This window comes from Streptomyces sp. NPDC048288, from assembly GCF_043201555.1.
GTDB lineage: Bacteria > Actinomycetota > Actinomycetes > Streptomycetales > Streptomycetaceae > Streptomyces.
On sequence record NZ_JBICZD010000004.1, the window covers coordinates 172,026 to 285,402 of the forward strand.

The 113,377-nt window shown below is 71.4% G+C and carries 102 protein-coding genes and 3 pseudogenes (1 of these 105 running past the window's edge); 51 read left to right on the forward strand and 54 right to left on the reverse strand.

All coding sequences use genetic code 11. The features are described from left to right. Positions 1–112: 112 nt before the first annotated feature. Complete coding sequence (locus ACGFZS_RS16230) at positions 113–1,198, forward strand: hypothetical protein (RefSeq protein WP_393795591.1); 1,086 nt, start codon at positions 113–115, stop codon at positions 1,196–1,198. 15 nt (positions 1,199–1,213) lie between these two features. Here ACGFZS_RS16230 and ACGFZS_RS16235 read toward each other — a convergent pair whose 3' ends face one another. Then, positions 1,214–1,843, reverse strand: a complete 630-nt coding sequence (locus ACGFZS_RS16235) for a TetR/AcrR family transcriptional regulator (protein ID WP_393795592.1) — start codon at positions 1,841–1,843, stop codon at positions 1,214–1,216. A 142-nt stretch (positions 1,844–1,985) separates the two neighbouring features. Between ACGFZS_RS16235 and ACGFZS_RS16240 the strand changes: the two genes are divergently transcribed. The 4 genes from ACGFZS_RS16240 (at position 1,986) to ACGFZS_RS16255 (ending at position 4,667) form a co-directional block, all read left to right on the forward strand. Beyond that, a complete protein-coding gene (locus ACGFZS_RS16240) occupies positions 1,986–2,714 on the forward strand; it encodes an SDR family NAD(P)-dependent oxidoreductase (protein ID WP_393795593.1) in 729 nt (242 codons plus the stop codon). 32 nt (positions 2,715–2,746) lie between these two features. Then, a complete protein-coding gene (locus ACGFZS_RS16245; protein WP_393795594.1) occupies positions 2,747–2,890 on the forward strand; it encodes a hypothetical protein in 144 nt (47 codons plus the stop codon). Continuing rightward, complete coding sequence (locus tag ACGFZS_RS16250) at positions 2,887–3,549, forward strand: DsbA family oxidoreductase (RefSeq protein WP_393795595.1); 663 nt, start codon at positions 2,887–2,889, stop codon at positions 3,547–3,549. Before ACGFZS_RS16245 ends, ACGFZS_RS16250 begins: the two co-directional genes overlap by 4 nt. 92 nt (positions 3,550–3,641) lie before the next feature. Next, the gene (locus tag ACGFZS_RS16255; RefSeq protein WP_393795596.1) at positions 3,642–4,667 is read left to right on the forward strand and encodes an alcohol dehydrogenase; all 1,026 of its coding nucleotides are present in this window, start codon (positions 3,642–3,644) and stop codon (positions 4,665–4,667) included. Between the two features lie 40 nt (positions 4,668–4,707). On the opposite strand, the gene ACGFZS_RS16260 is transcribed toward ACGFZS_RS16255, so the two are convergent. After that, the gene (locus ACGFZS_RS16260) at positions 4,708–6,414 is read right to left on the reverse strand and encodes a SpoIIE family protein phosphatase (protein ID WP_393795597.1); all 1,707 of its coding nucleotides are present in this window, start codon (positions 6,412–6,414) and stop codon (positions 4,708–4,710) included. Between the two features lie 293 nt (positions 6,415–6,707). On the opposite strand from ACGFZS_RS16260, the gene ACGFZS_RS16265 reads away from it, so the two are divergent. Further along, positions 6,708–10,724: a molybdopterin-dependent oxidoreductase gene (locus tag ACGFZS_RS16265; RefSeq protein ID WP_393796016.1), complete on the forward strand. Its 4,017-nt coding sequence runs from the start codon at positions 6,708–6,710 to the stop codon at positions 10,722–10,724. Here ACGFZS_RS16265 and ACGFZS_RS16270 read toward each other — a convergent pair. Beyond that, complete coding sequence (locus ACGFZS_RS16270) at positions 10,718–11,728, reverse strand: helix-turn-helix domain-containing protein (RefSeq protein WP_393795598.1); 1,011 nt, start codon at positions 11,726–11,728, stop codon at positions 10,718–10,720. The two genes, ACGFZS_RS16265 and ACGFZS_RS16270, sit on opposite strands and share 7 nt — an antisense overlap. Before the next feature lie 158 nt (positions 11,729–11,886). On the opposite strand from ACGFZS_RS16270, the gene ACGFZS_RS16275 reads away from it, so the two are divergent. From ACGFZS_RS16275 to ACGFZS_RS16290, 4 genes are all read left to right on the forward strand, one after another. Continuing rightward, positions 11,887–13,941, forward strand: coding sequence for a molybdopterin cofactor-binding domain-containing protein (locus tag ACGFZS_RS16275; RefSeq protein ID WP_393796017.1), 2,055 nt, complete (start codon positions 11,887–11,889; stop codon positions 13,939–13,941). Positions 13,942–13,972: 31 nt separating this feature from the next. Next, positions 13,973–14,431 carry a (2Fe-2S)-binding protein gene (locus ACGFZS_RS16280; protein WP_393795599.1) on the forward strand — a complete coding sequence of 153 codons (459 nt, stop codon included), beginning with the start codon at positions 13,973–13,975 and terminating at the stop codon, positions 14,429–14,431. Between the two features lie 116 nt (positions 14,432–14,547). Next, complete coding sequence (locus tag ACGFZS_RS16285) at positions 14,548–14,754, forward strand: hypothetical protein (RefSeq protein ID WP_393795600.1); 207 nt, start codon at positions 14,548–14,550, stop codon at positions 14,752–14,754. 124 nt (positions 14,755–14,878) lie between these two features. Next, positions 14,879–16,912 (forward strand): TerD family protein, encoded by a 2,034-nt coding sequence (locus ACGFZS_RS16290; protein WP_393795601.1) that lies wholly within the window; start codon positions 14,879–14,881, stop codon positions 16,910–16,912. Positions 16,913–16,919: 7 nt separating this feature from the next. On the opposite strand, the gene ACGFZS_RS16295 is transcribed toward ACGFZS_RS16290, so the two are convergent. Continuing rightward, entirely contained in the window at positions 16,920–17,894 is a 975-nt protein-coding gene (locus ACGFZS_RS16295) for an alpha/beta hydrolase (protein ID WP_393795602.1), read from the reverse strand. A gap of 205 nt (positions 17,895–18,099) precedes the next feature. Here ACGFZS_RS16295 and ACGFZS_RS16300 point away from each other — a divergent pair, with 205 nt between their 5' ends. Next, the gene (locus ACGFZS_RS16300; protein WP_393795603.1) at positions 18,100–18,981 is read left to right on the forward strand and encodes an LLM class F420-dependent oxidoreductase; all 882 of its coding nucleotides are present in this window, start codon (positions 18,100–18,102) and stop codon (positions 18,979–18,981) included. A gap of 84 nt (positions 18,982–19,065) precedes the next feature. Here the strand turns inward: ACGFZS_RS16300 and ACGFZS_RS16305 are convergent, their stop codons facing one another. Further along, complete coding sequence (locus tag ACGFZS_RS16305) at positions 19,066–19,623, reverse strand: NAD(P)H-dependent oxidoreductase (protein WP_393534486.1); 558 nt, start codon at positions 19,621–19,623, stop codon at positions 19,066–19,068. A 103-nt stretch (positions 19,624–19,726) separates the two neighbouring features. On the opposite strand from ACGFZS_RS16305, the gene ACGFZS_RS16310 reads away from it, so the two are divergent. Continuing rightward, positions 19,727–20,410 carry a TetR/AcrR family transcriptional regulator gene (locus ACGFZS_RS16310; protein WP_393795604.1) on the forward strand — a complete coding sequence of 228 codons (684 nt, stop codon included), beginning with the start codon at positions 19,727–19,729 and terminating at the stop codon, positions 20,408–20,410. Here ACGFZS_RS16310 and ACGFZS_RS16315 read toward each other — a convergent pair. Both ACGFZS_RS16315 and ACGFZS_RS16320 read right to left on the reverse strand, forming a co-directional pair. Next, complete coding sequence (locus ACGFZS_RS16315; protein WP_393795605.1) at positions 20,385–21,551, reverse strand: FAD-dependent oxidoreductase; 1,167 nt, start codon at positions 21,549–21,551, stop codon at positions 20,385–20,387. The genes ACGFZS_RS16310 and ACGFZS_RS16315 overlap by 26 nt on opposite strands. Positions 21,552–21,560: 9 nt before the next feature. After that, a complete protein-coding gene (locus ACGFZS_RS16320) occupies positions 21,561–22,232 on the reverse strand; it encodes a TetR/AcrR family transcriptional regulator (RefSeq protein WP_393795606.1) in 672 nt (223 codons plus the stop codon). Between the two features lie 148 nt (positions 22,233–22,380). Between ACGFZS_RS16320 and ACGFZS_RS16325 the strand changes: the two genes are divergently transcribed. Further along, complete coding sequence (locus ACGFZS_RS16325) at positions 22,381–23,427, forward strand: LacI family DNA-binding transcriptional regulator (RefSeq protein ID WP_393795607.1); 1,047 nt, start codon at positions 22,381–22,383, stop codon at positions 23,425–23,427. Positions 23,428–23,551: 124 nt separating this feature from the next. After that, positions 23,552–24,988: an aldehyde dehydrogenase family protein gene (locus ACGFZS_RS16330; RefSeq protein ID WP_393795608.1), complete on the forward strand. Its 1,437-nt coding sequence runs from the start codon at positions 23,552–23,554 to the stop codon at positions 24,986–24,988. A gap of 35 nt (positions 24,989–25,023) precedes the next feature. Here the strand turns inward: ACGFZS_RS16330 and trxA are convergent, their stop codons facing one another. After that, a complete protein-coding gene (gene trxA, locus ACGFZS_RS16335) occupies positions 25,024–25,404 on the reverse strand; it encodes a thioredoxin (protein ID WP_393795609.1) in 381 nt (126 codons plus the stop codon). A gap of 135 nt (positions 25,405–25,539) precedes the next feature. On the opposite strand from trxA, the gene ACGFZS_RS16340 reads away from it, so the two are divergent. Beyond that, positions 25,540–26,967, forward strand: coding sequence for a dihydrolipoyl dehydrogenase family protein (locus ACGFZS_RS16340; protein ID WP_393795610.1), 1,428 nt, complete (start codon positions 25,540–25,542; stop codon positions 26,965–26,967). Between the two features lie 112 nt (positions 26,968–27,079). Here ACGFZS_RS16340 and ACGFZS_RS16345 read toward each other — a convergent pair whose 3' ends face one another. Then, the gene (locus tag ACGFZS_RS16345) at positions 27,080–27,724 is read right to left on the reverse strand and encodes a peptide deformylase (protein WP_393795611.1); all 645 of its coding nucleotides are present in this window, start codon (positions 27,722–27,724) and stop codon (positions 27,080–27,082) included. Positions 27,725–27,848: 124 nt separating this feature from the next. Between ACGFZS_RS16345 and ACGFZS_RS16350 the strand changes: the two genes are divergently transcribed. From ACGFZS_RS16350 to ACGFZS_RS16360, 3 genes are read left to right on the forward strand one after another with little or no spacing between them, the layout of a single operon-like run. Beyond that, on the forward strand, positions 27,849–29,297 hold the full coding sequence (locus ACGFZS_RS16350; protein WP_393795612.1) for a PepSY-associated TM helix domain-containing protein: 1,449 nt from the start codon (positions 27,849–27,851) through the stop codon (positions 29,295–29,297). Between the two features lie 38 nt (positions 29,298–29,335). Then, on the forward strand, positions 29,336–29,752 hold the full coding sequence (locus ACGFZS_RS16355) for a BlaI/MecI/CopY family transcriptional regulator (RefSeq protein ID WP_355718682.1): 417 nt from the start codon (positions 29,336–29,338) through the stop codon (positions 29,750–29,752). 6 nt (positions 29,753–29,758) lie between these two features. After that, on the forward strand, positions 29,759–30,679 hold the full coding sequence (locus ACGFZS_RS16360; RefSeq protein ID WP_393795613.1) for a M56 family metallopeptidase: 921 nt from the start codon (positions 29,759–29,761) through the stop codon (positions 30,677–30,679). 7 nt (positions 30,680–30,686) lie between these two features. On the opposite strand, the gene ACGFZS_RS16365 is transcribed toward ACGFZS_RS16360, so the two are convergent. Genes ACGFZS_RS16365 through ACGFZS_RS16390 form a run of 6 tightly spaced genes read right to left on the reverse strand, consistent with a single transcriptional unit; the run spans position 30,687 to position 36,281 of the window. Further along, positions 30,687–31,034, reverse strand: coding sequence for a tetratricopeptide repeat protein (locus tag ACGFZS_RS16365; RefSeq protein WP_393795614.1), 348 nt, complete (start codon positions 31,032–31,034; stop codon positions 30,687–30,689). 21 nt (positions 31,035–31,055) lie between these two features. Then, positions 31,056–31,946 carry an STM4011 family radical SAM protein gene (locus ACGFZS_RS16370; RefSeq protein WP_393795615.1) on the reverse strand — a complete coding sequence of 297 codons (891 nt, stop codon included), beginning with the start codon at positions 31,944–31,946 and terminating at the stop codon, positions 31,056–31,058. A gap of 10 nt (positions 31,947–31,956) precedes the next feature. Continuing rightward, the gene (locus ACGFZS_RS16375; protein ID WP_393795616.1) at positions 31,957–33,294 is read right to left on the reverse strand and encodes an STM4012 family radical SAM protein; all 1,338 of its coding nucleotides are present in this window, start codon (positions 33,292–33,294) and stop codon (positions 31,957–31,959) included. Further along, a complete protein-coding gene (locus ACGFZS_RS16380; RefSeq protein WP_393796018.1) occupies positions 33,291–34,106 on the reverse strand; it encodes an STM4013/SEN3800 family hydrolase in 816 nt (271 codons plus the stop codon). Before ACGFZS_RS16380 ends, ACGFZS_RS16375 begins: the two co-directional genes overlap by 4 nt. Positions 34,107–34,113: 7 nt before the next feature. Beyond that, positions 34,114–35,310, reverse strand: a complete 1,197-nt coding sequence (locus tag ACGFZS_RS16385; RefSeq protein ID WP_393795617.1) for an STM4014 family protein — start codon at positions 35,308–35,310, stop codon at positions 34,114–34,116. A gap of 11 nt (positions 35,311–35,321) precedes the next feature. Then, positions 35,322–36,281: an STM4015 family protein gene (locus ACGFZS_RS16390; protein ID WP_393795618.1), complete on the reverse strand. Its 960-nt coding sequence runs from the start codon at positions 36,279–36,281 to the stop codon at positions 35,322–35,324. Between the two features lie 219 nt (positions 36,282–36,500). Between ACGFZS_RS16390 and ACGFZS_RS16395 the strand changes: the two genes are divergently transcribed. Then, a complete protein-coding gene (locus ACGFZS_RS16395; RefSeq protein ID WP_393795619.1) occupies positions 36,501–37,349 on the forward strand; it encodes a chitosanase in 849 nt (282 codons plus the stop codon). Positions 37,350–37,405: 56 nt separating this feature from the next. Here ACGFZS_RS16395 and ACGFZS_RS16400 read toward each other — a convergent pair whose 3' ends face one another. The 3 genes from ACGFZS_RS16400 to ACGFZS_RS16410 are packed head-to-tail and all read right to left on the reverse strand — an operon-like array spanning position 37,406 to position 39,393. Then, positions 37,406–38,212 (reverse strand): SAM-dependent methyltransferase, encoded by an 807-nt coding sequence (locus ACGFZS_RS16400; protein ID WP_393795620.1) that lies wholly within the window; start codon positions 38,210–38,212, stop codon positions 37,406–37,408. A 48-nt stretch (positions 38,213–38,260) separates the two neighbouring features. Beyond that, positions 38,261–38,521 carry a DUF397 domain-containing protein gene (locus ACGFZS_RS16405; protein ID WP_355718706.1) on the reverse strand — a complete coding sequence of 87 codons (261 nt, stop codon included), beginning with the start codon at positions 38,519–38,521 and terminating at the stop codon, positions 38,261–38,263. Beyond that, a complete protein-coding gene (locus ACGFZS_RS16410) occupies positions 38,518–39,393 on the reverse strand; it encodes a helix-turn-helix domain-containing protein (RefSeq protein ID WP_393795621.1) in 876 nt (291 codons plus the stop codon). Before ACGFZS_RS16410 ends, ACGFZS_RS16405 begins: the two co-directional genes overlap by 4 nt. 235 nt (positions 39,394–39,628) lie before the next feature. Here ACGFZS_RS16410 and ACGFZS_RS16415 point away from each other — a divergent pair, with 235 nt between their 5' ends. The 7 genes from ACGFZS_RS16415 (at position 39,629) to sbnA (ending at position 49,949) form a co-directional block, all read left to right on the forward strand. After that, complete coding sequence (locus ACGFZS_RS16415) at positions 39,629–40,069, forward strand: ATP-binding protein (RefSeq protein WP_365683456.1); 441 nt, start codon at positions 39,629–39,631, stop codon at positions 40,067–40,069. Positions 40,070–40,365: 296 nt separating this feature from the next. Further along, complete coding sequence (locus ACGFZS_RS16420) at positions 40,366–40,581, forward strand: hypothetical protein (RefSeq protein ID WP_393795622.1); 216 nt, start codon at positions 40,366–40,368, stop codon at positions 40,579–40,581. Positions 40,582–40,829: 248 nt separating this feature from the next. After that, positions 40,830–43,409: a Pls/PosA family non-ribosomal peptide synthetase gene (locus ACGFZS_RS16425; protein WP_393795623.1), complete on the forward strand. Its 2,580-nt coding sequence runs from the start codon at positions 40,830–40,832 to the stop codon at positions 43,407–43,409. Positions 43,410–43,422: 13 nt separating this feature from the next. Further along, on the forward strand, positions 43,423–46,716 hold the full coding sequence (locus ACGFZS_RS16430) for an amino acid adenylation domain-containing protein (RefSeq protein WP_393795624.1): 3,294 nt from the start codon (positions 43,423–43,425) through the stop codon (positions 46,714–46,716). Between the two features lie 39 nt (positions 46,717–46,755). Continuing rightward, entirely contained in the window at positions 46,756–47,760 is a 1,005-nt protein-coding gene (locus tag ACGFZS_RS16435) for a TauD/TfdA family dioxygenase (RefSeq protein ID WP_393795625.1), read from the forward strand. Beyond that, on the forward strand, positions 47,757–48,827 hold the full coding sequence (sbnB, locus tag ACGFZS_RS16440; protein ID WP_393534527.1) for a 2,3-diaminopropionate biosynthesis protein SbnB: 1,071 nt from the start codon (positions 47,757–47,759) through the stop codon (positions 48,825–48,827). The genes ACGFZS_RS16435 and sbnB overlap by 4 nt, the downstream gene beginning before the upstream one ends. A gap of 36 nt (positions 48,828–48,863) precedes the next feature. Beyond that, on the forward strand, positions 48,864–49,949 hold the full coding sequence (gene sbnA / locus ACGFZS_RS16445; protein ID WP_393795626.1) for a 2,3-diaminopropionate biosynthesis protein SbnA: 1,086 nt from the start codon (positions 48,864–48,866) through the stop codon (positions 49,947–49,949). 81 nt (positions 49,950–50,030) lie between these two features. Here sbnA and ACGFZS_RS16450 read toward each other — a convergent pair whose 3' ends face one another. Together ACGFZS_RS16450 and ACGFZS_RS16455 are read right to left on the reverse strand one after the other, a co-directional pair. Further along, the gene (locus ACGFZS_RS16450) at positions 50,031–51,236 is read right to left on the reverse strand and encodes a cytochrome P450 (protein WP_393795627.1); all 1,206 of its coding nucleotides are present in this window, start codon (positions 51,234–51,236) and stop codon (positions 50,031–50,033) included. 272 nt (positions 51,237–51,508) lie between these two features. After that, positions 51,509–52,273, reverse strand: a complete 765-nt coding sequence (locus ACGFZS_RS16455; RefSeq protein ID WP_393795628.1) for a hypothetical protein — start codon at positions 52,271–52,273, stop codon at positions 51,509–51,511. Positions 52,274–52,442: 169 nt separating this feature from the next. Here ACGFZS_RS16455 and ACGFZS_RS16460 point away from each other — a divergent pair, with 169 nt between their 5' ends. Then, positions 52,443–53,405 (forward strand): phosphotransferase family protein, encoded by a 963-nt coding sequence (locus tag ACGFZS_RS16460; RefSeq protein WP_393795629.1) that lies wholly within the window; start codon positions 52,443–52,445, stop codon positions 53,403–53,405. Between the two features lie 30 nt (positions 53,406–53,435). On the opposite strand, the gene ACGFZS_RS16465 is transcribed toward ACGFZS_RS16460, so the two are convergent. Together ACGFZS_RS16465 and ACGFZS_RS16470 are read right to left on the reverse strand one after the other, a co-directional pair. Next, the gene (locus ACGFZS_RS16465) at positions 53,436–54,398 is read right to left on the reverse strand and encodes a serine hydrolase (RefSeq protein WP_393795630.1); all 963 of its coding nucleotides are present in this window, start codon (positions 54,396–54,398) and stop codon (positions 53,436–53,438) included. Positions 54,399–54,460: 62 nt separating this feature from the next. Beyond that, the gene (locus ACGFZS_RS16470; RefSeq protein WP_393795631.1) at positions 54,461–55,666 is read right to left on the reverse strand and encodes an MFS transporter; all 1,206 of its coding nucleotides are present in this window, start codon (positions 55,664–55,666) and stop codon (positions 54,461–54,463) included. A gap of 101 nt (positions 55,667–55,767) precedes the next feature. Between ACGFZS_RS16470 and ACGFZS_RS16475 the strand changes: the two genes are divergently transcribed. Further along, positions 55,768–56,853, forward strand: coding sequence for a DUF5937 family protein (locus ACGFZS_RS16475; protein WP_393795632.1), 1,086 nt, complete (start codon positions 55,768–55,770; stop codon positions 56,851–56,853). Between the two features lie 122 nt (positions 56,854–56,975). Then, the gene (locus ACGFZS_RS16480; protein ID WP_393795633.1) at positions 56,976–57,161 is read left to right on the forward strand and encodes a hypothetical protein; all 186 of its coding nucleotides are present in this window, start codon (positions 56,976–56,978) and stop codon (positions 57,159–57,161) included. Positions 57,162–57,166: 5 nt separating this feature from the next. On the opposite strand, the gene ACGFZS_RS16485 is transcribed toward ACGFZS_RS16480, so the two are convergent. Both ACGFZS_RS16485 and ACGFZS_RS16490 read right to left on the reverse strand, forming a co-directional pair. Continuing rightward, positions 57,167–59,557 carry an FtsX-like permease family protein gene (locus ACGFZS_RS16485; RefSeq protein ID WP_393795634.1) on the reverse strand — a complete coding sequence of 797 codons (2,391 nt, stop codon included), beginning with the start codon at positions 59,555–59,557 and terminating at the stop codon, positions 57,167–57,169. After that, positions 59,554–60,246, reverse strand: a complete 693-nt coding sequence (locus ACGFZS_RS16490) for an ABC transporter ATP-binding protein (RefSeq protein ID WP_365683497.1) — start codon at positions 60,244–60,246, stop codon at positions 59,554–59,556. Before ACGFZS_RS16490 ends, ACGFZS_RS16485 begins: the two co-directional genes overlap by 4 nt. 231 nt (positions 60,247–60,477) lie before the next feature. Between ACGFZS_RS16490 and ACGFZS_RS16495 the strand changes: the two genes are divergently transcribed. Both ACGFZS_RS16495 and ACGFZS_RS16500 read left to right on the forward strand, forming a co-directional pair. Beyond that, positions 60,478–61,821 carry a sensor histidine kinase gene (locus tag ACGFZS_RS16495; RefSeq protein WP_393795635.1) on the forward strand — a complete coding sequence of 448 codons (1,344 nt, stop codon included), beginning with the start codon at positions 60,478–60,480 and terminating at the stop codon, positions 61,819–61,821. Next, positions 61,806–62,501 (forward strand): response regulator, encoded by a 696-nt coding sequence (locus ACGFZS_RS16500; protein ID WP_393795636.1) that lies wholly within the window; start codon positions 61,806–61,808, stop codon positions 62,499–62,501. Before ACGFZS_RS16495 ends, ACGFZS_RS16500 begins: the two co-directional genes overlap by 16 nt. Before the next feature lie 16 nt (positions 62,502–62,517). Here ACGFZS_RS16500 and ACGFZS_RS16505 read toward each other — a convergent pair whose 3' ends face one another. The 3 genes from ACGFZS_RS16505 to ACGFZS_RS16515 form a co-directional block, all read right to left on the reverse strand. Beyond that, the gene (locus ACGFZS_RS16505) at positions 62,518–63,735 is read right to left on the reverse strand and encodes a metallophosphoesterase (RefSeq protein WP_393795637.1); all 1,218 of its coding nucleotides are present in this window, start codon (positions 63,733–63,735) and stop codon (positions 62,518–62,520) included. A gap of 61 nt (positions 63,736–63,796) precedes the next feature. After that, the gene (locus tag ACGFZS_RS16510) at positions 63,797–64,225 is read right to left on the reverse strand and encodes an XRE family transcriptional regulator (protein WP_393795638.1); all 429 of its coding nucleotides are present in this window, start codon (positions 64,223–64,225) and stop codon (positions 63,797–63,799) included. Between the two features lie 119 nt (positions 64,226–64,344). Further along, a complete protein-coding gene (locus tag ACGFZS_RS16515; RefSeq protein ID WP_393795639.1) occupies positions 64,345–65,178 on the reverse strand; it encodes a hypothetical protein in 834 nt (277 codons plus the stop codon). A gap of 181 nt (positions 65,179–65,359) precedes the next feature. Here ACGFZS_RS16515 and ACGFZS_RS16520 point away from each other — a divergent pair, with 181 nt between their 5' ends. After that, the gene (locus ACGFZS_RS16520; protein WP_393795640.1) at positions 65,360–66,982 is read left to right on the forward strand and encodes an alpha/beta fold hydrolase; all 1,623 of its coding nucleotides are present in this window, start codon (positions 65,360–65,362) and stop codon (positions 66,980–66,982) included. A gap of 60 nt (positions 66,983–67,042) precedes the next feature. Here the strand turns inward: ACGFZS_RS16520 and ACGFZS_RS16525 are convergent, their stop codons facing one another. Beyond that, a complete protein-coding gene (locus ACGFZS_RS16525) occupies positions 67,043–67,867 on the reverse strand; it encodes a helix-turn-helix transcriptional regulator (protein WP_393795641.1) in 825 nt (274 codons plus the stop codon). A gap of 214 nt (positions 67,868–68,081) precedes the next feature. On the opposite strand from ACGFZS_RS16525, the gene ACGFZS_RS16530 reads away from it, so the two are divergent. Then, the gene (locus tag ACGFZS_RS16530; RefSeq protein ID WP_393795642.1) at positions 68,082–68,858 is read left to right on the forward strand and encodes an SDR family oxidoreductase; all 777 of its coding nucleotides are present in this window, start codon (positions 68,082–68,084) and stop codon (positions 68,856–68,858) included. A 50-nt stretch (positions 68,859–68,908) separates the two neighbouring features. On the opposite strand, the gene ACGFZS_RS16535 is transcribed toward ACGFZS_RS16530, so the two are convergent. The 7 genes from ACGFZS_RS16535 to ACGFZS_RS16565 all read right to left on the reverse strand — a co-directional run bounded on the left by ACGFZS_RS16535 (position 68,909) and on the right by ACGFZS_RS16565 (position 75,597). After that, positions 68,909–69,493: a TetR/AcrR family transcriptional regulator gene (locus ACGFZS_RS16535; RefSeq protein ID WP_393795643.1), complete on the reverse strand. Its 585-nt coding sequence runs from the start codon at positions 69,491–69,493 to the stop codon at positions 68,909–68,911. A gap of 32 nt (positions 69,494–69,525) precedes the next feature. Continuing rightward, complete coding sequence (locus ACGFZS_RS16540; protein ID WP_393795644.1) at positions 69,526–70,695, reverse strand: pyridoxal phosphate-dependent aminotransferase; 1,170 nt, start codon at positions 70,693–70,695, stop codon at positions 69,526–69,528. A gap of 24 nt (positions 70,696–70,719) precedes the next feature. Continuing rightward, a complete protein-coding gene (locus ACGFZS_RS16545) occupies positions 70,720–71,514 on the reverse strand; it encodes an SDR family oxidoreductase (RefSeq protein ID WP_393795645.1) in 795 nt (264 codons plus the stop codon). A gap of 78 nt (positions 71,515–71,592) precedes the next feature. After that, positions 71,593–72,597 (reverse strand): biotin-dependent carboxyltransferase family protein, encoded by a 1,005-nt coding sequence (locus tag ACGFZS_RS16550; RefSeq protein WP_393795646.1) that lies wholly within the window; start codon positions 72,595–72,597, stop codon positions 71,593–71,595. Further along, positions 72,594–73,337: an allophanate hydrolase subunit 1 gene (locus ACGFZS_RS16555; RefSeq protein WP_393795647.1), complete on the reverse strand. Its 744-nt coding sequence runs from the start codon at positions 73,335–73,337 to the stop codon at positions 72,594–72,596. The genes ACGFZS_RS16550 and ACGFZS_RS16555 overlap by 4 nt, the downstream gene beginning before the upstream one ends. Positions 73,338–73,355: 18 nt before the next feature. After that, the gene (locus tag ACGFZS_RS16560) at positions 73,356–74,189 is read right to left on the reverse strand and encodes a LamB/YcsF family protein (RefSeq protein ID WP_393795648.1); all 834 of its coding nucleotides are present in this window, start codon (positions 74,187–74,189) and stop codon (positions 73,356–73,358) included. A 31-nt stretch (positions 74,190–74,220) separates the two neighbouring features. Beyond that, positions 74,221–75,597 carry an MFS transporter gene (locus ACGFZS_RS16565; protein ID WP_393795649.1) on the reverse strand — a complete coding sequence of 459 codons (1,377 nt, stop codon included), beginning with the start codon at positions 75,595–75,597 and terminating at the stop codon, positions 74,221–74,223. A gap of 469 nt (positions 75,598–76,066) precedes the next feature. On the opposite strand from ACGFZS_RS16565, the gene ACGFZS_RS16570 reads away from it, so the two are divergent. From ACGFZS_RS16570 to ACGFZS_RS16595, 6 genes are all read left to right on the forward strand, one after another. Beyond that, positions 76,067–76,705 carry an RraA family protein gene (locus ACGFZS_RS16570; protein WP_393795650.1) on the forward strand — a complete coding sequence of 213 codons (639 nt, stop codon included), beginning with the start codon at positions 76,067–76,069 and terminating at the stop codon, positions 76,703–76,705. After that, complete coding sequence (locus ACGFZS_RS16575; protein ID WP_393795651.1) at positions 76,702–77,769, forward strand: D-2-hydroxyacid dehydrogenase; 1,068 nt, start codon at positions 76,702–76,704, stop codon at positions 77,767–77,769. Before ACGFZS_RS16570 ends, ACGFZS_RS16575 begins: the two co-directional genes overlap by 4 nt. Before the next feature lie 47 nt (positions 77,770–77,816). After that, the gene (locus ACGFZS_RS16580) at positions 77,817–78,587 is read left to right on the forward strand and encodes an SDR family oxidoreductase (RefSeq protein ID WP_393795652.1); all 771 of its coding nucleotides are present in this window, start codon (positions 77,817–77,819) and stop codon (positions 78,585–78,587) included. Positions 78,588–78,604: 17 nt separating this feature from the next. Further along, on the forward strand, positions 78,605–79,636 hold the full coding sequence (locus ACGFZS_RS16585) for an L-idonate 5-dehydrogenase (protein ID WP_393795653.1): 1,032 nt from the start codon (positions 78,605–78,607) through the stop codon (positions 79,634–79,636). A gap of 29 nt (positions 79,637–79,665) precedes the next feature. Beyond that, positions 79,666–81,117 carry an NADP-dependent phosphogluconate dehydrogenase gene (gene gndA, locus ACGFZS_RS16590; RefSeq protein ID WP_393795654.1) on the forward strand — a complete coding sequence of 484 codons (1,452 nt, stop codon included), beginning with the start codon at positions 79,666–79,668 and terminating at the stop codon, positions 81,115–81,117. A gap of 313 nt (positions 81,118–81,430) precedes the next feature. Further along, positions 81,431–82,291, forward strand: a complete 861-nt coding sequence (locus tag ACGFZS_RS16595; protein ID WP_393795655.1) for a 3-hydroxybutyryl-CoA dehydrogenase — start codon at positions 81,431–81,433, stop codon at positions 82,289–82,291. 72 nt (positions 82,292–82,363) lie between these two features. Here ACGFZS_RS16595 and rraA read toward each other — a convergent pair whose 3' ends face one another. Together rraA and ACGFZS_RS16605 are read right to left on the reverse strand one after the other, a co-directional pair. Beyond that, entirely contained in the window at positions 82,364–82,849 is a 486-nt protein-coding gene (gene rraA, locus ACGFZS_RS16600) for a ribonuclease E activity regulator RraA (protein WP_393795656.1), read from the reverse strand. 83 nt (positions 82,850–82,932) lie between these two features. Beyond that, positions 82,933–83,619, reverse strand: coding sequence for a GntR family transcriptional regulator (locus tag ACGFZS_RS16605; protein WP_393795657.1), 687 nt, complete (start codon positions 83,617–83,619; stop codon positions 82,933–82,935). Positions 83,620–83,858: 239 nt separating this feature from the next. On the opposite strand from ACGFZS_RS16605, the gene ACGFZS_RS16610 reads away from it, so the two are divergent. The 10 genes and pseudogenes from ACGFZS_RS16610 to ACGFZS_RS16655 all read left to right on the forward strand — a co-directional run bounded on the left by ACGFZS_RS16610 (position 83,859) and on the right by ACGFZS_RS16655 (position 96,841). After that, entirely contained in the window at positions 83,859–85,052 is a 1,194-nt protein-coding gene (locus ACGFZS_RS16610; protein WP_393795658.1) for an ABC transporter substrate-binding protein, read from the forward strand. A gap of 31 nt (positions 85,053–85,083) precedes the next feature. Then, positions 85,084–86,865, forward strand: coding sequence for an ABC transporter permease (locus ACGFZS_RS16615; protein WP_393795659.1), 1,782 nt, complete (start codon positions 85,084–85,086; stop codon positions 86,863–86,865). After that, positions 86,858–87,988, forward strand: coding sequence for an ABC transporter ATP-binding protein (locus ACGFZS_RS16620; protein WP_393795660.1), 1,131 nt, complete (start codon positions 86,858–86,860; stop codon positions 87,986–87,988). The genes ACGFZS_RS16615 and ACGFZS_RS16620 overlap by 8 nt, the downstream gene beginning before the upstream one ends. Positions 87,989–88,019: 31 nt before the next feature. Then, on the forward strand, positions 88,020–89,111 hold the full coding sequence (locus ACGFZS_RS16625) for an isocitrate/isopropylmalate dehydrogenase family protein (protein WP_393795661.1): 1,092 nt from the start codon (positions 88,020–88,022) through the stop codon (positions 89,109–89,111). Between the two features lie 29 nt (positions 89,112–89,140). Continuing rightward, positions 89,141–89,827 (forward strand): aspartate/glutamate racemase family protein, encoded by a 687-nt coding sequence (locus ACGFZS_RS16630; protein WP_393795662.1) that lies wholly within the window; start codon positions 89,141–89,143, stop codon positions 89,825–89,827. Positions 89,828–89,951: 124 nt separating this feature from the next. Next, entirely contained in the window at positions 89,952–92,627 is a 2,676-nt protein-coding gene (acnA, locus tag ACGFZS_RS16635; RefSeq protein WP_393796019.1) for an aconitate hydratase AcnA, read from the forward strand. 83 nt (positions 92,628–92,710) lie between these two features. Continuing rightward, positions 92,711–93,916, forward strand: a complete 1,206-nt coding sequence (locus tag ACGFZS_RS16640) for a lactonase family protein (protein ID WP_393795663.1) — start codon at positions 92,711–92,713, stop codon at positions 93,914–93,916. 109 nt (positions 93,917–94,025) lie between these two features. Next, a complete protein-coding gene (locus ACGFZS_RS16645) occupies positions 94,026–95,246 on the forward strand; it encodes an MBL fold metallo-hydrolase (RefSeq protein WP_393795664.1) in 1,221 nt (406 codons plus the stop codon). A 334-nt stretch (positions 95,247–95,580) separates the two neighbouring features. Further along, positions 95,581–95,717 (forward strand): annotated as a pseudogene (locus tag ACGFZS_RS16650) (DUF933 domain-containing protein); the annotation flags it as partial. Between the two features lie 200 nt (positions 95,718–95,917). Then, complete coding sequence (locus ACGFZS_RS16655; RefSeq protein ID WP_393795665.1) at positions 95,918–96,841, forward strand: transporter; 924 nt, start codon at positions 95,918–95,920, stop codon at positions 96,839–96,841. Between the two features lie 181 nt (positions 96,842–97,022). Here the strand turns inward: ACGFZS_RS16655 and ACGFZS_RS16660 are convergent, their stop codons facing one another. The 3 genes and pseudogenes from ACGFZS_RS16660 to ACGFZS_RS16670 form a co-directional block, all read right to left on the reverse strand. Then, the gene (locus ACGFZS_RS16660; RefSeq protein WP_393795666.1) at positions 97,023–98,399 is read right to left on the reverse strand and encodes a DUF317 domain-containing protein; all 1,377 of its coding nucleotides are present in this window, start codon (positions 98,397–98,399) and stop codon (positions 97,023–97,025) included. Positions 98,400–98,465: 66 nt separating this feature from the next. After that, complete coding sequence (locus ACGFZS_RS16665; RefSeq protein WP_393795667.1) at positions 98,466–99,593, reverse strand: DnaB-like helicase N-terminal domain-containing protein; 1,128 nt, start codon at positions 99,591–99,593, stop codon at positions 98,466–98,468. After that, positions 99,593–100,183: pseudogene (locus tag ACGFZS_RS16670) on the reverse strand (DNA cytosine methyltransferase); the annotation flags it as partial. The gene ACGFZS_RS16665 and the pseudogene ACGFZS_RS16670, both read right to left, overlap by 1 nt. Positions 100,184–100,201: 18 nt before the next feature. Here ACGFZS_RS16670 and ACGFZS_RS16675 point away from each other — a divergent pair. Continuing rightward, positions 100,202–100,729 (forward strand): DUF6584 family protein, encoded by a 528-nt coding sequence (locus ACGFZS_RS16675; protein WP_393795668.1) that lies wholly within the window; start codon positions 100,202–100,204, stop codon positions 100,727–100,729. A 57-nt stretch (positions 100,730–100,786) separates the two neighbouring features. Further along, a pseudogene (locus ACGFZS_RS16680) lies at positions 100,787–100,966 on the forward strand (IS5/IS1182 family transposase); the annotation flags it as partial. 295 nt (positions 100,967–101,261) lie between these two features. Here ACGFZS_RS16680 and ACGFZS_RS16685 read toward each other — a convergent pair. From ACGFZS_RS16685 to ACGFZS_RS16750, 14 genes are all read right to left on the reverse strand, one after another. Beyond that, positions 101,262–101,747, reverse strand: coding sequence for a hypothetical protein (locus ACGFZS_RS16685; protein ID WP_393795669.1), 486 nt, complete (start codon positions 101,745–101,747; stop codon positions 101,262–101,264). 23 nt (positions 101,748–101,770) lie between these two features. Continuing rightward, positions 101,771–102,544: an aldo/keto reductase gene (locus ACGFZS_RS16690; protein WP_393795670.1), complete on the reverse strand. Its 774-nt coding sequence runs from the start codon at positions 102,542–102,544 to the stop codon at positions 101,771–101,773. Next, positions 102,541–103,137, reverse strand: coding sequence for a hypothetical protein (locus ACGFZS_RS16695; protein WP_393795671.1), 597 nt, complete (start codon positions 103,135–103,137; stop codon positions 102,541–102,543). Before ACGFZS_RS16695 ends, ACGFZS_RS16690 begins: the two co-directional genes overlap by 4 nt. Beyond that, positions 103,134–103,739: an exonuclease domain-containing protein gene (locus ACGFZS_RS16700; RefSeq protein ID WP_393795672.1), complete on the reverse strand. Its 606-nt coding sequence runs from the start codon at positions 103,737–103,739 to the stop codon at positions 103,134–103,136. The genes ACGFZS_RS16695 and ACGFZS_RS16700 overlap by 4 nt, the downstream gene beginning before the upstream one ends. Then, the gene (locus ACGFZS_RS16705; protein ID WP_393795673.1) at positions 103,736–104,926 is read right to left on the reverse strand and encodes a radical SAM protein; all 1,191 of its coding nucleotides are present in this window, start codon (positions 104,924–104,926) and stop codon (positions 103,736–103,738) included. The genes ACGFZS_RS16700 and ACGFZS_RS16705 overlap by 4 nt, the downstream gene beginning before the upstream one ends. A gap of 24 nt (positions 104,927–104,950) precedes the next feature. Then, positions 104,951–105,982: a nucleoside-diphosphate kinase gene (locus tag ACGFZS_RS16710; protein WP_393795674.1), complete on the reverse strand. Its 1,032-nt coding sequence runs from the start codon at positions 105,980–105,982 to the stop codon at positions 104,951–104,953. 14 nt (positions 105,983–105,996) lie between these two features. Next, complete coding sequence (locus ACGFZS_RS16715; RefSeq protein WP_393795675.1) at positions 105,997–107,025, reverse strand: thymidylate synthase; 1,029 nt, start codon at positions 107,023–107,025, stop codon at positions 105,997–105,999. 378 nt (positions 107,026–107,403) lie between these two features. Continuing rightward, positions 107,404–108,351, reverse strand: a complete 948-nt coding sequence (locus ACGFZS_RS16720) for an endonuclease/exonuclease/phosphatase family protein (protein ID WP_393795676.1) — start codon at positions 108,349–108,351, stop codon at positions 107,404–107,406. A 131-nt stretch (positions 108,352–108,482) separates the two neighbouring features. Beyond that, the gene (locus ACGFZS_RS16725) at positions 108,483–109,751 is read right to left on the reverse strand and encodes an acyl-CoA dehydrogenase family protein (protein WP_393795677.1); all 1,269 of its coding nucleotides are present in this window, start codon (positions 109,749–109,751) and stop codon (positions 108,483–108,485) included. Between the two features lie 79 nt (positions 109,752–109,830). Then, entirely contained in the window at positions 109,831–110,424 is a 594-nt protein-coding gene (locus tag ACGFZS_RS16730; RefSeq protein ID WP_393795678.1) for a GAF domain-containing protein, read from the reverse strand. Beyond that, entirely contained in the window at positions 110,421–111,017 is a 597-nt protein-coding gene (locus ACGFZS_RS16735) for an ATP/GTP-binding protein (protein ID WP_393795679.1), read from the reverse strand. Before ACGFZS_RS16735 ends, ACGFZS_RS16730 begins: the two co-directional genes overlap by 4 nt. Positions 111,018–111,024: 7 nt before the next feature. Continuing rightward, on the reverse strand, positions 111,025–111,420 hold the full coding sequence (locus tag ACGFZS_RS16740) for a DUF742 domain-containing protein (RefSeq protein WP_393795680.1): 396 nt from the start codon (positions 111,418–111,420) through the stop codon (positions 111,025–111,027). Beyond that, on the reverse strand, positions 111,417–111,899 hold the full coding sequence (locus ACGFZS_RS16745) for a roadblock/LC7 domain-containing protein (protein WP_393795681.1): 483 nt from the start codon (positions 111,897–111,899) through the stop codon (positions 111,417–111,419). Before ACGFZS_RS16745 ends, ACGFZS_RS16740 begins: the two co-directional genes overlap by 4 nt. Before the next feature lie 20 nt (positions 111,900–111,919). After that, on the reverse strand, positions 111,920–113,377 hold the 3' portion of the coding sequence (locus ACGFZS_RS16750; protein ID WP_393795682.1) for an ATP-binding protein. The gene runs 3 nt beyond the window's last position; only the last 1,458 of its 1,461 coding nucleotides appear in the window; the start codon falls outside the window, past its right edge; it ends in the stop codon at positions 111,920–111,922.

A 113,377-nucleotide genomic window follows, 5' to 3' on the forward strand; every position in this document is an offset into this window, starting at 1 on the left:
CACCGGCACATAGCGTCAACTCCCGTACCGGCACGTCGAGTTCACCGACGTGCCGGTTCCTTTCGCCGCTCCCGGAGGAACCGTGGCAACCAGCCGCCCCCACCGTTCTCGTGTGCCTCTGACCCGACGCAGATCCCTCGCCCTGACGGCCGCCCTCGCCGCCCTGTGCGGTGTCGCCCTCACCCAGCCCACCCCGGCCCGCGCGGACGCCGCCGCCGACCGCGCCGCCCTCGCCCAGTGGTGGGCCCCCGTGAACTTCCAGGACGTCGACTCCACCGGCGAGACCGCGCTCGGCGGCAAGTCCGACTACGTCACCTCCTACGACTACGACGGCGACCTCAACGGCCGCAACAACTGGGAGAACACCAGCCAGTTCCCGCTCGCCGCCCACGTCTACTACTCGGTCGTGCAGACCCCGTCCTTCTCCTACCTGCTGTACACCTACTTCCACCCCCGTGACTGGTCGGACGGAGTCCTCGACAACTACCAGGAGGACCTGACCGAGCACGAGAACGACGCCGAGGGCGTCCTCGTGGTGGTGGCCAACGACGGTTCCTCGCACGGCCAGTTGAAGGCCGCCGTCACCGTCGCGCACAGCAACTTCTACTCCTGGGTGCCCTCCGGCAGCGACTTCACCAGCGGCCAGGAGAGCGTCGACGGCACCCTGAAGCTCCAGGGCGACCCGCACGACGACGGCCACGGCCGCCCGTTCACCACCCAGCAGCCCAACACCCATGCCACGTGGGCCGAGGGGTACCTCTCCAAGGAACGCGACCAGTACGCGAGCGGCGACGGCATCGTCTACTACCCCGGCGCGACCGCCGAGGTGCCCTCCGGTTCCGACGACCGGGACGTGCAGTACACGCTGACCGACGTCTTCGCTGCCGGCGGCATGTGGGACAAGCGCACGCTGACAACGTTGTTCGCGACCACCAGCAACTTCGCCGGGGACGACAGCTCCAACCCCTACGGCGCCGAGTGCGGCGAGGGCGGTGTCCTCGGCCCGGCCAACGGCGCCTGCGACACCGACGCGGCCAACCCGCCCTGGGCCTGGGACGACGCCGACGACCTGCCCGGCCGGGGCTACCTCGCCACCAACCCCGCCGAACTCGTCTGGGACTACTTCAACTGGCCCGGCAAGCCCTCCGCGCCCGACCTCGCCTACACCTGGGACCAGTACAACGGCATCACCTCCTGACCGGGAGGCCCCGCGCTACCGCGCCCCGGCCAGGTTCGTCATCACCTGGTTCAGCTGCTCCTCGGACAGCGGGGGCGCGGGCAGCGGACGGGCCGCCTCGGTACGCAGGCCGTCGAGCACGAAGGCGATCCCCCGGCGCCAGGCGTCGGGGGCGCTGTCCTTGGCGGCCCGGGAGAGCAGGGCGTTGGTGCCGAAGACGAACAGCAGGTCCGCGTGGGTGAAGTCGGGCCGCAGGGCGCCGGCCCGCTGCGCCCGCTCGATGACGCGCCACGCGGTGGCGTGCGAGCGCTCGCACACGGACATCAGGCGGGTGGCGTCCGGATAGCGGCCGGTGACCACGTCGCTGATCGCGGGGTCGGTGACCTGGAGTTCGCAGATCGTCTCGATGTAGTAGGCGAAGCCCTCCCAGGCGTCCTCGTGGTCCAGGGCCTTTCGGCCCGCCCGGTCGAGCCGCTCCGCGGCCAGGTCGGCGACCACCTCGTCGATGAGCGCCTCCCGGGTGCCGAAGAGGTTGTAGAGGGTGCCGTGGCTGACGCCGGCCCGGCGGGCGATCTCCTTCAGCGGGGCCTGGAGGCCGCGCTCCCGGAAGAGCTCGGCCGCCGCGGCTCGCAGCTTCTCCGCGTTGCGTTGGGCGTCGGCCCGCATCCGCCGTTCCTCCTCGTGTGGTGGGGGTCCATGGTCCCATCCCTGTCACCGGATAACTTGACCCAATGGTCAAGTTATGTGTTACGGTCGCCGTCAGAACTTGACCCCCAGGTCAAGATAGCTTCCGAGGCAAGGAGAAACCATGTCCAAGGTGATCGCCGTCTTCGGCGCCGGTACCGGTCTGGGCGTGTCCGTCGCCCGCCGCTTCGGCAAGGAGGGCTTCCGGGTCGCCCTGGTGGCCCGCCGTAAAGAGCGGCTGGACGCCCTGGTCACGCGGCTCGCGGACGAGGGCGTGGAGGCCGCCGCGTTCGCCGCCGACCTGTCCGACCCGGCCGGCGTGCCCGCCCTGGTGGACGCGATCCGGGACCGCTTCGGCAGGATCGACGTCGTGGAGTACGGCCCGATCGGCGGCGACGTCTCCTTCACCCCGGCCGCCCGGCTGGAGGCGGCCGCCCTGGAGCGGTTCTCCCGGCTGCTGCTGCTCACCCCGGTCGAGCTCTTCCGCACGGTCCTGCCCGAGCTGACCGAGCGCGGCGACGGCGCCCTCCTGATGACCACCGCCCTCACCGCCGTACAGCCGATGCCCCAGCTCAGCGGCCCCGGGCCGGTCATGGCCGCGGCACGCAACTACCTGTACTCCCTCAACGCCGAACTGGCCGGCACCGGCGTCTACGCCGGCACCCTCACCGTCGGCGCCATGATCACCGGCAGTGAGGCCGCCGGGCAGGCCGGCGATGTCGAGGACGACATGCGAGCCGCCGGGCTCGCGGTGCATGTCGTCCACCCCGACGAACTCGCCGAGCACTACTGGGACATGTACACCCGCCGCGACCGCGTCGAGCAGGTCCACCCCGCGGCGGCCGCCGTATGAGCGCCGCCCGGGTGACGCGGCAGGAACCCCCGGTGGCCGACGTCCCGCAGCACGGCGCCACCGCCCCCGACGGCCTCCCGGAAAGCGGTGTTCCGGAAGCCGCGGAGGCCCCCGCCCTCACCGTCCTCGGCTCCGACGCCGCCGCCGTCTGCACGGACGGGGTGTGCACGCTGTGACGACGCTCCGCATCGACGTGTGGTCCGACGTCGTCTGCCCCTGGTGCTACATCGGCAAGCGGCGCCTGGAGACCGCCCTCGGCCGGTTCGAGCACGCCGACGAGGTCGAGGTGCGCTGGCACAGCTTCCAGCTCGACCCCGCCCACCCCAGGGGCGAGCGCCGGCCCGTCCTGGACGCGCTCGCCCGCAAGACCGGGGCGCCGCCCGCGCAGGTGCGGGCCATGATCCGGCAGGTCACCGAGCTCGCCGCCGCCGAGGGGCTGCGCTACGACCTCGAACGCGCCGTCGCCGTCAACACCATCGACGCCCACCGGCTGAGCCACCTCGCCGAGGCGCACGGGCTGGGGGCCGAAATGCACGAGCGGCTGCTCCGCGCCCACCTCGGCGAGGGCGACACCGTCGACGACCCCGACACCCTGGTGCGGCTCGGCGGCGAGGTCGGCGTCCCCGAGGACGAGATCCGGCGGACGCTCGCCGGCGACGCCTACCGGGCGGCGGTCGCGGCCGACGTCCGCGAGGCCCGCCGGTACGGCGCCACCGGCGTGCCGTTCTTCGTTCTCGACCGCGCCTACGGCCTCTCCGGAGCCCAGCCGGCCGACACGTTTCTCTCCGCCCTGCGCACCGCCCGCGCGGGCACCGCGGGGGCGGCGCGGCACTGACCGGGGCTCGACGCGCGCGAACGGTCCGGAGCTGGTGTGCTGGGTGAGGGGGTTTTCGGACCGTTCCCGTCGACCCGTTCCGGGAGAGCCGTATGAGTACCTACCGAGTCGCGCAGGTGGCCGCCGAGAGCGGGCCGTTCGAGATCGTCGAGCGGGAGGTGCCGAGGCCGGGTCCCGGGCATGTGCGGATCGCCGTGGAGGCCTGCGGGATCTGCCACAGCGACGCCTTCTTCGTCTCCGCCGCGCTGCCGGGCATCACGTTCCCGGTGGTCCCGGGCCATGAGATCGCCGGCCGGATCGAGGAACTCGGCGAGGGCATCGAGCACTGGGGCTGGCAGGTCGGCGACCGGGTGGAGGTCGGCTGGTTCGGCGGCAGCTGCGGCCACTGCAAGCCCTGCCGCCAGGGCGACTTCATCGTCTGCGTGAACCTGAAGGTGCCCGGCTGGGCCTACGACGGCGGCTTCGGCGAGCAGGTGATCGCCCCGGTCGACGCCCTGGCCCGCATCCCCGAAGGGCTGACCTCCGCCGACGCGGCACCCCTGGGCTGCGCGGGCGTGACCACCTTCAACGGGCTGCGGCGCAGCCCCGCCGAACCCGGTGACCTGGTCGCCGTCGTGGGCCTCGGCGGGCTCGGCCACCTCGGCGTGAAGTACGCCGCGGCGATGGGCTTCGAGACGGTGGCCGTCGCCCGCGGCGCCGAGAAGGCCGACTTCGCCAAGCAGCTCGGCGCCCACCACTACGTCGACTCCACGGCCCCGGCCCCCGTCGCGGAGGCCCTCCAGTCGCTCGGCGGCGCCAAGGTCGTACTCGCCACCGCGGGCAACTCCCAGGCGATCACGGCGGCCGTGGACGGACTGGCCCCCCGGGGCGAACTGGTGGTGATCGGCGCCGGCCCCGAACCCCTCGGCATCACCCCGCTCCAGCTGCTGCTGACCGGCCGGGTGGTCCGCGGCCATCCCTCCGGCACCGCGCAGGACGTGCAGGACACCATGGAGTTCAGCGCCCTGCACGGGATCCGCCCGACGATCGAGACCGTACCGCTGGAACAGGCCGGCGAGGCCTTCCAGAAGATGATGACCGGGGGCGCGCGGTTCCGGATGGTGATCACCTACGAGTGATCGGTCCCCGAATCCAGTGACCACTTCCGTACAGGAGTGATCAGTCCCGGATCGCCCGGGCCGCCAGCAGCGCGATGTCGTCCTCGGAGCCCGCGGCCAGATGGGCGAGGACCGTGTCCAGGATGGTGTCCAGCGGGTCGGTGGGGCTCAGGGCCAGTCCCGTCAGCCGCTCCAGACCGCGGTCGATGTCCTCGCCGCGCCGCTCCACCAGACCGTCGGTGTACAGCAGCAGCACACCGCCGCGTTCCGGGGTGACCCGCTGCTCGTACCGGCCGAGCCCGCTGCCCAGCGGCGGGCCGACCGGCACCGGGACCAGTTCCATCCCGCCCTGCGGGGTCAGCCAGACCGGCGGCAGATGACCGGCGCTGGCATAGGTGAGGGTGGCGACGTCCGAGTCGCCGAGGGCCAGGAAGCAGGTGGCCACCCGTTCGAAGCCGGAGTCGGCGACCATGCGGTCGGCGTGCTGCAGGATGTGCCGTGGCGACAGTCCGGCGAGGGCCAGCGCGCGCAGCGTCGAACGGTAGTGGCTCATGGCCACCGCCGCGTCCACACCGTGGCCCATCACATCGCCGATGACCAGCATCGTGCGGCCGTCGGGCAGCGCCAGGACGTCGTACCAGTCACCGCCGATCAGCGAGCCGTCGTCGGCGGGCCGGTAGCGGGCGGTGGTCTCGACACCGGCGTGCCGCTGCAGCTGGCCCGGCTCGGTCAGCAGGGCCCGCTGCAGCTCCAGGGCCATGGTGTGCTCGCGCTCGAAGCGGACCGCGCGGTCCAGGGCGCGCGCGGCACGGGCGGCGAGTTCCCGGGCCACCGTGGCGTCCTCGTTCGAGAACGGCGCCGAGTCCCCGGCCCGGGCCAGCATCAGGATGCCGAGCACCCGGCCGTCCGCGACCAGCGGCGCGAGGAGCACCGCGTGGACACCGGCGGTGATGCACGCGCGGGCCGGCGCCCAGCGCGGGATCAGCGCCCGCCACTGCGTCTCGGTGATCGCGTTGCGCCGCCAGATGCGGCCCGCCGCCAGGTTCCGCCGGGTCCCGGTGCCGCGCGGCCAGCCGACCAGCTCACCGCGCGCGTCAAGGGCCGCGAGCCCGGTGACCAGCCCGGCACGCGTGGCGTACGCCACCAGCCGGGTCGGCGCCCGGCGCGCCGACGCCGTGTCGGAGGGACCGAGTTCCACGCCGGCCGCGTCCGCCAACTCCGGTACGACGAACTCCGCGAGTTCCCGGCAGGTCCCGGCGACGTCGGTGCCGGTGCCGATCCGGGACGCGGCCTTGTCCAGCAGCGCCAGCCGCCGGTGGGCGCGCTCCAGCTCGTACACGTACTGCTGCGGCTCGCTGATCTCCAGGCCCACCCCGGCGACGCCCACGACCCTGCCGCCGCTGTCGACCATCCGGTGGTACACGCACCGCCACTCGCGCACCTGGTACGGCGAGTCCACCCAGGTCCGCCCGGTCACGATGATCTCCCGCGGCCGTCCGTCGTGCAGGATGTCCCGCAGCACCTGCTCGGGCCGCTGGATGTGCGGCAGCACCTCGTGCAGCTTGTGCCCGAGGTAGGCGGCGGCGGGCAGGCCCGTCATCCGGGCCATGTGCGGGTTGACGTACAGATAACGCAGGTCGGTGTCCAGGACCGCGAAGCTCACGGCCGAGTGCTCGACGATGCCGCGCAGCAGATCGACGTAGCCCATGTCGGCGGGTGGTGCGCCCGGGGTGACGACCGGCGGTGGTGAGGAGGCGTCCCTGTCCACCCGGTCCTCCTCGACTGCCCCCGCCCTCGGCCGCCCTCATCGTCCACCAGAGCCCCCGGCGGCGCATCTCGGACGGTCCCGCTCACACCGCCCGGGGCGGGTCTGTGCGGCGGCCTTAACCCCCGTTGATCAGGAGCGGTGACGCCGACGTAATCACTGGTACATACGGTCGAGGTCGAATGGAAGAGGCTGACCAGCAGGAACAGGGGGCGCCCGTGGCCGCGTCGGACTCGCGCAGCACCGTCACCGGCAAGGTGCGGACGGTCTGCTCGTACTGCGGGGTCGGCTGCGGCATGGTCCTGGACATCGGCAGCGGCCCCGACGGCCGCCGTACCGTCCTGAAGGCCTCCGGCGACAAGGAGCACCCCGCGAACTTCGGGCGGCTGTGCACCAAGGGCGCCACCACCGCCGACATGCTCGCCGCCCCCGGCCGGCTGACCACCGCCCTGCTGCGGCCCGAGCGGGGCGAGGAGGCCGTCCCCACCGGCGTGGACACCGCGGTCGCCGAGACCGCGCGGCGGCTGCGCGCGATCGTCGACGAACACGGCCCGGACGCGGTCGCCCTCTATGTCTCCGGGCAGATGAGCCTGGAGGCCCAGTACCTCGCCAACAAGCTCACCAAGGGCTATCTGCGCACCAACAACATCGAGTCGAACTCCCGGCTGTGCATGGCCAGCGCCGGCACCGGCTACAAACTCTCGCTCGGCGCCGACGGCCCGCCCGGCTCCTACGAGGACCTCGACCGGGCCGATGTCTTCCTGGTCATCGGCGCCAACATGGCCGACTGCCACCCCATCCTCTTCCTGCGCCTGATGGACCGGGTCAAGGCGGGCGCCAAGCTGATCGTCGTCGACCCGCGGCGCACCGCCACCGCCGCCAAGGCCGACCTCTTCCTCCAGGTCAAGCCGGGGACCGACCTCGCCCTGCTCAACGGCCTGCTGCACCTCCTGCACGAGAACGGGCACACCGATCCCGCGTTCATCGAGGCGTACACCGAGGGCTGGGAGGCGCTGCCGGAGTTCCTCGCGGACTATCCGCCGGACGCCGTCGCCGCGATCACCGGCATCCCGGAGGCCGACCTGCGCGCGGCGGCCCGGCTGATCGGCGAGGCGGGGGAGTGGACCAGCTGCTGGACCATGGGCCTCAACCAGTCCACGCACGGCACCTGGAACACCAACGCGCTGATCAACCTGCACCTGGCGACCGGAAAGATCTGCCGCCCGGGCAGCGGCCCGTTCTCCCTCACCGGCCAGCCCAACGCCATGGGCGGACGCGAGATGGGCTACATGGGGCCCGGTCTGCCCGGCCAGCGGTCGGTCCTCGTCGACGCCGACCGGGCCTTCGTGGAGGAGCGGTGGGGTCTCGAACCCGGCGCCATCCGCGCCGACGGCGTCGGCAAGGGCACCGTCGAGATGTACCGGAAGATGGCCGACGGCGAGATCAAGGCCTGCTGGATCATCTGCACCAACCCGGTCGCCTCCGTCGGCAACCGCAGGACCGTCATCGAGGGACTGGAGGCCGCCGAGTTCGTCGTCACCCAGGACGTCTTCGCCGACACCGAGACCAACGCCTACGCCGACGTCGTGCTGCCCGCCGCCCTGTGGACCGAGTCCGAGGGCGTCCTCATCAACAGCGAACGCAACCTCACCCTCGCCCGCCCCGCCGCCGACCCGCCCGGCGAGGCCACCGCCGACTGGCGGCTGATCGCCGCCGTCGCCCGCGCCATGGGCTTCGAGGACGGCTTCTCCTACGACAGCGCGGAGCAGATCTTCGAGGAGATCAAGGGCTTCCACAACCCGCAGACCGGCTACGACCTGCGCGGGGTGAGCTACGACCGGCTGCGCGCCGCCCCCGTCCAGTGGCCTGCCGCCACCGCCGAAGGACCCGACCGCAACCCCCTGCGGTACGTCAACCCCGACGGCACCCTCACCTTCGCCACCGCCTCCGGACGCGCCGTCTTCCACGCCCGCCCGCACCTGGACCCCGCCGAGATGCCGGACGACGACTACCCGTTCGTCCTCAACACCGGCCGCCTCCAGCACCAGTGGCACACCCTGACGAAGACCGCCAAGGTCGCCAAGCTCAACAAGCTCAACCCGGGCCCGTTCGTCGAGGTCCACCCCGAGGACGCGGCGGCCCTCGGCCTCACCGACGGCGACTCGGTCGAGGTGGCCTCGCGGCGCGGCCGGGCCGTCCTGCCCGCGGTCGTCACGGACCGGGTGCTGCCCGGGGCCTGCTTCGCGCCCTTCCACTGGAACGACCTCTTCGGCGAGTACCTCAGCGTCAACGCGGTGACCAGCGACGCGGTCGACCCGCTCTCCTTCCAGCCCGAGCTGAAGGTGTGCGCGGTGTCGCTGACCAAGGTGTCCACACCGGTGACCGTGCAGACGCCGGGGACCGAGGAGACTCCGGCCGCCGTCGTCGTACCCTCCGCCACCGCCGTCGTCGCTCCTACGGCCGTACTGCCCTCCGCCGCCTCCGTGTTCGGCCTCGACCCCGTCCCGCCGCCGGTCCTCACCGACCGCGAACGGCAGTACCTGGTCGGCTTCCTCGCCGGTATCCCGGCCGGTGCTCCCGGTGTGCCCGTGCTGCCGCCGGACGCGCCCTTCAGTCCCGAGCACGCCCTGTGGGTCAACGGCACCCTCGCCGGCATGTACTCCCGCTCCGCCACGGTCCCCACGGCCCCGGCCGCCGCGCCCGTCCCCGGCCGTCAGGTGGTGATCCTCTGGGCCTCGCAGACCGGCAACGCCGAGGACTTCGCCGCCGCCACCGCCGAGCGCCTCACCGCGGGCGGCCACGCGGCCTCCCTCGTCGCCATGGACGAGGCCGACCCGGCCGCCCTGCCCACCGGCGCCGACCTGCTGCTGATCACCAGCACCTTCGGCGACGGCGACGCGCCGGACAACGGCAGCGGCTTCTGGGACGGCCTCGCCGCCCTCGACACCGGCCGCCTCACCGGCCGCCGGTTCGCCGTACTGGCCTTCGGCGACTCCAGCTACGACGACTTCTGCGGGCACGGACGGCGCCTGGACAGCCGGATGGACGAACTCGGCGCGGTCCGGCTCGCACCGCGCACCGACTGCGAACCGGACTACGAGACACAGGCGGAGGCCTGGCTGGACCAGGTCCTGATCGCCCTCAAGGAGGAGTCCGCGCCCGCTCCCGCCGCGGCCCCCGCCCGGTCCCGGCGCCCCGCCCCCGTCACCGCCCGCCTCACCGGCAACCGGCTGCTCAGCCTGCCCGGCGCCGGCAAGGAGGTCCGCCGCTTCACCTTCGACACCCGCGACAGCGAGACCCCGCTGGTCTACGAGGCCGGCGACGCGCTCGGGGTCCGCCCGCTCAACTCCCGCGCCCTGGTGGAGGAATGGCTCGCCGTCACCGGACTCGACGCCACCACCGGCGTCGAGGTGGGCGGCGTCGGCGAAATCCCCTTCGCCGAGGCGCTGTCACGGCATCTGGACATCACCAGGATCACCCCGGACCTGCTCCGCTTCGTCGCCGAACGCGCCCGCGACCCGCGCGAGTTGCGCAAGCTGCTGCGCCCCGACAACAAGGACGAGCTGGCCAAGTGGTCCTGGGGACGGCAGGCGGTCGACCTCGCCGCCGAGTTCGGCACCCGGGCCGGCGCGGCGGAGTGGGCGGGCGTGCTCGGCAGGCTGCAGCCGCGCCTCTACTCCATCTCGTCCAGCCCGCTCAGCGACCCCCACCAGGTCTCCCTGACCGTCTCGGTCGTCCGCTACGAGAACCTGCGCGGCAGGCCCCGGCAGGGCGTCTGCTCACCCTTCCTCGCCGACGCCGAACCCGGCACCGAGGTCCCGGTGCACGTCCAGGGCTCCCCGCACTTCCGCCCGCCCGCCGACCCGGCGACCCCGATGGTGATGGTCGGCCCCGGCACCGGGGTGGCGCCGTTCGTCGGGTTCCTGGAGGAGCGGCGCGCCCGCGGCCACCGCGCCCCCAACTGGCTGTTCTTCGGCGAACAGCACCGGGCCAGTGACTTCTACTACGAGGAGGAGCTCACCGCCCTGCTCGCCGAGGGCACCCTGAGCCGCCTCGACACCGCCTTCTCCCGCGACCAGCGCGCCAAGGTCTACGTCCAGGACCGGATGCGCGAACACGGACCGCTGCTGTGGTCCTGGCTCCAGGACGGCGCCCACTTCTACGTCTGCGGCGACGCCTCCCGGATGGCCAAGGACGTCGACCGGGCGCTGAAGGACATCGCCACCGTGCACGGCGGGCTGACCCAGGACGAGGCGACGGCGTACGTCAAGCAGCTGGCCACGGAGAAGCGTTACGTCCGGGACGTCTACTGATTCCTCGTCAGATGGCGCATGGTGAGGGCGAGATGGAGCCGGAACCGGCCCTGCGGGGTGCGCACCGACCAGCCCAGCAGATGCTCCGCGTGCGTCAACCGGTCCTGGAGCGTGGAGTGATGGACGTTGATCTCCCCGGCCGCCGCCCGCAGGCTCGCCGTCGACGCCACCGCGTGCAGGGTGCGCAGCATCCAGGGCGCGTCCGCCGCCGCGGCCTCCACCGCGCGGACGTCCGGCGCCGGTTCGGCACCGGGGACGACCAGTGCGGCGAGCAGCGCGACATCGCCCAGCTCGTCGGCGTGCACCACGGGCCGCTCCGGTTCCTGTCCGCCGCCGTCGGCGGTGAACCGCAGCGCGGTACGGGCCGCGTCCCAGGAGCGGGGGAGATCCTCGACGGCCACGGCCGGTCCCACGCCCATCCGCCCGGCCGCGGGCAGCGCCCGGCCGTCGGCGACGATCCGGGCCGGGCCGTCGGCGACCGCCACCGCCCGCACCCGCGCGTCCGGTCCTGCGCCGTCCAGGCCGAGCGAGCGGGCCGCGTGCAGCCGGGCGGGCAGCGGGGCACCGGCGTCCAGGACCGTCTCGACCAGCGCGGGATCGTCCACCGGCGGTGCCGGGGCCCGGCCCCGGGTGCGGTCGAGCACCGACCGTACGGCCGCCGAGGCCCGCTCCAGGATCACCGCGTCGACCACGCTCGTCCCCGGGGCACCGGTCCGCTCCAGCCAGAGCGCGGGCGGCCCGCCCGGCACCAGCGGCGCGCACGGCCAGCCGGGATCGGGCGCGTCCTCGCTGTCGGCGCGCCGGCCGTCCGGCTCCACCCGCAGCCGGACCCGCCGCTCGGGGTCGGCCAGCCGGGCCGGGCAGCCGGCGAGCACGGCGGCCCCGCGCACCAGCGCCTCCAGACCGGCCCGGGACTCGGCCAGCCGGTCGAAGTAGGTGATGACCGTGACGGCGGCCCCGGCGTCCGGGTCCACCGCGGCCAGCCGCCCCGCCAGCTCTTTCATACCGCCATCATGCGCCATCCGGCCGCCGAGGGAAGGGGTAGGCAACCGATGCGGACGTCCGCCCCTCATAGCTGTCGAGACAGCCGTCGACGACAGGAGCCTCTCCCTTGGACCGCAACGCGCCCGCCCGGGCCGCCGGCCCGTCCCGCCGGAGATTCATGGTCTACACGGTGGCCGCGGCCACCCTCACGGTCGCCGCCCCGCTCGGCTGCGACACCTCGGAGGCCGACGGCGCCACCGCGGCCCCCGGGGTCCTGGTCACCGGCACCGACGAGGAGATGCTCGTCCTGGAGGTCACCGCGGACAACGAGGTCGTCGTACGGCTGCCGCGCGTCGAGGTCGGCCAGGGCATCACCACCGCCGTCGCCATGATGATCGCCGAGGAGCTGGACGCCCGCCTCACCGACGTGCGGATCCCCCTCGCCGACGCCCGCAGCAAGGGCAACCAGTACACCGGCGGCTCCAGTTCGGTCAGCTCGCTGTACGGCCCGGCCCGGCAGCTGGCCGCCACCGCGCGGGCCCGGCTGGTGACCGCGGCCGCCCGCCGCTGGCACCTTCCCGCGCACTCCCTGCGGACCTGGCACGGCCGGGTCCTCGCCCCCGACGGCCGGACCGCCACCTTCGGCTCGCTCACCGCGAGCGCCGCCCGGATCCGCACCCCGGACGTGTCGAGCAAGCCCAAGCCGGCCTCCCGGCACAAAGTGATCGGGAAGCCGACGACCAGGATCGACGCCCGGGACATCGTCACCGGCGCCGCGAAGTACGCGGGCGACCTGGCGGTGGCCGGGGCGAAGCCGACCGTGGTGGCCCGGCCGCCGACGCTGCGCGGCGAGCTGGTCTCCCTCGACGACACGGCGGCCCGCGCCCTGCCCGGCGTGCACGCGGTCGTGCGGATCTCCGGCGGGGTCGCCGTCGTCGCGGACACCTTCCACCACGCCTTCCAGGCCCGGGACGCCCTGAGGATCACCTGGGCGCCGGGCCCGCTGGCCGCCCTCTCCGACAAGGAGATCCGCTCCCGGCTGCGCGCCGCCGTACCCCGCCTGGGCAGCCCGCCGCGCGGATCGACGCAGATCGAGGGCGAGTTCGCGTTCGCGTTCGTCAGCCACGCCCCGATGGAGGTGCTCACCGCGATCGCCGACGTCCGCTCCGACCGGGCCGAGCTGTGGTTCTCCACGCAGACGCCGATGGACGCCCGCGAGACGATCGCCGCCCTGCTCGGGCTGCCGAAGACGGCCGTGCGGGTCCATGTGATGCGCGGCGGCGGCTCGTTCGGGCGGCGGCTCAACTTCGACGCGGCCATCGAGGCGGCCCTGATCTCCAAGGCGGCCCGCAAGCCGGTGAAGCTGATGTGGAGCCGCAACGACGACACCCGGCACGGCAGGATGCGGCCCGCGACCCACCACCGGATCCGGGCCAGCGTGGCGGGCGGCCGGGTGGTGGCCTTCCAGCACATGACGGCCTCGGTGGGGGAGTCGTCCGACGAGACCGCCCTGACCGCCCAGTCGGCCGGGGTACGGCCGCTGCCCAGCGACAGCGGCCTGTACAACTTCGGCCGCGTGGGCGGCGATTCGGGCGGCATCGAGCTGGCGGTCCCGCTGGGCGCCTGGCGGTCGGTGGACTCCGGCACGTCGCGCACCGTGGAGGAGATCGTCGTCGACGAGATCGCGCGCGCCCTGCACCGGGACCCGGTCGCCTTCCGCCGCAGCACCCTGCGGAGCAAGCAGGTGCGGGCGGTCCTCGCCAAGGCGGCCGCCGCCGGGCACTGGGGCCGGGCCATGCCCGCCGGGACCGCCCAGGGCGTGGCCGTGCACGAGGAGTACGGGTCCGCCGTCGCCTGCCTCGCCGAGATCGACGCCACCGACCCGGAGAACCCCCGGGTCACCAAGGTGGTGATGGCCGCCGACGTCGGTACGGCCGTCAATCCGCGCGGCCTGGAGGCCCAGCTCATGGGCACCGCCGTCGACGGCATCTCCACCGTGCTGCGGGCCGGGCTGCACATCGACCGGGGCGCGGTGCGCGAGGGCAGCTTCGCCGACTTCCACTACGCCCGCCAGCGGCACGCCCCGCTGGAGTTCGAGGCCCACATCCTCCCCTCCGGCCGGGAACCCGGCGGCGCCGGCGAACTCGGTGTCCCGGCCGCGTCGGGCGCGGTCGCCAACGCCTACGCCCGCGCCACCGGAACGAAACCCCGCAGCTTCCCGCTCGACTTCTGACCCACCGCCTCCCGACTCCCAGAAGGCACCGATGCGTTCGTACTCCTTCGTCCTCAACGGCAAACCGGTCACCGTCGAGGCCCCCGACGACATGCCCCTGCTCTGGGTCCTGCGCGACCTGCTCGGCGTCACCGGCCCCAAGTACGGCTGCGGGGTGGGCGTCTGCCGCGCCTGCACCAGCCACCTCGACGGCGAGGAGATCCAGCCGTGCACGGTCCCGGTCGCCGACTGCGCGGGCCGCGCGGTCACCACCATCGAGGGCCTGGCCGACGGCGACACCCTGCACCCCGTCCAACAGGCCTGGCTGGACTGCGACGTGGCCCAGTGCGGGTTCTGCCAGCCCGGCCAGATCATGGCGGCCGCCGCTCTCCTCAAGCGCACCCCGCACCCGACGGACGCCGACATCGACGCGATCGAGAACGTCTGCCGCTGCGGCACCTACTCCAGGATCAGGGAGGCGATCAAGAAGGCGTCGGCGAACGGGGCTTGAGCCCACCGAAGACGCCGAGGCGTAGACGAAGGACACCCCGGCGGAGACGATCGGCCGACGACCGCGCACCTCCTCCCGCCCGACCATGGGGCCGTCCGACGAGCGGGAGGCATCGCATGAGGACAGCACGGGGGAGTGCGGCCGCCGCCCTGGCGATGGCGGCGGCCGCACTGGCATCGACGGCCGCCGCACCGGCACCCTCCCTACCCGGACACCTGCCCCCTGACCCCGGCCACCCCTGCGCCGCCCACCCGACCTGCACCACCATCACGTCCACCGCGGGCCCGAGGCCGCCGTACCGCAGGGCGCTCGGCCTCCGCTGACCTGGAGTTCCCCACCCACCCGGTCAAGATCGTAAATAGTCGGTCGTTTCCGGACCGAAGGCACCGCCGAGCTCGGTGCGCACTACAGTTAGCCAGGCTCGATGGTGGGGATCCTGGGGGATTCATGCAGGAGATGGTGAAGGGGTCCAACGTCACGTTGTCGGCCCTGAGCGAGAACGTCGGCTCGGTGGTCGTCAGCCTGGGCTGGGTCAGCCCCAGCGGCGAGGGCGACGCGGACGTGTCCGTTCTGCTGGTCGGCGCCGACGGCAAGGTGCGCGGGGACACCGACTTCTACTTCTACAACAACCCGGTGGCGGCCGACGGCAGTGTGCAACTGCTCGGCAAGACGCCCACGGAGGCCGGCGACGAGGACCGGATCGGCTTCGACCTGACCGCCGTACCGCAGGACGTCGACCGGATGATCGTCGCGGCCAGCCGGTACCGGGACGCCCGCTTCGGCGAACTGGAGAACCTCACCGTCACCCTGGCCGACGCGGCCGGCGACGGACTGCTCCGGTTCACCGTCGCGGACGCCGACGCGGTGAGCGCCGTCATCTTCGGGGAGCTGTACCGCAGGACGGGGGAGTGGAAGTTCCGCGCCGTCGGGCAGGGGTACGCCGACGGACTGGCCGGTCTGGCGACCGACTTCGGCGTCGACATCGACGACGACGCCGCACCCGAGGACGCGCTGGACGGCCCCGCCGACGACGAACAGGCCGGTCCCGAACCGGTGGCCGAGCAGGAGGCGAAGGACAACCTGGACGGCGTCCCCGCGCCCCGCCCGCCCGCGGACGACACCGCGGCGAAGCCGTCGGCCGCCCGGCCGCGCACGGCGAAGAAGAAGGTCACCCTGCCGAAGGCCGCCAGGAAGTCCCTCGCGGAGAACGAGTCCTGGCGCCAGGCCCGGCTCTTCCCCGTCTCGGCCCTGAAGAGCGACCGCGACCGCGAGACGCGCGCCACCTCCGTCCTGCTCTCGGTGATGGCCCAGGTACCCGAGTTCGGCCGACGGCTCACCGCGGGCTTCGGCGCCCCGGCCGGACGCATGGAGACGTTCACCGAGGTGTCCCTGCCGCACGGCGACACCCCACGGCGCCCCGACGGCGTCATCCGCGTAGAGCGGGCCGGCAAGCTGTGGACGGCCCTGGTCGAGACGAAGACCAACGGCAACGCCCTGAAGTCCGAGCAGGTGCAGGCCTACATGGACATCGCGGCCCGCCGTGGCTACGAGGCCGTGATCACGCTCTCCAACGACGTGGCGCTGGACGGCAGTCCGCTGGTCGACGTCAAGATCGACGGGCGGCGCAAGCACAAGGTGGCGCTGCGCCACCTGTCCTGGGCCGAGGTCGCCCACCAGGCCCAGATGCTGATCCGGCACGAGGGCGTCGGCAACAAGGCGCACGCCTGGCTCCTCCAGGAACTGCTGCACTACCTCCAGCACGAGAACTCCGGCTGCCACGGCTTCCAGAACATGGGCCCCGCCTGGGTCCCGGTGCGCAACGGCATCGACGACGAGACCCTCTGCCAGGGCGACCCGCGCGCCCTCGACGTGGTGGAGAGCTGGGAGCGGCTGATCCGGCAGGTCTGCCTGGGCCTGGGCGGCGAACTCGGGCAGAAGGTGCTCCCGGTCCGTGGCTCCAGGGCCGGCCGGGACCCCAAGGAGCGCCGGGGCCTGCTCGCCGACCAGCTGTGCCTGCAGGGCCGGCTCCAGGCCGAACTGCGCATCGAGGGCACGCCGGGCGTGCTGGAGATCGAGGCCGATCTGCGCACCGGCCGGCTCCGCACGGCCATGCAGATCCCGGCCCCGGAACAGGGCTACCCGCTGAGCTGGGCCAAGCGGCTGGTGCGGTCGCTGGCCGAGGCGCCGGCCGATCTGCACATCGAGACCCTGGTCGAGGGCGACACCGCCGGTCCGCGCGGCACCCTCGAACGGCTCCGCCCCGAACCGGCCGACCTGCTGCCGAAGACCGACGGCGCCCGGATCACCGGCTTCCGGCTCTCGCTCCTCAAGGGCATGGGCAGCGGCCGGGGCAGCGCCGAGACCGGGTTCATCCGCAGTGTCGACGACGCCGTGCAGCGGTTCTACGGCACCGTGGCGGTCCACCTGGACCGGGCGACGGCCCGACGGGCCCCGGCCAAGCAGCCGGAGCCCGTCGGCTGACGGCCGCTCAGTTCGCCAGCAGCCGTCGCAGCCAGGTCAGATGGGCCGCGCGTGCCGCCTGGGAGAGGGCGGCCTGCGGGGCGAAGCCGTCGAAGCCGTGGAAGCCGCCCGGCCAGACGTGGAGTTCGGCGACCCCGCCGGACTGCCAGATGCGGGACGCGTAGGCGACGGTCTCGTCCCGGAAGGTCTCGGCGGAGCCCACGTCGAGGAAGGCCGGCGGGAGGTTCGTGAGGTCGGCGGCGCGGGCGGGGGCCGCGTAGGGGGAGACGTCGGGGCCGCCGCGGGCCGCGCCGAGCAGGGCGGTCCAGCCGGTCTCGTTGGCCGTGTGGTCCCAGACGCCGAGACCCTTCATCTGGTGGCTGGACGGCGTGTCGTTGCGGTCGTCGAGCATGGGGCACATGAGTATCTGGCCGATGACCGACGGGCCTTGACGGTCCCTCAGAAGCAGGGCAAGGGCGGCGGTGAGGCCGCCGCCCGCGCTGGCGCCGGCGATCACGATCCGGTCCGGGTCACCGCCGATCTCCTTCGCGTGCTCCGCCGTCCACAGCAGCCCGGCGTACACGTCCTCGACCGGCGCCGGATGCGGATGTTCGGGCGCCAGCCGGTACTCCACCGACACCACCACCGCGCCCAGTTCCTTCGCCCAGGCCAGCGGGACGTCCACGCCCACCCGGTTGTTGCCGATCACCATGCCGCCGCCGTGCACGTGGTAGATCACCGGCAGCGGGCCGGGAGTCGCGGAGGCGACCGGGCGGCAGATCAGGAGGGAGATCTCCGGCGCGTCCGCCGGACCGGGCACCGTGCGGTCCTCCACCGCGAACGCCCCGTCCATCGTGAGGTCCAGCTCGGCCAGCAGCTGTATCCCCGCGCCCTCCCGGATCGTGGCGATGTCGTCCATCGTGAACGCCGGGGAGATCACGTCCTTGATCAGCTCCAGGGCGGCGGAGAGTTCGGGGTCGAACGGGGGCGGTACGGAGGTCATGGCTGCTCCTCGCGGCGGTGTACTGCGGCTCGTAGGGCCATGGTCCGCTCCGCCGTATGCGCGCCGGAGGCCGCCGGACGGCGGAAGCTCCCCGCCATCCGGCGGGTGCCCGGTCCGGACTCCGCGCCGCGGCTTGACTTCGAGCGCGCTCGAAGATCTAGCGTCGAGGGAGCATACGACCATCCGGGCGGAACGGAGAACGGCCATGCGCGTGGGCGTGCACATCAACCGGTTCAACCACCCCGGCGGCGGGCCCGCCCTCGGCGCCGAACTGGCCGCCGCCGGTGCCGCGGCCGAGGCGGCGGGCGTCAGCTGGGTCTCGGTGATGGACCACTACTTCCAGATGGAGTTCAACGGCGGCGCCGAGGACCCCATGCTGGAGGCCTACACGACGCTGGGCTACCTCGCCGGCCGCACCTCCACCGTGCGGCTGGGCGCCCTGGTCACCGGCGTGACGTACCGGCATCCCGGTCTGCTCGCCAAGATCGCCACCACTCTCGACCTGGTCTCCGGCGGCCGGGCCACCCTGGGCATCGGGGCCGCCTGGTACGACCGTGAGCACCACGGCCTCGGCGTGCCCTACCCGCCGCTCGCGGAGCGCTTCGAGCGGCTGGAGGAGACGCTGCGGATCTGTCTCCAGATGTGGGACCCGGAGAACAACGGCCCCTTCGAGGGCACGTACTACCGGCTCGCCGAGACGCTCTGCGTACCGGCGCCGGTCAGCCGGCCGCACCCGGAGATCATGATCGGCGGCGGGGGAGAGAAGAAGACCCTGCGGCTGGTCGCCCAGTACGCCGACGCCTGCAACCTGATCCCCGGCTCCCCCGAGGAGCTCCGGCACAAGCTCGACGTGCTGCGCGGCCACTGCGACACCGTCGGACGGGACTACGGCACCATCCGCAAGACCATCGCGTACGGCGCCGAGCCGGCCACCACGGGCGACCTGGACGCCTTCACCCGGGACATCGAGGGGTACGCCAAGCTCGGCCTCGACACCGTCATCCTGTCGCCGCGCCTGGGCGAGACCTCGGGATGGATCGAGAGCTTCGCGGCCCCGGCCGTCGAGCGGCTCGCCGGGATCGAGTGAGCCACGGGACGTGGAAGAGAGGGGGCCGAAGCTCGTCAGCTCCGGCCCCCTCTTCTTTTCGGGCTCTTTTCGGGCGGGGGTGCCTCAGGCGGCCACGCCCACGTTGCCGTGCAGGCGGGCGACGACCTCGGTCAGCTGGGCGGCGACCTCGGCGTCGTCGGCCGGGTGGGTCTCGGCGAAGCGGACCACGGAACCGGGGATGGAGAGCTTGATGTCCTCGATCACCTTGCCGCCGGCGATGCCCACGGCCTTGCGGGTCTCGTCCTGCGCCCACACACCGCCGTACTGGCCGTAGGCGGTGCCGATGACGGCGACCGGCTTGCCGCCGAAGGTGCTGGCGCCGTACGGGCGGGACAGCCAGTCGATGGCGTTCTTCAGGACGGCCGGGATCGTGCCGTTGTACTCGGGGGAGAAGAGCAGGAAGGCGTCGGCGGCCTGGGCGGCGGCGCGCAGCTTCGCGGCGGCGGCCGGGACGGTGCCCTCGACGTCGATGTCCTCGTTGTAGAACGGGATGTCGGCGAGGCCCTCGAAGACCTCGACCTCGGCACCCTCGGGAGCGAGCTTCACGGCCGCCTCGGCGAGCTGGCGGTTGTGCGAACCGGCACGGAGGCTGCCGACGAGCGCAAGGATGCGGACAGACATGGGGGAACTCCAAGGGGGGATGAAACACTGCCGTTACGAATCCGGACCGGGGTCCGGTTAATTTCTAACATCCCAAACGGACCGCGGTCCAGTTCTGTTCCCCATGCTTTACGCTGTCTTCATGTCCAGCGTCCTGCCGCCCTTCCCGCAGCCTCAGGAGCCCTTCGACACACCGCAGTTGCTCGAAGTGGGACCCTCCGCTCCCGAAGAGCCCTGCCTGCGTGCCGACGCGGCCCGCAACCGCGCCCGGCTCCTGGAGGCGGCCGCCCGGCTGATCGCCGAGCACGGGGTGGCCGGGGTCACCATGGAGGCGGTGGCCGCGGCTGCCGAGGTGGGCAAGGGCACCGTCTTCCGCCGCTTCGGCGACCGCACGGGGCTGCTGATGGCCCTCCTCGACCACTCGGCGCGGCAGCTGCAGGCCGACTTCCTCGGCGGGCCGCCCCCGCTGGGCCCCGGCGCCCCGCCGGTCGAGCGGCTGCGCGCCTTCGGCATCGCGGTGCTCTACCGCGCGGTCGAGCAGCTGGACCTGCAGCTGGCCGCCCAGCCCGAACCGACCCGCCGCCACGCCCACCCCTCGGGCCGCGCCCTGCGCACCCATGTCACGGTGCTGCTGCGGCAGATCGAGCCGGACGCCGACTGCGAACTGCTCGCCCAGACGCTGCTGGCCGCTCTCGACCCCGCCCTCATCCACCATCTGACCAGGCAGTGCGGGATGCCGATGGAGCGCCTGGAGGCCGGCTGGGTCGACCTGGTCGCCCGCGTCACGCGGACGGAGCCGCCCCGCTGACGTCCGGCCGCCCGGCCGCGAACAGGTCGACCAGGCCGCGCGGCGCGTCGGCTTCGAACAGCAAGGCGCCGCCCGCCGTCGACTCCGCCGCGGCCGCCGCGGCGCGCGGGAACATCCCCGCCTCGTAGGCGGCCAGGGCGGCCTCGGTGTCGCCCGGGTGCGCGAGGAGGGCCAGGCCCAGGTCGGAGCCGTCGATCAGGGCCAGGTTGGCGCCCTCCCCGGCGAACGGCGACATCAGGTGCGCCGCGTCACCGAGCAGGGTCACGCCGGGCACGCGGTCCCAGCGGTGGCCGGCCGGCAGGGCGTGGATCCGCCGGGGCACCAGCTCTCCCTCGGCGTCCGCGACCAGCGCCCGCAGGCTCTTGTCCCAGCCGTCGAAGGACCGCAGGACGGCCGCCTTGGCCGCCTCGGTGTCGGTGAAGTCGATCCCGTCCAGCCACTCCTCGGGAGCCTCGACCGCCGCGTACACGTGCAGACCGCCGTCGCTCTCCCGGTGGGCCAGGAAACCCCGGCTGGCGCCCAGCGCGAACAGCATGCCGCCGCCGACGACCTCGGCGCTCACCGGATGCCGTACGTCCGCGTCCGGCAGGTCCGCCTCCGCGAACGACACCCCGCAGTACGCGGGCAGGGCGTCCGAGACCAGCGGGCGCACCCGCGACCAGGCGCCGTCGGCGCCGACCAGCAGATCCGTGGTGAACGAACCGCCGTCCGCCAGCAGCACCTCGTGCCGGCCGTCGCCGAACGGACGGGCGCCGGTGACCTTCGCGCCCCAGCGGATCACGCCCTCGGGCAGCGAGCCGAGCAGCAGCCCGCGCAGGTCGCCGCGGTCGATCTCCGGACGTCCGCCGGTACCGTCGTCGACCGCCTCGTAACGGACCCGGGCGTCCTGGTCCAGCACCCGTACCGCCTGGCCGCCGGCATGGACGTGCGTCAGGAACTCCTCGTACAGCCCGGCCGCGCGGAGCGCCGCCTGGCCGGACTCCTCGTGGATGTCGAGCATGCCGCCCTGGGTGCGGGCGGCGGGGGAGGCGTCGCGGTCGAAGACGGCGGTCTCGACGCCGTGCGCGTGCAGCACCCGGGCGAGCGTGAGCCCGCCGAGTCCGGCGCCGATGATCGCTATGGGGTGGTGGGGTGTCGACACGGTGGTCTCCTAGTCGTGGGGTTCGGGTACGGCGGTGTGCTCGATGCCGCTGATCAGGGCCTGGAACGCCCAGGACGCGCGGGCACCGGGCGATCCGGTCATGAGCAGTCCGGACGCGGCGGCGATGTGCGGGTGGGTCCGCTCCGACACCTCGGTCAGCGCGTGACCGAGCGCGTCCCAGTCCTCCTGGGAACCCCCGCCCGCGTGCTCGGCGGCGGTCGCGGTGGCGCGCTGGAGCAGCAGGTCGACGCCCCAGGCGGCCCGCTCGCGCGGCACCCCGCCCTCGGCGAGCAGGCCCAGCAGGCTCTCGATCAGATTCAGGTAGTTCGGGCCGCTCGGCCAGGAGGTCAGCGCGGAGCGGGCCAGGCTCGGGTACTCCAGGAGCATCCGGGTGTACCCGAGGAGCACCTGCTCCAGCCGCTTGCGCCAGTCGCCCTCCGCCGGGGCCGGTGCCACGCCGCCGAGCAGTTCGTCCAGGACCGCCGCGTGCAGCTCGGCGGTGTTGCGGACGTAGACGTACAGCGAGGCCGGTCCGGTGTCGAGCTCCTGGGCCAGGCGCCGCATGGTGACCTTCTGCAGACCCTCGGCGCGCAGGATCTCCACGGCGGCGGTGACGATGCCCTCCCTGGTCAGGGCGGGCTTGGCGGGACGCTCGCGGCGGGAGCGGGGGGTGGCTGGCATGCCCCGACTCTAACGAACATGTTCGTTCCGAATAAGCTCGTGACGAACATGTTCGTCCGATGATGTCTCCGGCGGCGTGCCGGACCCAATTCGTCCAACCGTGAACCACCTTGCCCCGCCGCCATCCTCACTCGGGGCTTCTGCCAAGATGCCGTACGTCATGGTGCAGATCCCGAAACCGCCCTCGGCAGCGTCGCCGACTCCGCGCTCGGTCCCCACGAGCGCCGATGTGGCCCGCCTGGCCGGCGTCTCCCGCGCGACCGTCTCCTACGTCCTCAACAACACCAGCGCCGTACGGATCAGCGAGCCCACGCGGCGCCGCGTCCACCAGGCCGCGAAGGAACTCGGGTACGTCCCGCACGCGGCCGCCCGCAGCCTGCGCGCCGGGCACAGCCGGATGGTGCTGATGCCCGCCCCGGCCATCCCGATGGGCCCGCTCTACGGCCAGTTCATCAACGACCTCCAGTGGGCCCTCAGCCGCCTGGACTACACCGTCGTGCAGTACGGCACGGCGGGCCTGCGCGGTGACGAAGCCGCCCGCGCCTGGGCCGAGTTGCGGCCGGTCGCGGTACTGGTCCCCGACGCCGAACTCGGGCCCGAGGGCGTCGCCGTCCTCAAGCGGGCCGGTGCCCGCGCCGTGGTCACCTTCGGCCCCGAACGGGTCGACGGCGCCCATGCCCTGCTGATGGACCACGACGCCGTCGGCCGCTGCGCCGGCGCCCACCTGTACGCCCGCGGCCGGCGCCGGATCGGCGTGGTCGTCCCCACGGAGACCGGTCTTGAGACCTACTCCCGGCCCCGCGTCGAAGGACTCCGCCAGGCCCTGCGCGGCACCGACGCCACGCTCACCGAGCTGCCGCTCGCCTACACCGAGGAGTCCGCGGCCCAACTCGCCTCCGGCTGGCGGGAGTCGGGGATCGACGCGGTGTTCGCGTACAACGACGAGTACGCCATGCTGCTCATGCGCGCCCTCCAGGACGAGGGCGTCCGCATCCCCGAGGAGACGGCTGTGGTCGGCGCCGACGACCTGATGCTCGGCCGGCTGCTGCGCCCCCGGCTGTCCACGATCCACATCGACCTGCCGTCCGGCCGCGACCTCGCCGAACTGGTCGACCGCGCGGTGCGCGACTTCGGCGGCGAACCCGAGACGCACCAGGTGCTCGGCGCCGCCGTGGTGCGGCGCGACTCCAGCTGATGGGTCACCCTGGTCGGAGGGCGGTGCTTTTCCGCGCCCTCTGACTAGGATGTTGCGCGCTCAACCAAACGGCTCATGGGCGCGCCGTGAGCCGCGCAACCCGGTGATCGATCGGAGAGCCGTCATGCCGCTGCTCGACCCGAAGACCTGGCAGGCCAGCGCCCTGTCCGGCCCGCAGTACACCGTCACCGAGCCCGCCACCGGCGACCCGCTCGACACGGTCACCCTCGCCGCCCCCGCCGACGTCGCCCCGGCCGCCGCGGCGGCCCGGGCCGCCCAGCGCGAATGGGCCCGGGTACCGCACTTCGTCCGGGCCCAAGTCCTGCGCAAGGCAGGGGACTTGTTCACGGAGCACGCCGACGAACTGCGCGAGTGGATCGTCCGCGAGTCCGGCTCCATACCCGGCAAGGCGGACTTCGAACTGCATGTCGCCGCCCAGGAGTGCTACGAGGCCGCCGCCCTCGCCTCCCGCCCGGCCGGCCAGGTCCTGCCCAGCGAGGCGCCCCGGCTGTCGTACACCCGCCGGATCCCGGTCGGTGTCGTCGGGGTGATCGCGCCGTTCAACGCGCCGCTGATCCTGTCCATCCGCTCGGTGGCCCCCGCACTCGCGCTGGGCAACGGGGTGGTCCTGAAGCCCGATCCGCGCACCGCCGTCTGCGGCGGGCTCGCGCTGGCCGCCGTGTTCGCCGCGGCCGGGCTGCCGGAGGGTCTGCTGCAGGTGCTGCCCGGCGCCGCCGACGTCGGCGCGGCGCTGGTCGACGACCCGCAGGTGCCGGTCATCTCCTTCACCGGCTCGACGGCGGCCGGCCGCGCCGTCGGCGAGGCCGCGGGCCGCCGGCTCAAGCGCGCCCACCTCGAACTCGGCGGCAACTCCGCCCTGATCGTGCTGGAGGACGCCGACCTCGACGCGGTGATCTCCACCGCCGCCTGGGGATCCTTCTTCCACCAGGGCCAGATCTGCATGACCACCGGACGCCACCTGGTGCACGCCTCGCTCGTCGACGAGTACGTCGAACGCCTCGCCGCCAAGGCCGACTCGCTCGCCGTCGGCGACCCGCACCGCGAGCAGGTCCACCTCGGCCCGATCATCGACGCCGGCCAACTCGCCAAGATCCACGGCCTGGTGGAGTCCAGCACCGCCCACGGCGCCCGGCTCGCCGCCGGCGGCACCCACGAGAACCTCTTCTACCGGCCCACGGTCCTCGCCGGCGTGGACGACCGCACCCCCGCCTACGCCGAGGAGGTCTTCGGACCGGTCGCGCCGGTGCGCGCCTTCGCCGACGCCGACGAGGCCGCCGCCCTCGCCGCGGACAGTTCCTACGGGCTCTCCCTCGGCATCGTCACCCGGGACGCGGCCCGCGGACTGGACCTCGCCGAACGCATCCCGACCGGCATCGTCCACATCAACGACCAGACCGTGAACGACGAGGCCGTGGCCCCCTTCGGCGGAGTCGCCGCCTCCGGCACCGGTGCCCGGTTCGGCGGCGAGTCCAACCTGGAGGCGTTCACGGACGTGCGGTGGACGACCGTACGGCCGGATGTGGCGCCGTACCCCTTCTAACCTTCGTTAAGGGGTCTCGCTCCCGCTAGGGGGTGTCACTCGCCCTGGGCGCCGCCCTGCTGCGCGGCGATGCTCTTGCGGACCTCGTCCATGTCCAGCTTGCGGGCCTGGCCGATGACGTCCGTCAGGGCGGCCTCCGGCAGGGCGCCCGGCTGGGCGAAGACGGCGACCTGGTCGCGGACGATCATCAGGGTCGGGATCGACTGGATGTTGAAGGCCGCGGCCAGCTCCGGCTGCGCCTCCGTGTCGACCTTGGCGAAGACCAGGTCGGGGTTGGCCTCGGCCGCCTTCTCGTAGACGGGGGCGAACATCCGGCACGGGCCGCACCAGGCCGCCCAGAAGTCGATGAGAACGAACTCGTTCTCGGTGACCGTCTGGTCGAAGTTCTCCTTGGTGAGCTCCACGGTGCTGCTCATGCGTGCTTCCCTCTTCCTGATGTGGGGGCGTCCCGGGCTGGGGCGAAACCGCTCGCGACAACATGTCCGACCGGACGGGTATTCCGCCTGCCTACCCGTGTGGCCCCGGCGCACACCACCCGCGAGACTGGCCCCATGACGGAAACGGAATCCATCGCTTACGACGTAGTGGTGCTCGGAGCCGGGCCCGTGGGGGAGAACGTGGCCGACCGCACCCGTGCGGCCGGTCTCTCCACCGCGGTCGTGGAGAGCGAACTCGTCGGCGGCGAGTGCTCGTACTGGGCGTGCATGCCCAGCAAGGCCCTGCTGCGCCCGGTCATCGCCCAGGCCGACGCCCGCAGGCTGCCCGGGCTCGCCCAGGCGGTCCAGGGACCCCTCGACGCCCCCGCGGTCCTCGCCCGCCGCAACTACTTCACCTCGAACTGGCAGGACGACGGCCAGGTCGCCTGGCTGGACGGCATCGGCGCCGACCTCTACCGGGGCCAGGGCCGCCTCGCCGGCCCCCGCACGGTCACTGTGACCGGCCCCGACAGCACCCTCACCACGCTCACCGCGCGGCACGCGGTCGCCGTCGCCACCGGCACCCGCGCCCAGCTGCCTCCGCTGCCCGGGCTCGCCGAGGTGAAGCCCTGGACCAGCCGCGAGGCCACCAGCGCCCAGGAGACGCCCGGCCGGCTGATCGTGGTCGGCGGCGGTGTGGTCGCCACCGAGATGGCCACCGCCTGGCAGGCCCTCGGTTCCCGGGTCACCCTTCTGGTCCGCGGCAAGGGGCTGCTGAACCGCATGGAGCCGTTCGCCGGCGAACTCGTCGCCGACGCGCTCAAGGAGGCGGGCGTCGACGTCCGCACCGGCACGTCCGTCCGGTCGGTGACCCGCGAGAACGGCACGGTCGTGGCCGTGACCGACGCGGGTGACCGGATCGAGGCCGACGAGATCCTCTTCGCCACGGGGCGCGTGCCGCACACCGACGACATCGGCCTCGACACCGTCGGGCTGGAGCCGGGCTCCTGGCTGTCGGTCGACGACACGCTGCTGGTCGACGGCACCGACTGGCTGTACGCCGTCGGGGACGTCAACCACCGGGCGCTCCTCACCCACCAGGGCAAGTACCAGGCCCGGATCGCCGGTGCCGTCATCGCGGCGCGCGCCGCGGACACGGCGGTGCCGGACGCGCCGTGGAGCGCGTACGCGGCCACCGCCGACCACGACGCCGTCCCGCAGGTCGTCTTCACCGACCCGGAGGCGGCGGCCGTCGGGCTCTCCCTTGCGGAGGCCGAGCAGGCCGGGCACCGGGTGCGGGCCGTGGACGTCGAGTTCTCGTCGGTCGCGGGGGCGGGGCTGTACGCCGAGGGGTACAAGGGGCGGGCCCGGATGGTCGTCGACCTGGACTCGGAGACCCTGCGCGGAGTCACGTTCGTGGGGCCGGGGGTGGGCGAGCTGATCCACTCGGCGACCGTGGCGGTCGCCGGGGAGGTGCCGATCAGCCGGTTGTGGCATGCGGTGCCGTCTTATCCGACGTTGAGCGAGGTGTGGCTGCGGCTGCTGGAGGCGTATCGGGGGTAGGGCCGAAGGAGGATGGGGCGTGGGTCGCCTGCGGGCCGGTGGGGGCTGGTCGCGCCCACGCGGCGGAGCCGCATATCGACAGAGCCCCGCGCCCCTGACGGGGCGCTGCAGTTCAGGGCATTTTGAAGCCCAGCTCTTCTGCTGCCGTCGTGGGCGTCGGCTGAGACCAGCGCCTCGCCATCTCCTCGTTCGACGACAGTGACCGCAGTTCCGCGCGGTCCAGGTACAGCAGGCCGTCGAGGTGGTCGGTCTCGTGCTGGACGATGCGGGCCGGCCAGCCCGTGAACAACTCGTCCAGCGCGCGGCCGTGTTCGTCCTCGGCGCGCAGGCGTACCTCGGCGTGCCGGGAGACGACCGCCTGCCAGCCCGGCACGCTCAGGCAGCCCTCGAAGAAGGCGGCGCGGGTGGGGACGGTGGGCGCGTAGGCGGGGTTGACGAGTACGCGGAAGGGCTGGGGGACCCGGCCCCGGGCCGAGGCGACCTCCTCGGGCACGGGTGCCGGGTCCTCGATGACCGCGATGCGGAGGGGGACGCCGACCTGGGGTGCGGCGAGGCCCACGCCGGGGGCCGCGTGCATGGTGACGCGCAGTGCCTCGATGAACCGGGCCAGCAGGGCGGGGGCCAACTGGCCGTCGTAGGGGTCGGTTCCGCGCCGGAGGACCGGGTCGCCGGCGGTGACGATGGTCAACGGGCCGCCGGGGGCGAGGAGTTCCTCGATCTGTTCGGCAAGGGGCGCGCGATCACTGGGGGATGCCATCGCGCCAGGATGCCATGAGCGGGAGTGTGACGCGGGTCACTTTGCGTGGGGGGAACTCAAGGCGCGGGCCGCCCGACTACTGGACCGTCACCGCTCAGCCCCGAGTCCCCCGGAGAACCCGCCGATGTCCACCGCTCCCCCGACCTCCCCCAATCTCGGCTCCGCTCGATCGGGGGGACCCCCATCGGACGAGGCCCCGCAACCCGCCGCCCCGGCCGCCCCGCCGAGCCGCTGGGCCCCGCTGCGCCCCCTCGTCCTGCGCCTGCACTTCTACGCCGGTGTCCTGGTCGCCCCCTTCCTCCTGGTCGCCGCCACCACCGGCCTGCTGTACGCCTTCTCCTTCCAGGCCGAGAAGCTGGTGTACGCCCATGAACTGACCGTCCCGGTGGGCAAGACGGAGCTGCCGGTCTCCGAGCAGGTCGCCGCGGCCCGCAAGGCGCACCCCGAGGGCACGGTCTCCGCGATACGGCCGTCGCCCGAGGCGGGCGCGACGACCAGGGTGCTGCTGTCGGGCGTCGAGGGCGTGAACCCGGACCACACCCTCGCGGTGTTCGTCGACCCGTACACCGGCAAGGTGCGCGGCGCGCTCGAACAGTACGGCTCCACCGGCGCGTTGCCGCTGCGCACCTGGATCGACGAACTCCACCGCGATCTGCACCTCGGCGACACCGGCCGGCTCTACAGCGAGTTCGCGGCGAGCTGGCTGTGGGTGATCGCGGGCGGCGGCCTGGTGCTGTGGTTCTCCCGGCGGCGGGCGCTGCGCAAGGTGCGCGGCACCAGCGGGCGGCGGCGCACCCTCGGCCTGCACGGCACCGTCGGCGTCTGGGCCGCCGCCGGCTTCGTGTTCCTGTCGGCGACCGGCCTGACCTGGTCCACCTACGCCGGTGCCAACATCGACGAACTGCGCACCTCCCTGGGGCAGGCGACCCCGTCCGTGTCGGCGGCCGCGAGCGGCGGCGAGCACGCCGGGCACGGTACGGCGGCCGGGACCGGCGGCGACGCCGAGCACGGGGTCGGCCTCGACAAGGTGCTGGCCGCCGCGCGCGCCGAGGGGCTGGGCGACCCGGTCGAGATCGTGCCGCCCGCCGACGCGAACAGCACGTACGTCGTCAAGCAGGTCCAGCGCAGCTGGCCCGAGAAGCAGGACGCCGTCGCCGTCGACCCGACGACGGGCGAGGTGACCGACGTGCTGCGGTTCGCCGACTACCCGCTGCTCGCCAAACTCACCCGCTGGGGCATCGACCTGCACACCGGCATCCTCTTCGGCCTCGTCAACCAGCTCGCCCTGGCCCTGCTCGCCCTCTCCCTGATCCTGCTGATCCTGTGGGGCTACCGCATGTGGTGGCAGCGCGGCCGGGGCTCCGCCTTCGGCCGGCCCATCCCGCGCGGGGCCTGGGCGGAGGTCCCGCCGTACCTGCTCGTCCCGGGCATGGCGGTGATCGCGGTGCTGGGCTGGTTCGTGCCGCTGCTGGGTATCCCGCTCGCCGCGTTCCTCGCCGTCGACATCGTGCTCGGCGAGATCGCGCACCGGCGGGGGCGGCGATCGTACGGAAGGGGTGCCGGCGTGAAGTAGCGTGGTCAGACACGCTGTCGCCGGAGGGAGACGGGATCATGGCGCGGGCCCGGCGGGGGCAGGGGGAGCTGGAGGGGCAGGTGCTCGGCGCGCTCCGCGAGGCCGAAGGGCCCGTCACCGCCGCCTGGGTGCAGGAGCGGCTCGGCGGCGACCTCGCCTACACCACCGTGGTGACGATCCTGACCAGGCTGCTCGCCAAGGACGTCGTCGCCCGCGAACGGCAGGGCCGCGCCTTCCTGTGGACGCCCACCGCCGACGTGGCCCGGCTCGCCGCCCTGCGGATGCGCCGGCTCCTCGACGGCGAACGGGACCGGGAGGCCGTCCTGGCGAGCTTCGTCACCGCGCTGCCGCCCGGTGACGAGCAGGTGCTGCGGGCGCTCCTGGAGGCCGCGGGGCCGGGTCCGGTGAACACTCGGCGCACCTCGCCCACCGGCCCCGGCGGTACGGAAGACTGACCGGACATGGGGGTCTTCGTCTTCCTGCCGCTGGTCCTGCCGCTGACCGCCTGGCCCGTCGCCCGGCTGGCCGAGGGGCGGCTGCACCCGCGCACCGCCACCCGGCTGCTCACCGCGGTGGCCCTGGTCATGGCCGTGTGCAGCACGCTCTGCCTGGCCCTGCTGATGGTGGTGGGCACCGCCCAGCTCCCCGGCAACCCGCTCCCGGACGGCTGGTCCGACCCGGAGGTGCGGGCCGCCGTCCCGCACGACGAGATCGCCGGCCGCGCCGCCATCCCCGCCCTCGGTGTGGTGGCCGTGCTGTGCGGGCGCGCCCTGCGCCGGCACCGCCGGGGTGCCCGGCTGGCCCGGCGGGCGCTGACCGGGCTGCCCGGCCGGGAGGTCGCCGTCCTGCCCGACGGCGCCCCCTACGCCTACGCGCTCCCGGACCGGATCGTCGCCACCACCGGGCTGCTGGGCGGCCTCGCCCCCGCCGAGCGCCGGGCCCTGTTTGCCCATGAACGCGCGCATCTCGCCGCCCGGCACCACCGCTACCTGCTCGCCGTGCATCTGGCGGCCCGCGCCAACCCCTTCCTGCGGCCGTTGCGCACCGCCGTCGTCTACACGGCGGAGCGCTGGGCGGACGAGGAGGCGGCCCGCGCGGTGGGGGACCGGCGCACGGTCGCCCGGGCCATCGGCAAGGCGGCGCTGCTGTCGACGGGCAGCCCGGCGCCCACCCTGGCCGCACTGGCCGCCACCGGCCCGGTGCCGCGCCGGGTCGCCGCGCTGCTCGGCCCCGCGCCGGTGGCCCGCGACTGGCCCTCGGCGTTCACCGCGGCCGGATTCGCCGTCTGGGGCGCGGCGGCCGGCGCCCTGGTGTCGGCGATGTCCTCGGCGAACTCGGCGATCACCCTGTTCCTGATCCTGCACGCGGCCACACCCCTGTGACGGCCGTTCACTCCTCGGGGAAGTCCCCGGCCAGCGCCGAGGCGAGGCGCAGATGCGGCTCCGCCTCCTCGTGCCGGGCCTGGCGCTGGAGCGTGCGGCCCAGCATCAGCCGGGCGTAGTGCTCCACCGGGTCGCGCTCGACGATCGTGCGCAACTCGGCCTCGGCGCGGCGCAGTTGGGCCGAGTGGTAGTAGGCGCGCGCCAGCAGCAGCCGGGGTCCGGTCTGCTCCGGCACCTCCTCGACCAGCCCGGCGAGCACCCGCGCGGCACCCGCGTAGTCCTTGGCGTCGAAGAACAGCCGGGCACGGTCCCAGCGTTCGGCGAGGGTTCCCTGCTCGTAGTACGTCGTGTCCACTCGTGACCTCCTTCGCCGCCGTCAACGGAGCCGGGTGGTTGAAAATTCCACTACTGGGGGAGGGGGCGCGGAGGGTGCCGGGACGCGCTCCAGGACCCCGCCCGCGAACACGTCGTACAGCGGCAGCGTCTCCAGATGGACATAGCCGATGTGGCAGTCGCAGCTGGTCAGCGGGCAGGCGCGGGGGCGCAGGGCGGCGCGGTAGGAGCCGTCGTAGAGGTTGCCGAGCGGGGCCGGGACGAAGTGGCAGCGGCGGACCGTGCCCTCCCCGTTCACGGAGACGACCGACTCCCCGGTCCGGCAGGGCAGCCCCGCGCTGGCGTGCGGGTGGCGGCTGTAGGGGAAGAGCGGGTCGAGGGCCGTCCACCGGTCCGCCTCCGCGTCCGTGTAGGTGTGGCCCTCGGCCGCGTTGACCCAGAGGTAGACGTGTCCGGGCAGGTCCGCGCGCAGCCGCCGGGCCGCTTCGAGATGGCCGGGCAGCCCGACGATGCCCACGCTGAACCGGATGCCCCGGTCGGCGAGGTCGCGGCACTTGCCGAGGAAACGGTCGTAGGGGGTCTGCCCGGGGTGGTAGGTGCACCACAGCGCGAGCGTGTCCGGGTCGGCGTCGGCGAGCCAGTCGGTGCGGCAGCTGAGGTTGGTCTGGATCGCCACCCGGCGGATGTGCGGGAGACGGGACAGCTCGGTGAGGGTGCGCCGGTACCAGGACCGGACCAGGCCCTCGCCCCAGGGCGTGAACAGGATCGAGAGCCGGTCCTCGGTCTGCCGCTGAGCCCAGTCCGCGAACCGGGCCAACGCGGCACGGTCCGCGCGGAGTTGGTCCGTGCTGTCGCGCCGCTTGGCGAACGGGCAGTAGGGGCAGTCGTAGTCGCAGGAGGCGAGCGGGCCCCGGTAGAGCAGGGTCAGGTCCATGGCCGGGCCGTCACTTCCGCTCGTAGGCGGCCATCGCGGCCCGCACCGCCGGGGAGAACAGGCCGGGTCCGATCGCGTCGGAGTGCGCGAGGCCCTCGGGGGTCAGACGCAGGACCGTGCCGTCGTCGGTCAGCCAGCCTCGGTCGGCGAACCGGCCGAGTTCGGTGGCGAAGTGGTCGCCGGGGGCCGCGCCGAAGCGGGTGCGGTAGTCGTCGTGCCGCAGGCCCTCCGCCTGCAGCAGGGACTGCAGCAGATGCCGTCGCCGGGCCTCGTCCACGCCGATCCGGCGGCCGATCTCGGCGTGCGCGAAGTCCCCGGCGGGGCGGGAGACGTAGTCGTCGACGATCCCGCGTATCTCGTGCATGTCCACGGCGTAGTCGAAGGAGTAGTGCAGCCCGGAGGTGTACGAGCGGGCGCCGCAGCCCAGCCCGATCATGCCGTCGGTCTGGCAGGCGTAGTCGTCGGCCCCCTGCGGCGGGGCGTCGGCGCGGCGGAACATGCGCATCGACTGCTGGGTGTAGCCGTGGGCCAGGAGGTGGTCGCGGCCGGTGCGGTAGAGGTGCAGGCGCTGGGCGTCCCAGGCCGGGTCGGAGTCGGTGGCGGTGCGGCGGCCGAGTCCGGTCAGCGGGCGGACGTAGAGCGGGTAGAGGTACAGCTCCTCCGGGCGCCAGGCGAGGGCCGCGTCCAGTGAGCGCAGCCAGGTCTGCTCCGTCTGGCCGTCGATGCCGTAGATCAGGTCGATGTTGAGCACCGGGATGCCCGCCTCACGGATCCGGGCGAGCGCGGCCTCCACGTCCGCGCGGCGCTGCGGTCGTACGGCCGCCCGTGCCTCGGAGTCGACGAAGCTCTGCACGCCGAGGCTGAGCCGGGTGGTGCCGCGCTCGGCGAGGACGGCGAGCCGGTCGGCCGTCGCGGTGGCGGGCGAGGCCTCCACCGAGAGGGGGACGGCGCGCAGGTCGGCGCCCATCCGCCGCTCGGCGATGTCGCAGAGCCGGGTCAGCTCGGCGGCGGTGAGGAAGGTGGGGGTGCCGCCGCCGAAGGCCGCCGTGGCGAACCGTACGCCGTCCTGGTCGCCGAGGGCCTCGCGGACGGCCCCCGCCTGGCGTTCCAGGGCGTCCAGGTAGGCGCCGGTGAGGCCGTCGGGGGCGCCGATGCGGGTGAAGAGGTTGCAGAAGCCGCAGCGGACCTCGCAGAACGGGATGTGCAGATAGAGGGAGAGGGCGTTCTTCGGCTCGGCGGCCCACAGGTCGCGCAGCGCGGGGCGGTCGGGCAGCCGGCGGTAGGCGGTCTTGTGGGGATAGGCGTAGACATAGCTCTGGTAGGGGCTTGTCGCGGTCGCGGTGGTCATCGGGCGGCCTCCGCCGGGTCCAGGAAGAAGTGGGCGTACGGCACGGTCCACACGGACTCGTGGCCCAGGCGGTGGCCGGTGTAGCCGTCGTCGCCGTAGGCGGTGCCGTGGTCGGAGCAGACGATCGCGAAGCAGCGGCGCCGGCTGCTCGCGGCGGCGAACAGCCGGCCGATGTGCCGGTCCACGTACTCCAGGGCGGCGGCATGGGTGGCCCGGCTGTCGCCCGCCTCGCGGGTGGCGCCCGGCAGATGGAACCAGTTGGGCTGGTGCAGGGCGGAGACGTTGACGAAGAGGAACAGCCGCTGTTCGCGGGGGAGTTCGCGGACGACCTGCTCGGCGCGGGCCACCTGGTTCTCGAAGGAGTGGGGCGAGGTGACGCCGAACTCCGGTTCCCAGTGCGCCTCGTGGAAGAGGCCGGGCAGGACGGAGCCCAGCGGGCCCCGCCGGTTGAAGAAGCCGACGCCGCCGACGCAGACGGTGCGGTAACCGGCCTCGGCCAGGCCGGAGACCAGGTCCGGGGTGTCGTAGACGAAGGTGCCGGGGGCGGTGGTCTCGCTGCCCGCGAAGCTCGCCGCGAACAGGCGGGGGTGCGGGCCGGGGGCGGCCGGGGTCGGCAGGAAGCCCGCGAAGATCGCCTGGTGGGAGGCGTAGGTGAAGCTGCCCGGGGCGTGCCGTTCCTCCCACACTCCGTTGGGGAGATGGCGGGCGAGGTGGGGCAGGCGGCCCTCGGCGGCGAGTTCCACGGCGACGTCGTGGCGCAGGGTGTCGAGGGTGACGAGGAGGAGGTCGTGGCTGCCGACCACCTCGGTCATGTCCGGCTCAGCGGCCGGGGCGGGCGAGGGCATGCGGGTCGTCCTTAGGTGTACGGGTGTAGCGGTGCAGGGCGGCGGTGACCTGGGCGGCATAGGTGTCCAGGCCCTCCGCGCCGCTGCCGGGCAGGCCGGTGAGGCGGGGCAGCAGGTCGCCGAAGGCGTTCACCTCGCCGACCGCGGCCCGCCGCCAGCCGATCGCCGGCAGCAGGTCGACGCCGACGCACAGGGTGCGCGGGAAGCAGGCGGCGGCCCGCTCGCACACCCCGAGCACCTCGGACCAGCGGGCACCGGCCGCCTCGACCGCCTGCCGGGCCGCCGCCAGGTCGCCCCGGCGGCCGCCGAGATGGAGGTTGGTCAGCGGGGTGCGGCTGGTGCGGACGACCGCGTGGGTGGCCCGGCCGGCCACCACCACGACCCGCAGATCGGCGGCCCGCCCCTGCTGGGAGGCCTTCGGCAGCCACCGCTCCAGGTGCAGCCCGTCCGGCGCGAGCGCGTCCACGATCGCCGCGATGTCCGCCTCGCTCTCGTACCGCCGTACCTTGAGCGAGTTGTGCAGCGCGCCGTCGGCCGTGCGCTCCACCGAGGTGGTCGCCCGGATCCGGCCGCCGCCCGCCGACTCCACCGCCAGCACACCGGACGCGGAGGAGCCGTGCGCCGGTTTGACGAAGAGCCGGGGCATCCGGTGCTCACGCATCAGCGCCCGCACGTCGTCCCAGCCGCGCACCGGCGCCGCGTCCGGGCCCGAGGTGGGCGAGGCGGGCACCGGCACCCCGGCCGCGTCGAGCACGGCGTGGCAGCGGCGCTTGTCGAAGAGCACGGCCAGGTCGCCGGGGTCGTCGAGGCGCAGGCCGCCGCGCAGGGTGTCCAGCGCGGCGGTGAACCCGGCGTACCAGCGGGCCGAGCCCTCCACCCGGGTCGGCTCGCGGTCGCCGCGCAGCACCCGGTCGACCTCGGTGTTCTCGCCGGGGGAGTCGATCCGGACGATCTCCTCGGCGCCGAACCCGGCACCGCCGGCCCGCAGCACGTCGAGCCAGGGGACCACGCGCGGCGCGGGCAGCCCGGCCGCGCGGACCGCGTCCGCGAAGAGCGCGACCCGGCGGTTCTCCGGGTTGCCGACGACCGCGAACCGGGCGCCCGCCCCCGCCGGTCCGCGCCGGCGGCCGGGCTCCGGGGGGAGATCCGGCACGCGGGGGAGGACCGGCATGGCGGGGCCGGTCACTCGCCCACGGCGATGTACCGCCACACCGTGCCGTCGTCGCCCTTGTACTCGTCGGCGTCGTCGTGGTCGAGGTCCACCTCGACGCCGGCGGGTATCAGGGTCGCGCGGACCCGGTCCTGGAGCCGCTCGGTCAGGTAGTTGTGGTGCAGGTCGAGCTTCTTGAGATGGGTGAGCGGCCGGCCGTCCAGCAGCGCGGCGGCCCCGTCGTCGGTCAGGACGCCCATCGACAGGTCGAGCACCTCCAGCCGGTCCAGGACGGGGGAGTCGGCCACGGCGGCGGCGACGGCGTCCTGCATCTCGCTGTTGCGCAGCGCCAGATGACGCAGGGCCGGCAGCCGGGCGCCGGACAGGATCCCCGCCAGATCGGCCGCCTCGCTGTCGCCGCCGTAGTTCGGCGTGCCCAGCCACAGGTCCAGGTGCTCCAGCGCGGGCAGGTCGCTCGCGCCCACCCCGCGCACCACCGCGGCGGGCAGCCCACCGGCCTCCATCGTCAGCCGCCGCAGCCCGGTGTGCCGCAGCGCGGTGAAGCCCAGCCCGGAACCGCCGCGCACCCCGAACTCCACCAGTTCCGGGAAGGCTTCGAGCAGCGGGGCGACATCGGTCTGGTTGATCCAGGAGATCTCGCACTCCTCCATCACCATGTCCCCGAGGAACAGCGCGCGCAGCGCCGGGAACCGGTCCCGCGCGGCCAGCAGCGCCTCGATCACCGCGGACGGATCGGTGTCGTACGCCTCCTCCCAGGCGCCGACGATCAACGCCCGTACCCGGGTGGTGTCGACTGCGGCGAGGAAGCGGGCGAACGCGTCCGCCCAGTCCTCGTCCGCGTCGTAGACGTCACCGGTGATCCGCCAGGCGACCGTCTCCGCGTCGGGCAGCCCGTCCGTGGGCGCGTCCGGGCCGGGGAAGGTGTGGGCGGGCAGCCGGTACAGGGCGGAGAGATGGTGATGGATGGTCATGGGCTGCTCCTGTGACGGAAAAGGGTGCGCTCGGTGATGATCGCAGTTGTACCAAGCGGCACTGACAACGCGGTGTCCCCTCGGTGGACTTGTTCGACCCTACGAACTTTCTGTGTGACGGGTACACAACACCGGCCATCACTGATACATCACTGATAGGAAACCTTCCTATCGGTAAGTGCGCCAACTCCCCACCCCCCACCACCTTCTGGAGCCCCCGTGAGTCATCCGAACGACGCGACCACGACCCCCGTCCTGACCTCCCGCCGCGCCCTGCTCGCCCTGCTGGGCGTGTCCGTGGCCGCGGCCCCCCTGCTGCGCCCGGTGCACGCCTCGGCCGTCTCCACGGCCGCGAGCTGTGTGGGCCTCGACGACCCGGCGAAGAAGGAGATCGCCATGAAGCTGGTGTCGAGCGCGGAGAACTCCTCACTCGACTGGAAGGCGCAGTACAAGTACATCGAGGACATCGGCGACGGCCGCGGCTACACCGCCGGGATCATCGGATTCTGCTCCGGCACCGGCGACATGCTCGACCTCGTGCAGCTCTACACCGACCGCAAGCCCGGCAACGTGCTCGCCAAGTACCTGCCGGCGCTCCGCCGCGTCAACGGCACCGACTCGCACTCCGGCCTCGACCCGAACTTCCCCTCCGACTGGCGCAAGGCCGCCCAGGACAGCGCGTTCCAGCAGGCGCAGAACGACGAGCGCGACCGTGTGTACTTCAACCCGGCCGTCAGCCAGGGCAAGACGGACGGGATCGGCACGCTGGGCCAGTTCACCTACTACGACGCCATCGTCATGCACGGCGACGGCGACGACCCCACCAGCTTCCGCAACATCCGCAAGCGCGCCCTCGGCCACGCCAAGCCCCCGGCGCAGGGCGGCAACGAGAAGACGTACCTCAACGCCTTCCTCGACGCCCGCGTCTGGGCCATGAAGCAGGAGGAGGCCCACAGCGACACGACCAGGGTCGACACCGAGCAGCGGGTCTTCCTGAACAAGGGCAACCTGTGCCTGAACACCCCGCTGGACTGGAAGGTCTACGGGGACAGCTACCACATCGGCTGACCGCCCCCGGGCTGTCGTACCGCCGGGTCACGGCACGGTACGACAGCCCGCACGCGCTACGGCTTGATGCCCACCCCGGTCCACAGGCTGACCTCCGCGTCGGTGGCGGTCGGTTCGCCGTCCGGGCGCCAGCGGTGGCCCACCGAGACACCGGGGTCGAGCAGGTCGAGCCCCTCGAAGAAGCGCGCCACGTCCTCCCGCGAGCGGAACTGCACCGGAGTGCCGGCCCCGTTGTAGATGTCGGTGACCTTCCGCCAGGTGCCCGGGTCGAAGTCGGGCGTGCAGTGGCTCAGGGCGAGCGCGCTGCCCGAGGGGAGCACGTCCAGCAGCCGGCTCACGATGCCGTACGGGTCCTGCGCGTCCGTGACGAAGTGCATCAGGGCGTTGAGGGACAGCGCCACCGGCTGCTCCAGGTCCAGGACCGCGGCCAGCTCCGGGGCGTCCAGCAGCGACTGCGGGTCGTTGACGTCCGCCTCTATGTAGGTGGTGCGCCCCTCCGACGTGCTGCGCATCAGGCGCTCGGCGTACTTGAGGACCAGCGGGTCGTTGTCGGCGTACACCACCCGTGCCTCGGGGACCACGGACTGGGCCACCTGGTGCAGGTTCGGCTCGGTGGGGATGCCGGTGCCGATGTCGAGCCACTGCCGGATGCCGTGCTCCCGGGCGAGCACCCGGGTGGCGCGGTGCATGAAGGCACGGTTCTCGCGGGCGCAGACGAAGATGCCCGGGTAGGCCGACGCCACGGTCTCGGCCGCCTTCTTGTCGACCTCGAAGTGGTCCTTGCCGCCCAGGTAGTAGTCGTACATCCGGGCGGAGTGGGGCCTGCTGGTGTCGATGTCCCGCGCCGCGTGCGAGGTGGTCATGCTGTCCCTTTCGGTGGATGCGTGGGGGGAGAGGCCGGCCGGCGGAGGTCAGCCGGTGGTGAGATGGTCGGCGAGGCCCCGCTTGATCCCGGCGACGAACGCCGTGATCTCCTCCGGGGTGTAGATCAGTGCCGGGCCGGCCGGGTCGGTCGACTGCCGCAGCGCGATCCGGCCGTCGGAGAGCTGCTTCGTCTGCACGCACTGGCCCCCGTTGGGGCCGCTCCAGGGAGACTCCCAGCCCTGCTCACCGAGGTCCGAGGCGGGCATGCCGTTGTACACGTCGTGGGCACTGCCGTCGATGATGGTCATGCGTACTCCTTGCGCATGCGGTTCAGGAGCGCCCTGCTGTGCGCGTCGGAGGTCAGCAGGGACATGCGGTTGTGCGCCTCCAGATGGGCGACGACGTCGGAGCGCTGGTCCAGGTACATCGCGCCGGAGAGGATCTCGCTGTAGACGATGTCCGGGAGTTCGGGCTCCGCGAACCGGAAGTAGGTGAACGGGGCGCAGGCGCCCACATGGGCGCCGGCGGTGAACGGGACGACGTCGACGCTGACGTGCTCCAGCTCCGAGAGCTCCAGGATCCGTTCGATCTGCTCGCGCATCACCTCGGGGCCGCCCACCACCCGGTGCAGGACGGCCTCCTCCATCACCACCCATAACGTGGGGGCGTCCGCCCGCTCCAGCAGGGCCTGCCGGCGCAGCCGCAGGTTCACCCGCCGCTCCAGGTCCTCGTCGCGGTCGTTCGGGAAGCCGCCGCCGAGCACCGAGCGCGCGTACGCGGGGGTCTGCAGCAGCCCCGTGACGTAGTGCGGCTCGTAGGTGCGCACGGTCTGGGCCCCGGTCTCCAGGCTCACATAGGCGCTGAACCAGGTGGGCAGCACATCGCGGTAGGTGTGCCACCAGCCCGGCTCGTTGGCCCGCTCGGCGAAGGCGACGAACTCGTCCATCTCCTGCCGCTCGGCGCCGTAGGTCTCAAGGAGCTTCTCCACGTACAGGGGCTTGAGCGCCACCTCCGCCTTCTCCAGCCGGCGGATGGTCAGGGGAGTGACCCGGAGCGCCCGTGCCGCGTCCTCCAGGGAGACGCCCGCCCCCTGGCGCCGCTCCTGGAGTCTGCGGCCCAGGATCATGCGCAGAACGGTGGGCGCACTGGTGCTGCCCGCGTTCGAACGGCCTTCGCTCACGCCCTACCTCCTGAGGGACTGTCACCGGGTCGAGTGTGACAGGCACTTGATGAAGCGACCATACGGATACCCGCATCCTGAAATTATCAGGGAGTCGGTTGCAGGCTGAACTTGCGGGCGCGCATAGTTACTTGAGTAAATCGCGTGCACGATCACGGGCAACGTCCGCCTCCCGTGGAGACGTTGCCCTGCCCTGCCTGTTCCCCGCCGCGCCCGCCTTACGGAAGGCAACACCGTGTCCCCCCACACGACTTCCCCCCGCGATCTGTTAGACGTCGCCGACCCCGCCCAGGCGCACTGGATCGAGCTGCCCTCGCACCGCTCCAGTGTCAGAGTCGCCCGCCGCTCCGTGAGAGCCCGGCTGAGCGAGTGGGGGCTGCCCCGCACGCTCTGCGAGGACGCGGTCCTGCTCGTGTCCGAACTGGCCACCAACGCCGTCATCCACACCCTGAGCGTGCGCATCCTGTGCGGGATGGGCCTGGTCGCCGACGGATGCGTACGGCTCGAGGTCCACGACCACGACTACTCGGGCCGCGGCCTGCCCCGCTGCGAACCCGGCCCCGACGACGAGGGCGGCCGCGGGCTGCTGCTCGTCGAGCAACTCGCCCACTCCTGGGGCGTCGACCGCTCCAGGCTCACCAGCGGCCACGCCGTGTGGGCGACACTGACGGCCTGAGAGCGGCGCCGGGCACCCATGGGGGTCTTGGGGTGCCGTCCGGGCGGGCCGGGGAACCCGCCCGGACCGACTCCGCCGGGAACACGCGGAGCCGGCGCCGGTCCGGTGGGCGCGGTCGCCCCGTAGGGGGCGGGCGACCGCGCCCACCGACGCGCGGGGCACGCGGAGTGACGTGGCGTGTGCGCCTGGTGAAGGCCGTGGAGGCGGGTGCCCGCCCGGCTTGCCGGCCGTCCGCCGATTTCCGGCCCGGTGGGCCCGGGCCGCTTGAGCCGCCCCGTGGGGGGCACCAAGTAACTATGGAAGGCGCGCCCGTGATCGTGCAGCCGCCGGGCTCCGACGGCGGCCGGAAGGTCACGATCCGTGGAGAGTACGTCGGCACCGCGTACCACCTGCTCGACGTCGTCGAGTTCCTGCGCCGGGCGGGTCTGCCCGAGAGCAACACGACGGTCGACGACCCCGAGCTGATCGAGTGGCGCGGCATGGGCCCGAAGGCCTGGACCGCGGCCGGCTGACCGGCGGCCCCGGGCGGGCCGCTGTGCGCCGATGCGCCGTCCGGTGCGGCACGCCCTCGGATGGGGGTCCGCCGTGTGGGTGACGCCCGCGATGCCCGTGCCGGCGCGGAAGCCGGGGATTACGGCCCGGTCGAACACTTCTCACGCCCAGGTAAACCCTGGATAAAAGTGGCAAAAGGGACGCCTCTCTGGACAGACTGAATCCGCCGGTTCGTGATCAGGAACATCCACGTTCTTCAGGAGATCGCATGGTGGAGCAGTCCTCCGAGGTCGTGTCGGAGCCGGACGAACCTGCCGTCGCCCTGAGCGGCACCGGCCCCGGCGCGGCGGACACCGAGCGGCGGTTCGCGCAGGTCCTGGCCGACCTCCTCGGTACCGAGCGGGTTCCGGCCGACGGCCACTTCTTCACCGATCTCGGTGCGAACTCCCTGGTCATGGCCCAGTTCTGCGCGCGAATACGCAAGACCGCGGATCTGCCGTCGCCGTCCATGAAGGACATCTACCGGCACCCCACGATCCGCGGCCTGGCCACCGCCCTCGGCGAGACCGCCCCCGCCGACCCCGCGGCCGCGCCCTCGGCACCGGCGCCCGTACCGGCTCCGGCGGCCGGGAAGGGCGGGCACCGGCCGAGCCACCTGCTCTGCGGAACCCTCCAGCTGCTGGTCTTCCTCGGCTACTCCCTCGTCTCCGGGTTCGTCACCGCCGCGGGCTACGAGTGGATCGCCACCGGCAAGGGCCTGGCCGACGTCTATCTGCGGTCCGTGCTCTTCGGAGGCGCCGCCTTCGTGGCGCTGTGCGTGTTCCCGGTCGTCGCGAAGTGGCTGCTCATAGGCCGCTGGCGGCCCGCCGAGTTCCCCGTCTGGGGCCTGGCCTACCTGCGCTTCTGGCTCGTCAAGGTGCTGCTGCACGCGAACCCGATGGTCTTCCTGACTGGAACCCCGCTGTACGTGCTGTACCTGCGGGCCCTCGGCGCGCGGATCGGCAGGGGAGTGACGATCCTCTCCCACTCCGTCCCGGTCTGCACCGACCTGCTGACGATCGGCGCCGGCACCGTGATCCGCAAGGACTCCTTCCTCCTCTGCTACCGGGCCTACGCCGGACACATCCAGACCGGCCGGATCACCCTCGGCGAGAACGTCTTCGTCGGCGAGAAGACCGTGCTGGACATCGACACCTCGATGGGGCACGGCGCCCAGCTCGGCCACTCCTCCGCCCTGTACCGCGGCCAGGCGGTCCCGGACGGCGAGCACTGGCACGGATCCCCGGCGGAGCCCACCCGGGTCGACTACGTCAGGGTCGCCCCCGCCCCCTGCGGCACCCTGCGCCGCGCCTGGTTCGGCCTCGGCACCCTGCTGCAGCTGCTCTTCCTGTACATCCCGCTGCTGGTCGGCGGAATCTACATGCTGTTCACCGAGGTACCGGCGATCGGCAAGCGACTCGATCCGGAGACCGCCGCACTCGCCCCGTCGGCACTCCTGCCCGACGCCCTGGTGCTCTCCCTCGTCCTGTTCTTCGGGTTCCTCGTCCTGGGCCTGGCCGCCCTGTGCACGCTTCCGCGCCTGGTGGGCCTCGTCGTCAGACCCGACAAGGTCTATCCGCTCTACGGATTCCACTACGCGCTGCAACGGACCACGGCCCGCATGACGAACGTCAAGTTCTTCGCCTGGCTCTTCGGCGACAGCTCCTACATCGTGTACTACCTCCGCGGTCTCGGATACGACCTCTCACGGGTCGAGCAGACCGGGTCGAACTTCGGCACCGAGGTGCAGCACGAGTCACCCCTGCTGGTCTCCGTCGGCAGCGGAACGATGGTCGCCGACGGCCTCTCCGTCCTCAACGCCGACTTCTCCAGCACCTCCTTCCGGCTGTCCAGAGCCACCATCGGGCCGCACAACTTCCTCGGCAACAACATCGCCTACCCGGCGGGCGGCAGAACCGGGGACAACTGCCTGCTCGCGACGAAGGTGATGATCCCGCTCGACGGCGAGGTCCGCGAAGGCGTCGGCCTGCTCGGCTCCCCGTGCTTCGAGATCCCCCGCACCGTCGAGCGCGACACCCGCTTCGACCACCTCAGGACCGGCGACGCGCTCCACCGGCGGCTTGCCGCGAAGAACCGCTACAACCTCCGCTCGATGGCGCTCATGCTGTTCGTGCGCTGGCTGCACACCTTCGCGCTCACCCTGTTCGGGCTCGCCTCCGTGGACCTGTACGGAGTGCTCGGGCAGGTGGTGATCGCCGGATACCTGGCGTTCACGCTCGCCTTCTCCACCGTGTACTTCATCCTGGTGGAGCGCTGCATCGGGTCGTTCCGCGCGCTGCGCCCCCGGCTGTGCTCGATCTACGAACCGTACTTCTGGTGGCACGAGCGGCTGTGGAAGGTCCCGGACCACTTCCTCAACGTCTTCAACGGAACCCCGTTCAAGGCGCTGGTCTGGCGGCTGCTGGGGGTGCGCATCGGCCGCCGGGTGTTCGACGACGGCTGCTATCTGACCGAACGCACCCTCGCCACCATCGGCGACGACTGCACGCTCAACGCCGGCAGCAAGATCCAGTGCCACTCGCAGGAGGACGGCACCTTCAAGTCCGACGTCACGACGCTCGGCACCGGCTGCACCCTGGGCATCGCCGCCCATGTGCACTACGGCGTGACCATGGGCGACGGCGCGGTGCTCGCCCCCGACGCCTTCCTGATGAAGGGCGAGGAAGTCCCCCCGAACGCCCGCTGGGGCGGCAATCCCGCGATCGACATGCCCGAGCGCGGCAGCCCGCCGCGCGCCGTCGGCCGGGTCACGTCAGCAGCCAACGCCGCCACGGCGACCGTGAGTTGAGGAAGGCCATTCGATGGGAACGCGCGTGGAAGCGGACCGGGAGTTCTGGCGCCGGACACTGACCGCCGGCGGTGCCACCGCTGTGCCGCGGTGGGTCCGGGAACCGGCCCCCGGCACGGCCGAGCACGGGATGCCGGTGCCGGACGACCTGACCGGGGCCGTACGGGAACTGGCCCGGCGGACTGAACTCACCGTCGACGCCCTGCTGCTGGCCGCGCACCTGAAGGTGCTGGCCGTGCTCTCCGGCGAACCGGAGGTGGTCACCGGGTACACCCCCGGCGGACGCGGCGCCCCCCTCCCGTGCCGGACGGCCGTCCCCGCCGGCTCCTGGCAGGCCCTGCTCACCGCCGCCCGGCAGGCCGAGGCCGACCTGCTGGCCCACCGGGAGTACCCGCCGGCCGAGCTGCACCGGGAACTCGGGCTGACCGAGCCGCCGTACGACGCCGTGTGCGGCCCCCTCCAGGCCGACGCGAGCCACGCGGACCACGGCGCCCTGCACGTGCGCTGGTCCGACGCGGACGGCCGGCTGACCCTGCACCTGCGCCACCGCACCGACGTCCTGGACGCCCGGGCCGCCGCCCGGATCGGCGGCTACCACCTGACGGCGCTGCGCCTGATGACCACGGAACCGGACGCCGACCACACCCGGCGGAGCCTGCTGTCGGCCGAGGAGGAACGCGAGCAGCTGGAGGGCCTCGCCGGGCCGAGCCGGCCGCTGCCCGACGCGCGCGCCCACGAACTGTTCGAGCAGCGGGCGAGGACCCACCCGGAGGCCGTCGCGGCCGTCCACGGCGAGCGGGAGTGGACGTACGGCGAACTCGACCGGCGTGCGAACCGGCTGGCGCGTGCCCTGCTGGCGCGGGGCCTGGGCCGGGAGGACGTGGTCGCCGTCGTCACCGAACGCGACCTCGACTGGCTGGCCGCGGTCCTGGCGGTGTTCAAGGCGGGCGGCGTCTACCTGCCGATCGAGCCGCACTTCCCGGCCGGCCGCATCATGGCAACGCTGTCACGGGCGGACTGCCGGCTGGTCCTGACCGAGACCGGCAGCACCGACACCCTCGACGAGGCCCTGGCCGGCCTGCCCGGGGTCGAGAGACTCCTGGTCGGGACGGCCTACGCCGAATCGCACGCCGACCACGGCCCCGACGTCCGGGTCGACCCCGGCCAACTCGCCTACATCTACTTCACGTCCGGCTCCACCGGCGAGCCGAAGGGCGCGATGTGCGAGCACGCGGGCCTGCTCAACCATCTCCACGCCAAGATCGACGACCTGGCGATCGGCGAGGGCAGCGTGGTGGCGCAGACCGCCCCGCAGTGCTTCGACATCTCCCTGTGGCAGCTGCTGGCCCCGCTGCTGGCCGGCGGACGGACCCTGCTGGTCGAGCAGGACGTGATCACGGACGTGCAGCGGTTCGTCGACACCCTGGAACACGGCCGGGTGGCCGTGGCCCAGCTCGTGCCCTCCTACCTGGAGGTCGTGGTCTCGTACCTGGAGCGCCACCCCCGCACCCTGCCCGACCTGCGCCGTGTGTCGGTGACCGGCGAGGCGCTCAAACGCGAGCTGGTCCAGCGCTGGCTCGCGGTCCAGCCGGACATCGCCCTGCTCAACGCCTACGGCCTGACGGAGACCTCGGACGACACCAACCACGAGCTCCTGAGGGAGGTCCCCGACCGGGTCCTGCTCGGACGGCCCGTCACCAACGTGCGCGTCTACGTCGTCGACGAGCACCTGGCGCTGGTGCCGCTCGGCGCCCCGGGACTGATCGCGTTCTCCGGCGTCTGCGTCGGCCGCGGCTACGTCAACGACCCCGAACGCACCCGGGAGGCGTACCGCACGGACCCGTACCGGCCCGGCGAACGCCTCTACCTCGGCGGCGACTGGGGACGCTGGCACCCCGGAGGCAAGCTGGAGTTCCTCGGCCGCCGGGACAGCCAGGTCAAGATCCGCGGCTTCCGCATCGAGATCGGCGAGATCGAGAACACCCTGCTGCGCGCCGACGGGATACGCGACGGCGCGGTGGTCGTCGCCGAACGCGGCGGCGGGAACCGGCACCTGATCGCCTTCTACAGCGGCGAACAGCGCCCGCCGGAGCTGCTGCGCGACACCCTGGCCGCGGCGCTGCCCGCCTACATGGTCCCCTCCGCCTTCCACTGGCAGGACAGCCTTCCGCTGACCGCCAACGGCAAGATCGACCGCAAGGCCCTGACCAAGCTGGCCGAGACGGCCCCCGGCACCGGCGGACCCGGAGGCATCGACGGAACCGGAGGCACCGACGGACCCGGGGCGGCGGCCGGGGACGAACTCAGCCCCGCCGAACGGCGGGTGGCGGCGGCCTGGGCCGAACTGCTCGGGGTGCCCGAGACCCGGATCGGCCGCGGCGACCACTTCTTCCACTCCGGCGGCACCTCCCTCACCGCCGTCAGACTCTCCCTCGCCCTCGACCGCGCGGTGTCCCTGAAGGACATCACCCGCCACCCCGTGCTCGCCGACCTCGCCGCCCTCCTCGACGGCACGGCCGCCGGGCAGCGGACCGAACTGCTGCTGCCCCTGGCCGGCGGGACCGGCACACCGGAGTGCGCCCTGGTCTGCTTCCCGTACGCGGGCGGCAACGCCGTCAACTACCAGCCGATGGCGACCGCGCTCGCGGGCAGCGGCCTGGCGGTCCTCGCCGTGGACCTGCCCGGCCACAACCTGGCCGCACCCCCCGAACCGTTCGCGACGATCGAGCAGGTCGCCGAGCAGGTGGCCGCCGAGATCACGGCCCGCGGCCTGACCCGGGTCATGCTCTGGGGCCACTCCGCCGGAGCCGCCCCGGCCGTCGAGACGGCCAGGCGGCTCCAGGCGCGCGGCACACCCGTGACCCGGGTCTTCCTCGGCGCACAGCTGCTCGGCACCGCCACCGCACGGCACACCGCCGCCACCGAACTGACCGGCCGCGGCGACACCGAACTCGCCGTCCGGCTGGCCGCGGACGGCGGCCACACCGAACTCGCCGAACTCAACGAGCGGCACGCCGCACAGATCGCCGCCGCCTACCGGCACGACTGCGTCGGCGCCCACCGCTACTTCCAGCAGGCCCTGGAAGCCCCGCCGCCGGTGAAGCTGGCCGCGCCGGTCTCCGTGGTGGTCGCCGCCGACGACCCGCACACCGCCGGCCACACCGGGCGCCACCGGGACTGGCTGCTCCTCGCCGACCACGTCGAACTCCACGAACTCGCCGACGGCGGCCACCACTTCCTGCGCACCCGTCCGGCCGAGGCGGCCCAGGCCGTCCTGAACACCGTCCTCCCCCTCGCCTCCTCCTGACCCGTCACACCCCAGGCGGTCGACCGAAAGGAACCCGAGATGCCGTTCTCATCCCTGGCATCACCGCTCGACGTGGAGCTGCGACCGGACAAACCGGCACTGCTGCGCGTCGATCCCACCGACGACGCCCCGAGGTGGACGGCCGAGCACCGCGAGGCGCTCCGCGCACAGGTCGCCGAACACGGCGCACTGCTCGTCCGCGGCCTCGGACTGCGGGACACCACTCGGATCGGTGCCGTCTTCGCCAGGCTGGCCGGCGACCTCATGACGGAGCGGGAGGCCTTCGCCCCCCGCGAGACCCACGGGCCCGGGCTCTACGCGTCCACCCCCTGGCCGGACAACCAGCCGATGTGCATGCACCACGAGCTGAGTTACGCGCTGGAAGTGCCCGGCCTGATGCTGTTCGCCTGTCCGACCGCGCCCGAGCAGGGCGGGGCGACGGCGGTGGCCGACGCCGAAGAGGTGCTGCGGGCCCTGCCCACCGGCCTCACCGAACGCTTCGAGCGCGAGGGCTGGATCCTCACCCGCACCTACAACGACGAGATCGGCGCGAGCCTCACCGAGTCCTTCGGCACCGGCGACCGTACCGAGATCGAGCGCTACTGCCGGGCCAACGCCATCGACTTCAGCTGGCAGCCCGACGGATCGCTGCGCACCCGGCAGCGCCGCAACGCCGTCGTCCGCCACCCGGTCACCGGCCGCCGCTGCTGGTTCAACCAGATCGCCTTCCTCAACGAGTGGACCCTGGCCCCCGAGGTCCGCGAGTACCTGGTGGACGTCTACGGCGCCGACGGACTCCCCTTCAACACCCGCCACGGCGACGGCACCCCGATCGGCGAGGACGTCGTCCAGCTCATCAACAGCACCTACGAGGCGCACACCCGCCGCGAACCCTGGCACTCCGGCGACCTGCTGCTCGTGGACAACATCCGCACCGCGCACAGCAGAGAGCCGTTCACCGGAGAACGGCGGGTACTGGTCGGCATGGGCGAACCCGTCCGGCCGGCCGACGACTGCCCGGCCCTGGAGGCGAGCGAGCGATGACCGATGTCCTGTCAACCACCGCACAGCGGGCCGTGCCCGGCCGCCCGGAGGTGCCGACCTTCTCGGTGATCTCCGGCGAACAGGTCCAGCAGGCCCTGAGCGGACGTGAGAAACAGCTCGTGGAGCTGGTCGAGACCGTCTACCGGCTGCACGGCGCCGGGGACTCGGTGAACCCGCCGTCGTACTTCCTGCGCTTCACCGACCGCCCCACCGCGCGGATCATCGCCCTGCCCGCCTCCATCGGCGGACCGGTCCAGGTGGACGGCCTGAAGTGGATCTCCAGCTTCCCGGAGAACGTGGGCGCCGGGCTGCCGCGGGCGTCCGCGGTGCTCATCCTCAACGACCACGACACCGGCTACCCGTTCGCCTGCCTGGAGAGCTCGATCATCAGCGCCACCAGGACGGCGGCCTCCGCCGCGCTGGCCGCCGACTGGCTCAGCCGCAACCGCACCCGCCCCACCCGGGTCGGCTTCTTCGGCACCGGCCTGATCGCCCGCTACATCCACACCTTCCTGCACGGCACCGGCTGGGAGTTCGAGACCGTCGGCGTGCACGACCTGTCCACCGACAGCACGGCCGGCTTCTGCGGCTACCTCCGCCAGCACGGCAGCACCGGGCAGGTCACCGTCCACGACAGCGCCGAGGACCTGATCCGCTCCAGCGACCTGGTGGTCTTCGCCACCGTCGCCGGCGAACCCCATGTCACCGACCCGGCCTGGTTCACCCACAACCCGCTGGTCCTGCACGTGTCGTTGCGCGACCTCGCCCCCGAGGTCCTGCTCGGCGCGGCCAACTTCGTCGACGACGTCGACCACTGCCTGAAGGCCGACACCTCACCCCACCTGGCCGAACAGCGCACCGGCAACCGGGACTTCCTCAACGGAACCCTCAACGACGTCATGCTCGGACGCGCCGCGCCGCCGGCCGACCGTCCGGTGATCTTCTCGCCCTTCGGTCTCGGCGTCCTCGACCTCGCCGTCGGCAAGTACGTCTACGACGAGGTCTCCCGGACGGGGAACCTCCGACTCATCGACGACTTCTTCCACGACCTGCGCCGGTACGGCTGAGCCCGTCGACGTCGGCCTGGCACCAGGAGGCCCGCCGTGCCTGTCATCTCCGCTCCCCATGCCTTCAACGAGGGCGACCTCTTCGTCGACCTGGAGTCGATCTGCGGACACCAGCTCTATCTGAAGTGCGAGGCCTTCAACTTCGCGGGATCCATCAAGCTGAAGGCCGCCAACGAGATGGTGGAGAACGCCGAGCGGGACGGAATCCTGAAAGCGGACTCCGTCCTCGTCGAGTCCTCGTCCGGGAACCTGGGCGTCGCACTCAGCATGATCGCCGCGAGCAAGGGTTACCGGTTCCTGTGTGTGACGGACTCCCGTTGCAACCTGTCGACCAGACTCCTGATGGAGGCCCTCGGCAGCGAGGTGCACATCGTGGCCGACCAGGACGCCAACGGCGGTTTCCTGGGCACGCGGATCGAGTACGTCCGGAAACTGTGCGCGTCGGACGACCGATACGTGTGGCTCAGCCAGTACACCAACGCCGGCAACTGGACCGCCCACTACCGTACGACGGCCCCGGAGATCGCCCGCCGGTTCCCGGAGCTGGACGTCCTGTTCGTCGGGGCCGGCACCACCGGGACCCTGATGGGCTGCGCCCGCTACTTCCGGGAGTGGCACCGCCCGGTGCGGATCGTCGCCGTGGACGCCATGGGTTCGGTGGCCTTCGGCGGCGAGCCGGGCCGCCGGATGATCCCCGGCCTGGGCATGAGCATGCGCCCGCCGCTGCTCGACGAGTCCCTCGTGGACGAGGTGATCCGGGTCGAGGAGCCGGACACCATCCGGATGTGCCACCGCATGGCCAGACACGGGTTCCTGTTCGGCGGCTCCACCGGCACGGTGGTCAGCGGCGCGACGGACTGGCTGGCCCGCCACGACGGCCGTGACCTCACCGCGGTGGCCATCGCCCCGGACCTCGGCGAGCGCTACCTCGACACCATCTACCAGACCAACTGGCTGCAGGACCTCTACGGCGACCAGGTGCTCGTCGAGGACGGCGACCGGGTGCCCGGCACCGTGGACGAGGACCAGGTCCTCGGCGCCGGGGACACCGCATCGCCCAAGCCGCTGCCCCGGGAGCCCAAGTCCGCCTCCCGGGCACCGGCCCGCCGCCGCAGCCCCTAGCCCGCCCCGAGCCCGGCCCCTCGGGGGACTGCCCGCACGGCAGCCACCCGAGGGGCCGCGGCGCGTCCGGTGCCGGCGCTGTCAGTAGCGCACGGGCAGCGCGAGCAGCCCGCGGGTGCGCATCGACGGACGCCAGTTCAACCGGTCCACCGGCACGTCGAGTTCGAGACCGGGAAAGCGGTCCAGGAGCGTGCCGAGGGCGATCTCGGTCTCCAGCCGGGCCAGCGGCGCGCCCAGGCAGTAGTGGATGCCGTGGCCGAGGGCCAGGTGCCCGGTGGCGTCCCGGCCTAGGTCCAGCCGGTCCGGGTCGGGGAAGCGGCGCGGGTCGCGGTGGGCCGCCGCCAGGGACAGCAGCACAGTCTCGCCCGCCGGCACGGTGACCCCGCCCAGGGTGACGTCCTCCGTCGGGAAACGGCGGATGGCGAGCGGCGCGGGCCCGTCGTAGCGGGCCAGTTCCTCGACGGCCGGACCGAGCAGGGCGGGATCGGCACGCAACGCGGCCAGTTGGGCAGGGTCGCGGAGCAGGGCCAGCGTGGCGTTGCCGATGAGGTGGACGATGTTCTCGTACCCGGCGAACAGGATCAGGAAGACCAGGGACATCAACTCGTCCTCGCTGAGCCGGTCCTCCTCGTCCCGTACGGCGATCATCGCGGAGACCAGGTCGTCGGCGGGCTCGGCGCGCTTGCGGGCGAGCAGCCGGGCGAAGAAGCCGAGCAGCGCCCCGACGGCCTCCTTGGTCCGCTCCGGCCGGGCGGGGTCGGGGACGACCAGGGCGTCGGTCCAGGACCGGAAGTCCGGCCGGTCCTCCTCCGCCACCCCCAGCAGCTCGCAGATCACCACGATGGGCAGCGGCCCGGCATAGGCGGCGATCAGGTCGGCACGGCCCAGCGGGGCGATCGCGTCGAGCAGCGCGCCGGCGGTCCGCCGGACGGGTTCGCGCAGCAGGGCGACCCGGCGCGGGGTGAACGCCTGCGACACCAGGCGCCGCACCCGGGTGTGGTCCGGCGGGTCCATGTTCAGCAGGTTGGCGTCGAGCGCGGGCGGCAGCGCGAACCCGCGGTAGCCGCCGGGCTTCGCGTGCGCCTTGTCCAGGGAGAACCGCGGGTCGGCCAGGGCCTGCCGCACGTCCTCGTACCGGGTCACCAGCCAGGCCGGCAGCCCGTCGGTTCCGGCGACGCGGTGCACGGGCCCGGCCTCCCGGAGCCGGGCGTACACGGCGTACGGGTCGGCGAGCAGCTCCACGGGGTCAACGTCGGCCGGGCCAGGGGGCGTTGTACGGGCGTCCATGCCCCACACCCTAGGGGCACCCGCACCCCGCACCCCGAGCCGCCGCCGTGCTCCCGGTCCGGGCCCGTCCGGAGAACCACGCGCACAACCCCACCACCAAGGCCGCTCCGCAGGCCCAGACGGGCAGCCACAGGGTCGTGGTGGTGGACAGGAAGTCGCCGACGACGGTACGGCTCTGGACTTCCTGGGCCTGGGCCATCGCCGTACTCGCGCGCGGGGCCAGGTCCGCCCCCGAGCCTGGCCCGAGCGGTGGCGGCCCGCGCGACGCCGGGTCAGGAGACCGGGACGCCGTCGGCCGTGTCGGTGGCGCGGAGCAGCCGCAGGAACGCCTTCACGCCCGCGATGATCTCCTGGTTGTCGGTGAGGCGGTTCACCGTGGACTCGAACTCCCTGCCCAGCGCGGCGATCCTGCGGTCCGCGTCCTGGCTCCGCTCGTACGTGCTCATGGCCAGCGCGTCCACGGCACGGCGCAGTTCGCCGAGGGCCCGGTACTGTTCCTCCGCCTTCTCCTCCAGGACCCGTGTCCCGGCCTCTGCACGGTCCAGCCGGGCCCGCACCTCGACGACGTCGTCCCGCGGATACGTGACGTCCTTCAGGAGGGTGCCCAGGCGCCGCCGGAGCTGGCCGAAGTACGCGCCGGCCGGCCGGAAGAAGGTGCTCAGCAGGAAGAACCCGGCGAACCAGTAGCCCGTGAACTCGTCCGTCGCCCAGGTGACCGCGACGACGACCACCGCCGTCAGCACATGACCGGCGACCGCGGCCCGCAGCATCGTCCGGGCGATCCGCGCGGCCTCCGCGTCCCGGCTGGGGGAGACCGTCATGCCCTTCTCCCGGCTCACCGCGATCTCGGCGAGCACCGCTTGCGCACGGAAGTACAGGTTCCAGGGGACCGTGAGCAGAAGCAGCAGCCACAGCAGACTCAGCACGCCCGCCCCGACGGCGAACACCACGGCGGGCGGTGCCCCCGCCACATACGCGAGGACCAGCGCCGCGAACGCCGCCCCGACGGCCACCACCACCGCCAGAAACCTTCCCATGCCCCCGCCTCCCGTCCACCCGCCGACACCGCCCATCGTCCTTGGCCCGGCCCGAGGCGGCATGAGTAGGCGTACTCAGTCCGTGTGGACGGGTCGGCGCCAGTGCCGGCGCTCGCGCGCGCCCCAAAAGCCTTTGCGGGGGCCGCCGTCCGGATGGTGGGATGGCACGGTGATCAGCCATGACGAGGCGGGGATCGTCCGGCCGTCGACCCTGGCCTGGGTGGGCCGGCAGCTGCGGCCCGGCGAACGGATCGTCAGAACCGAGGCGCTGCACGGCGGCATCACCGCCGAGATGCGGAGGCTGACCATCGGCACCCGGGACGGAGACCTCCGTGACCTGGTGCTGCGGACCTTCGTCGACCCGTACTTCGTCGAGCACGCCGAGGAGTTGCTGACCCGGGAGGCCGGGGTCCTCGCCCAGCTCACGGGGACCGGGGTGACGGCTCCCGGACCGGTCGCGGTCGATCCGACCGCCGCGCACTGCGAGTATCCGTCGCTCCTGATGACCCACCTGACGGGCCGGACCGTCCTCGACGACGAGGGACTGGCGGCACGCGTCCCGCTGCTGGCCCGTCAGCTCCTGGCGATCCACGCGCTGCGGCCCGCCGAGCGGCCCGGGGAGTACCGGGCGTGGACGACCGCCGACGCCGTCGTCCCGCCGGACGGCGCCGACGCGGCGGCCTGGGCCGCGGCGGCCGACGTGCTCCGCCGCCCCGCGCCGCCGTACGAGGGGCGGTTCCTGCACCGGGACTTCCACCCCGGCAACGTGCTGTTCGACGTGGCGCCCGCCGGCCCGGCACGCCCCCGGATCACGGGGGTCGTCGACTGGGTGCAGGCCTCCTGGGGCCCGGCCGACCTCGACGTGGCGCACTGCTCCAGCAACCTCGCGATGCTGCACGGCCCGGCCTGGGGGCTGCGGTTCGCCGAGGCGTACGAGGAGGCCGGCGGGGCGCTGGCCGCGACCCCGGGCGAGCGGCTGTACTGGCGGCTGCTCGACGCCCTGTCGTTCACGCCGGGCGTCGAGTGGGTGGCCCGGCCGTGGCGGGAAGCGGGGCGGGCCGAGCTGACCACAGCGGCCGTGGAGGCACGGCTGGACGCCTATGTCACGGCGCTGCTGGACGCGTTGGGCTGAGCCGGAGCGGCCTGCGGCACGGCACACACCTCACGGCCTGCCGGCTCGGCGCAGATGCTCGACGCAGAGCCGGGCGGCCGCGCCGATCACGACGTCGGTCCGCGTCGGATCGAGGACGGGTCCGACAGGTTCGGCGGGTTCGGCTGTTCCGGCGGATCCCGTGCGTCCGGTGGGCCTGGTGAACACTGCCACCGCGAAGCGGGACCCGTCCGGATACGCGACCACGCCGACGTCGTTGCTCACGCAGCCGGGAACGCTGCCCGACTTGGCCGCCGTCCGCACCTCGGTACCGAACCCGGTGGCGATCTTCCGGGTCAGCCGCTGCCGGCCCAGGACGGTGCGGACCGCCGCGCAGGCCCGGCCCGGTCCGGCCTCGTCCCGCCAGATCAGCCTGAGCAGGGCGGCCATCTGACCGGCCGTGGCGCTCGTGACGCGTCCGGGCCGCAAGGACGGTGCGGCCAGCGCGCGTGCCCAGATGCGGTCGGTGTCCCGAGGCGAGCCCGCCGCACCCATCGCACGCTCCATCTCCGTCCACCCCGCGAACCCGGCATCGCGGCCGATCGCGTCGAACTCCTCGCGGATCGTGCCCGCCAGCCGGATCCGGTCCAGGCCCAACCCGGCCAGTCGCGCATGGATCCGTGGCACCGACACCCGGCGGATCAGCACATCGGTCGCGGTGTTGTCGCTGATCGTCATCATCATGCGGGCGGCATCGCGCAGCGACACCTCGGCCTCGTCCTCGAAGATGCAGAAGCCCTGCCCGCCCGGTGTGGCCTGCGACGGGGCGAGACGGACCCGCTCCGTCAGGTCCAGGGTCCCCTCGGCTCCCCGGCAGAACAGCTCCAACGCCACCGCGATCTTGAACGTGGACGCGGCGACCATCCACTCGTCGGCGCACAGCACCACCTGCCCAGGACCGTCGATGTCCATTACCGCCACGCTGCCCGCGCACCCGGCCGCACCGAACAGACGCTCCAGCTCGTCCTCGACCATCCCTCCACGATGATCCGAAGTGCGCTGCCCCGGGGGGTGATTCGCCGGCGGTGAACAGCGGCTCACGCGGCCGGGTCCTTCTCCCTGGCGACGGCGGCGGCGGAGGCGAGCGTGGCGCCGGTCAGGGTGCCCCAGAGGGCGGTCGGGCCGTGGGGTGCGAGGGCGGTGATGACGGCGGGGGAGACGGCGAGGCCGAAGCCCGTGGAGAGCTGGAAGCGGGCGAGGGCGCGTCCCAGGACGGGGGCCGGGGCGAGCGCGGTGACGAGCGCGGTGGCGCTGCCGGCGTAGACGATCTCGCCGATCGTGCAGACCACGGACACCGCGGCGACGGCCGGGACGGCCCAGCCGTGGCCCAGCGAGGTGGCCGCGAGGAAGCCGAGGTAGGACACCGCCAGCACCACACCGGAGAGGGACAGCACGGTCCGCCGGGAGAAGCGGGACATGAGGACGGTGACCGGCACCTGCAGGGTGACGACCAGCACCGTGTTGGCCACGAAGACGGCCGCCGACCACATCGTGGACGCGTGCAACTGCGTCACCAGGACCAGGGGGAGCGCGACCTCGGGGACGTTGAGGCAGAAGACGTAGACCACGTTGGCGGCCAGCAGCGTGAGCATGTGGGGCGCGGGCGCGCCGGCCCGGTCCTCGGCCCGGGGGGCCTGGGCCGGATCCGCGTCCACATGGACCGACCAGGCCAGGGCGGCCGCGGCGAGGTAGGCGAGCGCGGTCACGGCCGCGAGCGCCCGCAGTCCGCCGGCGCCGCCCGCCAGGCACGCGGTGGCGAGGAGGGCTCCGACACCCAGAGCGGCGTTGCGCAGGGCGCGGGCCGCCGCGAGGGCGGTGTCGCGTTCCCGGCCGTGGGCGACCGTGGCCACCAGCGCGGCGTGGGCGGCCGGCCAGGCCTGGTTACCGATGCCGAGGAAGAGCGCCGCCGTCGCGAACAGCCCGACGTGTCCCGGCGGGGCGGCCGGCAACAGCGCCACGCCCACCACCCGTACCAGCATCGACGCCGCCACGACCGTGCTGCGCGCACCCCGGTCCAGCCAGCGGCCCACCGCGGGCATGCACACCAGACCCGCGACGATGCCGACCGTCATGGCGGTGCCGGTGACCGGAGCGGACAGCCCGAGGACCGTCACGCCGTAGAGCAGCAGGAAGGGCCGCAGCAGGCCGGTGCCGAGCGCGTCCACCGCCAGAGCGACGGTGTAGCGGGGGCCGCCGGAGGCGCGGACGAGGGCGCGGGGCCGGACTCTCGTGAGGGTTTCCATGGCGTCAGACGGTGCGTCCGGCCGCCGGGCGGGGCACGTCGGTTGACGCTCTTCGTCAATCGGCACCGTCGCCGGGGTGCCCGCGCGGTGATGATGGGGGAATGACGCTGAGGATCGACATCGGCGGTCTGCCGTCCGAGCGCGTACGGTTCGCCGCCTCCCCGCTGGCCGAGCTGACCGCGATGCTGCACGTGCTGGCCGAACCCGGTCACCATCCGCAGTTCGCCGGCTGGGCCGCGGACGTCTGGGCCGGGCTGCGGCCGGAACTGGCCGAGCGGCTCCGGGAGGCGGAGTTCCTCTGGCGTTCCTCACAGGCCGACTTCCTGATCCCCGCGCGGCCCCGGCAGGCCCTCGCCGAGGAGCTGGACGACGTGGACCGGATCGACGACGAGACGTATGTGACCGCCGCGCTCGTCACCACGTGCGGCAGCAACCGGGTCCACTTCCGCGGCGCCTCGCCGCTCACCGACACCACCGCCCGCGAGCGCGCCCTGGACCTAGCCCAGGCCCGCGGCGCGCTGCAGGAGGCCTTCGCGGAACGGCTGCTCGCTGACCCGGCCACGGTGCGGGCGCGGGTGCGCGACACGCTCGAAGAATGCGCCGAGGCGTTCTTCGACGGCGCCTGGGCGGGCGTCGCGGTGCAGCTCGCCACCGATCTGCGCCTGAAGAACGAACTGCTCCGACGCCAGGGCGTCGGGGCCGCACTCGCCTCGGTCTCCGGCGCGGTCACCCTGGCACCGGACGGCGACCGCATCGTCGTGGACAAGGTGCAGGACAAGGCGACCGCCGCCCGCGGCGCCGGGGTCACCTTCATCCCCAGCGTCTTCGGCCGCCCGCACCTGGTCGCGGTCCACGCGCCCGGCTGGCATCCGGTGGTGCAGTACCCCGTCGCCGAGCCGAGTCCCACGGAGCCGGTCTCCCTGGAGACGGTCACCCTCCGGCTGGAGGCGCTCGCGCATCCGGTACGGCTGCGGCTGCTGCGCACGCTGGCCCGCGGCCCGCACACCACCGGCGAACTGGCCAACTTCTGGGAGCTCTCACCCCCGGAGGTCTCCCGCCACCTCGCCGTCCTGCGCCGCGCGGGCCTGCTCACCTCCCGGCGGGACGGCCGTTACGTCCGCTACTCCCTCAACCTGCCCGACCTGACGGCGCTGGGCACCGACCTGCTGGCGGCCGTACTGCGCTGACCATCTGTCAGACGGCTTGCCCCTCGCCTTCGGCGTCTTCTGGATGCGCAACTTCTTCCGCTCGGTACCGGTCGGCATCATCGAGGCGGCCTGGCTGGACGGTGCCTCGGACTGGCGGCTCCTTGGGCGGATCCCCGTCCCCACCAGCCGCCCCGCTGGGCCTGGCCTTCTTCCAGAGCGAGCACACCACCCAGTACTCCCTCCCGGCCGCCGCCTCGATCATCGTCGCCCTGCCGGTCGTCGCCCTCCACCTCTTCCTGCAACGCCACTTCATCTCCGGCATGCTCTCGGGCGCCGTCAAGGCATGAGCGGCCTACTCCGTGCGCAGCGCCGTCGCCGTACGGGCCCTGGCCGCCCAGCCGGCCGGGAGCAGGGCGCCCAGCAGGGCGATCGCGACACCGGCCAGCCCGAGCAGCACCAGTTGGGGAGCGTCGTACACATCGAGGACCGACGGCGGCAGGTTCGTGCCCGCCGCGTGCCCCATCACCGGCAGCACGAAGCCGTGCAGCGCGAACCCGAGCGGTACCCCGACCAGTCCGCCGAGCACGCCGATCCCGGCGACGGAGGCGAGCACCAGGCTCACGGTCTGCCGCGGCGACATGCCGAGTGCCTTGCAGACGCCCAGGTCGTGGACGCGTTCGCGGGTGTCGAGGACGACGGAGTTGAGCACGCCGAGGCCGGCCACGGAGACCAGCATGAGGGTGAGCAGCGCCGCGATCGCGTCCAGGAGGAGGATCATGTTCTCCTGCCGCGAGGAGGAGTTGGCCATGACAGCGCCGCCCAGTGGCTCCACGACCGCCTGGAGCTTCTCGGCGTAGGCGGCGGGGGAGACGCCCGGTTTCACCTCGATCTGGAAGACCTGGGGCTCGGCCCCGGCGAAACTGGCGAGGTCCGCGTGGACCGACAGGCCGTCGTCGGAGGTGTCGAAGGCCTCGCCGACGATCTTCAGGGTCTCCGTGTCCTTGCCGAGGGTCACCCGGACCGGATCGCCGACCCTGGTGCCGGTCCGCTCCAGGAAACCCGTGGGGACGACGGCCTGCCCCGCGCCGGTGAGCCAGTGCCCGGAGATCATCTCGTAGCTGCCGGGGCGTGAGTCGCCCTGGTAGAGGGTGGCCCGGACCGAGCCGGAGATCCCCGCCACGGTGACGTAGTTCTTGGACATGCCGTAGTACGAAGCGGTGCCGGGCTGCGCCGCGACGGCGGCGCGGATCTTCGCCGGGTCGGCGGACGGAGAAGTGTCGTTCCCGTTCTCGGGGCGCGGGCCGCGCACCGCGCCCGGGGCGCCGCCCGCGACGGTCGGCCCGCCGGCGATGGCGGTGACCTCGGCGCGGTCCTCGGGATCCGACGCGCTGCCGACCGCGTTCAGGGACGAGGTCAGTCCCACCGCGAAGGTCGCCGCGACCGTCCCGAAGGCCACCGCGAGCAGCATCGCGGCCGTACGGACCGGATGCGTGAAGGGGCCGGCCAGGCCGTAGGTCACCGGCCGCGGCAACGGCAGCCGCCCGGCCGCCCGGTGCGCCCACTGACCCCGCCCGGTGCGCGGTGCCCGGCCGACCGCGATGGCCTCCGCCGTGCGCAGCCGTCCGGCCCGCAGCGTGGGCACCAGCGCCGCGACCCCGACGACCAGCAGCGCGCCGGCCGGCACCACGACATCCACCCACCAGGCCACCGTCAGCGAGGCGGTGCCGTAGGCCCGCCCGGTGTCCGCCAGCAGGGGCGCGGCCAGCACGTCGCCGAGCACGACCCCGAGCGCGATACCGGTGCCGGCCGGGATCAACGCCTGGGCCACATAGGCCCGTACGACCTCGCGCGGGGTGAAGCCGACGGCCTTGAGGATGCCGATCCTGCGCAGGCCGGTGCCGACCGCGCCGCTGACCACACTGCTGATGATGATCACGGACATCACGATGCCCAGCACGCCGAAGGCCACCATGAACGGGATGGTCGCCGCCGCGCCCGCGTCGGCGGCACGCTTGGTGTCCAGGTAGGACCGGGTGCCCGACAGGGCCCCGGACGGAACGGCGGCGGTGAGCTCCGCGCGGTCGGCGGCGATCTGCGCCCTGGTCCCCGCGGAGTCGAAGCGGTAGAGCATCTGGCTCGTGACCGGTGTCTCCTCCGAGGCCAGCGCCTCGACCTGCCCCGGCGTGGCCCAGGCGTCGGCGGTCTCGCTGACCGACACCGCGAAGCCGACGACCTTCAGCGTCGGGCTGCCGGCGGCGTCAGAAGCCTTGAGGGTGTCCCCGACCTGGAGAGCGGGGCCCTCGAACGAAGCGGAGAGCACGACCTCGCCCTCCCGCGCGGCCCACCGGCCGGACCGCAGGTCCAGGTCGTCGACGTCGCCGTGCGGATCGGACCGTCCGACCAGACTCACCTTCGGCAGATGCCCGCCGCCCGGATCCACCGGGCTGACGGTCGTCGTCGGAAACGGCCCCGCGCTCGCGGTGACGCCGTCCAGCCGCCGTGTCGCCCTCAGTCGCGCCGCACTCACCTTGCCCGGATCGAACTGCGCGGTGACATGCGCGCCGTGCTGCTTCGCGAAGGCGTGGTCGAAGGGGGCGTTGGAGGCGACGAGGAGCGACCCGGCGATCACGGCCGCGGCGACGGCCATCATGGTGGCCACGGCGATCACCACCGTCTGCACCCGGCGCCGGCCCACCCCGGAGCGTACGACCCGGCCGAGCGCGCCGGTGCCGAGGAGTCTCATCGGACCGCCTCCGCACGGGAGTCGAGGGAGAGACGGCCGTCGACCAGCCGGATGGTACGGCTCGCGCACGCCGCCGCCAGCGCCATGTCGTGCGTGACCAGCACGACGGTCTGCCCGCCGCGGTGCAGCTCCACCAGCAGCTCCCGTACGTCGTGGCCCGAGGCGGTGTCGAGCGCGCCGGTCGGTTCGTCGGCGAGCAGCAGCGCCGGCCGGTTGACCAACGCCCGGGCGACCGCGACCCGTTGGCGCTCGCCGCCGGACAGCCGGCCCGGGTAGGCGCGGGCGTGCCTGGCGATGCCCAGCAGTTCCATGAGCTCGCCGGCGCGGGCCGCCGCCTGGCGCCGCGCGGTCCCGGTCAGCTGGGCGGGCAGCTGGATGTTGTCGGCGACGGTGAGGTCGTCGAGCAGGTTGAAGAACTGGAAGACCATGCCGATCCGCTCGCGGCGGAACCGGGCCAGCGCGTGCTCGCTCAGCCCGTCGATCCGCTGCCCGGCCACGGTCACGGCGCCTTCGGTCGGCTTGTCGAGGCCGGCCACCAGGTTCAGCAGCGTGGATTTTCCGCTGCCGGAGGGGCCGGTCACGGCCAGCGCCTCGCCCTGGGCGACGACGAGGTCCAGCGGTCCGAGCGCGGGCGCTCCGGCGCTGTCGTAGCGCTTCGCCACGCCCGCCAGTTCGATCACGTGAGTCATGGGTGTGGTCCGTCCCTTGCGGTCGAGAGAGATGGTCTGTACGAGCTGGATGCGCCGGCCCAGCGACGGTAGGGCCGTGGCCCGGTGGGGCGCGTCCGCCGCGGCACCGACATCCGGGCCTCCCCGCGAAGGAGCGGCCCGCGGCCTCCTCCCTGCGAAGTACTCCTGAGAGACGGTGCGTTGACCGCTCAGGGGGACGCGAAGACCGGTCGGGCACCGCACAATGAGCCGGTGGAGACGGAGGACCGGCGAGGCTGGCATCGGCGACTGCGCGACGCGCTGCGGTCGGAGGCGCGGGACGCCCCGCGATCGCGGCGGGCGGTACGCGCCGACGTGGTGCTGGCGGTCCTGCTGACCGCCGTCGCGCTGGTGGTGGCGTTCCGCTATCCCGGCGACGGGCCGGTCCGGTTCAGCTCGAAGGCCGAGTCCCGGCAGGCCGAGCGGACGGTGCCGGTCCCGCGTCCGACGACGCCCCCGGTCCCGGTCCCGGATCCGCGGGTCACGGAGGACAGGCCCGCCGCCCCGCCCGCGCCGCTCGTCGTGCTGTCCGCGCTGCCGCTGGCGGTCCGGCGCCGGTATCCCCTGACCACCTTCGCGGTGGTGATGGGCGCGACGCTGGCCATGGTCGACGGCGCCTCCTGGATCAACGTGCTGACCTGTGTCATCGGTGCCTACAGCGCCGTCATGTACAGCCGTCACCGGGCGCAGGCGACGGCCGGGCTGGTCGTCGCCGCCGTGCTGGCCGGCCTCGCGTTCCGGGACACGGATCCGGTGCTGCCCGGCTGGTCGAGCCCGGCGGTCGTACTGCTGGTCGCCGGGGTGCTGGCCAGCACCGTCCGCGTCTGGCAGCGGCGGCTGGCGGCCAGCCGCGACCGGTACACGCGCCTGCAGCAGGCCCAGGAGGAGAGCATGCGCCGGGCCGTCGAGGAGGAACGGGCCAGGATCGCCGCCGAACTGCACGACGTCGTGACCCACAATGTGAGCGTGATGGTCATCCAGGCGGGCGCGGCACGCAAGGTGATGGACGCGGCACCGGAGCGGTCGAAGACGGCCCTGCTCGCGGTCGAGGCGGGCGGGCGGGCCGCGATGGCCGAACTACGGCATGTGATGGGCCTGTTGGCCGCCCCGGACACCGGCCGTCACCCCGGCCGCCCCGCCGACGGCCCGGCCGACGGCCTTGAACCACAGCCCGGCCTCGGCCAGCTCGACGACCTCATCGAGCGGGTACGGGCCGCCGGGACACCGGTCGACGTCACGACGTCACTGCCACCCGACCCGCTGCCGCCCGGAGTGGACCTCGCGGCCTACCGCGTCGTACAGGAGGCACTCACCAACACCATCAAGCACGCGCCCGGCGCCGAGGCCCGCGTCACCGTCAGGCACACCGGTGACCTGCTGGAGATCGAGGTCACCGACACCGGAGCCGTCCGGGGCGCCCCTCGCGCGGACGGCAACGGGCGCGGGCTGATCGGGCTGCGCGAACGGCTCGCGGTCTACGGCGGTGACCTCACGGCCGGTCCGACCCTCGCCGGCGGCTACCGGATCACGGCCCGAGTCCCGTGGCGGACGGAGTGAACCGGCCGGCGCTGCGCGCCGTCATCGCCGACGACCAGGCCCTCGTCCGCACCGGTTTCGGAATGATCCTGGCCGCGGACGGCATCGAGGTGACGGCCGAGGCGGCCGACGGGGCCGAGGCGCTCGCCGCGGTCCGGCGCACCCGGCCCGACGTCGTGCTCATGGACATCCGGATGCCGCGGATGGACGGCATCGAGGCGACCAGGCGGATCCTCGCCGACGACGGGCCGCCCGGCATCCGGGTCATCATCCTGACCACCTACGACCTCGACCACTACGTCTACGCCGCGCTCACCGCCGGGGCCAGCGGCTTCCTGCTCAAGGACGTCAGCCCCGAGCATCTCGTCGCCGCCGTACGCCTGGTGCAGTCCGGCGACGCCCTGCTCGCCCCCGTGATCACCCGCCGGCTGATCGAACGCTTCGCCCAGCGCGAGGAGGACCGGCCGGCCGGCCTCCACCGCGACCTGTCCAGCCTCACCCCGCGCGAACTGGAGGTGCTCCGGCTGCTCGCGACGGGACTGAGCAACGCCGAACTCGCCGACCGCCTGCTGCTCAGCCCGACCACGGTCAAGACCCACATCGGCCGCATCCTGTCCAAGCTGAACCTGCGCGACCGCGTCCAGGCCGTCGTCCTCGCGTACGAGACGGGCCTCGTCTCTCCTGCGGGCGGGGGCTCCTAGCCGCACCCCGGTCCGTCTACTCTCCCCGTGCGTGCGGGGCGCGGAGTACGAGCAGGGTGATCTCGCTGGGGGCGAAGACGCGGAACGGCGGGCCCCAGAAGCCGGTGCCGCGGCTGGTGTAGAGGAGGGTGCGGGTGCCGTGCCGGCTGAGGCCGGCCACGACGGGCTGGTCGATGCGGACCAGGTGGTGGAAGGGCCAGATCTGGCCGCCGTGGGTGTGGCCGGAGAGCTGGAGGTCGATGCCGGCGGCTGCCGCCCGGTCGACGAACTTGGGCTGGTGTGCCAGGAGCAGGACGGGCAGGTCGGGGTCGGCGCCGTCCAGGGCTCCGGCGAGGTGGGCGCGGTGCCCGGCCAGGCCGGAGGACTCGGCGGTGACGTCGTCCACGCCGGCGACCACGAGGGTGTCGCCGCCGCGTTCGAGCAGCAGATGGCGGTTGCGCAGCGGCTCCCAGCCCAGTTCGTCCATCAGGTCGACCCAGCCCTGGGCCTCGCTGTAGTACTCGTGGTTGCCGGTGACGTAGACCCGGGCCCGGGTGGCCCGCACGGTACCGAGCGGGGCGGCCTGGGCGCGGCGGCGTTCGGCCGTGCCGTCCGCGATGTCGCCGGTGTGGCAGACCACATCCGCCTCCAGGGTGTTCACCGTCTCGCACACGCGTGCCGACCAGCGGGCGCGATCGAGCGGGCCGTAGTGGGTGTCGGTGATCAGGGCGACCCGAAGGCCGTCCAACCCGGCACCCAGACGCGGGAGTTCCACGTCGAGCCGGCGTACGCGCGGCACCCGGCGGGCCTCGGCGTATCCCCAGGCGAGCAGGACTGCGGTGGCGCCGAGGACGGCCCAGGTGACGATGCGGGCACGGTCCTGGCTCCCGCCGACGCCGGCCATGGTCAGGGCGAGCCGCAGGAGGACGCCGAGCAGCACGGACCAGGTGAACAGCACCCAGCTCGCGCCCAGCAGGGTGTCACCGGCGATCGCCGCCCGGTCCTGCTGACGCCGGCCGTGACCGCGCACCATCGCGAGCGGCATACCGGCGAGACCGAGGACGAACAGGGCGGTGCCGGCCGCCGTGACGGGCAGCGGCCAGTGCTGGCCGGTGTACAGGAGCACCCCGCAGGGCACGGCCCACAGCAGGACGGGGGCGATCAGCGGGAGGTAGCGCATCAGGCGGGCCAGTCGGCTCCGCCGCGGCGCCTGCGCCTCGCCCTCGGCGGGCCGGGTACTGCTGGTGTCCGTCACGCTGTCCCTCCCTGACCTGGCTGCCGTCTCGCGCACTGTATCCGGTCCCGCCTGCCGGACTTCAGCACAAGAGAAGCTCCGTTGCACATCCCAACAAGGACCATGTCCACGGCGGCACTGCCGGCCGTGACCACCGCGCCGCCACCGTCTCACCGGGCGGTCCGCCGTCGCCGCGGGCGCCGCCCGCGCCCTCCCGCCGGGCCAGGACGTCGATCGTGTCGCTGATCGTGTTCACGCCCTCGGGCGAGAGGTTCACCGCCCGCAGCGCCACACTCCGCACCCCGGCGTCCCGCAGGGCCCCCGGCAGCTCCAGCTCCCTGGCGATGGCGGCACCCTGGTCGTCGTCGAAGAAGTAGGCGACGGGGACGTCGAAGTACTGGGCGAGCGCTTCGAGGTGCCGTTTCGTCGGGTTGTCCCGCCGTACGATGCGGAACAACGCGTCGATCCAGTCCGCGAGGCTGCCCGGCGAAGCCGCGTCGGCGGTACTCACGTGCGGCCTCCCTCTGCTCCTGCATCAGCCTCGGTGGAACGGTCCACGATCCCCGTTCCGGTGCGGACGTCCGGTGCCCCGCCTCCCCGCGGAGCGGCGGGGCACCGGTGTGCCTGCGGTCAGCCCTGCCGGCTGCGGGCGTCCTTGATCCTCTGGGTGAGGTCGGCGGTCTGGGCGGCCGGCGGCGCCTTCACCGGGGCGGTGGCGCCGAACTTCTCGAAGTCCATGGTCACGGTCGCCTTGCCGAAGTCGTCCTGCAGCCGGACCGGGAGGTCCTTGGCACCGATCCACACGTCCATCGTCACCGAATCGGCGCCGCCGGTCAGCGTCTTCATGCCGTCGCTGCTGAAGGCGTCCTTGTACTTCCCCAGTTCCGCCTGATGGACGACGGCCCGGTAGTGGGTCGTGCTCTGCCCGTCGACGGTCTCCTTGCCGAGGTCCTTCACGTCCTTGGCGTACTTGAGGGCCTGAAGCGTCGCCGCCGGGTTGCCTCCGGCGTTCCCGTCGAAGTCCTGGGCGCCCTTGTCGCCGAAGAGCGCCGACGCGTCGACCTTCATCCACTGCTTGCCCTTGAGGGGGCCGGAGGGCTGGGGGTCGACGTTGTAGTAGTAGGCACCCTTCACGAACAGCGTCCGGATCGTCGCCTTGTGCTGGAGCGCCTGCATGTTCGCGGCCTTGGTGTCCATCAGGACATCCATCGCCAGGCCGTCTCCCCAGGAGTAGGTGCCGTCCAGGGTGACCGGCGTGCCCGTGCCCATGTCGGTGCTCATCCTGACCTCGGCCGAGCCGAGCCTGTCGGTCCGGTCGGTCGCGTGCGAGAGCACCGCCATGATCTTGTCCGCGCTGTCCACGGCCGAGGTGGCCGTCTTCACCCCGCCGGAGCCGCACGCGGACACCGCGACCGTCGCCGCCGCCGTGAACCCCACCCAGGCAGCGGTGTACTTCAGCTTCATGAGTCCCCACCCATTGCTGTGATTCGGTTGTGAGTTCTGCTGTCGATGACTCTAACGGCACACACTGACAGGTCCGGATACCGGACGTCCTCACCATTTCCACGCCGGCCCGCCGACCCCGGGACCGGCACAGACCGCGCTGCGCGTGGGCCGGCCGCCACGGCGTGAGTGAATGGGCCGCATGCTCCTCGACTTCGCGCACGGCCACGACGGCGAACGACTCAGTGGTGTGTACGGCGGTGATCCGGGCGGGATCACCGCCGTGGTGCTGCATGGCGCGGGCACCAGCAGCACGGAGCGACTGCTGCCGCTGGTGCGGGAGTTCGTGGCCCACGGCTGTCGCGGGATCGCCTTCGACTTCTCCGGGCACGGCGAAAGCACCGGCAGACTGGACGAGTTGAGCCTGCGGCGACGGTTCGAGCAGGCCGTGGCGGTGATCGACGCGTACGCGGGGGCGGACGGTCCGCTGGTCCTGGTGGGATTCAGCATGAGCGGGCAGACGGTGGCCGATCTCGCCCGGCACTACGGCGATCGGGTGGCCGCCCTGGGGCTGTGCGCACCCGCCGTGTACACCGCCGAAGCGTGGGACGTGCCCTTCGGGGACGGGAACGGCCGGTTCAGCGGGATCATCCGGCAGCCGGACAGCTGGCGTGACGCACCCGCGCTCGAGGTGCTGAGGGCGTACGAGAGCCGCGCGGTGCTCGCCGTGCCGGGCACGGACACGGTGATCCCGCCCGCCGTGACCGAGGCCGTACAGGACGCGCTGACCACGCGCGCCCAGTACACCCGGTTCGACCTTCCGGACGCCCGGCACCGGCTGGGCATGTGGTTCCGCGATCACGGCGAGGACCGGCGAAGGTTCGTGGCGGCGCTGCTCACCGGCCTCCCTGATCACGGCTGGACGGCGACGCGCGCGTGGGTGGCCGAACAGCTCGGCCACGGCCGCTCGGTCACCGACTCCCGCCTCCTGTCCGGCGGCTGGAGCTCCCAGATGCGCCGGCTCACCCTCGACGACGGCACGGACCTGGTGCAACGCACCTTCGTGAAGCCGTTCTTCCGCCACCACGGACCCGGGCTGCTGACCCGCGAGGCATCCGTCCTGACCCTGCTCGCGGGCGAGGAAGGCATCCCCGCGCCCGGTATCGTCGCCGTGGACGCCGGCGCCGAACACTGCGACCACCCCACCCTGTTGATGTCCGCGCTGCCCGGCCGCGTCCGGGTGGACGAGGACGACCTCGACCGGCGCCTCGACCTGCTCGCTTCCCAGCTCGTCCGCGTCCACGGCGTCGTACCGGCCGCAAGACCGCGCACCTACCAGGCGTGGACGTCCGCGGAGCGCGTCCGTACCCCCGACGGCCCCCTGTGGGAACGGGCCGTGGACGTGATCCGTCGCGACCCGCCGCCGTACGACGGCTGCTTTCTGCACCGTGACTTCCACCCCGGGAACGTGCTCTTCACGGGAACCGGACCCGAGCTGCGGATCACCGGTGTCGTGGACTGGGTCGAGACCTCGTGGGGACCTGCCGACCTGGACGTCGCGCACTGCTCGACCGCGCTCGCGCTGCTGCACGGGCCGGCGCACGGGCTGGACTTCCGCGAGCGGTACGAGGCACACGGCGGCCGGGACCTCGCCGACGACCCCGACCACCTGTACTGGCGGCTGCTCGACGCCCTGCATTACAGCCCCGACGCGGCGAAACTGGCCGGACCCTGGCGTGATCTGGGACGGGACGATCTGACGTCCGAGGTGCTGGCAGAACGACTGGAGGCGTACGTGGACGGACTGCTGCGACGCTACGGCTGACCGAAGTACGGCGCCCGACCCGACCGCAGCCGGTCAGCCGGGCAGTCCGGTGACAGATGCTCAGGCGCTCAGGAGCCGGAGGGCGTGGGCGGTGGGGGAGTCCGGTTCGGCGTTGTAGACGCACAGGGTCTGGTCGGGGTCGCCGAGAGGCCGGAAGGACTCGTACGAGAACTGGAGTTCACCCACCAGGGGGTGGCGGTAGGACTTGGAGCCGTGGGTGCGGCCCAGCACCCGGTGGTCGTTCCACCAAGTGGAGAACTCGGGTGATGTGAGAATGAGTTCGCCGACGAGGTCGGCGAGCCGCCGGTCGTGGGGGTGGCGGCCGGCTTCGAGCCGAAGGGTGGCGACGGTCTCTGCGGCGACCTGCTCCCAGTCGACGACCCGTTCGCGGGCCTCGGGGTCGAGCAGGTAGTAACGGGCCAGGTTGCGGCGCGGGGCCGGCAGAGCGTCGAAGTCGGTGAGGATCTCGCGGGCGAGGCGGTTGGAGGCGAGGACATCGGCGCGGCGGCCCAGGACGAACGCGGGCACATGGTCGAGGGTCTGCAGCTGCAGATACAGGCCGGGCCTGACCCGCTGCTGCGGGGCCGGGCCCCGGCGTGCGGCCGTAGGACGCGCCAGCAGATTGGTGAGGTGCTCGTGCTCGGACGGGTCGAGCTGGAGGGCGCGTGCCAGGGCTTCGACGACTCCGGGCGAAGGGGAACCGACGCGGCCCTGTTCGAGGCGGGTGTAGTACTCAGTGCTGACGCCGGCCAGCCGGGCCACCTCGTCGCGACGTAGACCGGGCACCCGGCGGGTGCGCCCGTCGGCGGGAAGCCCGGCCCGGTCCGGGGTCAGCCCGGCGCGTCGGGAGCGCAGGAACGCGGCGATCTCACTGCTTCGGTCCATGACTCCAGTGTCGCGGGACCGAACTCCTCCTGCCGTGTCATGGGTGGCCCGGCCAGTACCTGCCTCGTGAGGGCCTGTCCTGGCAGGGCCGGTCCGGGCGCTCGATGTGGTGCGCGCGACTGCTGTCATGGATGGAGGAGGTGCGGTGACGTCCGCACCTCCTCCATCCATGACAGCAGTCGCCGTCCCTCGTACTTTCCGGAAGGTGTTCATCATGACCACGCAGATGTCCCCCCGTCCCCTGGCCGGCCGCGTCGCGGTCGTCACCGGAGCCTCCAGCGGTATGGGCGCGGCGTCGGCCGAGCACCTGGCGGAACTGGGTGCCGAGGTCGTCGTCCTGGCCCGGCGCGCAGAGCGCCTGGGCGACCTGGTCGCCAGGATCGAGAAGAACGGTGGCCAGGCCCTGGCTCTGGCCGTCGACGTGACCGATGCCGCGGCCGTGCAGTCGGCCGCAGACCAGGTCGCTGCCGAGCTGGGCGGTGCCGACCTGCTCTTCAACAACGCGGGCGTCATGCTCTTCACCCCCGCCGAGGCCCTCGCGGAAGGTTCGTGGCGCAGTGAGATCGCCCTCAATGTCACCGGGCTGACGAACGTCATCGCCGCGTTCACCCCCCAGCTCGTGCGCGCCGCCGCGGAACGCGGAGTCGCCGACCTCGTCAACACCTCGTCGGTCGCCGCGTCCTCGGTGCTCCCGGCCTTCTCCGTGTACGCCGGGACCAAGGCGTACGTCACCCACCTCTCCCACAATCTCCGGGCCGAGCTCGGTGCTCAGCGGGTCCGGGTCTCGGTGATCGAGCCGGGTCTCGTCGACACCGAGCTGAAGGACCACGTCGCCGACAGCGGGGGTCCGGCCTTCCCGGAGGGCTTCAAGGCCGTGGTGCCGTGTCTTGAGCCCAAGGACATCGCCGAGACCGTCGGATTCCTCGCCGGCCTCCCCGCGCGGGTGAACCTCTCGCACATCACCGTCCTGCCCACCGGTCAAGCTGCCTGACGGGATTCCGGGCAGCTCGGCGGAAGCCCTCGCGGTCCTCTGTCATTCCGCTATTCCTTGCGTGCCTCCGCCGCGGACCAGCCGATCAAGGCGCCCCGCAGAGCGGATACGAGACGGGCGGCGGCCTCGTCCTCGGTGCGTCCGCTCTTGATGAGGTCGAGGATGTCCCGAGGGTCGAACAGGACGTTCCACACGTAGAGGGCTTCGTCGCCGAGATCGCCGAGCCCGAGGTCCTCGGTGGTCTGCCGCAGCGGCTCGGCCAGTGCCTCGGCCTGCGGGGTGAGATAGCCGGTGCCTTCGCGCAGCCGCTCCAGGTAACCGCGGTGCGAGCGCATCTGGGCCATCGCACCGCCGTGTTCGAGGACGAGGGACACCCAGTGGCGCGACACCGCTTCGAGTCTGGCCATCCCCCGGCTGCTCTGCTGGGCGCTGAAGTCGCGTAGATCGGAGCCGACTTGGGCGCGGAAGGCGTGCAGGATCTCCTCGACGGAGGAGAAGTGACGGTAGGCCGTCGCGGTGGACACCTCGGCCTGCTTGGCGATCTCGGCGAGGCTGACCGGCGTCGGCGAGTTCTCGAACAGCAGCGCGGCGGCCTTGATGAGCTGCCGGCGATTGCGCTCGGTGTCGCTGCGCATGGGGCGACTCCTCGGTGCGTACGGGACAGAGCTCATCGCAGTGCCGCGAGACCGTCCGCCAGTCGGCGGACCCCCTCGGTGATGGACCGCGGGCTGGCAGCGTACGACAGGCGTAGATGATTCTCCCCACAGGCCCCGAACTCGCTGCCGGGCCGCACCGCGACGCCGTGCGAGCGCAAGGCCGCCACGACTTCCACCGACGGCAGGTCGAGGTCGTAGCGGGGGAATTGGTAGAAGGCGCCTTCCGGAGCGCTCAGGGTGAGGCCGGGGACGGCGGCCAGCGCGTCGCGCATGATGTCCCGGCGCTCCTCGTACGCGGCGCGCATCCGGGCGACGTCCTCGGCGCAGTGCTCCACCGCGGCGAGCGCGGCGTCCTGGACCACGGTGTTCACCGAGCCGTTGAAGGTGTTGTGGACTCGCGCCGCGGCCTGGATGACCGGCGCGGGTCCCCAGAGGTAGCCGACGCGCCAGCCGGTCATGGCGTAGCTCTTGGAGAAGGTCTGGCAGTAGACCGTGCGTTCGCGCAGGCCCTCGACGCAGATCGCGGAGGTGAAGGGGCGGCCGGTGTAGTCGAGGTCGGAGTACGCCTCGTCGGAGATCACCAGGGTGGGCGTGCCGTCGAGCAGGTCGGCGAGGGCTTCGAGTTCCTCGCGACTGTGCACGATGCCCGTCGGGTTGACGGGGTTGCAGAAGACGAAGAGCTTGGCGTCCGTGAGGGCGTCGGCGAGCCGGTCGAGGTCCCAGTGCAGATCCGGCGCGAGCGGTACGGGCACGACGGTGCCGCCTGCCATGGCGACCAGGTCGCCGTAGAGGGAGTAGGTCGGGTCGGGGACGACGACCTTGTCGCCGGGGTTGACGATGCCGAGGATCGAGGCCGAGAGCCCGGCGGTGCCGCCCTGGGTGATCAGAACGTCGGCGGCGGAGGCAGGCGCCCCGGCGATGGCCGAAAGCCTGGCCGCGAGCGCTTCCCGCAGGGACGCCTCGCCGAGCAGCGGGGAGTAGTGGGTGCGTCCGGAGCGCAGTGAGGCGGCGGCGGCCTCGGTGACCTTCTCCGGGGTGTCGAAGTCGGGTTCGCCCATGGCGAGGGAGACGAGGTCGCCACGGGACTGCGGCTGCTGGGCGCGGCGCGAGGCGGCGGCGATCCGGGCGACGGCGTTGGCGGTGCCGTACAGCGGCGGCTGGGCGGTGATGGTGAGCGGCATGCGCTTCTCCTGTCGGCGGGTCGGTCAGGCCTGCGGTGTGCGCTCGGCGGGTGCGCCTGCCCAGCGGCTGGTCTCCAGGTCGGCGGAGACGTCGCGCTGCCGGGTGGGGGCGACGACGATCTCCTGGAGCACGACCCGCTGGGGCAGGGCGACGGCCAGCCGGACGGCCTCGGCCACGTCCTCGGGCTGCACCATGTTCGTACGCTCCTCGGGGGCCGGGGGCCGGGCACGGTTGTCGAGGATGGGGGTGTCCGTCTCGCCGGGCAGCACGGTGATCGCGCGCAGACCCTGGTTGCGGAAGGTGTTGTGCAGGAAGGTCATGAAGTTGCGGACGCCGGCCTTGGCGGCGCCGTAGGCGGCGCCGCCGAGCAGGTTGGGGTTGACCGCGGCGAGAGAGGAGACCGTGACGATCGTCCCGGTGCCGCGGTCGAGCATGTCGGGCAGGACGGCCTGGGTGAGCTGGAAGACCGCGGTGAGGTTCACTTCGAGGACCTGGCGCCACTCCTCGTGCGGGAGCCACTGCGGGTTGAGTACCGAGGAGGCGCTGCCCGCGTTGTTCACGAGGATGTCGACCGGGCCGAGTTCGGCCCGCGTGCGGTCGAGGGCGCGCCGGACGTCGTCCGCGCCGGTGATGTCCGCGGCGAGCGCGAGAGCGGTCCCGCCCTCGGCGCGGATCTTGTCGGCGACGGAGTCGAGCGCTTCCTGGCGGCGGCCGAGCAGCACGACGCGGGCGCCGTCCCGGGCCAGGAGCCGCGCGATCTCCAGGCCCATTCCACTGCCGGCTCCCGTGATGAGCGCGACCGCGCCGGGCGTTGTCATCACCCGTTCCTCCTACTCCGTCGGTGATCCTCGGTTCTCGGAGGATCTGAAAAGCCAGTCACAACTGAGAATAATTTCTCAGTTCGTGTGAAGCAAGGGCGCCGTGAAGCCGACTGCGCCGAACGCCTCCGCTGTCGCCCGCCCCAACGTGCGGAGCCCGGTCTCGACGCGGGCTTGGCGCCGTACCGAGGTCTCGCGGTCGACCCACCGGAAACGCAGCTCGCGTCCCGGCCCGGCCTGACCCAGCAGAGGCAGCGACGCCCGGGAGGCAACGCCCACGATGGGATAGCCCGCGGTCAGGCTCCGGTAGCGGCCGAGGACGATCAACTCGTCCGCGTGCGGGATCTGCAGCGCCCCGACGGGCACGCCGTGCGACACGATTTCCGTGTCGGTCTCCGGGTGCCGGACCGGCCCGGCGAGTCGCAGCCCGACGTGGTCGGAGCGGGGGGTGACCACGTAGACCGACTCCTCGATCAGTTCGCGGATGCCGGCGATCGACCGCATGCCGTGAGTGGCGACGACATCGACAACCCAGGCGCCGTGGTCGAAACGTGGGACGGGAACCGGCAGCCTGAACAGGGGCGCCTCGAACAGGCGTCGGGCGAAACCGCGGAACTCCGTCCGCACCAGGATCCGCGATCCCCGTACGAGTGCCTGACCGAACCCCATACGGGGGTCCGGGGCCGCACTGCCCAGCAGGGTCTCGGCGTCGGCCGTCCCGTTCACGGCCAGATAGGTGCGGGTGCCCCGGCTCATGTCCCCGCGGACCCGCACCTCGTGGCCCGCGGGCACCACCAGCGGCGACCAGCTGTCGGAGGGCGAGCCGGCGACGGTGACCTCGGCAGGGGTGCCGGTGACGGCGATCAGGACGTCGGCATCGGGTACGAACGCCAGCTCGCCGCCCAGGCTCTCGATCAGGGTCGCGTCACGGCGGTTGCCGACGAGCAGGTTCGCCACCACGGCCGAGTGCTGGTCGGCGGCTCCTCCGGTCGGCACACCGCGTTGTTCCGTACCGCTGCGGCCAAGGTCCTGGAAGGTGGTGAGCCAGCCGGTGCGGGTGAAGTCGAGTGCCACCGTCCTCATACGGCCACCTCCGTGACCGGCATCAGCAGTCCGGAGCCCAGTGCCTCGGCCTCCGCCCGGGTGACCGGGACGAAACGCACGACGTCGCCCGTGCCGAACGAGACGGGTTCCGGGCGGGAGATGTCGACGATGGTGCGCGGCGTGCGGCCCACCACGCGCCAGCCGGTCGGACCGGGGAACGGCTGGATGATCGCGTTGGTGCCGGCGATCATGACGGCGCCGGGTGCGACGTCGGTGCGCGGCTCGGCCCGACGGCGTACGGGTCTCGGCACCCGCAGACCGTCCATCATCGGCGCCATCGCGGCACCGAGCAGGCTGATGGTGAAGGTGGATCCGGCGATCGCCTCGACCACCTCGGCGGGGGACAGGCACAACTCCTCGGCGACGGACGCCAGATCGGGGCCGTGCTCGTCGTCGAAGACCACGGGGACGGCGAACGTCCGGACCCGTCGTGCGGGGGCGGCCGGGTCGTCCACGGGCGGGGGTGCCCACCGCGCCACCAGTCGGGCCGCGTACTCCACGTGTTCCAGCGCCGTGACCAGGGGGTCGTACTCGATGAGCAGGGATTCGAGGCCGGAGACGACATCGAGCACCCCGTCCGGGCGATGGGCCAGGAAGCGGTCGCGGAACGCGACGATCCCCGCCCTGCGGACAGCTTGGTCGGTGTGGGGGATGGTCACCATCGCCGCCGAGTCCCCGAAGGGCTCGACGGTGATGGCGCCGTACTGTGCTGTGGTCATCGGCTCATGCGCTCCGCCTCAGCCGGCGAGCGCGGCCTCCGCCTTCTCCGTCTTCTCCGCCTTTTCTGCCTTTTCTGCCAGGACCTCGCGCAGACCGGCGACCCGGATGCCCTCGGCGGCGAGCGCGGCGCGCAGCGCGGTGCCGTTGGCCAGGACGGACGGATGGTCGCCGTGCAGCAGCAGGACGTCGGCGTCGTGGCCGAGCGGGACCACGTTGCCGTCCACCGAGCGGACCGTGCCCTCCCGTACGACCTGCGCGGACCGCTCGCCGATCAGCTCGGGGTCGTGGATCAGCCCGTCCGGGCGCGAGCGGGAGACGGGCATGCCGTCGTCGCCGTAACCCCGGTCCGCGAGGAAGACGTAGCCGACCTCCAGGCCGCGCTTGCGGGACTCCTCGGCGAGCAGGCCGCGCTGACAGATGACGACGTAGTCCTTGTTGTACGCGGCGATCGCGTCGGTGATGGCCCGGGCGTGCCTGGCGTCGGTCTGGGCGATCGAGCCCATCCGGCCGTGCGGGGCGACATGGCTGATGGTGCCGCCGTGCACCCGGGCGAACGCGTCCAGGGCGCCGAGCTGGTAGAGGACGTCGGTACGGATCTCCTCCTCGGTCGCCTCGATGAGCCGGCGGCCGAAGCCGACCAGGTCGGGGTAGCCGGGGTGGGCGCCCAGTTCGATGCCGCGCTCGACGCAGTCCTTGACGGTCCGGTCCATGATGCGCGGGTCGCCGGCGTGGAAGCCGCAGGCGATGTTCGACGAGGTGACAAGGCCGAGCAGGGCGCCGTCGTCGCCGATGGTGTAGTTGCCGAAGCTCTCGCCGAGGTCTGCGACGACTGCTACGGAGTTGATACCCATGAGAGTTGCTCCTGTTGTGGGGATGGGCGGCTCAGCGGGCCTCAAGGGGCCTGCCCTTGGTCTCGCGCAGGAAGGCGACGGTGGTCAGGGTAATCAGCGCGGTGAGGATGGCGGCGAAGGCCGGGATCAGGTTGGAGCCGGTCGACTTGATCAGAGAAGTCATGATCAGCGGGGCGCTGCCGCCGAAGATGACCGTCGAGATGCTGAAGCCGATGCTGTAGGCGGAGTAGCGCACGCTGGTCGGGAACATCTCGGCCAGCATGGTGTGCACCACGGCCGCGTGCCCGGAGAAGGCGATCGCCAGGACGACGGTGCCGATGCAGGCGAGCCCGAACTGCCCGGTGGTGATGAGCTTGAACATCGGGTACGAGACGAGCGCCATGGCGATCGCGGAGCCCGCCAGTACGGGCTTGCGGCCGTGCCGGTCCGAGAGACGGGCCATGACCGGGATGCAGATGACGATGGCGACCAGGCTGAACGCGGTGACCATGAGTGCCCGCAGCATCGAGAAGTTGTGCGCGCCGAGCGAGGTCTTCAGGTAGGTCGGCATGTAGGCGAACAGCAGGTAGTAGCCCGGTCCGTTGAGTGCGGGCAGGAAGATCGTGAGCGCGATCGCCTTGAGGTGGCGCGGGTTGGTGAAGGTGTCCTTGAGGGGGTTGCGTGCGACGGTGTTCTGTTCGCGCAGCGCCGCGAAGTGCGGGGTCTCCTCCAGACGGCGGCGGATGTAGAAGCCGATGTAGCCGAGCGGTACGGCGAGCAGGAACGGGACCCGCCAGGCCCAGGAGGTCATCGCGTCGTCGCCGAGTGTGGTGATCAGGATCGCGGAGAAGGCGCTGCCGAACATCAGGGCCACGAACGAGCCGACGGCGATGAAGCTCATCATGAAGTTGCGGCGCGCGTTGGGCGCGTACTCACCGACGAAGGACATGGCGCCGGCCACCTCGCCGCCGGCGGAGAAGCCCTGCAGCACCCTCAGGAGCACGAGCAGGACCGGCGCACCGACACCGATCGCCGCGTGCGAGGGGATGAGGCCGATGGCCGCGGTGGCGGCGGAGATCAGCACCAGGAGAGTGGCGAGGAGCCCCTTGCGGCCGATCCTGTCCCCGAGGTAGCCGCAGATCACACTGCCGAACGGGCGAGCGATGAAGCTGATCAGGAAGCCGACGTTGGTGAGGAAGAGGTTTCCGGCGTCCGCCTCGCCCATGATGTTGATCGCGAGGTAGGTGACGAGCAGTCCGTAGATGCCGTAGTCGTACCACTCGACGAAGGAGCCCACGGAGCCCGCGAAGGTGGCCTTGCGGACGACCTTGTGGTCGGCGGAGGCGGTGTCGAAGGCTGCCGCACCGGGCTCGTGTGCCGCACCCTCGTGACGGTCCGATGGGATGCCGAGCTGATCTGACGTTGCCATACGCGTTCACTTTCAGTGTCGCGGACTCCGGGGACGGTGTCCTGAGGGTCGTGCGCCGAGCGAAGCTGCTGACAGCGATCGCTGCTGCGCCGAGATGCACCCGACGATGTGGGTCATGAGGGGGAGGCCGGCTGGAGGACAGGTGGACGGCACCAGAGCCAAGATGCGACTTGAATCGCGAATGAGAATAGGTTCGCATTCTGGGGTGGTCAAGGATGTGGTGTTGACTCTGTATTAACTCGCGGTTTCACCCCGCTTCCACCTTCGCTCCTGCTGCTCCGGCGCCCAGGTGACCCCCGATTCCACGGCCCTGGCGGGGTTGGCGCGGCCTGATTCGGCCAGTTCGGCACCCCTTGTGCTGTGCGGTCGATGGATGCAGACTGGCTCACATCAAAACGCGAAAACTTTCGCATTTTGCGGTGGAGGTGCCCCTGATCTCCCCACGCCCACACACCCGAAGGAACCTGCGATGACCCAGGAGAACGTGCGTACGAGCACCGCATGGGAGCGCGTCGACGGACACGTGCTCGATCGCTTCCGTGCCCACTCGGTGGCCAACCTCGGAGACGCCCTCGACCGCCTCAACATCGTCGACGGCGGCATCGCGCCGGTCTGGAACGGCGCCACGGCCGTCGGCACAGCCCTTCCGGTGCTCACCGTCGCGGGCGACAACAAAGCCGTGATCGAGGCCCTCGACCACATCCGCCCGGGTGACATCCTCGTCATCAACGCGTTCGGCTACGACGGCCGCGCGATCATCGGTGACAACCTGGCCCAGCGTTTCGCGGTGTTCGGCGCCGTCGGCGCGGTCGTCGACGGCTACGTACGAGACGCGGCGATCATCGAGAAGCTCGGCGTCCCGGTCTTCGCCCGCGGTCTCACGCCGGCCGGCCCCTTCAAGAACGGTCCCGGCGTCATCGGTGAATCGGTCGCGATCGGCGGCGTCGTCGTGAATCCGGGCGACATCGTCGCCGCCGACGGGGACGGTGTCATCGTCATCCCGCCGCACCGCGCGGAAGAGGCGCTGAGGGGCGTCGAGGAGATCGTCGCCCGCGAGGCCGCGCTGGACGCCGAGGTCGAGGCCCTGCGGAATGCGGCTGCCCGATGAGCGGACGGGCCGACCGACCGGACCGGCTCCGGGTCGCGGTCGCCGCACCGCTGTCCGATGAGAACCGCGCACGCGTCCAGGAACTGGAACCGCGGGTCGACCTCGTCGTCGACCGGGACCTCCTGCCACCGATGCGCTGGCCTGCGGACTTCGCCGGCGATCCGGACTGGCGGCGGACCGAGGACCAGCAGCGGTCATACGAGGCCGTCATCGACTCCGCCGACGTCCTGTACGGGATCCCCGACGTGGACCCGGGCGCACTGGCCCGTGCCGTTCGTGCCAACCCACGGCTGCGCTGGGTGCATACGATGGCGGCCGGCGGAGGCGGACAGGTCAAGGCGGCCGGGCTGACCGATGCGGAACTCCGACGGGTGCACTTCACCACGTCGGCCGGAGTGCACGGACGGCCGCTCGCCGAGTTCGCCGTCTTCGGTGTGCTCGCGGGAGCCAAGGACCTGCCCCGCCTCAACCGCCAGCAGCGCGACCACACATGGAGCGGTCGCTGGACCATGGGACAGGTGCACCGGCAGACCGTTCTGCTGCTCGGACTCGGTGGGATCGGTCGTAAGGTCGCCGAGGCACTGCACGCGCTGGGAGCCACCGTCATCGGCACGAGCAGAAGAGACGTCGGCGTGCCAGGCGTCACGACCGTCGTGCATCCCGACCGCATCACGGATGTGGCGCCCACGATCGACGCGGTGGTGAACACCCTGCCCGGCACCGATGCCACCGAGCACCTTGTGGGCAAACGGTTCTTCGACGCTCTTCGGCCCGGAGCCACGCTGGTCAATGTCGGACGTGGCAGCGTCGTCGACGAGGCCGCCCTGCTCGACGCGCTCGATTCCGGCCGGGTCGGCTTCGCCGCGCTGGACGTCTTCGAGACCGAACCTCTGCCGGCTCGCAGCCCTCTGTGGGGCCACAACCGTGTCCTGGTGAGCCCGCACACCGCCGCACTCGACGCCGCGGAGGACCGCCTCATCGCCGAGCTCTTCGCCGCCAACGCCACCAGACTCCTCGACGGCCACGACCTGATCAACCGGGTCGACACCGTCGAGTTCTACTGACCCCCTGCTGCCACCGACCCCTGCGAACAGGAAAGACCACCACGAACATGTCCTCCCCCTTCGACCTCACCGGCAAGGTCGCCCTGGTCACCGGATCGAGTCGCGGCATCGGGCTGGGAATCGCGACCGGGCTCGCGGACGCCGGAGCGACCCTCGTCCTCAACGGCGTCGACCCCGTCCGCCTGGAGAAGACCCGCACGTCACTGGCCGGGCGGTTCGGCGACGACCGGGTCGCGGCCCGCGCGTTCGACATCGTCGACGAGAACGCCGTCGCGGAGGCCGTCGAGTCGGTCGAGTCCGGGATCGGGGCCATCGACATCCTGGTGAACAACGCCGGGGTCCAGCACCGGGAGCCCCTGACCGAGGTGAGCCTCGACGACTGGCGGCGGGTGATCGACACCGACCTCACCGGCGCCTTCGTGGTGGGTCGCCATGTCGCGCGCCGGATGCTGCCGCGCCACGCGGGGAAGATCATCAACATCTGCTCGGTCCAGACCGACCTGGCCCGCCCCACCATCGGCCCGTACACGGCGGCCAAGGGTGCTCTGCGCAATCTCACGCGGGTCATGACGGCCGAGTGGGCCGGGGAAGGGCTCCAGATCAATGGGGTCGCCCCCGGATACATCCATACCGAGATGACGCAGAACCTCGTGGACGACGAGGACTTCAATTCCTGGATTCTCGGCCGTACTCCGGCCCGGCGCTGGGGGACGGTGGCCGACGTGGTCGGCCCTACCGTCTGGCTCGCGTCCAGCGCTTCCGACTATGTCAACGGCCAGGTCGTCTTCGTCGACGGCGGCATGACGGTCGTCGTCTGAGAAGGGAATCTTTCACGATGTCCATGACCACCACGGCGGTCGTCGCACATGGCGCCGGCGACGTCCGCATCCAGAACGTCGACGTGCGCACACCAGCGCCCGACGAGGCGGTGATCGCCGTCGCCTACGGCGGTGTCTGCGGCTCCGACCTGCACTATTGGCGGCACGGTGCCGTGGGTGAATCGGTCCTGCGGGCACCGATGATCCTGGGACACGAAGTGTCCGGAACCGTCGTACAAGCGGCGGCTGACGGAACCGGCCCCGCAGCCGGAACCCGGGTCACCGTGCATCCGGCGAGGCGGGAGCGAACAACCGTCCGCTTCCCCGACGACCGCCCCAACCTCTCGCCCGGAGTGCGCTACCTCGGCTCCGCCGCACGATTCCCGCACACCGAGGGAGCCTTCGCCGGCGAGGTCGTGCTGCCTGCGGTCATGCTCCGCGCGCTGCCGGAAGCCCTGGACCTGCGCATCGCCGCCCTGGCCGAGCCCGCCGCCGTCGCCTGGCACGCCGTGTCCCAGGCAGGCGACCTGCGCGGCAAGCGCGTCCTGGTCGTCGGCAGCGGACCCATCGGCACCCTGGCTGTCGCGGTGGCGAAACGGTCCGGGGCCACCGAGATCGTGGCGGTCGACCTGCACGCCAAGCCCCGCGAGATTGCGAGGGCGGTGGGAGCGACACGCACCCTCGACGCGGGCGACAGCGAGGGTATCGCGGGTGTGGACGCAGACGTGGTGATCGAGTCCTCAGGCAATCATCGAGGCCTGGCCTCCGCCGTCAAGGGCGCTACCCGTGGCGGCACCGTGGTCATGGTCGGCCTGCTGCCCAACGGTGACCAACCCGTGCCGATCGCCCACGCCATCACCCGGGAGGTCCGCCTCGTCGGTTCGTTCCGCTTCAACGACGAGATCGACGAGGTGATCCCGGCTCTTGCCGACGGCTCCCTGGCGGTCGAACCGGTCATCACCCACACCTTCCCCGTGGACGAAACGCTGAAGGCACTCACCGTTGCCGCTGACTCCTCTGTCTCCGGCAAGGTCCTGCTCGCCTTCTGAACACATCGCACTGAACGAAAGAGGTACGGATGAACACCCGAGCAACCGCCAACATCGGCGTCGTGGGGTTGGCGGTGATGGGGTCGAACCTGGCGCGCAACCTCGCTTCCCGTGAGGGCAACACCGTCGCCGTGTACAACCGCACGCGGCAACGCACCGAAGAGCTTGTCAGCCGGCACCCGGAGGCGGGACTCATCGCCGCCGCGTCGATCGACGACTTCGTCGCCTCGCTGGCCCGGCCGCGCACCGCCATCGTCATGGTGCAGGCCGGAGCGGGCACCGACGCGGTCATCGACCAGCTCGCCGAACGCTTCGAACCCGGAGACATCATCGTCGACGGCGGCAACGCGAACTTCCAGGACACGATCGCCCGCGAGAAGCGGCTCGCCCCCACCGGCGTCCACTTCGTGGGCGCCGGCATCTCCGGCGGCGAAGAGGGCGCTCTCAACGGCCCTTCGATCATGCCCGGCGGCTCGGCGGAGTCCTACCGGACCCTCGGACCCGTCGTCGCCTCCATCGCGGCCGTCGCCGAGGGCGAGCCCTGCGTCACCCACGTGGGCACGGACGGCGCCGGCCACTTCGTGAAGATGATCCACAACGGCATCGAGTACGCCGACATGCAGTTGATCGGCGAGGCGTACGACCTGCTGCGCACGGTGGGCGGTCTGCAGCCGCACGCGATCGCGGACGTCTTCGCCGAGTGGAACAAGGGACCGCTGGAGTCGTACCTGATCGAGATCACAGCCGAGATACTCCGCCAAGTCGACCCGGCCACCGGACAGCCGTTCGTCGACGTGGTGCTGGACCAGGCGGGGTCGAAGGGCACCGGGGTATGGACGGTGCAGAACGCTCTTGACCTCGGCGTCCCCGTGGGCGGCATCGCGGAAGCGGTCTTCGCCCGTTCTGTCTCCGGGAGGTCGGCGCAGCGGGCGGCGGTCCGGCGGGTAATTGCCTCACGACCCGAAGTGCAGAAGGCCGACGACACCTTCGCGCAAGACGTGGCCGCGGCCCTCTACGCCTCCAAGGTCGTCGCCTACGCACAGGGCTTCGACGCCATCGTCGCCGGGGCCGAGAAGTACGGCTGGAACATTCGCAAGGACCAGATCGCCAGGATCTGGCGGGGTGGCTGCATCATCCGGGCACGCTTCCTCAACCGAATCGCGGAGGCGTACACGGAGACCCCGGACATCGCCACACTGCTCGAAGCACCGTACTTCGCACGGGCCGTCACCGAAGGCGAGGAGGCGTGGCGCCGCGTCGTCGCGACGGCGGCACTTTCCGGCGTACCGGCCCCCGGGTTCGGCGCGGCACTCAGCTACTACGACTCCTTGGCGGCCGAACGGCTCCCTGCCGCACTCATCCAGGGCCAGCGAGACTTCTTCGGGGCCCATACCTATCGCCGCGTCGACAGGCAAGGCGTCTTCCACACCGAGTGGTCCGGCAGTCGCACCGAGATAGCGATGGACACCGACGAGCACTGAGGGGCGTCCGCTCTGGGCAGTGGGCAGTGAGGTGGTAGGGACGTACCGACGTCTGTGTACCACCTCACACTCGGCAGGGTAGTAGGACGTCCTACTATTTCTTCCGGAACACCTCCGATCGTCGTACCGCCCCCGGGCCACCGAACGGGAGAAGCCCTCCCAACTGCGCTGCCCTCAAAGGTGCTGAGGTCAGCGGGAAGTACATCTTTGCTTGTCGATGGATGCCATCCGCATGTGCTCGCTCCAGCGGATCGCCGACGGCTTCATCGAGGCCGGGGGCCGGTATCGCCGTCAACGTCTGAGAGGACCCTCCATGGATTCCATCACCCGGCTCGGAGTCGTCGGCTGCGGCCTCATGGGCTCCGGCATCGCCCAGGTCGCCTCCCTGGCCGGCCTTGACGTCCGCGTCGCCGAAGCCACGTCCGACGCGGCCGAGGCTGGTCGTCGCCGGGTCGCTTACTCTCTCGACCGAGGAGTCGAGCGGGCGAAGCTCACTGAGGACCAGCGTGACCAGGCCCTTGCCCGACTCTCCTTCACCCACGATCTCGGCGATCTGGCCGACCGTCAGTTTGTTGTCGAGGCCGTCGCCGAGAACCGTGACATAAAGGCCGACGTCCTCCGTTCCCTGGACAAGGTCGTCGAGGACCCCGCAGCGATTCTCGCCACGAACACCTCCTCCATCCCCATCGTGGACCTCGCCGTCGCCACCGAACGCCCCGAACAGGTCATCGGCATGCACTTCTTCAATCCCGTGCCGGTGCAGCGGCTGGTCGAACTGATTCCGGCCCTCACCACCAGCGCGGACACCGAACGGCGTACGGGTGCCTTCGCGGAGCAGCTCGGCAAGGCGACCGTCCGGGCAGTCGACCGAGCCGGGTTCGTCGTCAACGCCCTGCTGGTCCCCTATCTGCTCGGCGCGGTCCGCATGGTGGCGTCCGGCGGCGCGCGCCCCGACGACATCGACCAGGGCATGGAGTTGGGCTGCGCCCACCCGATGGGTCCGCTCCGCCTGCTCGACCTCATCGGTCTGGACACGGCTCAAGCCATCGCTGAGTCGATGTACGAGGAGTACAAGGAGCCGCTGTACGCGCCCCCCGCTCTGCTGCGCCGGATGGTCGCCGCCGGACATCTCGGCCGTAAAAGTGGACGCGGGTTCTACACCTACGGCAACTGAGCTGATGCGCCGGCGGGCGACGGCGTTCGCGGCGCCGACCCTTGAAGGGCTCGGGGCGGCCTCTCGCCGATATCAGGTAGTCGGCAGGAGGACAACACCGTCCTGGTCGGCGTGCAGGATGTCGCCGGTGGTGAAGGTGACGCCGCCGAACGACAGGGGTATGTCGACGGCACCGGCGCCGGCTTTCCCGCTCTTACGAGGGCTGGTGCCGAGGGCCTGGACACCTATGTGCATGCCGGCGAGGACGGCACTGTCGCGGATGGCCCCGTACACGACCACACCGGCCCACCCGTTGTCACGTGCCCGCTCGGCCATCAGATCACCGAGGAGCGCGGACCGTAGCGAGGCCCCGCCGTCGACGACGACGACACAACCCTCCCCGGGGGTGCGGAGCAATTCGTGCAGCAGGGCGTTGTCACCGGGACAGGAGACGGTCCGGACCGGTCCGGCGAAGGAGTGCACCGCGCCATAGGAGTTGAACTGCACCTCACAGACTCGGAGTTGGTCCTGGTGCTTGTCAGCGAGGTCGGCGGTGGCGATGGGAGAGGTTGTGCGCACTGCAACTCCAAGGTGTCGTGTGAAGCCGCGACGGGCGCCGGACTTCCTTCGTGATGGCGCCGCTGGCTGTCGCCAGGACCATGTCAGCTTCGGTCGGCGCGCTCGGCGTGGCCGAGTCGCCATACGGCCGTTGCTCCGAGGCTCGTGTCGATGTGCTTCCGCATGATCTCCGCGGCGCCCGCGCCATCACCGAGAGCGACACATTCGACGAGCGCCTCGTGCTCCTCGGCCTTCTGATCGCGGGCGTTCTGGCCAGGATCCGTGCGGAGCGCGAGGAGACGATAGCGGTCCGCTTTGTCCCACAGTGCCTCCAGAGTCCCGATCAGCAGGTCGTTGTGGGACGCCATATAGATCGCGGCGTGGAAGCGGCGATGCGCCACCAATTGCTCGACGCTCGGATGCGGGTGGAGCGGGGCCAGCCCCTCCGCCGCGGCTCGGATGGCCTGGATGTCGGCGTTGGTGCGCCGTTCGGCCGCGAGTGAGGCGGCCAGCGGGTCCAGGGACCGTCGGATCTCCAGCAGGTCGCGCGCCTCCTCGGCCCGCAAGGGTGAGACCCGGGCATCCCGGTGGGCGTCCAACTCGACGAGCCCCTCGCTCTTGAGGCGGCGGAGTGCCTCACGTAGCGGTGTGGTGCTGATGCCGATGAAGCTCGCGAGCTCGCGCTGTTGGATCACCGAGCCGGGTCCCAGTTCCCCGGAGAGGATCCGGTCGCGGACCTGGCGGTAGGCGAAGTCGCTCTTCGTCTCGAAAGTCTCAACTGGCTGCGACATACGGCCCCCTCTGGCGTCCATGGTTATAACCTACCGAGTCGTCGTTGACCCCACAACCGCGCATCCTACTTGGTGGGGTGTGAGGGAGTGCTTGATGACGGCGATGCATGCCCTTTCCTCAGGACGCTTTGGTGCCAGGTGGCCATCGGATCTTTCCTAAAGGGTTGACGTCATAGGTTATAACCGTCACTGTTTGCGGCACCCGAGGCGCACGCCGGGTCTCTTCAAGGAGGAAGAGCATGACCGTAAACCCCCGCAGAACCGCACTGGACGCCGGCCGGACCGTGGCGGATGCAACCCGCCGCTGGACCAGGAACGCTCTCGCGCTCGGCGCCGTGGCGTCCCTCGTTCTGGTCGCCGCCTGCGGATCCGGAGACGACGAGCCGGGCGCCAACAACGTCATCGAGTCCGGCAAGGCGCCTTCGTACTACCCGGCCGCGTACAAGGACATCATCGCGGCGTCGAAGAAGGAGGGTGGCGCCCTCACCATCTACTCCAACACGGACCAGGAGAACTGGGCCCCGATCTTCCGCGACTTCAAGAAGAAGTACCCCTGGGTCAAGAAGATCGACGCGAACAACCTCGACAGCGACGAGGTCTTCCAGCGGGTTCTCAGCGAGCAGGCCACCAACGGCTCCCCGGCGGACGTCCTGGTGTCCAACGCCTCGCAGGCGTGGGCCGACTTCGCCGACCGCTCCGGAACGCTGCTGCCCTACAAGTCGCCCGAGGTGGCCAAGCTCCCCGCGAACGCCACGCTGCTGCCGAACGTCTACGCGATGTCGATGGACCCGCTGTCCATCATCTACAACTCCTCGCTCGTCAAGGGGAAGCCCACCGGTCTGAAGTCGCTGGCCGACATCGTGGCCAAGGATCCCGGCAAGTACAAGGGCAAGATCACCACCCGTGACGTGACCGGCTCGTTCGGGTTCTCGGTCTCCCACGCCTTCACCGAGAACCGTCCCGAAGCCTGGTCGACGCTGGAGAAGCTGCTGCCCTACGGCAAGGCCGAGTCGTCCTCCGGAACCCAGCTGGAGAAGGTCCTCTCGGGCGAGTACCTCGCCGGCTTCTTCGTGAGCGCCGCCCCCGCCTATCCCAAGGTGAAGGAGAGCGGCGGCCTGCTGGCCCTGACCTTCCTCGACGACGGCACCGTCGTCATGCCCCGCGGCATCGGCATCGCCGCCAAGGCCCCGCACGCCGCGACCGCGAAACTGTTCACCGACTTCGTCCTTTCCGCGGAGGGCCAGCGCGCCGTCGCCGAGGGCGGTCTCACCTCGTACCGCGACGGCATCGAGGCCACGGACGGCCGCCACACCTATCAGGAACTGGTCAAGGCGGTCGGGCAGAAGAACGTCATCGACGTCAAGTACACCAAGGTCCCCGACGCCGAGGTGAAGGCGTTCACCACCCGCTGGAACGGGCTCCTCGGCCGCTGAGCCGCCAGACCCACGAAAGGCCTGACAGAACATGCCTGCTACCAAGACGGCGCCGTCGCCGTCCGGCAGCGACAGCCCGCCGCGGCCCAGCGGTCACCCGGCTCCCCGATACCGGCGCGTCCTCGGGCGGGGGCGGGAGGTGTGGCTGCACTACGCGGTCATCATCGTGCTGGCGCTGCTCGTGCTCGCGCCTGTGGTGCCGACGCTCTACCAGTCCCTGCTCGACCGGCCGCTGTACGAGGCCGGGGGAGTGCTCAGTTTCGACAACTACGTCAAGCTGTTCACCGACGCAGGCTTCGGCCGGGTGGCGCTCAACACGGCGCTGTTCGCGGTCCTCACCACTGTCTTCACCCTGGTCATCGCGATCCCGATGGCGGTGGCCGTCGTCCGCACGAAGATCCCCGGCGGGCGACTGCTCGCCGCCGCGATGCAGTGGCCGTTCTTCATCTCCTCCCTGATCCTCGGCTTCGGCTGGATCACGATGTACGGCCCTGCGGGCTTCGTCAGCGTGAAGGTCGCCCAGGTCTTCGGGAGCGTGCCCTGGAACCTGTATTCCATCCCGGGCATGGCGCTCACGGAGGCCGTGGCTCTGGCGCCGATCGCCTACACCTTCTGCGCGGGAGCACTGCGCCAGAGCGACGCCTCACTGGAGTCGGCCGCCCAGGTCTGCGGCGCGGGACCGCTTCGCATCATCTTCCAGGTCATCCTGCCGATGCTGCGCCCGCCCATCGTCTACAGCTCGATCCTGGTCGTCTCGATCTCCGTGGAGACGCTCAGCGTGCCCCTGCTGTACGGCCAGCCGACCAACATCCAGGTCTTCTCGACCTTCCTGTACCGCAACGGACTCCAGTCCATCAACCCCGACTACGGGGTACTCGGCGCGGCGTCCGCCATCATCCTCTTTGTCACCGTTGGCCTGGTCGCGGTCCAGGCCAAACTTCTCAAGGACGCCCAGCGGTTCGTCTCGGTGCGGGGCAAGGCCACCCGCCCGCGCCGCCTCGAGCTGGGCTGGCTGAAGTGGATCAGCCTGCTCTCCATCGTCTTCTACGTCGTGATGGGCGCCCTCGTGCCCATCGGAGGCCTGATATTCCGCTCGTTCACCCTGGTCTTCACCCCGCTCCAGTCGCCACTGAAGACCCTGACGACCGCCAATTACGAACGGATCTTCAGCTACACCGCCTACGTCGACTCCATCGTCAACAGCCTGATCGTCGCGGGCGTAGGTGCCGTCCTGGTGAGCTTCCTCGGACTGCTGGCCGTGATGGTGGCCCGCCGCTCCACCTTCCGCTTCCGCAGGGCGGCGGAGTATCTGGCGCTCGCGCCGCAGGCGATGCCGGGGATCATCGTCGGCATCGGCCTCTTCTGGGCCTTCGCCTACGCCCCGTTCGGAATCGGCAACCTGCTCCAGGGCACCCTGTGGGCCATCATCATCGGCTTCGGACTGCGCGCCCTGCCCAGCGGATTCGGCTCCTTGGCCCCCTCGATCATGCAGATCGGCCAGGAACTCGACAACGCGGCGCGGGTCTCGGGCGCCGACTGGATCAAGACGTTCACCATGATCCTGGCCAAGCTGCTCACTCCCGCCTTCGCCGGCGCGCTCGTCCTGACCTTCGTGACGATGCTCAAGGAGTACTCGCCGGCCGTCTTCCTCGGCTCGGCCGACAGCAAGATCATCGGCACCACGATGCTCGAACTGTGGGTCCAGGGGAACACTGGGTCTGTCGCCGCGCTGGCCACCCTGCAGATCGCCATCACCGCGGCCTTCGTCGGGCTCGCCGGACTCCTCCTGAAGGGACGCAACAACGATGCCTGACGTCAAGGTCTCGCACCTCCAAAAGCAGTTCGGGGGCAATGTCGTCCTCGACGACGTCGACTTCACCATCCGGGACGGCGAGTTCTTCACCCTGCTCGGCCCCAGCGGCTGCGGCAAGTCGACCACCCTCAACTGCATCGCCGGTCTCGAACAGCCCACCAGCGGCTCGATCTCGGTCGGTGACACTCCCTTCGTGGACAGGGAGAAGAAGCTCTTCGTGCCGCCCGAGGGCCGCAATCTGGGCATGGTCTTTCAGTCCTATGCCCTGTGGCCGCACAAGACCATCGCCGCCAACCTGGCGATGCCGCTGCAGATCCGCAAGGTCGACAAGGCCGAACAGCGCCGGCTCATCGACGAGGCCCTGGACAAGGTCGGCTTGTTGCACCTGCGCGAGCGCTACCCCCACCAGATGTCCGGCGGCCAGCAGCAGCGCGTCGCCCTCGCGAGGGCGCTGGTGTATTCGCCGAGCGTCCTGCTCCTCGACGAGCCGCTGTCCAACCTGGACGCCAAGCTGCGAGAGCAGGCCCGTGCCTGGCTCAAGCGACTCCAGGAGGATCTTGGTATCACGACCGTCTACGTCACCCACGACCAGGACGAGGCTCTAGCCCTCAGCGACCGGATCGCGGTCATGTCCGGCGGCCACATGCTCCAGGTCGGCACCCCCCAGGAGATCTACGAGACCCCGGCCACCGCCGAGGTCGCCGCGTTCGTCGGCCGCTGCAATTTCCTCAAGGCCACGGTCACCGAGGCCACCCGGGACGGAGCCGTCCTGAAGCTGGCGGCCAACGGACAGGCCGTGTCCGTCACGACGACCCGGAGCCTGGGCACGGGCGAGACCGTCACCCTCGCTATTCGCCCCGAACGTCTCTCCGTCCTCGCCGCCGCCGACCACACGGCGCCCGGCACGAATGTCATCAGTGCGGAGGTCCTCACCACCTCCTATCTGGGCTCCCGCTTCGAGTACGACCTCAAGGTCGGCGACCTGGTCGTCCAGGTCGTCAGCGACCGCGGCGGCCTCACCGGTCCCGTCAGCCTCGCGGTCGAGCCGGCGGCCTGCCTCGTCTACAGCGACACGGTCGTGCTCTCGGAGGACGCCCAGGCTCTCCTGACCGTCACCGGCTGACATCCACCCCCACGAACAACAGAGGAGTCCCGTGGTCACCAGCGGCATCCCCCACCGTTACACCCTCGGCGTCTTGCACGGCGACGGCATCGGCCCCGAGATCGTGCCGGCCGCCGTTCTGATCGCCGACACCGCGCTCGCGGCCACCGGAGCCCCGCCCATCACCTGGCAGGAACTCCCCCTGGGCTGGCCAGCCATCGAGGGGTTCGGGGAGGCGACCCCCAAGGCCACACTCGAGTCCCTCGCGGAGACCGACGGGTGGCTGCTGGGCCCTCACGACAGTGCTTCCTATCCCGAACCGTTCCGTTCCGAACTCAACCCCAGCGGCACCATCCGCAAACACTTCGACCTGTACGCCAACGTGCGCCCCGCCAAGGCGTTCGGGGGTGGCGACGTCATCGCCCCCGGAACCGACCTGGTGATCATGCGGGAGAACACCGAAGGCTTCTACGCCGACCGCAACACCCACCTGGGCACGGGCGAGTTCATGCCCACACCGGACGTCGCCATCGCGATGGGCATCATCACCCGCACGGCCTGTGAACGCATTGCCCGCGAGGCCTTCGAACTGGCCTCCCGGCGGCGCAAGAAGGTCACCATCGTCCACAAGGCCAACGTCCTGAAGCTGACCACGGGGTTGTTCCGTGATGTGTGCCGCGACATCGCACGGCACTACCCCGACGTCACGGTGGACGACTTCCACATCGACGCGATGACTGTGCACCTGCTGCGGCGGGCCCATGAGTTCGATGTCGTGGTCACCGAGAACATGTTCGGCGACATCCTCTCGGACCTTGCCGGCGAATTGGCCGGATCGCTGGGAATCGCCCCCTCCCTGAACGCCTCACAGGACCGCGCCATGGCACAGGCCGCACACGGCTCCGCGCCGGACATCGCCGGGCAGAATCTGGCCAACCCCGTCGCGATGATCCTTTCCACCGCGATGCTGCTGGAGTGGCTAGGGACGCGGCACCGGGACGAGGCACTCGTGCGTGCGTCACGGATCGTGGAGGAGGGCGTGGCCTCCACCCTCGAGCAGGGGACCCGTACCAGGGACATGGGCGGATCAGCCGGATGCCGTGAATTCGCCGAGGCGGTCGCGACCTCGATCGGGATGCCGTGAGCGGGTATTCGGCCGACAGGTCGCCCACAGTGGCTGTCATCCACGCCGCCCCGGCGTCGATCGAGCCCGCTCGGACCGCACTAGCGGAGGGCTACCCCGAGGCGTCAGTGTGGAATCTGCTGGACGACCGCCTCATCAGCGACGCAGAGAGGGCCGGCGGGATCACGCCCGCCCTGTCCGACCGGATGCTGTCGCTGATCGGCTATGCCGTCCATGGCGGTGCCGACGCCGTCCTGCTGTCCTGCTCCCTGTACGGGCCGGTGCTGGAACAAGCCCGTCAGGAGCATGGGCTGCCCCTGATGAGCTCGGACGAAGGACTCTTCGCAGAAGTCTCGCACCGACGGTTCGACCGTGTCCTGCTCCTCGGCCACCTCGCCCCGGCGGTTCAGGACTCGGTGGAACGACTGCTGCGAATACTTTCCGCCACGGAGGACGGGGAGCACACAGAAGTCACCGGACACACCGCTTCTGGGGCGGCCACGGCAGCCGCGCGGGGAGACCTCGACGCCCTGGAGAAGTCGCTGACCGAGGCTGCCACGCCGTACCTGCAGGAAGTCGACGCGGTGATCCTCGGCATGTTCTCGCTCTCTCCCGCACGTGCCGGCGTGGAGAAGGCACTGGGGCTGCCGGTACTGAGCGCTCCACTCCTCGCCGCCCGCTCGCTACGCGAGAAGGTCGCGGTGGAGGCCGGCGCTTCTCAGGAAGGCCCGCGATGACCTGCCGACGGTGGCCGGCGTGCCTCGCCGCGGCCGGTTACGCCTCCACCTTCTTCGTACCGTCCTTCTCCGGGGTCCTCCCCGAATCATCCGCCGCGGAGGCATTGTGATGGGCCGTAACCACCTGGCGGGATCCGGGCTCGACGCGCTGGGCACCCGGTCACGCCTCGACGTCTTCGGACAGCCGCTGTCGTACCACCGCATCGACCGGCTCGCCCCCGCCGACCTGCCGGTCAGCCTGCGGATCCTGTTGGAGAACGTTGCTCGCTTCCACGACGGCACCAGTCGAGGCGACGACCAGGTGCAGGCGATCCTGGCGCGCGGCGCCGCGGGAACACCGGTGGACCTCTACGCCTCCCGGGTGTTCCTGCATGACACCAATGGAGTGCCTACGGTCGTCGACCTGGCTGCGATGCGCGACGCCATGGCCGACCTGGGCGGCGACCCGGCGCTGGTCAATCCGGTCATCGCGTCGGAACTCGTCATCGACCACTCGGTCATCGCCGACGTCTTCGGACGCCCGGACGCGCTGACCCGCAACGTCGAGCTGGAGTACGCCCGCAACGGTGAGCGGTACCGCTTCCTGCGGTGGGGACAGCAGTCGCTCAAGAAGTTCGCGGTCGTACCTCCCGGCACCGGGATCATGCACCAGGTCAATGTGGAGCACCTCGCCCGAGTGGTCATGGTCGAGGACGGCCTCGCGTTCCCGGACTTCTGTCTCGGGACCGACTCGCACACCACCATGGTCAACGGACTCGGCGTACTGGGCTGGGGCATCGGAGGCATCGAGGCCGAGGCCGCCATGCTCGGCCAGTCCATGTCCGCCCTGGTCCCGAACGTCGTCGGCGTACGCCTCACCGGCGAACTTCCCGCCGGAACCACGGCCACCGACCTGGTCCTCACCCTCACCGAACTGCTGCGGGCACACGGAGTCATCGGCAAGTTCGTCGAGTTCCACGGCACCGGCCTCTCGGCCCTGCCGGTAACCGACCGTGTGACCATCGCGAACATGAGCCCCGAGTTCGGCTCGACCTGCGCGCTCTTCCCCGTCGACGACGAAACTCTGCGCTACCTGCGGTTCACCGGACGCTCCGAGGGACAGGTCGCACTGGTCGAGGCGTACGCAAAGGAACAGGGCCTGTGGCACCAGCCCGGGAGCCCGCCTCGCTTCTCGGAAGCCGTCGACCTCGACCTGTCCACCGTCGTCCCCTCACTGGCCGGGCCTTCCCGGCCCGAGGATCGCGTTCCCCTGGACCAGGCCAAGACCCGCTTCCGTACAGCGGTCGAATCCGTTCGTCAGCACGGCGCGAGCAGCGACACGAAGACCTTGAGCACGGCCACCGTGGTCATCGACGGCACCGCGCACGAACTCTCGGACGGCGCGGTGGCGGTGGCGGCCATCACCTCCTGCACCAACACCTCCAACCCGGCGGTCATGGTGGGGGCGGGACTGCTCGCACGCAACGCGGTCAGGGCGGGACTGCGGAGCAAGCCGTGGGTCAAGACCACCCTCAGCCCCGGCTCACGAGTCGTCATGGACTACTACCAGCGAGCCGGTCTCATCCCCGACCTGGAGGCCCTTGGCTTCCACCTCGCCGGGTTCGGGTGCATGACGTGCATCGGAGCCTCCGGCCCGCTCATCGGCGCGGTGTCCGAGGCCATAGCCGAGACCGGGCTGACCGTGACGTCCGTGCTCTCGGGAAACCGCAACTTCGAAGGTCGTATCCAGCCCGACGTCGCGATGAACTACCTCGCCTCACCTCCCCTCGTCATCGCATACGCCCTCACCGGCACGATGGACATCGACCTGCGCACCGAACCTCTCGGTCACAACCTGCAGGGGGAGCCCGTCTATCTGCGCGACATCTGGCCCGACCCGGCCGAGATCGAGGCCGTGTCGTCCGGGAGCATCGACGCGGCGATGTTCACCGACGCCTACGCGAACGTCTTCGCCGGCGACCGGCGGTGGCAGGACATCAGCGTCCACGCGACCGAGAGCTTCGCGTGGGACGAGAACTCCACCTACATCCGCCAACCTCCGTACCTGAACGGGATGACCAGGGAACCTGAAGCCGTCAAGGACATCACCGGGGCACGGGTACTGGTCAAACTCGGTGACAAGGTCACCACCGACCACATCTCTCCGGCCGGCGCCATCACCGCCTCCAGCGCCGCGGCCCGATTCCTCACCCAACTCGGTGTACCCGCAGGGGACTTCAACACATACGCTTCCAGGCGCGGCAATCACCAGGTGATGATGCGGGGCGCGTTCGCCAACATCAGGCTGCGCAACCAGGTGGCCCCCGGCACCCGGGGCGGCCGGACCCGCAACTTCCTCGCGGACGGGCGAGAGGACTCGATCTACGACACGGCGGCGGCCTACCGCGCGGCCGGAGTCCCCATGGTCGTCGTGGCCGGCAAGGACTACGGCGGTGGGTCCTCCCGGGACTGGGCCGCCAAGGGGCCCGCGCTGCTGGGCATCCGCTCCGTGATCGCACAGTCCTTCGAACGCATCCACCGGTCGAACCTCATCGCCATGGGCGTCCTGCCTCTGGAACTCATCGACGGCGGGCCTCAGGACCTGGCCCCCACCGGCACCGAGACGATCACCATCTCCGGACTGGAGTCCCTCAACTCCGGACACATCCCGGCGACGGTGCGGGTACTCGCCGACGGCCGTGAATTCACTGCCCGAGTCCGCCTGGACACCCCCCGCGAGGCCGACTACTTCCGCCACGGCGGCGTCATGCCGTACGTCCTGCGCGGACTGCTCGCCCATCCCGCCGAAGCCGACCAGTGAGGTGCACCCTCGTGAACCCGATGGCCTCCCGGAGGACCGTACTGCTGGCATCGGCCGCCTCCCCTCTGGCGTTAGCGGCCACCGTGCGTGACGCTACGGCGGCCACCCACGCCGGTAACTCCACCGGCTCCCGTGGAGGCTCCGCTGCCCAGTACGCCTATGTGGGCTCGCGGACCACGACACAGCGCAACGCCCGAGGCGTCGGCATCACCGTATGGCGTGTCGACCCCGGCCAGGACTCCTGGGAACTGCTGCAGACCGTCCCCGCCGACGACGGGGATCCCACCACACCGGTGTCGCCCGGCACTATCCCGGTCAACCCGTCCTTCCTCGCGCTCAACGCCGAAGGCACCCGCCTGTACGCCGTCCACGGCGACGCCACGAGAATCAGCGCCTTCGCCGTCGACCCGGCCCGGGCCACGCTGACGTGGCTCAACACCGTCGACGCGGGGCGCGGCAACCCCGTCCACCTCACGCTCGACCCCACGGGACACTGGCTGGTCGTCGCCTTCCTCGCGGTCCCCGGATGCGTGGCGACCCTACCCATCCGGGCCGACGGCTCCCTCGGGCCCGTGGCCGGCGTCCTCGAACTTCCCGGAGCCCCCGGTCCGCACAAGACCGCGCAACTGGGTCCCAACCCCCATCATGTCGTCTTCGACCCCACCGGGCGGTGGCTGGCGATACCCGACCGTGGCCTGGACAGGGTCTTCGTCGCCGAGATCGACACCGGCACGGGTGCGCTGACCCTCAACGACCCCGGGTGGGTGCAGACCAGGGAGACAGAGGGGCCCCGGCACATCGCGTTCCATCCCCGACGTCCCCTGGCCTACGTCCTCAACGAACTCCGCTCCACTGTCCACACCTACCGGTGGAACGTGCAGGCAGGCGTCCTGACGCCTCTCCAGACACTCTCCGCGACCGAGCCGTCCATGACCGGCGACAGCCGCGCCGCTGAGATCGCCGTCTCACCCGGCGGCGGACACGTGTACGTCTCCAACCGGAGCGGGGCCGGGGACTCCACTCCCGGCGGGCCCGCCCCCGACACCCTCGGTGTCTTCACCGCCGAACGCCACGGTGGCCTCAAGCCCGTCGGCTGGGTCTCCACTCATGGCATCCGGCCACGCTTCTTCGGCGCCGAGCCGACTGGACGGCGGCTGTTCGTCGCCAACGAGGTCACCGACACCATCGTCGGCTACGACCTGGAGGCCGGCGGCGGTCACCTACGTCCCCTCGGCGTTCTCGCCGAGACCGGTTCCCCGACGTCCATCGTCTGGCGCAGCGCGCACTGACCCGCAGCGCGCCCCGTCCACCAGGGGCAGGAAGCAGGCGCCCGCCCTTTCCGGTCCCTAGCCCGTTCCGAAGTCAGTTCCGACACGCAGGTCGACACAGGAGGAAACGATGACGCGTACCAGGCGTGAATTCGGCGCGATGGTCATGGCAGGCGTGGGCGCGACGGCCATCCCGTCCGCCCTGAACATGAGTACGGCGGCTGCTCAGACCGCCGAGGCGCCGACTGCGACGGCGGCCCAGGCCGCCGCGGAGCAGCCTTGGGGAGGCCCGCTTGCCCCCGACAAGCCGCTGGCCAAGGCCTATGCCGACGCGGCCAAGGCGCTGGCGGAGGTGGACGACAACCCGATGATCCGCTGGCAGTACCGCGTGTGGTGCCAGACCGGCTACCGCAGCCCGGGCAGCGCCGGCACGGGGCAACCCGTCGACCAACTGACGGATCCGACAACCGACTTCGTCTCGCCCAAGGGCTTTCTGTACAAGGACTACGTCCGCCCCATGCCTGCGGGTGGCGTCCGATTCCTGGACAACGCCTGGTTCTTCGGCACCGACTTCACCGGAATCGTGGTTGTGCGCACTCCGGACGGGCTCATCATGCTCGACGCGTTGACCAACCCGCAGGACATGCGCAGCCAGTTCCTCGACCAGGCCGCGGCCGCGGGACTCGACCCCCGGGACATCCGCTACGTGTTCCTCGGCCACTCCCACATCGACCATGTCGGTGGCGCCAACCTGATCAGAGACCACTACGCCCCACACGCCAAGTTCGTCATGGGGCAACCCGACGCCGCGGTCATCGCGGCCCAGCGTGCCGACCTGAAGAAGCGGAAGGACGAGTACACCGAGGAGGAGTACCGGGCGCGGTTGGCCCTGCTCCCCAGCCGGATCGACATCGAGGTCGAGGCCTACCCCGGTCACACCGTCGGCATGAAACGCATCCGGATCGGTCGCCGGACGACGGCCGTCGCCATGCTCGCACCCGGCCACACCATCGGCCAGATGCACGTCATCGTGCCGGTCGTCCACCAAGGGGAAACCCACAAGCTCCTCGTGTGGAGCGGCAACGACAACATCGACGCGGCAGCCCAGTACGCGATCTCGACCGATTTCGTCCAGGGGCTCGCCGGCCAGGAGGGCGCAGACGTCTTCCTCAACACCCACGCCTACCAGAGCGCCGCCTTCAGCCATCTGCGCGCGCTCAAAGCGGATCCGTCGGCGCCCAACCCGCTGCTGATGGGCCGCGCCGGGGTCCAACGCCACCTTGAGATCTTCGGCAACGCCCACCGTGCGCTGGCCCAGCGCCTCATCGACGGGACGTGGAAGGCGATGTAGCGGAAGGACCGAGGCCGCTGGCGTCGACGGTAACGAGTTGACTCGTTCGTCGTATGGCGTCGCGGTGTGCGCGACAGCCCGGGCACCTCTGTACGAGATGCCCGGGCTGCACCGACGGCTTTGGCTTGTTCTGCCGGGTGTCGTGTCGGTGATCGGTTGGGAACCCGAGGCTTGTCCTGGAGCACGGCAAAGGTGAGGAGTTGACCGGGGGCGGGGTGCGTATCCCGCGGAGGCTCGGACTCTGCGAGCAGGCTAGATCTGGTCGTTGTCGCAGATCGCTCCGATGGCCGGAGAAGGGAGGAGTCGTCACTACCTTTTGAATAAGAGGGGGGACGCGGTCGGTGTGATTCACACCGACCTCCAGAAGGGCTTCATCGAGCGGAGGTCATATCCGTCGCGGACTTGGTGGAGAGGGGCTCGGTCGCAGAGGCTGACGTCAAAGGGAAGGCATGGATGGAGGGCATGGAATAGGTGATGCAGCACGGGGACGTGAGTCCGGTTCTTCGGGGGCAGATCCCTTGATTTCTGCCCTGCTGAAAGCTTACTGATCGCGCGGGTACCCTGGGTGTGCACGGCCGTTTGGAGAGGGCCATGCCGTTTATCGGGCCTTCAGCACACGTTCTTCACATGATTAAGGCCCGTCGCGGAAATAAATCTCTTGCCGCCCGACGTTGTCGATCTCCGATGAGGAAACGGGGGCGGATGGTTTGAAACTGTTTCGTACAGACGTAGCGAAAAACGGCCTGACCGAGGTCACGGCGCGTCTTGCTGAGGCCGAGGCGGATGTGCAGGGTTTCGTCGAGGCGCATATGGAGACGTTGCTGGGTGTCCGGTTCCTGGCGAGCGAGTACGGCACCGGGTCGGTGCACGGGGGCCGGATCGATTCGCTCGGGCTGGACGAGAACGGCTCGCCGGTTGTGGTGGAGTACAAGCGCGGTACGGATGCCGGTGTCATCAACCAGGGCCTGTTCTATCTGGCGTGGCTGATGGACCACCGGGCGGAGTTCGAGCGCTTGGTCCGTGACCGGCTCGGGGTGACGGCCGCTTCCCAGGTGTTGTGGAGCGGCCCGCGTCTGATCTGCGTCGCCGGCGACTTCACCCGCTACGACGTGCATGCCGTGCGGGAGCATCGGAGGCCGATCGATCTGGTCCGCTACCGGCTCTTCGGTGACGACCTGCTCGGGCTTGAGACCGTGGCCTCCGTGAGCGGTGGCATGCCGGTGGCCCGCCGGGCACGGCGCCGGGTGGTTGCCCGGGCGGCGGCCGACGTACAGGGCGTGGCGATGGCGGAGTTGGCGGGCGCGGTCGACGAGGTCCTGCTCAGGCTCGGGGACGGTGTGAACCGGGTTGACCGCAAGACCTACCGGGCGTACCAGCGGTTGCGGAACTTCGCCTGCCTGTGTCCGCCGCAGCGGAGCAAGCTGCTGGTCTACCTGAAGGTCGACCCGAAGGACGTCGACCTGGTTCCGGGCTTCACCCGGGATGTGTCGGGTCTCGGTCACCACGGGACGGGTGATCTTGAGGTGCAGCTTCGTACGATGCGGGACGTGGAGCGGGCGCAGGATCTGTTCCGGGCGAGCTACGCGGCGGCGTGATCGGCTGCCGCTGCCTGTCTCCTGGCCGGCTCGACTTCGTGCTGTGTCTGCGGTCGTGGGCGGGGGCCTTTCGACGTGCGGGCAGGGCGTGGCGGTGGACTGTCTATGGTGCGCGGGATCGCCGGTTTGGCCAACCGGCGATCCCGCGCTGTGTTGCCCCGCCCTCGTGCGTCGTCGGCGGTCAGCGTGACCGGCTGGCGGCTGCACTGGCCGTGACGGGAGCGGTGGCCGGCGGGCTGGTGGTGAGGCTGGTCTTTCGTGCGCGGCCTGCGGGCCGGGCGTGGCGGGTGCCGGTGTCGTGGGCGAGCGTTTCAGACAGGTCGGCGAGCAGTGAACTGGGGGTGTAGGGGGATGCCGTGACGGTCCAGGTGGGGTGGTCGGTGCTGGGGCCGGACCAGAGGGTCCAGGTGGTGAGGTTGCTGTTCGGCTGGTGGGCGGCGAACGCGTCGAACCGGATGCCGACGTCTTGGGAGGGGTCCGTCCACCGGATCCAGCGTCCGTCGACGGTGTGCTCCCAGCCGGCGTCGGTGAGGGGTTGGGTGGCGGCGGTGACGGACTTCTCGGTGACGGGGCTTCCGATGGCGGTGTCCCACGCCTCGCCTGCGGCGAGGTGGCGGAGCAGGGTCTCCAGTACGGGGGCGGGGGTGGTGCCGGTGGCGGTGAGGTGCCACATCCTGTCGGAGACGGGCGTCTCGTAGGCGGCCACGGTCCAGGCGGCCTCGCGGGGGTCTGCTTCGTGGACGCGTTCGATGCGCAGGGTCTGGGACTCGTGGATGGCGTGTGTGGTGTCGGCCGACCAGGTCCGCCATTTCTGCCATTCCCGGTGGGAGTCGATGAACGTCTCCAGGAGCGCGTCGTGGTCGCCGGCGTCGGCCAGGTAGGCGGGGACCGTCTCCGGGCCGGGGCGGGACGGTTGGGCCTTGGCCGTGGTGACGTCGAAGACGGCTCGTGCTGCGATGGCGGCGCGTTCGGTGTCGGTCAGGGGCGCCGGGCCGGGGCGCATCGCGGCTGCGTGGACCTTCTCGAAGGCGAGCAGTGCCGCTGCGGGTGAGTCGAAGGTGTCGGCGATCTGGCGCAGGTGGTTCTCGCCGTGGAGGTAGACGGACTTGCCGCTGCGGTGAAGGTAGGTGCCGACCGCGACGGTGGCGTGGCCGTCGTGGGCGTGGGCGTGGGCGTGGATGAGGAGGTGGCCGTGGCGGATGTCGTCGTAAATCTGTTGCGCCTGGTTGGAGACCTCGCGGATCTCGCTGCGGGTGCACCACGGCATCGGGTAGTTGGCCCAGGTCCATTCCTCGTCCATGGCCTCTTGGAGCCGGGGGGTGATCTCCACGGCGATACCTTCGGCGCACAGGTGCTCGGCTGCGTCCTTGGCCCAGTGGGGCTCCTCGTGATCGATGCGGGCCAGGACCAGGACGTTGGTGGCGGCGACGCTCCACTCGACAGCCTCCAGGGCCACGAGGGCGATGTGAGCCTGGCTGCCGGTCAGGACGGCCTGCACGGCGCTCGGGTGAGTGGGGTGGGTATCGAGGCGGACGTGGGCGTCGATGGCGGGAGTCATGTGAGGGGTCTCGTCTGTTCTGCCGGTGGCCGGGCCGTCGGGTCCGGCCACCGGCGTATACGGGGGCTATCGGGCTGCTCGCACGGGGCGGGTGGCGTGCGCGGCCGTGGTGGTGGGTGGGCCGGCGCGGGTGGTGGGCGCCGCTGACGGGCGCCGCGTCGGGACCGTGGTGGTGGCGTGCTGCCAGCGGGTGCGGACGGCGCCGATGTCGGCGAGGGCGCGTCGGGCGCCGACGACGAGCTGGAAGGGGGTGTTCGCCGGGTCGCCGGCGTACGCCGTGATGCGCCGGCCGGTGTGCTCGGTGGTGGTCAGGAGGGAACGCTGCAGGGCGCGCTCGGCCCAGTGCTCGACGGATCCCGCCGGTTCGGCCAGCATCCGCAGCACCTCACCAGGATCGCTTCCGTCGTCGAGAAGGCCGCGTTGCTGGGCTTCCCACAGGACGGTGACGGGGTCGACGGGTTCCTGGCGGCGGGCCAGGGCGGTCAGGCACTGCCACAGGCCGGCGTGCAGCGGCACGACGAGGTCGCCGGGGAGCAGCCACGGGACGGCGTCGATGCCGGCCGGGTAGGCGGTGGCGGTCGCGAGTAGCAGCCGCTCCTCCTCGATGGCTTCCATGTAGTCGGGTACAGCGGGTGGCGGCGGAGCCGCGGTGCGGGGCAGGACTCCTGCGCGGGGCGGGAAGCGGGCTGCGATGTCGTCCACGAGCGTGGCGAGCGCGTCGGCCTCGGTGAGCACCGTCTGGACGGGGTGGGGGAGGGAGGCGTCGTGGACGGTGTGCACGAGGCGTTCCGCGGCTGCCTCAAGGCGGCGGCGGGCGTGTTCGGCCTCGACCATCCGCGCGTAAGCCGGGGCGTGGCGGGGCCAGGGGCAGACCTGGACGAGGGTGTGAAGGTCGGAGGCTGTCAGCCCACGGGCCTGCTCGCGTGCCGTGGTGAGCGCGAGGCCGAGCCAGGTGGCGTTCTTCGAGTGCTCGGCCGGGTCGGGCGGCGGCAGGGTGCTGATCGCGGCGAACACGGCCGTGTGGGCGGCGGTGGAGAACGAGTCGGCGGTGATGCCGGTCAGGTGACCGAGGAGGCGGGGATCGAGGAGGAGGGCTCCGAGGAGGGCCTGCTCGGCGTGGAACACCGGCTGCGGCAGCGCGCTGGCGTAGAGGTCGAGGTCGTGGTCGTCGTGGGGTTCTGGAGTGTGGGGCATTAGGCGGCGAGGGTGAAGTCGTCGGGGTCGAGGCGGACGCCGAGGTGCGGGGCGAGGAGATGGCCGGCGAGCAGTGGCGGGACGGCGTTGCCGATCTGCGAGAACTGCTGGCCCTTGTTCCCGGCCCAGGGATAGTCGGCGGGGAAGGTCTGCAGGAGGCCGGCTTCTTGTGCGGTGATCCGGATCGGCTCGGGAACGGCCGGCGCATCGGCTTCTTTGGCCGGCGGCGAGGCGGGTTCGGCGACCCAGGTGCACTCGTTCGCCCGGTGCCCGAAGAACAGCGTCCCCGCTGGCTCGGACAGTGGACGGACGGTGGCGTTGGTCTGGTTGTTGCTGCGCAGGGACCATGACCAGCGGTGGGCCTCGGCGGTGAATATCGCCGCCTGAGTGTCGGCGGCACTGGTCTCCTGTGTGCTGTGCCTGGCCTCCCGGCCGGCGCCATCACGGCGGGACTGCTGGATCATCCCGTTCGGCCGGGGTGTCCACGTGCCGCGCTCTCGGGCGTCGGACAGCGTCTTGCGGGAGCCCGACGGGAACGGTTCGGGTCCGCCGCCGGGTCCGCCGCCCGCGCACACGGTGGGGACAGGCCGGTACCCGATCATTCGTTCATGCCCCTGAGAGAGACCCTTACCCGAGTCGATGCAGACCTGGTCGCCGGCCGGGTCCCCGTGGCGCGCCAGCGCTTGCGCGGTCTCGTCTCATCCTTCCCGTACGACCTGACGCTCCGCCGGCATCTGGCCGGGGTGTACCGGCTCTACGGCGATGCCGCCGAGGCCGGACGCTGGATGTACCTCGAAGAGGACCGCAACGCCGACGAGACCGCCGCTTTCGAAGCGCGGTACGGATCTCCCGGGTGGCGGATGAAGGCCCTCGCCTGGCGCGGCCCCGAGGCCATGGCTGCCACGGCCTTCGCGGAAGGGCAGTTGGTCGCAGTGCGGACCGCCTGCTCCGAGAAGCTGGGGCGCCCCGTTGACTGGGACGACCCCGCCTCCTACCGGGACGGCCTGGACGGGAAGTACAAGGCGCCCTCCGAGTCGTGGACGGTCGGCGGTGTGCTGGCGGGTGTCGGCTGCCTAGTGGGGGCCCTCGCGTTCCTCGCCATCTGGGTAAACGGAGTCGTTGCCCTCTTTGGCTGACCCAGGTCATCAGGGCTGGTGAACGGGACACCTGGCGACGAGTGAAATGATCTCGCGGTGTCGGCTGTGATCACGGCGTCGCAGCTGTCCTGGATAGCCCCGTTCACCGGGTTGAGCCCTCGCTGTTTCCGCACGTTAGTGACGCAGCTGCGGCACGAAGGAGCTGACGCGGTCCGCAGAGGTCGGCCGTGGAGCCTGCCGCTGGAGGACCGGGTGCTGCTGGTCACGGTGGTGTGGCCAGCGGAGAACTGGGCTTGGTCGGCGGGTACGTTCCTGCGGTCGACGGCTGAGGCGAGCAGAACCTCGAAGGCGGTGTCACGGTAGCGGCGCACGGTCTTGCGATCGAGGCCCGAAATGGCGAGCGATCTCACGGATCGGGGAGCCAGTCTTGGCCACGCGGCTGATCACCTCGTGCCGGCTTCGGACCCGGTCCACTGTCAGTGTGGCCGGCATGAGGTCCAAGGCGGTGCGCCGCGGCGGGGTCTGCTGTTCGGTATTGGAGTGGCGCCTGGTTGGCCAGCCGCGTCAGACTTCACCCCGTGAACTCCTCCAGGATTCCGGTCCGTCCCGTGCCAGCATCAATGAAGGCTGTTCCCGCTGCGGCTAGGGCCTGCAGTCCGATGCGTACTCTAAGCCGGGACTTGGGTCCCGCCTGCTCAATGAAGTGCAGCGTGGGTATGACGCGCACGTCGGCGCGGGGATCGCGGAAGGTCAGACTCTCGACGGCCGCACGCGTCGTCGGTGCGTAGGCCAGAATGTGAGTGGTGACCTTTCGCCGACGCATCTGTGTTTGGTCGATGGCGATTCGTCGAAGCTGGGGAAGGCCATCGTGGGAGCGGAGTACACGCTGCGCTGCCTCCTCAGCGGTCTGTCCATCGCGCATGTTGCCCACGGGCAGCATGAGCAGTCCGTGTAAGTCGACCACGGTGAGGCAGTCGGCACCGACCGGTATCACGAGCGTCACGCCGATGATGGGCGGCCGCCAGTTCGCGTAGGCATCGCGGCTGTGCGCGGCCATCGCGACGCCTGTACGGTCCGCCACTAGATCGCCTTGCCGTCTGCCGCTGCGGCGATCTCGGCAAGGTGGCTCGGCCGACTGGTGCTGGGGATGGGTGCGATGTGCCTGCCCAGGTTCAGGAGCCATCGGAGCGCTGTGGCAGGCCCGTTGGCGTCGGCGAGGCGGCCGGCGTCGAGCGGCCTGTAAGCGACGTACGGGATGTCAAGGTCCTGGCACGTCTGGACGGCCGGGTCGAAGGGGGCATCGATGTTGAGGACGTTCTGTACTGCGGCGATGGTCAGGTACTTACCGGCCCGGAGGATCTCTTCGCGGGTGACCTTCGACAGACCGATGTGCCCGACCTTGCCCTCTTCCCGCATGGCGTCAAGAACGGCGAGCTGATCCTCGAACGCTACCTGGGGGTCGATGCGATGCAGGTAGCACAGCTCCAGCCGGTCGACGTGATGGCGACGCAGGCTCGCTTCGATGCTGGCACGAAGGTAGAAGGGGTTGCCGAGAGGCACCCACTGGCCTGGGGCGGGCCTGAGCAATCCGACCTTCGTGGCGATGAGCACGCCGTCCGGATACGGGTGGAGCGCGTCGCGGACGAGGTGTTCGGCGGTGTGAGGGCCGTAGGCATCCGCGGTGTCGATGTGGGTGATCCCGTACCTGTTTACCGCCTGGCGTAACACGTTCAGAGCTGCGCCGCGGTCTGCGTGGTCGCCCCACGTGCCGGGTCCGGTCAGCCGCATGGTGCCGAGGCCGAGCCGGGACACCTTCTTCCCGGCGATGGTGATGGTGCCTCCGGGCGAGATCATACCAGGGCCGCCTTCAGGCAGAGTTGAACCGCGGTGTCGATGGCGTGCGCCTGGCTGTCGGGGTCGCTGGTCAGGCGCCGGTGGACGATGTCGTCCTGGGCCAGGAGGAGATGGACGTGCTGGTCGACGAGGCGTCGGAACCGAGGATCGTAGTCGTGGAGGCTTTCGACGGGCTGGCTGTCGTCGAGGACGGTAGCGAACAGGAGGTCGTACTTGGGGAGTTGGGTGGAGGCGAGTGCGAGGAGGCGTTCGCGTTCCAGGCGGTGAGGTGCCTCGCCGCGGTAGTCCAGTGCGGCGTGGAAGTAGGCGATGGCGTCGTGGGCGGCACGGTCGAGGAGCACGACTTCTGCGCCCTGGGCGACCGCGGCGAGTTCGTCGGCGATGCCCTGGGTGATGATCCATTCGGTTGAGGACGCGGTGTGGAGCTGCATCTTGGGCAGGCCGGCGGCCGCGGCACGTTTGCCGAGGCCGCCGGTGCGGGCCGCGGTGATGCCTTCGGCGCGCAGCTCCATCTCGATCCGCTTGAGGAGCGTCGTCTTGCCGGTGGAGTGCGTGCCGAGCACGCCGATGCGTATGGGCGGGGTGGTGGTCACCACAGTGTGGGGTCCTCTTCTGGTCGGGGTGCGCCGGGCAGGCCTGGCGGGACGGCGGCGGCGATGAGCTGGTCCCAGGTCTCGTAGCGGTCGGCCATGGCCAGCAGGAGTTGAGCTGTGGCGTATGCGTCGTATGGCGCACGGTGCCGGCCGATGCGAGGAGCCTGCGACAGGTCCGGGCACGCATGTTCGATCAGGGAGTCGAGCGAGTACGAGGGCAGGTCCGGGTACGTCGCTTTGGCCAGGCGCAGGGTGTCGAGGACGCCGACGGGCTCCCACTTCAGCAGGTGGCGGTTCAGCGCGCGGTAGTCGATGTGGGCGTTGTGGGCGCAGATCCACGCGGTGCCGAAGAACTCGCCGATCTCGTCTGCGAGCTCGGGCCACGTCGGCTTATCGGCCAGGAGGTCGTTGCTCAGGCCGTGGATCGAGATGGCGCGTGCGGTGACCGGCCGCTGCGGACGGATCAGCCAGGCCCCCGCCGTCGTGGTGTCCGGCTGCCCTGCGCGGATGGGCAGTGCGGCGATCTCGACGAGGTCAGGCGGGTTGGTCCCGTTGCCTTCGACGTCGACGACGAGGAGTTCGGGCCAGGTGTCCAGGTTCATGGGGTGTCGGGTCCGTCCTCCGCCTCCCAGCCGATGGGTGCCCGGCCGTGCCGACGGTAGTAGTGGGGTTTCTCGCGGTCGTGGCACTGGTAGCCGAACCCGTGCTGCAGGAAGTAGCGGGGCGGCTCGTCGAGTCCCTCGACGACGATGGCACGATCGTTGATCTCCACGTCGCCGATCGCCCCGAGGGCACGAGCCTCGCGGGTGACTTCGACCGGGTCGGGTTTGACCCACGCCTTCGCGCACAGGGCGATCTGCTCGGGCGGGCAGATGTCGCACAGCTCCCGCACCCCGTAGTGGCCGTTGTAGTCGGCCTCGCCGTGGGCGTATGCGACGGCGCAGCTCGTCTTGCGGAACAGCGTTCCCCACGGCTCGCCGCCGGGGAGGCGGGCTGCTTCGAAGGCGTCCAGGATCCGCTGCTCGGCCGGCTCCGGCATGATCTTGCGGCGGGCGGTGTCGTCGTACGGCTCCGGCAGACCGTTTGCCGCGTAGTAGGCCTTGATCTCCTCACGGAAGAACAGGCCGGTGAAGACGGTGGCGTGTGAGTGGAGGGACAGTTCGCGGGCCCGTTCGATGTGCTCGTCGGAGTCGTTGAGCCCGGGGACGATCGGTCGCCAGTACAGGACGGTGCGGTAGTGCTCGGCGTGCTCGTGGAGCATGCGCAGGCTGTCCGCCGCGTACGCCGAGTTCACCGGCTCGATCTTCGGGTCGTCGATCCCGGAGTGCGTGACCAGGATCGTCAGCCGCAGGTTGCGGAAGGAGTTCAGGACGGCGCAGTCCTCGGCGCCGACCCGCCACCGGGTGATGACCAGCACGTGGTTGGTCAGGCCCCGTTCGTCGAGCTGCTGGAGCACGGCGAACAGGTGCGGCTTGACCACCGGCAGCATCGGGTCGGTGGCCCGGTTGAACAGCTGTATCGGGGTCTTGTGGGGCCGGAAGTAGGGGTGGCCGACCAGGGCGTTGACGGCGTCCGTGTCGCTCATCAGGCGCTTGGGGGTCTTCATGGCGAAGTTGTCGAAGAGGTGGCGTACGCAGTAGGCGCACTCCAGGGGGCAGCCCACGATGTGGTTCAGGGACAGTCCGGACTTGCGGTACTCGATCACCTCGGCGAGTTCGGGCTTCAACTCGCCGATCTGCGGGGCGGTCAGCAGCGGCAGCAGTCGGCGGGGTACGACGGGAGCGGTCACAGGGAGTCTCCAGGTTCTCGATGGTCAGCGGTCCGCGGGCGTCGGCTGGCGCGGCAGGCCGGCCGGTGCGGTCAGAAGGGGGCGGCGGGATCCGCCGTACCAGGTGCCGAAGTCGCGGCGGGCGGCGTCCGGGTCGTCCGAGGTGTGCACGAGGTTGTGCACCAGGCGCTTCTCGTCGAGGGCGCGGGCCAGGCTGTCGTTGCCGAGGTCGCCGCGGATCGTGCCCTGTGCGGCCCGGGTCGGGTCGAAGTGGCCGAGCAGCTGGCGCAGCCGGGCGTGGATCCCCGGCTCACCGTAGGCGAGCGCGATGGTGACGGCTTTGCCGGTGTAGGCGTCGTCCAGGCAGGCGGGGATGTTCCGGTCGGTGAAGTGGTCGGCGTCGACGAGCAGGTCCCAGTAGTGCACGTCGATCTGCCACCGCTGCACGGTGACGTCGCGGCGGGTGGCGATGGTGATGCCGGCTGCTTCGAATCGCTTGAGGATGGTGTCCACCAGACCGCGCTCCACGGCATCCGGCTTGCACAGGATCACGGAGCAGTGGTCGAAGTCGGAGGCGTGCAGACTCCGGCCGTGCCCGTACCAAGTGCCGTACTCCCGGTGGGCGCTGGCAGGGTCGTCGCTGGTGTGCACGAGGTTGCGGACGAGTCGTCGTTCCGCGTCGGCGGCGGCGAGGCTGTCGTCGCCGAGGTCGCCGCGGATCGTGCCCGGCACCGCCCGCGTGGGATCTGTAGCCCCGATGAGCCGGCGCAGCCGGGCGTGGATGCCGGGCGCACCGTGCGCCAGAGCCACGGTGACGGGTCGTCCCGTGAACGCGACGTCGAGGGCGGCTGGCAGGTCGGGCAGGTTGCGGAGGCCGGGGGTGGCCAGGAGGTCCCGGTAGACGACGTGGAGCTGCCACGGCTGGGCGAGTACGTCGAGGCGGCCGGAGACGGCGAAGCCCGCGACGGTGATCCTGTCGAGGACCTGGTCGACCAGACCGCGGACCACGGCGTCCGGTTTGCACAGGACGACCGCCCAACGGTCGAAGTCGACGCCCTCCACCACGGCGCCGCTCATCGGCCGACCGCCACTCACCGCGCACGGCCGATCGCGGCCGCGGCGCACGCCGGCCACTTGCGCTCCATCAGCCAGCGCAGGCCCGGGTGCAGCGCGGCCAGGAGGTCGGCGTCGACGGCTGCGCGCTGGTCGTGCTGGATCTGCCGGAACAGCTCGAACAGCAGCACCACTTGCTGCCAGTACGGCGCCAGGTCCAGGCCGGCGATGTGCTCGGCGCTGTAGCGGATCTCGTTCGTACGCAGTGCCTCCTCGTGCTGCAGGAGGTGCGCGAGGGTTGCGCTCCCGGTGTTCTCCGGCATCGCCGGGAACGCGAAGGACAAGGGCATGGCAGGGCGCGAGTCGGCTTCGGCCAGGACCCGCTTGACGCGATCCACGTTGACGTCGTTGACGTGGGCGGAACCGATCGTGTGGGTGTACGTGCCCAGCCGCAGGCCCAGTTGGACGGCCGCGTACTCCTGGATCATCGTGAAGGAGAAGACGTCGGACAGCAGGCCGCAGTCGAGGTCGTTGGCACGCATGTTGCAGACCATGTGCAGCTGTCCGTCGCGCGGCAGCAGATGGAGGCCGGTCAGGCACGCGACATCGGGGTTGTCGGGGTTCTTGAGTTCCTTCGCCGAGAACACGGGCAGGTAGCCGCGCTTGCTGTCGGGCTCGTTCCGCAGCAGATCCATCACCTGGTCGAACTGTGACCGGCCGGTTCCGCCGGCCGGGCTGAACAGGGTGTAGCCGTAGGCCGATCCGCCGAGGCGGACGCCGTCGGCACTGCCGGCGCGCATCGAAGGGGCGTAGTAGCCGATCATCTCCAGATCACGGCGGCCGGCGAGGTACCAGAGGGCCTCGGCGAACTGGAAGACCGGGTTGGCCTTGCGTTCGGCCAGGTACGGCAGACGCTGCCGCGGGTCAGAGAGGCGGAAGCCGACTCCGATCACCTCGCGGGCGGCGTTGCCGCGGGCGTCGATCCGGTGTTCCGGCTCCTCGGTGGCGAGCCGCAGCAGGTCGACGTAGGCGTTCTCGACACTGCCGAAGACAGGTGGTGTGAGCAAGGCACTCTCCAGTCGGGTCGTTCGGGGACGCGGACTTCCGACCGTGTGTCGCGATGGTTTGAATGTGGCGAGCTCAGAGCCGTAGGCGGCCTGCGTCCTCGGCCCCGCCGTCGAGTCCGGGGAAAGCGGGGGCCGGCGGGGAGCAGCACCGGGAAAGAGAAAGGCTGGGTGGTCGGGCCGCACTGTCGTGTTCCTTGATCGTCTTGAAGGGCGCCCGGTGCGGGGAGATTCGACGTCCAGACGGGGAGTGCTCGTCGAACCGTCGTCCCCGCACCGGGCTGATGTCCCGCGCTCGGCCATAGGGGGTGCCGGGCGTGAGACGTGGGACCCGCGCACAGTTCTTGGATGCCACGGGGGTGACCGTGCGCGGGGGCTGGGTCAGGCCACGGCGTGGTCCAGGGGGACGGGCGGGTGTTCACGGCGCAACGCTTCAACCAAGCCGCGACGGGACACCACGACGACGAGACCGTCGTGGTCGCTGACACCGGAGGCCTTCAGGACGTAGACCTGCAGCACGGCGCGCGCGATTCGGCGGTCCGTGAAGATCATGTCGATCCGGCGCGGTCCACCCTGGCCGGGCTTCGCATGGCCGGCAGTCGGAGCGATGGCCTCGGGTTGCCCAAGGGTATGGGCGGCGTAGCGCGCCGCGTCCTGCAGCCCGCTGGTCAGGAGGGCCCTGTGCAGGTACGTACAGCTCACGCGTGAGCCGTCGGGGGCGAGGTTGGTCCGGTGGTGGATGTGGGCCCGATCGGTGACCGTCGACCAGTTGATGGGAGGGACGCTCTCACCGTCCTCGATCGGGTACTCGTTGCAGTCGCCCCCACCGATGAACCCGCCGAGCCGTTCCATCCGGTCGACCCAGGCCGTGATCTCGTCGGCCTCGTCCTCGCGTCTGCGGGGGCTGTTGTACGCGGCGTGCCAGGACATGAGCAGCAGCTCGGTCTCGGGGACGCCGGCGAGACGCACTGACGCGATGGTCGGCGGTGTCCGCCAGAACGTCGCGTTGTACGTCCTGCGCTCGAAGACCGGGAAGGTCTCCGGCCGGATGAACAGGGCGGTCGGGTTGCGGCCGACGCCGTTCGGCGACAGGAAGCCCTTCATCCCCAGGAGTTCCTCAGCGGCTTTGAGCCGCCGGTTCCCGTCCAGGTGGCTGTAGGTGGCCTCCTGCCTCAGAACGATGTCGGCTTCCAGGGGCTTGAGGATCTCGTGGTGGGCGTCCAGCCAGCGCCGCGGTAGCCCGCCATCGGGAGTGTCCTCCCCGCCGTCCTTCTCCAGGTTCAGGCAGACGATCGTTATGACCTGCTCGCCGTGGGTTGAGGTCCGCACTGTTTCCTCTCTTTCAGATCTGTTGGGCTGGGCGCCCGCCGCCGAGCGCGGGGACGGGCCAAGGCGCTCGGCGGCGGGCCAGTCCCGCCCACCGCCATGCGGATGGAAAGGGGGGCCGTGCGCGGGAGTTCCTAGACGCTGACCGGCTGTTCGGCCACGGGTGGACGGGTGTGGCCCGCGTGCAGCAGAGACCACGGTGTGCGGGTGGCGGTGCCGGCTTGCTCCTGGAGGAGGCTCTCCGCGAGGCGCCGGCGTTGGACCTCGCCGGTCCCGGCGGGTGCGTAGGTGGTCTGCATGTCCCGCCAGACGCGCTCGATGGAGAGCTCCTTGTCGAGGCCGTTGGCGGCGTAGAGGTGCATGGCGTCCGTGCCGGTCTCGGTGGCGAGGTCGTGGCCGAGGGCCTTCGCGGTGAGGAGTTCGTCGTCGCAGGGCAGGCCACGGTCGAGCATGTCCACGGCGTGGTAGGCCAGGATCCTGGCCATGATCAGCCGGGCGGACATCTGGCCGAGCCGGTCCCGTATGACGCTGAGGTCGGAGAGGCTGCCCGCGTAGCGGGGGCGGTTGCTGAGGTACCGGGCGGTGAGGGAGACGGCGCTCTCGTGCAGCCCGAGGGAGACCGCGGTGAGGTTGGGGCGGCCGTACAGGATGCTGCTGGACTGGGCGACTTCGAAGCCCTGACCGACGTCACCGAGGACATGGTTCGGGGCGATGCGCACGCGGTCGAAGGTGATCTGGCCGTAGCTGAAGCCACGCAGCCCCAGTTTGCCCGGGTGCCGGACCAGGCTCACCCCGCGCTGCTCGCCCTGGACGAGGAAGGCCGTCAAGGCCTGCGACGTAGGAGTGCCGGCCGGGGCGGTGCGGGCGACCACGACGTGGAGGTCCGCGACATGGCTGTTGCCGACGTGGGCCTTGGCCCCGGTCAGCACCCAGGCCCGGCCGTCCCACTCGGCCGCGGTCGCCATCCCGCCGATGTGGCCGCCCTGATCCGGCTCGGTCACGGCGATGGACATCAGCACACTGCCGTCGGCCACGCCCGGCAGCAGCGTGCTGTGCTGGTCCTCGGTGCCGTAGTGGAGCAGGGCGGCGACGGGGATCAGGCTGGCCTGCAGGATGGCGGCGGCGGCACCGGAGACGCGGGCCAGGCGGTGGATGAGGATCGTCTTGGCGACGTGCCCGGCGTCCATCCCGCCGGAGGCCTCGGGCACGGTGACGCCGAACCAGCGGCGCTCGGCCAGCAGGCGGGCGATCTTCCGGTCCACCCGGTGCGGGGCGGCACTCTCCAGGCGCTCCACCCGAGGCCGGATCTCCTGGGCGGCGAATTCGTCGACGGCCTCCCACAGTGCCCTGTGAGCCGGCATGAGGAACCTGTCGAGTGTGGTCGGGGTGGTGGGTGTGGACATGCGCGGTCCCTCTCCCTGATGGGGCTCAGATGACGGCTGCGGTCAACGCCGGGTGTGGGGGTCCTGTGCCGGACGTACGTCAGGAGGCGGGCCGCGGCATGGGGATGTTCAGGACGTCGGCTGCCGCGAGGGCGGCCTCCCGGACGATGTTCTGCAGTCGGACCGCGTCGCCGAGGGGCCGTGGCTCCGAGTCGATGATGCAGACGGTGGCCAGGGCGAGGCCCGTCACCTCGTCGATGAGGGGGCTGCCGAAGTAGGACTGGATGCCGATCCCGTCGACGACGGGATTGCCCTGAAACCGGGGAGAGGCGGCCACGTCCGGCAACGGCAGGCCGCGCCGGCGCTGGATGACCTCGGGGCACCAGCCGTGGTTGCGGGGCATCGTGCGGCCCACGATGGGATACCCGGACTCCTGCGGGGGGTTGTGCAGCCCCAGAAACCGCTGCTCGTCGCCGAAGGCGTTCACCATGCCGTACAGGAAGCCGCTCCTGCTGGCCATCTCGGTGGCGATGTCGTCGAGCACCTCCTGCTCCTCCAAGGGGATGCCGAGTTCGGTGAAGCGGGTGAGGCGGGTGGCCATCTCCGACAGCTCGGTGGCCGGGTCGTCCGTGAAGGCCTCGATCCGGTGCTGTGTGGTGCGGGGCGTGCCCGAGGCGTAAGGGAAGGTCATCATGCGTCCAAGAGGCTGGGGTTGGGGGAACGGGTCTGTACGGCGTGCTGGACCAGGGCGAGGAGGACCGAGGCCACGGACTCGGGGGAGCGGGCGTCGCAGAACATCAGCGGCACGCCGGCATCGACGTCGAAGGCCTCTCGGATCTCCGGGAGCGTCCGCCGGGCGGTGCCGGGGAAGCGGTTGATCGCGATGACGAAGGGCAGGCCGAGCTGTTCGAAGAAGTCGGCCGCGTGGAAGCTGGAGTCGAGCCTTCGGGTGTCGGCCAGGACGACCGCTCCGAAGGCGCCCTCGGCCAAGTCGTGCCAGAAGTTCCAGAAGCGGGGTTGTCCCGGTGTGCCGAACAGGTACAGCTCGATCGGATCCGGGACGTCCCAGCCGACGCGGCCGAAGTCGAAGGCGACCGTCGTGGTCGACTTCTGCTCGACTCCGTGGAGACTGTCCGTCGCCGCGCTCTGCTCGGTGATGACCTCCTCGGTCCTCAACGGCGTGATGTCGCTGATGGCACCGATCGCAGTGGTCTTGCCCACCCCGAACCCTCCGGCGATGACCACCTTGACGATCGTCCGCTCGGTTGCCTGCGAAAGCTGCGTCATGCCGCCCTCACCCGGCCTTCGCCGATGCCTGCGGGTACCGACGCTTGAGCGCGGCGCTCAGCGCGAGCAGCTTCTGCACCTCGCGGTCCTGGCCGGGCACCTCCGTGATCGGCAGACTGAGCGCGCCGGCGTCGATCAGGTCGGAGACCAGGACCATCACCGCGGTGACGTGCAGAGCCAGCGACCCGGCCAGTTCGACCAGCGGCCGCGTGCGCTGGCGGCACAGCGCGACGATCCGCTCGCTCTCCTCTGGCACGTCCTGCGGAGAGCGGGGGCCGGGGCCGAGGACGGTGTGCAGGGTGAGGCTGTGCCGGGGCCGGGTACGCCCGTCGGTCACCGCGTACAGCCGTACGATGCTGTCCGTTTCGTCCAGCGAGACGTCCGGACCTGAGCGGGAGTTCATTCGACACCGGGGCCCTGACCCTCACGCCCACGGACGGGGGTGGTCATGAAGGGAGCGAACCGCTGGACCAGGCGGCCGGCGGCGAAGGCGACCGTGCCGATGTTCGCGTCCGTGCGGACCAGCACGACGAGGATGGTCGCCACGGCCTGACCGTCCTCGTGGAAGGCGCGTCCCGTGCCGGCCTCGGTGGCGAGGAAGAGGGTGTCGTCCCGCTCTATGAGAACCTGATCGGCTGGCATCTGCGTGTCCGACGGCCCGGTGACGCCCCTGGCCAGGCTCACCAGCCCGGAAAAGGCCGCGGCCACCTCGTCGGCCCAGTCCCCGTCCATGTGGGAGACGACGGCCTGCTTCAGGCCCTCCCGGGAAGCCAGCAGGGCGTGAGTGACACCGACGGTGTCCTTGACGAACTCGTCGAGCAATCGCGTCATCTGCCCCTGGACCTCCTTGGGGGAGATCACGGAGGGCACGTCGTAGGTCATGGCGAAGGGCTCCAAGGGGATCAGGGCTGGGTGGGGGTGTCGGCGGTCAGTCCGGCCTGCAAGCCGGAGCGCCAGTCGGCCGGGTTCTGCGGGTTCCCGGCCTGGGCCGGTACCGCCGTTGCCTGCCCGGAGGGCATGGGGCGCGGCTCACGCCGGCGCCGCGGCAGAGGGCTCGCGTCGTCCGAATCGGCTTGCGGCGGAGGGACGACGGCGCGACGGCGCGGGGCCTTTCCAGGACCACCCGCGTACGTGAGTGCCCGGGCGGGCTGAGGGTCGACCGGTACGGAGACGGTTCCGATGACCGGCGCGATGGGGACGAGGTACTGGTTGGGCACGACAACGTTGGCCGTGGTTCCGCCCGTCGGGTTCAGCGACAGCCAGACCTCAAGTCCGTACTTCGCGGAGATCTTGCCGGCCGTGACCAGGCCCAGACTGCCCACCCGGACCTGCTCCGCGACCTCGGCATGGCTCGGGTTGCTCAGCAACGCGTTCAGCCTGTCCCGTTCGGCGGGATCCATGAGCAGCAGCGCGCGGTCCTCGACCTCGAAGGCCAGGCCACGGGCCACCCTCTGCGCCCGGACGGTGACCTTGGACGCCGGGTCCGAGTGATCCAGACCGTTGTCGATGAGCTCGGCCAGCAGGTGAGTGACGTCGGGATGGACGTGGGCGGGCAGCGCGAACGCGGAACCCACCTCACCGCCCGCAGTCTGCACTCGCGTGTACTTCACGACCTCCGACTTCGCACCGCGCAGCACGGTGGAGACCGGGACGGGGGCCCGGGTCTCACGCAGCGACTTGCCGCCCAGGACCACGGAGACGCTCTCGACCATGCGCCGCAGCCGCGTCGCGAGGTGGTCGATCTTGAAGCTCCGATCGAGCAGTTCCGCGTCCTCGGTCGCCTTCTGCAGCAGCGTCAGGTGCTCCAGCATCTCCCCTATCAGACCGTGCTGACGCCGTGACAGGGTTCGGTGCATCGTCACCAGCACCGCCGCCTGCGACTCGTCGTGCACGCGCAGCTGCGACGCAGCGCCCTGCACCTGAAGGTTGCCGACCAGCTCCAGCACCCTGGTGAGCGAGTCGTCGCCCTCCCAGCGAGGTTCCTCGGGAAGCGGAGGGCGGACCCCGCGGCACAGCTGATCGGCCGTCCATATGACGCTGTTCTCCGCAGCCTGCACGGCTTTCGCGATCTGCTGCAGGTCAGCATCCCGTTTGATCTGCAGCGAGGCCGCCACTGCGCGTACACGAAGGCCGCCGACAACTCCCGCGACGAGCACGCTGCCCGCGAGACCAATGGCGATCTGCACGAGGGCGAATGTGAAGACCGAGGCGGCCAGGAGGGTCGCGCAGACCAGAGCGACGACGCAGGCCAGCGGGGGACACAGAACGCTGGCGACCTCATCGAGGAGGCAGCGGTCTAACCGAGAGCGGCCGCGTCTGCGGCGAGGGTTGACCGAGCGGACGGCTGATTGACGGGAAGA

Coding starts and splice junctions, on each gene's coding strand:
- ACGFZS_RS16540 (WP_393795644.1), bottom strand. CDS start 70,695: ATGCCGCTCACCATCACCGCCCAGCCGCCGCTGTACGGCACCGCCAAC.
- ACGFZS_RS16605 (WP_393795657.1), bottom strand. CDS start 83,619: ATGTCGCAGCCAGTTGAGACTTTCGAGACGAAGAGCGACTTCGCCTAC.
- ACGFZS_RS16275 (WP_393796017.1), top strand. CDS start 11,887: ATGGTCTACACGGTGGCCGCGGCCACCCTCACGGTCGCCGCCCCGCTC.
- ACGFZS_RS16360 (WP_393795613.1), top strand. CDS start 29,759: ATGGGGGTCTTCGTCTTCCTGCCGCTGGTCCTGCCGCTGACCGCCTGG.
- sbnB (WP_393534527.1), top strand. CDS start 47,757: ATGACCGATGTCCTGTCAACCACCGCACAGCGGGCCGTGCCCGGCCGC.
- ACGFZS_RS16375 (WP_393795616.1), bottom strand. CDS start 33,294: ATGACCACCGCGACCGCGACAAGCCCCTACCAGAGCTATGTCTACGCC.
- ACGFZS_RS16380 (WP_393796018.1), bottom strand. CDS start 34,106: ATGACCGAGGTGGTCGGCAGCCACGACCTCCTCCTCGTCACCCTCGAC.
- ACGFZS_RS16685 (WP_393795669.1), bottom strand. CDS start 101,747: ATGGCCGCGCACAGCCGCGATGCCTACGCGAACTGGCGGCCGCCCATC.
- ACGFZS_RS16340 (WP_393795610.1), top strand. CDS start 25,540: ATGACGGAAACGGAATCCATCGCTTACGACGTAGTGGTGCTCGGAGCC.
- ACGFZS_RS16490 (WP_365683497.1), bottom strand. CDS start 60,246: ATGACTCACGTGATCGAACTGGCGGGCGTGGCGAAGCGCTACGACAGC.
- ACGFZS_RS16545 (WP_393795645.1), bottom strand. CDS start 71,514: ATGACAACGCCCGGCGCGGTCGCGCTCATCACGGGAGCCGGCAGTGGA.
- ACGFZS_RS16390 (WP_393795618.1), bottom strand. CDS start 36,281: ATGACCATCCATCACCATCTCTCCGCCCTGTACCGGCTGCCCGCCCAC.
- ACGFZS_RS16745 (WP_393795681.1), bottom strand. CDS start 111,899: ATGACCTACGACGTGCCCTCCGTGATCTCCCCCAAGGAGGTCCAGGGG.
- trxA (WP_393795609.1), bottom strand. CDS start 25,404: ATGAGCAGCACCGTGGAGCTCACCAAGGAGAACTTCGACCAGACGGTC.
- ACGFZS_RS16235 (WP_393795592.1), bottom strand. CDS start 1,843: ATGCGGGCCGACGCCCAACGCAACGCGGAGAAGCTGCGAGCCGCGGCG.
- ACGFZS_RS16675 (WP_393795668.1), top strand. CDS start 100,202: ATGCCCCTGAGAGAGACCCTTACCCGAGTCGATGCAGACCTGGTCGCC.
- ACGFZS_RS16560 (WP_393795648.1), bottom strand. CDS start 74,189: ATGGGTATCAACTCCGTAGCAGTCGTCGCAGACCTCGGCGAGAGCTTC.
- ACGFZS_RS16620 (WP_393795660.1), top strand. CDS start 86,858: ATGCCTGACGTCAAGGTCTCGCACCTCCAAAAGCAGTTCGGGGGCAAT.
- ACGFZS_RS16370 (WP_393795615.1), bottom strand. CDS start 31,946: ATGGACCTGACCCTGCTCTACCGGGGCCCGCTCGCCTCCTGCGACTAC.
- ACGFZS_RS16470 (WP_393795631.1), bottom strand. CDS start 55,666: ATGGAAACCCTCACGAGAGTCCGGCCCCGCGCCCTCGTCCGCGCCTCC.
- ACGFZS_RS16425 (WP_393795623.1), top strand. CDS start 40,830: ATGGTGGAGCAGTCCTCCGAGGTCGTGTCGGAGCCGGACGAACCTGCC.
- ACGFZS_RS16325 (WP_393795607.1), top strand. CDS start 22,381: ATGCCGTACGTCATGGTGCAGATCCCGAAACCGCCCTCGGCAGCGTCG.
- ACGFZS_RS16285 (WP_393795600.1), top strand. CDS start 14,548: ATGAGGACAGCACGGGGGAGTGCGGCCGCCGCCCTGGCGATGGCGGCG.
- ACGFZS_RS16455 (WP_393795628.1), bottom strand. CDS start 52,273: ATGGGAAGGTTTCTGGCGGTGGTGGTGGCCGTCGGGGCGGCGTTCGCG.
- ACGFZS_RS16300 (WP_393795603.1), top strand. CDS start 18,100: ATGCGCGTGGGCGTGCACATCAACCGGTTCAACCACCCCGGCGGCGGG.
- ACGFZS_RS16660 (WP_393795666.1), bottom strand. CDS start 98,399: ATGACTCCCGCCATCGACGCCCACGTCCGCCTCGATACCCACCCCACT.
- ACGFZS_RS16430 (WP_393795624.1), top strand. CDS start 43,423: ATGGGAACGCGCGTGGAAGCGGACCGGGAGTTCTGGCGCCGGACACTG.
- ACGFZS_RS16450 (WP_393795627.1), bottom strand. CDS start 51,236: ATGGACGCCCGTACAACGCCCCCTGGCCCGGCCGACGTTGACCCCGTG.
- ACGFZS_RS16665 (WP_393795667.1), bottom strand. CDS start 99,593: ATGCCCCACACTCCAGAACCCCACGACGACCACGACCTCGACCTCTAC.
- ACGFZS_RS16310 (WP_393795604.1), top strand. CDS start 19,727: ATGCTTTACGCTGTCTTCATGTCCAGCGTCCTGCCGCCCTTCCCGCAG.
- ACGFZS_RS16740 (WP_393795680.1), bottom strand. CDS start 111,420: ATGAACTCCCGCTCAGGTCCGGACGTCTCGCTGGACGAAACGGACAGC.
- ACGFZS_RS16550 (WP_393795646.1), bottom strand. CDS start 72,597: ATGAGGACGGTGGCACTCGACTTCACCCGCACCGGCTGGCTCACCACC.
- ACGFZS_RS16700 (WP_393795672.1), bottom strand. CDS start 103,739: ATGAACCTGGACACCTGGCCCGAACTCCTCGTCGTCGACGTCGAAGGC.
- ACGFZS_RS16330 (WP_393795608.1), top strand. CDS start 23,552: ATGCCGCTGCTCGACCCGAAGACCTGGCAGGCCAGCGCCCTGTCCGGC.
- ACGFZS_RS16475 (WP_393795632.1), top strand. CDS start 55,768: ATGACGCTGAGGATCGACATCGGCGGTCTGCCGTCCGAGCGCGTACGG.
- ACGFZS_RS16690 (WP_393795670.1), bottom strand. CDS start 102,544: ATGATCTCGCCCGGAGGCACCATCACCATCGCCGGGAAGAAGGTGTCC.
- ACGFZS_RS16305 (WP_393534486.1), bottom strand. CDS start 19,623: ATGTCTGTCCGCATCCTTGCGCTCGTCGGCAGCCTCCGTGCCGGTTCG.
- ACGFZS_RS16320 (WP_393795606.1), bottom strand. CDS start 22,232: ATGCCAGCCACCCCCCGCTCCCGCCGCGAGCGTCCCGCCAAGCCCGCC.
- ACGFZS_RS16570 (WP_393795650.1), top strand. CDS start 76,067: ATGACCCAGGAGAACGTGCGTACGAGCACCGCATGGGAGCGCGTCGAC.
- ACGFZS_RS16295 (WP_393795602.1), bottom strand. CDS start 17,894: ATGACCTCCGTACCGCCCCCGTTCGACCCCGAACTCTCCGCCGCCCTG.
- ACGFZS_RS16435 (WP_393795625.1), top strand. CDS start 46,756: ATGCCGTTCTCATCCCTGGCATCACCGCTCGACGTGGAGCTGCGACCG.
- ACGFZS_RS16265 (WP_393796016.1), top strand. CDS start 6,708: ATGGTCCTGGACATCGGCAGCGGCCCCGACGGCCGCCGTACCGTCCTG.
- ACGFZS_RS16520 (WP_393795640.1), top strand. CDS start 65,360: ATGCTCCTCGACTTCGCGCACGGCCACGACGGCGAACGACTCAGTGGT.
- ACGFZS_RS16610 (WP_393795658.1), top strand. CDS start 83,859: ATGACCGTAAACCCCCGCAGAACCGCACTGGACGCCGGCCGGACCGTG.
- ACGFZS_RS16485 (WP_393795634.1), bottom strand. CDS start 59,557: ATGAGACTCCTCGGCACCGGCGCGCTCGGCCGGGTCGTACGCTCCGGG.
- ACGFZS_RS16580 (WP_393795652.1), top strand. CDS start 77,817: ATGTCCTCCCCCTTCGACCTCACCGGCAAGGTCGCCCTGGTCACCGGA.
- ACGFZS_RS16515 (WP_393795639.1), bottom strand. CDS start 65,178: ATGAAGCTGAAGTACACCGCTGCCTGGGTGGGGTTCACGGCGGCGGCG.
- ACGFZS_RS16710 (WP_393795674.1), bottom strand. CDS start 105,982: ATGAGCGGCGCCGTGGTGGAGGGCGTCGACTTCGACCGTTGGGCGGTC.
- ACGFZS_RS16290 (WP_393795601.1), top strand. CDS start 14,879: ATGCAGGAGATGGTGAAGGGGTCCAACGTCACGTTGTCGGCCCTGAGC.
- ACGFZS_RS16420 (WP_393795622.1), top strand. CDS start 40,366: ATGGAAGGCGCGCCCGTGATCGTGCAGCCGCCGGGCTCCGACGGCGGC.
- ACGFZS_RS16530 (WP_393795642.1), top strand. CDS start 68,082: ATGACCACGCAGATGTCCCCCCGTCCCCTGGCCGGCCGCGTCGCGGTC.
- ACGFZS_RS16270 (WP_393795598.1), bottom strand. CDS start 11,728: ATGAAAGAGCTGGCGGGGCGGCTGGCCGCGGTGGACCCGGACGCCGGG.
- ACGFZS_RS16240 (WP_393795593.1), top strand. CDS start 1,986: ATGTCCAAGGTGATCGCCGTCTTCGGCGCCGGTACCGGTCTGGGCGTG.
- ACGFZS_RS16255 (WP_393795596.1), top strand. CDS start 3,642: ATGAGTACCTACCGAGTCGCGCAGGTGGCCGCCGAGAGCGGGCCGTTC.
- ACGFZS_RS16730 (WP_393795678.1), bottom strand. CDS start 110,424: ATGATGACCTTCCCTTACGCCTCGGGCACGCCCCGCACCACACAGCAC.
- ACGFZS_RS16565 (WP_393795649.1), bottom strand. CDS start 75,597: ATGGCAACGTCAGATCAGCTCGGCATCCCATCGGACCGTCACGAGGGT.
- ACGFZS_RS16735 (WP_393795679.1), bottom strand. CDS start 111,017: ATGACGCAGCTTTCGCAGGCAACCGAGCGGACGATCGTCAAGGTGGTC.
- ACGFZS_RS16535 (WP_393795643.1), bottom strand. CDS start 69,493: ATGCGCAGCGACACCGAGCGCAATCGCCGGCAGCTCATCAAGGCCGCC.
- ACGFZS_RS16385 (WP_393795617.1), bottom strand. CDS start 35,310: ATGCCGGTCCTCCCCCGCGTGCCGGATCTCCCCCCGGAGCCCGGCCGC.
- ACGFZS_RS16555 (WP_393795647.1), bottom strand. CDS start 73,337: ATGACCACAGCACAGTACGGCGCCATCACCGTCGAGCCCTTCGGGGAC.
- ACGFZS_RS16280 (WP_393795599.1), top strand. CDS start 13,973: ATGCGTTCGTACTCCTTCGTCCTCAACGGCAAACCGGTCACCGTCGAG.
- ACGFZS_RS16585 (WP_393795653.1), top strand. CDS start 78,605: ATGTCCATGACCACCACGGCGGTCGTCGCACATGGCGCCGGCGACGTC.
- ACGFZS_RS16345 (WP_393795611.1), bottom strand. CDS start 27,724: ATGGCATCCCCCAGTGATCGCGCGCCCCTTGCCGAACAGATCGAGGAA.
- ACGFZS_RS16525 (WP_393795641.1), bottom strand. CDS start 67,867: ATGGACCGAAGCAGTGAGATCGCCGCGTTCCTGCGCTCCCGACGCGCC.
- ACGFZS_RS16405 (WP_355718706.1), bottom strand. CDS start 38,521: ATGACCATCATCGACGGCAGTGCCCACGACGTGTACAACGGCATGCCC.
- ACGFZS_RS16575 (WP_393795651.1), top strand. CDS start 76,702: ATGAGCGGACGGGCCGACCGACCGGACCGGCTCCGGGTCGCGGTCGCC.
- ACGFZS_RS16615 (WP_393795659.1), top strand. CDS start 85,084: ATGCCTGCTACCAAGACGGCGCCGTCGCCGTCCGGCAGCGACAGCCCG.
- gndA (WP_393795654.1), top strand. CDS start 79,666: ATGAACACCCGAGCAACCGCCAACATCGGCGTCGTGGGGTTGGCGGTG.
- ACGFZS_RS16465 (WP_393795630.1), bottom strand. CDS start 54,398: ATGGTCGAGGACGAGCTGGAGCGTCTGTTCGGTGCGGCCGGGTGCGCG.
- ACGFZS_RS16350 (WP_393795612.1), top strand. CDS start 27,849: ATGTCCACCGCTCCCCCGACCTCCCCCAATCTCGGCTCCGCTCGATCG.
- ACGFZS_RS16725 (WP_393795677.1), bottom strand. CDS start 109,751: ATGTCCACACCCACCACCCCGACCACACTCGACAGGTTCCTCATGCCG.
- ACGFZS_RS16355 (WP_355718682.1), top strand. CDS start 29,336: ATGGCGCGGGCCCGGCGGGGGCAGGGGGAGCTGGAGGGGCAGGTGCTC.
- ACGFZS_RS16645 (WP_393795664.1), top strand. CDS start 94,026: ATGACGCGTACCAGGCGTGAATTCGGCGCGATGGTCATGGCAGGCGTG.
- ACGFZS_RS16400 (WP_393795620.1), bottom strand. CDS start 38,212: ATGACCACCTCGCACGCGGCGCGGGACATCGACACCAGCAGGCCCCAC.
- ACGFZS_RS16595 (WP_393795655.1), top strand. CDS start 81,431: ATGGATTCCATCACCCGGCTCGGAGTCGTCGGCTGCGGCCTCATGGGC.